Below are 97,126 nucleotides of genomic sequence, written 5' to 3' on the forward strand. Positions count from 1 at the left end.
TAGTCGGACGAACTCGCTGGGCGTGACGATGTCCAGATATCTGAGAGACATGGTTCTGGCGGATCTGGAAAGGAGCGCGGGATGAGTGTCGCAAGATCCAGAGAGAACATAATGAGAACGACGGCAATCCCGCTGTCAGCAAAGACGGCCGTTCCATGGGTGCCTCGCGGGCTGAACCGCGATGAGGCCGCATATTACATCGGGGTCGGCACGACAAAATTCGATCAGCTGGTTTCGGATGGCAGGATGCCGCGCGGAAAGAGGATCGATGGTCGCGTGATCTGGGATCGCGCCCAGCTTGATGTTGCCTTCAGTGACCTTGGGGCCTCAGAGGGCAACGTCATTGACGCCGCATTGAGCCGTCGTTGAGAGGCATATCAGGAATGAGCGACGAATATCCCTATGTCAGTTCCTACAAGGACCGGCACGGGAAGGAGCGTTGGCGCTTCAGGCATGGCGGCAAGTCGGCTTCCCTGCCAGGGGCGCCGGGATCGCCAGAGTTTGAGGAAGCTTACGCCGCGGCGCTGGAAGGGCGGAAGATTGAGAAGCCATCTCCAGCCATCAAGCACCCCGGTGCTGTAACCCCAAAGACGCTTAAGGACGCATGGAAGCGCGTGCCCGGCAGCCTTCCAGAATGGCGCAGGCTCAATCCCGAAACGCAGCGACGGCAGGCAAGGATTGCTGACGGCTTTCTGATGAGCAAAGTCGCAGAAGGGGCTGATCTCGTCTGGGGAGACGTTCCAGTCGCAGACCTGCGCCGTCGCCACCTGAAGGCGATCATAAGCGACATGAGCGACCGGCCGCATGCCGCTCGCCATCTGGTCGTTGTCATCCGAAGAATGATCCTCGTGGCAATGGACGAGGAATGGATCGATATCGATCCATCGTACAACCTGAAGTACAGGCCGGGCTATGGCGGGTGGAAGGCGTGGCCCGAAAGCGCCAGGACGAAATTTGAGGCGCGCTGGCCCATAGGTACGACACCACGCCTCGCCTACGCTTTGGCCCTTTGGCTGGGTAACAGGCGAACTGATATCGCAACCCTGAAACCTGACGCTATCGACGGAGACCGGATGATCCTCAAGCAGGGCAAGACAGGCAGGGATCTGGTCCTCGACATTACCCCGATGCTCAGGGAGGTTCTTGACGCGACGGACCTGTCCGGCCCAACGATTCTCAGAACCGCCTACGGCAAGCCGTTCTCCCACAAATCGTTGACCGGCAGGATGGCCGACTGGACGAAACTTGCCGGCCTGGCTCCCGGCCACACGCTTCATGGGCTGAGAAAGACTCTCGGGAAAATGCTCGCAGAAGGGGGCGCGACTACCAGACAAATCATGGACACGCTGGGCCACACCGACATAAACCATGCAGAGCTTTACACGCGTGAGGCGGAACAGGCCCTGCTGGCGAGAGACGGCATGAAAGCCGTGGTGAAGCTGGTATCGGGAGGCAGAAAAGGCAGCGGCTAACCTGATGGCGAACCCAAATGGCTAACCGCCATACAACAGGTTGCCAATAAAAGGCTTTGGCGCTCCCAAGGGGACTCGAACCCCTGTTTTCGCCGTGAGAGGGCGACGTCCTGGACCGCTAGACGATGGGAGCTCGCTGCGGAGGACTGCCGTATATCCAGCATCCGGGAGACTTTCAAGGGCATTCCACGTTTATCTGTGCAAAGTTTCACCGAAGGCGACGTCAGGCTGCTTGCAGCCGCCGCGTCAGGCGCCGCTTCCGCCTTGTTCGCCAAAGATTTTCAGGCAAAGCCGCGCCGGATCGCGTACAACCAGGCGCGGTCTGGTGGGGACCGGTTTTTCTGCACGGAGCAGCGGCGTTTCCTCAAACCGCGGCGACCGGGCAAGGTCAGGGCAAGCGCAAGGGTGACAGCGTGACGGGACGGGACGATACAGCGACGGATGCGGGCATGAACGCGCCGGGCGCCATGCCTGGGCCCATGGGACCCGCGCTCCTGGAGACCGCCGATCTCACGACGGAGAGCGCCGGCCGGCTCGACAAACTGCTGGCCGACGCCTTTCCGGACCTGTCGCGCAGCCGCCTGCAACAGGTGGTTCGCGCCGGCGGCGTCAGCGTCGACGGAGTTGTCGTGGCGGCGCCGTCAGCAAAAGTGAAGGCCGGGGCGCGGATCGCCCTGCAGATCCCCGAGGCGGAGCCGGCGCGGCCGGTAGCCCGCGCCATTCCCCTCGACATTCTCCATGAGGACGACGCCCTCATCGTCATCAACAAGGCGGCGGGCATGGTGGTGCATCCGGCTGCGGGGCATCATGACGACACCCTGGTCAACGCCCTGCTCGCCCATTGCGGCGACAGCCTGTCCGGCATCGGCGGCGTGCGACGGCCGGGGATCGTGCACCGGCTCGACAAGGACACCTCCGGCGTCATGGTCGTGGCCAAGACCGACCAGGCGCATCAGGCGCTGTCGGCGCAATTCGCCGACCATGGCCGCACCGGACCGTTGCGGCGCGCCTATCTGGCTATTGCCTGGGGCGCGCCCTCCCTGCCCCGCTTCACCATCCGCAAGCCGCTGGCGCGCAGCGTCCACAACCGTGAGAAGATCGTTGTGGTTGGTGAAGACCAGGGGCGGGAGGCCATCACCCACGTCTCCGCGCTGAGATCCTGGAGCACGCAGACGCGCAAGGTCACGGAACCGGTAGCCTCCCTGCTGCGTTGTGAACTTGAAACAGGGCGAACCCATCAGATTCGCGTACACCTGGCTGCACAGGGCCACCCGCTGCTGGGGGATGCGCTCTATGGAGCCGGGTTCATGTCGCGGGCGGCGAAGCTGACGCCTGCAGCGCGCGACGCGCTGGAGCAATTGGGGCGACAGGCGCTGCATGCAGAAATGCTGGGTTTTGCTCACCCGGTGACGGGAACGCCAATGAGTTTCGAGGCGCCGCCGCCGGCGGATCTGCAACGACTGCTGCGCGCGCTCGATGAAGCCGGCGCCTGAATGCGCCTTGCGCCCTGGCCCAGCTTTCCGCGTTGCGCGCGGATGGCTCAAGGCCCGGCGCAATCCTGACCCTGTCATGCGGTGAGAAGCTGGAAAATCCGCGGCCAGCCAGTCCTGAACGGCCGCTATGGAAGTTTTTCTGCAGAGCCGGGCGGCGGCATGAAGATGTCGGCGCGGGAAGCGTCGATGAGGTGCGGCAGCGCACCGCGCCTGCATACGCCAGGCGCCAGTCTACACGAGGACGAACGGCAGCTGAGCGGGCGTTGTATTGCCCGGACGGGACGGATGATCTCCGGAACCATGGTCTGGTCGCCATCTGGCGATGGCGCAGACGTCAAGTTTCAGCCATGGTTGCCGGCGACCATACGTTCTGCGGTTGGCCCTGGCGGCGGCCGTTCATGCGCCTGCCCGGATAGGGGGGCGCGAAAGGAGTGTCCTATGGCCACAACATCGATGCCTGTTCTCGCGAACGAAGGCGGTCTTTCGCGCTATCTGGACGAAATCCGCAAGTTCCCGATGCTGCAGCCCCAGGAAGAGTTCGACCTGGCCAAACGTTGGCGCGACGGCGGCGACCGTGAGGCTGCGCACAAACTCGTCACCTCCCATTTGCGCCTCGTGGCCAAGATCGCCATGGGTTATCGCGGCTATGGCCTGCCAGTTTCCGAAGTCGTTTCCGAAGGCAACGTCGGCCTGATGCAGGCGGTGAAGCGGTTTGAACCCGAGAAGGGCTTCCGTCTCGCCACATATGCCATGTGGTGGATCAAGGCGGCGATTCAAGAGTATATCCTGCGTTCGTGGTCGCTGGTGAAAATGGGCACCACGGCCAACCAGAAGAAGCTGTTCTTCAACCTCCGCAAGGCGAAGAGCCGCATCTCGGCGCTGGAAGACGGCGACCTGAGGCCGGAACACGTGGCGCACATTTCGACCCAGCTCGGCGTGCCGGAGCAGGACGTGATCGAGATGAACCGCCGCCTCGGCGGCGACGCCTCGCTGAACGCTCCCCTGCGCGCCGGCGGTGAAGGCGACGGCGAATGGCAGGACTGGCTTGTCGACGACAGCGCCAGCCAGGAGAGCCTTCTGGTCGCGGCTGAAGAGCGCGACAACCGGCACGCCGCACTGATGGATGCGCTGGGCGTGCTCAATCCGCGCGAGCGCCGGATTTTCGAGGCCCGTCGCCTGACGGACGATCCGATCACGCTGGAAGAGCTTTCTGGCGAATTCGGCGTCTCTCGGGAGCGCGTGCGCCAGATCGAGGTGCGGGCGTTCGAGAAGGTGCAGGAGGCCGTGAAGCGCGCCCTGGCGCGCATCGAGGCTCCCGGCGTCCGCAAGGCTGCGCCGGCGCTGGCCGCCGCCCGGTAACACTCCACGCGTCACGACCCAGCACACCACAGCACAACAAAAAGCCCGCCTGTTCAGGCGGGCTTTTTCATATTCAGGCGCCCTGCCGGGGGCTGGAGGCTGGGCCCGTCGCGCCGGGATTGCTGAAGCCGGTTCAGAAGCGAACCCGACCCAGGCCGCCGGTCAGTTGCCGGCTCCCCAGCTTTTGAAGGCCTCGGCGATAACCTTTTCTCCGGTCGCGCCCTTTTCCAGGGCGATGACAGCGCGGCGGCCATTGTCATAGCGAACCGGCAGATCAATCCACGGACGGTTGCGGATCAGGTCAACATTGCGCTCGACGTCGTTCGGCAAATTCGACAGGCCGACCAGGAACACCGATTCCGACACCGCCACTGGCAGGCCGGCAAGCGGTACGCCACGGGCATTCTCTTCGGTTTTGAACTGGGGAACGCCAACGTCGCGGATCACCCGCCCGTCGCCCGTCGCGCCCTTCTTGAACGTCAGCTCCATCAGGTGCGACGCCGGCAGGGCTGCGTCCGTATTGCGGCGCAGGGTTATCTTGAGATCAAGACCAGCCTCCGGAATGGTAACGTCAGCGCGCACCACATTCTCGAGCGGCTGGTTCTGGCCCGGGTTCTCGGAGTCGAGCCGCCAGGTGACCTTGCCCTGGAAAACCTTCGGCGTCTGCGGGTTGTCCGGCGTCTCCTCATACAGGATGGCGCGCTGGACTCCTTCGACAGCCTGGCCTGGCTGCGTCGCCCCGCCCTGCTGCCCGGCTGGCGCCCGGCCCGCATCGACGCGCTGACCGAACTTCTGATCATTGCCAGCGTCCGGCGTGGCGGCCACGGGCATCTCGGTCGGCTGCGGCGCCGGCTGCTTCACCTTGTTGGCCCAATACGCAACGCCGCCAACGCCCGCCAGCGCGACGACCAGCAGCCCCCCGATCAGGGCGTTGCGACGCCCCTTGCCAGCCGGCTTTGGCGGCGGCGGCCGCAGGCGCGTCTCATCGACCACAGGCTCCGCGCGCGGCGACGCCGCCGTCGGTTCCCCCGGCTTTGGCTCACCAGCGGGTGAAGGTTCTTTGGAGCCAGACCTGACGACGCCCTGCGGCGCGCCATTGGCGGGACGGATGCCGGTATGGCCAAGCTGGGTCGCCGGCTTCGCCGTGGCGGCCGGTTCAGCGCCCGGAGCCGAAGCGGTCGGGACCGGAGCGATCGGCGCCGTCGGCGCAGACGAACCACGCGCGGGAGGCGCGGCGGCTCCGCTGTGGGCAGGATTTGAGGGGGCGGCGCTGGCCTGGGGCGCAGAACCCTGAGCGGCGGGGTTTTGCGACGCAGCGGGCGCGGCGGGTGAAGCTGATCCTGCTTGAGGCGCGACAGACGGCGCAGCAGGCTGCCCGCCTTTGCCTTCCGCGGCCTTCTCTCCGGCAGCCTGGCCTTCCGCGCCCTGCTCGCGCTCGATGCGGGCGATCACATCATCGAGCGCAGCCAGCTCATGGGCGACGTCCGCCTCAGGCAGCGGCGGATCCATCCCCCGCAGCTGGGCGAGAAGCACGTCCCTGGCGCGCGCAAACAGGGCGTTGCGCGCTTCGGGAGAATTGTCCGGCAGGCCGCGGATGGCCCGATCCAACAGAGGATAAAAGTCCGCCATGGCCGCTGGAATCGCTCCCGCCTGTCAGGTTGTCAACCTTCGAATGGATTATGCACCAATATGGTATCATCCCGCTCGGGGCTGGTCGACAGCACCGAAACCGGCGCGCCGACAAGCTCTTCAATGCGGCGCACGTATTTCACCGCTTGGGCGGGAAGCTCGGCCCAGCTGCGGGCGCCGGCCGTTGATTCGGACCAGCCCTCGATCTCTTCATACACCGGAACCACCCGCGCCTGCTCGGCCTGCCCGGCAGGCAGGTGATCGATTCGCCGGCCGTCCAGATCATAACCCACACAAACACGAATCGTCTCGAAGCCGTCGAGAATATCCAGCTTGGTCAGGGCGAGGCCGTGAATGCCCGAGGTGCGGACAGTCTGGCGCACCAGCGCGGCGTCGAACCAGCCGCAACGGCGCTTGCGGCCGGTATTGACGCCGAATTCCTTGCCGCGCACGCCGAGCAACTCGCCAATCTCGTCGTTCAGCTCGGTCGGGAACGGGCCGCCGCCGACGCGCGTCGTGTAGGCCTTGGCGATGCCGAGCACATAGCCGATGGCCGAGGGGCCAAGGCCCGAGCCGGTGGCGGCCTGGGCGGCGACGATGTTGGACGAGGTGACGAACGGATAGGTGCCGTGGTCGATGTCGAGCAGCGCGCCCTGGGCGCCCTCGAACAGGATGCGGCGGCCATCGCGACGCATGGCGTCGAGCCGGGCCCAGACCGTGTCGACGAACGGCAGGATCTTCGGAGCGATCTCCGCCAGCGATGCGATCAGCTCGTGACCGTCGATTTCGGCGATGCCGAGCCCACGGCGCAGGGCGTTGTGGTGGGCCAGCAGGCGCTCCACCTTGCCAGGCAGGGCGTCGATGTCAGCCAGGTCGACGACGCGAATGGCGCGACGGCCAACCTTGTCCTCGTAGGCAGGGCCAATGCCGCGCTTGGTGGTGCCGATCTTCAGGCCTTCAGAGGCGTTCTCACGCAACTCGTCCAGCTGGCGATGCAGCGGCAGAATCAGCGTGGCGTTGTCGGCGATCTTCAGGTTGTCCGGCGTGACGGCGACGCCCTGTCCGGTCAGCTTGGCGATTTCTTCCACCAGGTGCCACGGATCGACAACAACGCCGTTGCCGATGACCGACAGCTTGCCCTTGCGGACAATGCCGGACGGCAACAGCGCCAGCTTGTAGGTGACGCCATCGATCACCAGCGTGTGGCCGGCGTTATGGCCGCCCTGAAAACGCACGACAACATCGGCCTGCTCCGAGAGCCAGTCGACGATCTTGCCTTTTCCCTCGTCGCCCCACTGGGCGCCCACCACCACGACATTGGTCATCGCGAACTCTCTGATATCCCCAATAGTCAAACAGGCCGCCATACGACAGGCCCGACAGCAAAAAACCCCGGCGCAAGGCCGGGGTCTTGCACCTCCCTTTGCTCCATTCGCGCCGGAAGGTCAAGGGCGACAACCTGTCCAGGACCTTCCTCCAGCGCAGGCGCGCCCGGTAAATGGCCCATGGCGCCGGCGCTGCGACTGTGCCACGTTCGGCGCATGTCAGCGCCCGCAAATGCTCCCGGTTCATCGTCGCTCCGTCGTCTGGGCTCCAGCCTGTACAGCAACGGCCCCCTGCTGCTCGCGCTCACAACATTGATGTGGGCGGGCAACGCCGTGGCCAGCCGGCTGGCTCCGGGGCACCTGTCGCCAATGCTGATGACCTGCGTGCGCTGGATGGTGGTGCTGGCGATCGTGCTTGTGCTGTTCCGGCGCAGCATCGCCAGCGAATGGCCAGTGCTGAAGCGCAGCTGGCCAACCGTGCTGTTTCTGGGAGCGATTGGCTACACCATCTTCAACGCGCTGTTTTACGCGGCGGGCGCTTACACCAGCGCCATCAATCTCACCCTGTTCCAGAGCTGCCTGCCGGCGCTGATTCTGGTCGGCAGTTTTCTGGTCTTCGGCGTCCGGGCGACATGGATCCAGCTGCTGGGCCTGTTGCTGACCATGGCGGGCGTGGCCGTCGCCGCCAGTCATGGCGACCTTGCCAGCCTGAAGCAGTTGCGGCTGAACTTCGGCGACATCCTCACCATGATCGCCTGTGTGCTCTACGCCATCTATACCATTGGCCTCGGCAAACGCCCGGCGGTGAGCGGCCAGACCCTGTTCGCCGGCATGGCGGCGGCGGCGTTTCTCACGTCGGTTCCCCTGCTCGGCTGGGAAATCGCCAGCGGCCGCGTTGTCTGGCCCGGCGACGCGCTCGGCTGGGGCATCCTGATGTTTATCGCGATTTTCCCGTCGCTCATCTCGCAGATGTTCTACATGCGGGCGGTGGAGCTGATCGGCGCGGACCGGGCGGCGGTGTTTCTCAATCTCACGCCGGTGTTCGGCGCGATCCTGGGCGTCGCCATCCTTGGCGAGCGCTTCGGCGTCTACGAGGCCGCCGCCCTGGCGCTGGTGCTGGGCGGCATTTTCCTCTCGGAGAAGCTGGGACGGCCGAAGCAGGTCGCGACGAAGCCGGCCTGAACCCGCCGCCCAGAACTTCCTGCCTCAGGACTTGAGGCGCATGCGCTCCATCATCTCGGGCGACGCCGCGCCTTCACGGAACACGGCGCTGGCGCGCAGCACCGTCTCGCCGTCGCAGGTGAGGATGCACTGGGCGAACAGGGTGCGATCGACGTTGCGCACCACTTCGGTGCGTCCCTCCATCCAGCCGCCCAGCTTGCCGGCGCCGAGGAAATCACAGGTCAGCGACACGGTCATGTGGAAGCCCTGCAGGTCTTCCTGATGCTTGCCGGCAATCGCCATCTGGATGTCGGCGAAGGTCAGCAGCATGCCGCCATGGCAGATGCCGGCGACGTTGCAGTGCTTTGGCTGGACATAAAATCCAAGATTCAGCTGACCATCGGCGATTTTCATGGCGAAGGGGCCAGTGAGCGCCAGGAAGTCCGTCTCGGAACCGATGCGGAGCGGCCGGAAGCCGGGCGGCAGCGGCCGTTCGCCCAGAACGGCGGAGGCGGCGGGCGCAGCGGAAGAAGCTGCGGATGAGGCGGTCGTCAAAGCGGTCGTCGAAGCGTTCATGGCGTCGCCCTACCCGTCCGCGCCGCCCCGGTCAACATGCGGAAATGGTAGCCCTGGCAAGCAAAACCCGGCGCCAGCCGCTCATGGGCCGCAGATGCATCCGGAGCCCACAGGTCCGGCCGCCGGTCTTGCAGACGGGCCTGCATCACCCGGCAAACGACAGCGCCCGGAAGGCCATGGCGGCGTTCCGGGCGTTGCGAAATCGGGCGTCGCGAAATGTCAAGGACGCCAGCGCGCGGCCGGGCCGGTCAACCCTCGGCGGGAGCCACAGCGTCCGGAACCGCCTCATCTTCCGGGTCGCCAGCCGGAACCGGGCCGTCGTACTTCTTCACCACCACCCTGGTTCCGGTCGGCACCTGGCTGTGCAGATGGATGATGTCCTGGTTCAGCAGGCGGATGCAGCCGCTCGACAGCGACAGGCCGATGCTGCCCGGATCATTGGTGCCGTGGATGCGATACAGCGTGTCGCGGCTGCCCTGGAACAGATACAGCGCCCGGGCGCCCAGCGGATTGTCCGGACCGCCCGGCATGCCCTTCGCCCACGGCCTGGCCTTGGGGTCGCGCTTGACCATGGCCGCCGGCGGCGTCCACACCGGCCACGAGGCCTTGCGCGCCACGGTCGCCCGGCCGTTCCAGCGGAAACCGGCGCGACCAACGCCGACGCCATAGCGGATGGCGCGGCCGCCGGGACGGACCAGATAGAGATAATGCGCGCCTGGATCGACAACGATCGTGCCCGGCTGCTCGGTGGCTTCGTAGTCGACCTCGCGGCGCAGGAAACGGGGATCGATCTGGGTCAGGTCGACGGCGGCGACCGTGAAGCGACCATCATCCACCTCGCTGTAGATGCGGGCGTAATAGGGATCGACTGGCGGCGGAGCGGCCAGCTCCGGGCGGCTACGGTCTGTACAGGCAGCCAGAAACACCGGCGCGGCCAGCAAAAAACGTCGACGATCCATCATGTCATTCAGGTCCCGGGAGGCCACGCGCCGGCAAGGGCGGACGGCCGATATTGAAAGTCAGAGCACCGGAGAAAGCGGCGGAGCGGAAGCGTTGCGGCGCAGGCCACACCATCCATTCCGTGCGTTTCCGGCTTTGTGATTGGGCCGCAGCGCCGCGAAATGCGGTGTGGCGACCAGCGCGACGACGTCGCTTTGAAACCCTGCGTCCCAAGCCAATAAGGCGAGATTGCGTTGAGTATTCCCGAACAGCGGTCGCCAGAGAGGGACAGTGGCCAAAACGCAACAACGGCGCCGGAGCCCCCGGTCCCATGACCATGCGGCGGAAAAGGCTTTGCCAGCATGGATTTCTTCGCGCCCGCCAACATCAACGGCAGAATAGCCACACAACAGAAAAACCCCGGCTTGCGCCGGGGCCTGATGCGCCGCGTGGGGCGAAATCCTGATCAGCCTCATCCAGGTTTTGCCCTGGATCCGGCTGGCGGACCTGCGCGATTCACTGGCCGTTAAAGGTCGGCTTGCGCTTTTCCAGGAAGGCTGAAATCGCCTCGCCGTGGTCGGCGGTGGCGTGCGACAGCGCCTGGTAGGCGGCCGACAGGTCGAGCAGCGCCGGCAGCGAGGTTTCCTGGCCCTTGCGGATCAGCGCCTTGGTCATGCGCACGGCGTGGGGCGGATTGGCGGCGATGCGCAGCGCCAGGCTCTTCGCCGCCTCCAGCAGGTCGGCGTCGGGCACCACCTTCGAAACGAGGCCGATGTCGAGCGCTTCAGCCGCGTCAACCATGTCGCCGGTCAGCGCCATTTCGCACGCCTTGGAGTAGCCGACCACGCGCGGCAACAGCCAGGCGCCGCCATCGCCGGGAATGATGCCCAGCTTGACGAAACTCTCGGCGAATTTGGCGCTCTCGCCGGCGATGCGAATGTCGCACATGCAGGCAAGGTCGCAGCCGGCGCCAATCGCGTGGCCGTTGACGGCGGCGATCACCGGCACTTCCAGCCTGTCGAACGCCAGCGGAATGCGCTGGATGCCCAGCTTGTAGTTGCGGCGGGTCTGGGCCGGCAGCTTGTCGGACAGGCCGCCCTCGCCGCTCATCTTCTTGACATTGCCGCCGGAGGAGAAAGCGGTGCCGGCGCCGGTGAGCACGGCGGCGCGCACGCTCATGTCGGCGTTCATGCGCTCGCAGGCGTCTTCAAGGGCGGTGATCATCTCTTCCGACGAAATGGCGTTGCGCACGTCGGGAAGATTCATGGTGAGAATGACGAGCGGCCCTTCCTGGGCGTAGTCGAGCGGCGATTGCATCGCGGGTCTCCTGGAAACGGAAAAGAATTCGGAAATGGCTGACGCCATGCGCATGGGGGCGGCCGGGCGGATGATCCGCCCCGTCCCGGCTCCCTCACCGCATGGCTCTGGCTCGCGGAGCGCGCCGCCGGTGAGGCCGGCTCACCGGACGCGCTCCCGCTTTTTGAATTGTCGCGTCTTCTTGCGAAGCCTCATCCGCTTCGCATGAAAACGCTCTACCGCAGGCCGAGGCCGCGCGCGATCATGCCGCGCAGGATCTCGCGCGTGCCGCCGCGCAGCGAGAACGACGGGGCGTTCAGCACGGTGTGAGCCAGCACGGCGACGAAATCGCTGGTGGATTTCGTATCCGGCTCCGCGGCGATCAGCTGGCGGGCGATCTCGGGGATCTCCTGCTCCACCAGCGCGCCGAGGTCCTTGACCAGGGCGGCCTGGATCGCCGGATCATCGCCGCGCTGCAGCATGCCGGCCACCGAGCGCGACAGGCGGCGCAGGGTGTAGATGTGGGCGACCAGCCGGCCGATGGCGATTTTCGCCGCTGGCGACGGATCAGGCCCCAGGGCGCGCACCAGTTCCACCAGCAGCGTGAAGGAGGACAGGAAGCGCTCCGGTCCGCTCCGCTCCAGCGCCAGCTCGCTGGTCACCTGCTTCCAGCCGTCGCCCGGCTTGCCGAGCACGGCGTTGTCCGGAATGAAAGCGTCCCGGAACACCACTTCGTTGAAATGATGCTGGCCGGCGAGATCGTAAATGGGGTTGATCTCGACCCCGGCGGTGTTCTTCAGGTCCACCAGCATCTGGGTCAGGCCCTCGTGCCGGTTGGCGGTCTGCTCGGCGGTGCGACAGAGCAGGATCATGTAATGGGCGATGTGGGCGCCGGTGGTCCAGACTTTCGTGCCGTTCACCACCCAGCCGCCGTCGGCCTTCACGGCTTTGGTGCGCACCGAGGCGAGGTCCGAGCCGGTGTCGGGCTCGCTCATGCCGATGCAGAAATAGCAGTCGCCGGCGGCGATGCGCGGCAGGATCGACTGCTTCTGCTCCTCGGCGCCAACCTTGAGGATCAGCGGACCGCTCTGGCGGTCGGCGATCCAGTGGGCGGCGACCGGCGCGCCGGCGGCGAGCATCTCCTCCAGCACCACATAGCGCTCCAGGGCGCTGCGTTCATGGCCGCCGTACTGCTTCGGCCAGGTCATGGAGATCCAGCCCTTGGCGCCCATCTTGCGGCTGAAGGCCGGGTCGGCGCCATTCCAGGAATCCGCCTTCTTGAAAGGCGGGCGACTGGCCAGCTCGGTCTTCAGGAACGCGCGCACTTCGGCGCGAACGCGCTCGGCTTCTTCAGAGACGGGCGGCGGGGCGAAACTGAGCGCTTCCATGGCTCAACTCCCTTGAAATCAGATCAGTTGGGCGGGAGCCCGTTTTGAAATGCGCCGCGAGGCGCGAGGTGGCGGCGCTTGCACGAACCGGAGCGGGGCGGACCTGAAGTCCGTGAGCGCCGGAAGTGGAGAAAGCGTCGTCAGATCGCCGTCGCAGGAGCGTTTCGGGACGGGCTCTCAGGCGGCGGCGGTCAGCATGGCCCAAAGGCCATCAGCGCCAGCGGCGACGGCCTGGTCGCCCAGTTTCAGTTCCCAGAAGGCGTCATTGCCGAACTCATCGCGCCACGACCACAGCCGCTGGGTGCTGAAATGCAGCGCGTGCTCGGCGGTGAAGCCGATGGCGCCGTGCACCTGGTGGGCGATGTTGCAGGCGATGGAGGCCGCCTCGCCGGCGCGGGCCTTGGCCGAGGCGACGGCGATCGAACCGGCGCCATGCTGGGCCTGGACGATGGCGGCGTCGGCTGCGGCGGTGGCGGCGGCGGCCTGCCCGGCAAGGGTGGCCAGATTGTGCTGGATGGCCTGGAACTTGCCGAGCGGCTTGCCGAACTGGCTGCGCTCAAGAGCATATTGCACCGAGAGTTGCAGCACGGTCTGCAGGGCGCCTGCCATCTGGGCGCTGCGGGCGGCGGCGGCCATGGCGTAGACATCGGCGGCCTGGCGCGTCGTCAGTTTCGCCGCCTGGGCCGGCGCCTCATCGAACGCCACGTCGTCGCGCGGCTCATGGGCCAGGTTGGCCGCCTCGGCGATCTTGCAGTCGGCCAGGGCGACGAGCGCCAGCAACGGGCCTTCAGCGGTTTCGGCGACCACTGTCACGCCGCCGGAGGCGAAGCGCGCATAGGGAACGCGCGCAACCGCGCCGGTGATGAGCCAGCCGTCGCCCTTGCGGACGGCGCGCAGGGTTTCGCCAGGGCGGGGAATGGCGATGGTCAGCGGCGCATCCGGGACCACAACGCCGGCCTCGCCGAGCAGGAAACCGGCGATGAGCGTTTCGGCCAGCGGCGCCGGGACCGAGCTGGCGCCGGCGGGAACCAGCAGGGCCAGGGCGTCGGCCAGTTCGGCGCCGCTGCCGCCAGCGTCCTCGGCGACGGCGGCCTTGGTGAGGCCGGCCTCAACCATGGCGTTCCACAATTGCGTCTGGAACGAACCCGTCGCGGCGGCGCGGAGCAGGTCTGGCGTGCAGTAGTCCCTGAACAGCCGGCTGGCTGTCTCGACGAACATGTCGCGCATGTCGCTCATCGAGAATCCTCTCTACCTGAGACGTTTCCAGCCCTTTGAAGCGGAAACGCTTCATCTTTTTCATTCTGGCGCAGGTTCCGGCGCGAAGGCGGGGCGTCGCCATGACCGGCACTGGCTCCTTGTCACGCGGGGGGAAGCCGCGCTTGACCTTCTCTATCGCGGCTCAGCCCAACAAAATCTACCCCCCAGGACGTGCAGGCGATGCAGCGTCATCCCACGCGGCATGTTTCCCGCGCGGGGCGTTTCTTGCACAAGGCGTCTCTTGCGCAGGGCGTTCCTGGCGATGGGCGTTCCTCGCGAAGGATGTTCCTGACGAAGGATGTTCCTGGCGTGCGCGGAAGGCAGATGCGGAAAGCAGGCCTGCCGCTGCTGCCGGGCGCGTCGCGCCCGGGGAGCCGAAAGCTGGTTCCGCGCAACCGCCACATGCTCTATGCAAACGCAACGACAGCAATGGGCGCGACCGGCGCCGGCAGGAAACAGCCGCAGGGAGGCAAGGATCGTGGGCATGCAGAGCGCGTTGGCGCCAGAATTTCAGATCGTCGCGGATGAGGCGGACGAGACGCCCTGGCGCGTTGTCGCCGGCGGCGTCACCATCGCCCGCTTCGCCACGGAAGCGCTGGCAATGGCCTGCGCCGACGCGCTGGAATCAGCGGAGATGGAAGCCGCCATGCCGCCGCCAGGCGATGGCTGGGACATGATCCGCAGTCGCGGCTTCACCCGCCACGCCGGCCCGATCTGGCATCGCCATGACGAAAAGGGCCTGGTGTTCGGCTTCCGCGCCCTGCCCAAGCACCGCAATCGCAATGGCGTCATCCATGGCGGCATGATCATGACCTTCATCGACCGCATTCTCGGCGTCGCCATCACCGAGAACAGCGACGCCCGCCCCCACGCCACCATCCAGCTCGACACGCATTTCGTCAGCGGCGCCCGGGTGGGCGAATTCGTCGAGGCGCGTTGCGAACTGGTGCGCGCCACCAAAGCGGTCGCCTTTGTTTCGGCGACGGTCACGGTCGGGGAGCGCATCGTGGCGAAAAGTCAGGGAATGTGGAAGCTGCGCGAAGCCGGCTAACCAGCCAGCTTCATCAATCGCTGGCGCTGCTTTCCCAGGCGGCGTGCAGCACGCCGGGCTCCGCCTCAAGCGCATTGACCACGGCTTCGATTTCGTCCGGGTCGACGGAGTTGCTGGCCAGCACGGCGATGAGATCCACCGTGCCGTTGCCGTGGGTCGTCTCGCGCACGTCGGAGATCGGGTAGTAGGCGTCCTTCAGCCGTTGAACCAGCAACTCGCGGATCGGTCCGACGTCGGCGCGCGTCGTCGTGACCGTGACTTCAATGGTCAGTTCGGCGCTCTGCTCGTCCACCGGGATGCGGTTGATGGCGTTGACCAGCGGTCGCAGCAGGGTGTTGCCGGCGACGACGAAAATGGTGATGAGCAATGCCTCGGCCAGCAGGTCGACGCCCGCCGCCGCGCCCACCGCCGCCGAGCACCAGAGCGTGGCGGCCGTGTTGAGGCCACGCACGTTCATGCCTTCCTTCATGATCACGCCCGCGCCGAGAAAACCGACGCCGGAAACCACATAGGCGATGACCCGCAGGGACTCCTTGTCGCCGGCGATGCGGGCGGCGACATCAACGAAGGCGGCGGCGCCCACGGCGACCAGCACATTGGTGCGCAGGCCAGCCGACCGCAGCCGGAACTGCCGCTCGACGCCGATAATGGCGCCGCAGATGAAAGCGGCGAGCAGGCTGATGACCGAATCCAGAAACGGCAGCAACTCAAAGGTCTGGATGAAACGCATGCCGGGCCAACTCCTGTACGCGCGCCGGGAGACCCACGCCCGTTACGACGGTTTCATGACAGGCATGCGTCAACCTTACCGCTCCAAAGCTTTTCCGGGCCGGGCGTTTCCCGCCAGGCGCCTGGAACAGCGACTCAACTTCCTGCGCGACAAAAACGCGTCAGACAACGGATGCTCCGGATGATCGACGCCCTGGCTGTCTACTCCGGCAGCACTGTGGCGAAAAGCTCCGGGCTGCCCTGAAGTTTCCGCATCGCCGCATCTTTCCCCGCCGCGTCGCTGGCGATCCGCAGCCGCCACAGGCCGCCGGGCTTCGGCCCGTCGACAATGCGCATGCCGTTGTCCTGGAGCCAGACGCCCGCATCAGCCATGGTCACGCCGGGGGCGAAGCGCGCCAGCGCATGCACGCCGCTCTCCTGCGCCGGCGCGGAGGCGGTGACATAGCCGCCCGGCTGCTGCCGGCTTCCGGAGGCCAGATGCGCCAGCAGTCCGGCCTGGACGACGGCCAGCGCCGCGAGGCCAGCGACGGCGTAGCCCATGGCGCGGGGCGTGAACGCCTCCACCAGGCCCGCCAGCCAGGCGCCCGGGCCGCTGCGCACTGGCGCGGCGCGGCTTGCGGGGGCTGCGCGGCTTTCCGATGTTACGCGGCTTGCGGGTCGGGCGGCGGTTTCGGCGTCGATCATGGCGAACAGCCGCTCGCGCGCCGCCGGCGACGGCGCGGCGATGCCGTCGTTGAGCAGCACGGTCTGGCTGCGCTCTTCCTCAACAAGGTCGAGCCGGCGCCGAAATTCGGCGTCGTGGGCCAGCCGCGCCTCGACCTGGCGCGTCTGCCCGGACGACAGTTTGCCGGCGGCGTAGAAAGGCAGCAGCAGCTCCAGGTCGTCATCCGGGGACTGCGCCGCCGCTGGCGCGGAGGTCATGGTTGGCTCCCTGTCGGTCATCATGGCCATCCCCTGTCGACGCCCGCTTCCGCGAGCAGGCCCGCCAGGCGCTTGCGCGCATGGAACAGGCGGGTTTTGACGGTGTTGGCCGGAATGCCCAGAATGAGGGCGACCTCATCGACGCCCTGCTCGTGGTAATAAACAAGGTCGATGACCTCGCGGTGCTCCGGGCTGAGCCGGCCGAGACAGGCGCGCATGATCGCCGCCTTGTCCGTTTTCTGCGCCGCGACCTCCGGATCGTCGGCGTCATCTTCCAGCGTTTCGGCGAACCCGTCGTCCAGCGGCGCCGTCGTGCGCCGCCGCAGTTGCGACAGCGCCTTGAAGCGGGCGACGCCAAGCAGCCAGGTGGTGGCGCTGGAGCGGCCCTCGAAGGCGCCCGCCTGGCGCCACACGTCGAGAAACACGTCGCTGACCAGCTCCTCCGCCGTCGCCTCGTTGCGCACCATGCGGACGAGGAAACGGAACACCCGCAGGTGATGCCGCTGGTACAGCGTCATCATCGCCGCCCTGTCGCCCCCGGCGATGCGCCGGATGACCTCCCCGTCCGCGTGCGTGTCCACGGCGCCCCCCAGCCCATGCCCTGACAGTTCCAGAGGCAGTCGCGTCTGGACGGGGCCGCCGGGGCGTCGCCATCCATGCCTCACAACTGTCTCGCATCAATGGCTCCGAGCATTCCCGCCGCGCGCCGCGCTGGTCAAGTCCCGGATCTTCCGGACGCGCACGGCGACTGGACTGGAGCGCTTTCCGACCAGACAGCCCCCTCTGGTCGATCAGAATTCGCTCAAAGCAGAAAACCTGGAGCGAACTCCGGTGACCGGCGACGACCGTCAGTAGCAGCGGCGGCGCCAGATGATTTCGCCCCAGGGCGTCACGTGCTGGCGCATGACGCAGCGCGGGCCGCGCCAGTAGCCGTAACGCGGGCCGTAGTGGTGGCCGTGACGCCACCCGGGCCGGTGATGCCCCCAATGCGGGCCATGCCCGTGACCATGGCCAACCCCATGGTGGCCGTGGCCATGCCCATGCCCGTGACCGTGGCCATGGCCGCCCGGGCCGGCGACAGCCGCGTCGGACATGACGACGGCCCCACCTGCGGCGGCGACCGCCAGCCCCGCCGCCAGCAGCGCTGCGCGGATGGTTTTGCCGGATGTGATGGCGCTGATTACGTTCCCCAACATGGCGGTTCTCCCTTGCCGGATGGTTTGTCGGGAAGCGGTTTCGCTCCCCTTCATGCCCATGGGTCGCAGCAGCGGACAGAATGGTTCACGGCCTGGATGATTTTTTGACCAGACGGCGTCAGCGGCTGGCATGCCGCCCCGTCGCTGACGCACGGAATATTGGTTTGAACCAAAGCGACGCGGGCAGCGACACACAGGCGCCGGCGTCATCGCCGGCGAAGCCAGAGCGGATCCGGGCAAAACCGGAACCATCCTCTATCTTCTTGATCTGGCGCGATTTCCTCATGCAATTGATATCCTCGCAGGGAGGAAACGCTCTATATTTGCCTGACGCGCGGCGCCGCCCGAAATGGGCGCGCCGTGCTCCAGATGATGACAGGTAACGGATATGTGGCGAGACACCCGCCGGGCAGGCGCACGGAACCGCATCGCAACGTCAATCGTGGCCCTGCTGCTGACGCTGCCGTTTGCCGAAGCCCAGGCCCAGTCGGACTGGCGTCAGCGTCCGGACTATTCAGGCCGGACAGAGCGCAGCGACGGCGGGCGGACGGAGCGCTGGCAGGGACAACCCGGAAACGCCCAGGGTTCACGCAACGGCTGGCGCGAGCGTCGCGGGCCGCACGACGGTCCCCGCCCCGTTCCGGGCGAGACGCGTCCGCGCCCGCCTGGGCCTCCGCCATACCATCCGCTGCGACCACGCCCGCGCCCCTTGCCTGACGGCGCGTATTATCCCCCGCCAGTCTGGGCGCCCGCGCCCTGGCGCCAGCCAGGCTACCCGGCGCCGGTCTATGTGGATGAGGATGATGACGACGCGGTGGATGTGCGCCCGGCGCCGCAGCCGCGTCGCCGCCCCCCCGTGCGCGTTGCTCCGGAAAAAGCCGCCGCGCCGCCGAAACCGCCACGCCGGCCGCCGCCGGCCGCGGCTCCTCCCACGCCGCCGGCCGCACCGGCCCGCGCCGACAGCGGCGCGCCCCCCGCGGGCGAAACCCGGTTCGCGCCGCGTGAGGTGCTGGTGACGCTGGCGACCAGCTCCGGCGCGCCCCCGGCAGAACCACTGGCCCGCGATCTGGCGCGGAGCCAGCGTCTGCGCCTGTTGACCATGCGGCCGCTGGCGCTGACCGGCGTGCTGCTGGTTCGGTACCAGATACCGGACCAGCGCACCGTCAGCGCCGTCATCACCATGCTGGAGCGCGACAGCCGCGTGCTCTCCGCCCAGCCCAACTATCTCTACACATTGACCCAGACAGGGCCGACGCAGGCGGGGCCGACAGAGTCCGGGGTCGCCCAACCGGCGACGCCGCCGCCGGGCAGTCTCGCCGCCTCCCAGTATGGGCTGGAGCGGCTGCGGGCCGGCGTGGCGCATATCAGCGCCAGAGGCGCCGGCGTATTGACGGCGGTGATCGATTCCGGCGTCGATGACAGCCATCGGGAACTGGTCGGGGCCGTAACCAGGATCGTGGACGTGACGCAACCCGCCTCTGCCGGCGCGACGAGCGCTTCTGCCGACGCCCATGGCACGGCGATCGCCGGCATTATCGCCGCGCGCGACCAGATGAGCGGCGTCGCCCCCAGCGCACAGTTGATCGCCATCCGGGCCTTCGCGCCGGCGGCCGGCAAAACCGCCGCGGGAAAAGTCGCCGCCAGCCGCAGCGGCGCCCAGGGCTCGTCGCTGGCGGTCGTCCTGGCGCTGGAAGCCGCTGTGCAGGCGAAAGCGCGCGTGGTGAACATGAGCTTTGCCGGGCCGCGCGATCCCCTGTTGTCGAAGGCGCTGGCGGCGGCCGCCGCCAAAGGCGTGATTCTGGTCGCCGCCGTCGGCAATGACGGCCCGGAGGCTCCGCCGGCCTGGCCGGCCGCCGATCCCAACGTCATTGCCGTCACCGCCACCGACGCCAGCGACCAGCGCGTCGCCATCGCCAACCGTGGCGCGCATGTGGCCGTCGCCGCGCCTGGCGCCGACATTATCGGTCCCGCGCCAGGCAACGCCTACCAGTTCAGCACCGGCTCATCGATGGCCGCCGCCCATGTCACGGGCGCGGTGACGCTGCTGCTGGAGGCAAATCCGGCGCTGACGCCTCCGGAGGCGCGCAAAATCCTGACGGAAACCGCGAAGGACCTCGGGCCCGCCGGACGCGACGCCGACACCGGCGCCGGCCTGGTTGACGCGGCCGCGGCGGTGAATGCAGCGAAGAAGGCCGCGAACGGGACCAATGGCGGCGCCGTATCCGGAGAGCAGCCAGCCGCAAACCCGACCGCCAGGGCCGGGGAAACGCCTGCCGCCAGCGGTCCATGAGTCATGCTCATGAACATTGCCGGGCACAGGCGCGCGAAGCCCGACCATGGAGCAAAGCCGTTGAACCGGGTGTTGCCCTGTCGCTTTGAACTGGTGCGTTTCTTCTGCGATGCAACGCCTGCTTCGCGGGACAACGCGCCAGATCATCGGCCCGTCGCAGTCGCCACCCGGTTTTGACCCGCGTCGCGAAAGCCGCCCCACCATCCCGCTCCGCGACGAACGCCCCTGGCCAGGCGATGACGCCGGCGGCCTGATCGCTGCTGGAGGCTGGACACATCGCAGGACAGGCCCCTGCTCCTGCCCGGCGCGCCCGGCTCCGCTCAGATGAACGCCCCGAGGTTCTCATACCGGCCGACGTTCCCCACGCGCGCGCCGCCGGTGAGCGCGCCCTTTGGCCATCCCTCAACCGCGATATGTGGTTTGGCCATCAACGCCGCCTGCGCGTCAGTCCAACGCGCTTCCGGCGCGAACACCACGCGGATATGGGCGCTTTCAATGACATGCGACGACACCTGCGTCAGCCCGGTCACGCCGGTGACCGGATAGTCGCCAAGCCCCAGAACGACGGGGTAATCGCCCGTCTCCCAGCGATGGTTCATCGGCCCGAAAAACGCCGCCGCCTCCTGGTAACGCGCCGCGCTGACGAAGATGGGCGATTCATCAGCGATAAAGCCCCGTTTCACCAGGTGTTCCCCCCAGTGCTGGAGATAGGGATTGCCATCGCCAAGCCCACGGCCGCGTGGAGATCCCGACCCGGCGATTTCCGGCAACACGCAGCTCCAGGAGAAATGCAGATGGTCCAGCTTGCGGGCGTCGATCCGGCGAAGCACCGCGCCGATCTGCTCCGGCGTGGTCGGGTAGCCGCCGCGCGGACGGCGCAGACCGTTGGCGTTCACGAGATCAAAACAGGTGGCGCCTGGCCCCTTCAGGTCAAACGCATGCACGCTGACCCGGTCATATTCCGGGATGCTGCTCTGGAAGGACAGATCAAGCGGCCGGGAGATAGCTGGCCGCTCCGGTCGCCGGCCGCCGCGAGATGACCAGGGAAACATGCGTCCTCTCCCGCCTCAGGAAAGCGACATCATGCAACGCCCCAGGGGCGGGGCGCAGGGAAACCGCCAAGCAGGCGCCCTGGGGTCGCGTTGGCGACGCCTGGCGCGGCTTCCGGTCTGTGATCGCAAGCCGCGCCAGGCTTTCCTGTTTTTCGCCAGTCCCGCCCGACCAGGAAAACCCGCCTGGCGGGAAAGCGCCTTAAGGGCGGATAGCGAAATTGCTGCGGCCGGTTTCCAGGGTCGGCCACGCCAGATTGACGAAGTCGACCAGCAGCGGCCGGGTTTCGCGCGGGTCGATGATCTCCTCCACCCAGAAGGTTTCGGCGCTGCGGAACGGCGAGCGCAGCTTGTTCAGCCGGTCCTCGATTTCGGCCATCTTGGCGACGGGATCATCCGCCGCGTCGATGTCGGCGCGATAGGCGGCCTCGATGCCGCCTTCCAGCGGCAGCGAGCCCCAGCGGCCCGACACCCAGGCGTAGCGGAAGCCGAAACGCCCCGCCGGCTTGTGCACGGCGCCGGCGACGCCGAAGGCGTTGCGGACGATCATGGTGCACCACGGCACCGTGGTCTGGTTCATGGCGGCGAGGGCCCGCACGCCCCAGCGGATGGTGGCTGCCTTCTCCGCCTCCAGGCCGATGAGGAAGCCGGGGCAATCCAGCATATAGACCACCGGCAGGTGGAAGGTCTGGGCCAGATCCATGAAGCGGATGGCCTTCTCGCAGGCGTCCGCCGTCCAGGCGCCGCCGTAGAAATAAGGGTCCGAGGCCATCACTGCCACCGGCTTGCCGTCGATGCGGGCGAGGCCGGTGATCAGCGAACGGCCGAACATCTTGCCGAGTTCGAAGAAACTGCCCCTGTCCACCACCGCCTCGACGATCGGGCGCATCTTGTAGACCTTGCGGATGTCGCGCGGCACCGCCTTCAGCAGGCTCTCCTCGCGCCGCTGCGGATCATCGGTCGGGGCGATCACCGGCGGCAGTTCGTGCACCGAATTGGGCAGATAGGACAGGAAGCGCCGGGCCGCCTCGAAGGCTTCCTCTTCCGTGTCCACCGCCATGTCGATGGCGCCGGAGCGGGTCTGGATTTCCCAGCCGCCGAGATCCTGCTTGCCCAGGGTTTCCACCGTCTGGCCGAGGCGCGCCACCAGCGGCGGGCCGGCGACGAACATCGCCGAGGTCTTCGACATCACCGAGAAATGGGTGGAGGCGAGGCGCGCCGCGCCAAGGCCGGCGACCGAGCCGAGGCCGAGACCGATCACCGGCACCTCGGCCAGATTGCTGGTCATCAGGTCGAAGCTCTCGCCGCCGCCAATGCCGCCCGGCAAATTGGCGCGGCCCTTGGTCTCGATGGTCTTCACCGAGCCGCCGCCGCCGGAGCCTTCGATCATGCGGATGATCGGCATGCGATATGCGGCGGCCATCTGCTCGGCCATCTGCGGCTTGGCGGCGATGGAGGCGTCGGCGGAGCCGCCGCGCACGGTGAAGTCATCGCCGACCACCACCACCGGGCGGCCATCGACCCGCGCCCGGCCGAAAACGCAATTGGACGGCGTGAACGCCTTCAGATTGTTCTGCTCGTCATATTCAGCCATGCCGGCGACGGCGCCGGTCTCGTGGAACGTGCCGGCGTCGACCAGCCGCTCCACGCGCTCACGCACGGTCAGGCGACCACCGTCGTGCTGACGCTTCACCTTATCGGCGCCGCCCATCTCATGCGCCAGAGCCTCGCGCCGCCGCAACTCATCGATTTCCGCCTGCCAAACCATCGAACGCTCCTCCGTGCCGGCGGCGGCAGGCGTTTCACCGGCAGGCAAAACCAGGCCCCGGCCCGCCGCGTCACGGACACCGCGCTCCTGGTCCCTCCCCGCCGGACGGGCGCGCCGCTCCGGACTTCACGGGCCGCCAATGCGACCCATTCTGTTATGCAAAATCGTTATACAAAATTTCATTTTGCTTGCCAGCCATGCAGAGGCGCGCCATCGTTCACCCGAAGCGCCCGACGCAGGCGCGCGGGATGTTCTCCAGCCGCCCGACAAGCGACAACTCATTGACAAAAATGAGCTAACTGTTTGTTGGCGCTGCAAACCGCCGCGCCAAAAGAATTCGGGCGCTGGCGTTCATCCACAGCCGCCAGCGCCAGTTTCCGCAGAAGCGGCCGAAACCAGCCGGCGAGTCGACGCCGGGAAACCAATGACACGGGACGGCCCAGGCCAGTCCCGGAAGGAAACGCAGGAGGAAGCGACATGCCGCTCAACGGCTTGCGCGTGGTCGAGGTCGGCTGTCTGCCCGCCGCTGGTTATACGGCGCAATTGCTCGCAGGGTTCGGGGCCGAGGTGGTGAAAATCGAGCCGCCCGGGGGCGATCCTCTGCGCGGTCAGGCGCCGTTCGCTGGCGGCGGCCCGGAGGCGCAACATTCAGGCGCGACCGGCGCCGCGTACGCCTTTCTGGCGGTTGGAAAGCGCAGCGTCGTGTTCGACGGCGACGCGGCCGCACAGGAAGAAGCGATGGAGCGGCTGATCGCCGGCGCCGACGTGCTGATTGCCTCCGATGGCCCACCCTTCGGCCATCTGGACATCGCGGCCATCGCCGCCCGGCGTCCGGGGCTGGTCATTTGCGACGCATCGTGGTTTGGCCGCAGCGGACCCTACGCCGGCTGGCAGGGCGCTGACGCCGTCTGCCGGGCGCTGGCCGGTCTGGTGGAGAATGTTGGCCCGACGGAAGGCCCGCCGCTGGCCGCGCCGGAGTTTCAGGCGCTGGTCACCGCCGGCGTCTCCGGCTTCATCGGCGTGATGGGCGCGCTGTATGGGCGTGAGCGCCATGGCGGCGGTCAGGCGCTGGAACTGAGCGTGTTCGAATCCTGCATCGCCCATTCGGAATATCAGTGCGCCGACGGCTGGCTACGCGGCGCCGGCTTTCCACGGGGCGGCGTCAACCGCTTCGCCCCAACCTATCCGCTCGGCGTCTACCGCGCCGCCGATGGCTGGATCGGCCTGACGGTGGTGACGCCGGCGCAATGGCGCGAATTCTGCAATCTGCTCGGCCTGGAGCACTTCGCCGCCCGGGCCGACATGGCGACGGGCGAGATGCGGCTGGCCTTCGCCGACGAGCTGGACGCGATTTTCAACGAGCGCCTGTCGCAGCGGCCGATGGCGGAATGGTTCGCTGAAGCGCTGCGTCGCCGTCTGCCGATGGTTCCCGTCTGGGACATGGCGGAGATTGTCGGCAACCCGCAGTTCCGGGCGCGCGGCGCGATTGTCGACATCAGCGTCGACGGCCGCACGGCGGCGGCGCCGGGTTGCCCGCTGGCCCTCGCCGCGACGCCGCCACAACGCGGCGGCGTGGTCGAAGCGGCCGGCGCCTCCGCCCCGCCCGACTGGCCAGCGAAACCTGCGGGTCAGGCCGCAAGGGGCCTGCCGCTGGCCGGCGTCACCATCGTCGATCTCTCGATGGGCTGGGCCGGGCCCCTGTGCGGCCGGTTTCTCGCCGACCTGGGCGCGGACGTCATCAAGGTCGAGGCCTGTCGCTATCCCGACTGGTGGCGCGGCGTTGACGCAACGGAAGAGGTGTTTCGCGAGCGGCTCTACGAAAAGGCCGGCCGCTTCTGCGCGCTGAACCGCAACAAGCGCGGCGTCACCCTTGATCTCACGCACCCGGATGGCGTCGCCGCGCTCAAGCAGCTGGTTGCCCGGGCCGACGCGCTGATCGAGAACTACGCCGCCGACGTGCTGCCCAAGCTTGGCCTCGACTACGCGACCCTGCGTCAGGTCAATCCGCGGCTGGTGATGACCTCCATGTGCGCTTTCGGTTCGGCCGGACCGTGGAAGCAGGCGCGCGCCTATGGTTCGACCCTGGAGCAGGCCTCCGGTCTGCCCAGCATCGTCGGCCGCCCCCAGGATCCGCCGACGATGGGGCATATCGCCTATGGCGACGCCACCGGCGGCCTGAACGGCGCCGCCGCCACCCTGGTCGCCCTGCTGCACCAGTTGCGCTCCGGCGAGGGCCAGCACATCGACCTGTCGCAGGTGGAGTGCCTGATGCCGATGACGGCGCCGGCGATGATCGCCGCCTCGCTGGGCGCGGCGCCGGCCCGAACCGGCAGCCGCCACCCGGCTTTCGCCCCGCACAATTGCTACGCCGCCCAGCCGGACCCGGCCAGCGCCGACTGGCGCGTGCAGGGCGTGCAGATGCCGGCGCCAACCAATCCGCCGCCAGGGACTCGGGCCGAAGGCTGGGTGGTGATCGCCGTCACCGACGACGCCATGTGGCCAGCGCTGGCCAACGCCATCGGTCGGGCGGATCTGGCCAACGATCCGGCGCTGGCGACCGCCGCAGGGCGCAAGGCGCGGGAGGACGACATTGACGACGCCATAAACGCCTGGTGCGCCGGACGCACGGCGACGCAGGCCATGGAGACCTTGCAGCAGGCCGGCGTGGCCGCCGGCCGCGCCCGGCCGGCGCTTGACCTTTACAACGATCCGCATCTGGCGGCGCGCAACTACTGGCGCATCGCCCGCCGGGCGTGGATTGGCGACTTTCCCCACAGCGCCACGCCGTTCCGCGACGCCGGCGCAACCGGGGCGCCGCCCGTGCGCTTTCCGGCTCCGACCCTGGGCGAGCACAGCGTCGCTGTGTTGCGCGAGGTGATTGGCCTGTCCGAAGCCGGGATCGCCGCCCTGTTCGCCGGCGAAGTCACCGGCACGGAGGCGCTGCCGCCGCGCCCGCGCAGCATGGCGGCGGGGTGAAGCGGGCGGGCATCCCCGCGCCCCGCCGGTTGCGGGGCTCGCCTGACGGCCGCGCCGGCGCTACACAGGACGCAGCAATACGGGAGGAATGAAACGATGACCGTCAACCGGCAATGGGTGCTGCGGCGCAGGCCCGACGACGCCATATCCGAGGGCGATCTGGAGCTGGTCGAAAGACCGCTCCCCATGCTGACGGACGGCGAGGTGCTGTGCCGCAACATCTATCTGTCGCTCGACCCCACCCAGCGCATCTGGATGAGCGATCGCGAGCAGTATCTGCCGCCGGTGGGCATCGGCCAGCCGATCCGGGGCGGCGTCATCAGCGTCGTCGCCGACAGCCGCTCCACCGCCTTCCGCCCCGGCGACATCGTCCGGCCGGCCATCGGCGCCTGGGAGGACTACACCGTCGCGCCCGAAAAGCTGGTGCGGCCGTTGCAGGATCTCGGCGGCGCGCCGCTGACCGCCTGGATGAGCGTGCTCGGCTCGACCGGCCTCACTGCCTATTTCGGCCTGATGGACATCGGCCAGCCAAAGCCGGGCGAGACCGTTGTTGTTTCCGCCGCCGCCGGGGCCGTGGGTTCGATCGTGGCGCAGTTGGCGAAAATGCAGGGCTGCCGTGTTGTCGGCATCGCCGGTGGTCCCGACAAATGCGCCTGGCTGCGCGACGACCTGAAGCTGGATGGAGTCATCGACTATCGCAACGAGGACGTGGGCGCGGCGCTCGACCGGCTGTGCCCCGATGGCGTCGACGTCAATTTCGAGAACGTCGGCGGGCCGATCATGGACGCCGTGTTCAGCCGGATGAACGATTTCGGCCGCATGCCGCTGTGCGGCATGATCTCCACCTACAACAACGAGGGGCCCGTGCCCGGCCCCACTGACTTCAGCCGCATCCTGATGCGCCGCCTGCTGGTGAAGGGCTTCATCGTCATCGACTATTTCCCGCGCGCCGCCGAGGCGCTGGGGGTGCTGACGCCGCTGGTGCGCGATGGCCGGCTGAAGTGGAAAACCCACGTGGTGCAGGGCCTGGAGAACGCCGCCAGCAGCCTCGGCCTGCTGTTCAGCGGCGGCAATGACGGCAAGCTGCTGGTGCAGGTCGGGCCGGAGCCGTAAGCCGCCGGAACGGACGACGCCAGACAGGCGACGTCGGAGCACGATCCTCATCCCCGAACTGCGAAGCAACGTCCGGGATGGGGCTGATCGCCCTCCAGCATGCCGGACGCGACACATTCACCGTTGCGGTTGGCCGGGTGAGGCGATCCGGGGCGTTTTCGCGAAAAGTTGACGCCGATTCTCGCGAATAAATTTCATTAAATCAAAGAGATGCAGCGTTCCCGGCGCGCCGGCAACGCTGTAACGGGAACGGATCCGGCGCCATGACGCGACGGACAGTCACCCAAACAGGACAGGGAACGCGACAGGTGGATCTGCAACTTCAGGACAAGGTGATTTTCGTCGCCGGAGCCAGCCGCGGCATCGGACGCGGCATCGTCGAGACGTTGCTGGCGGAAGGCGCCAGGGTCGCCATGACGGCGCGCGGCGCCGGGGCGCTGGAAACGGCGCGGGCCGAACTGGCGGAACGGTATGGCGCCGACAGGCTGTGGACCTTTGCCGGCGACATGCGCCAGAGCGCGGTGATCGACGACGCTCTGGCGCGGACGGAGGCCGAATTCGGCCCGGTGTGGGGCGCGGTGGCCAATGTGGGTCTGCACCCCTGCCCGCCCGGCTTCGAGGTCGATGATGAAACCTGGGACGCCGGTTTCATGCAAAATCTCGATTCAGCATTTCGCCTGGCCCGCGGCGCCCTGCGGCTGATGACGCCGCGCAAGGAAGGCGCCCTGCTGATGATCAGCTCGATCGCCGGCCTCGGAGCGCTGGGCACGACGCTGACCTATGGCACGGCCAAGGCGGCGATGAACCACATGACCAAGGAACTGGCCCGCATTGCCGGCGGCAGCAATGTGCGGATCAACGCCATCGCGCCCGGCAACATCGTGTTCCCGGGCGGCGAATGGGAAGCCCGCGCCAATGGCGAGCGCGCCGACGCCTGGAACAAATGGATCCGCCGTGAGGTGCCGCTGCGCCGTTTCGGCCATCCGGAAGAAATCGGCGCCATGGCGGCCTGGCTGCTGAGCCCGCGCGCCAGCTTCGTCACCGGCGCCATCGTGCCGGTGGACGGCGGCCAGACGCGCTGAACCGCGAGAGCGCGATCCCGCTCCATTGGAACGCCCGGCGGTCCAATGGAGCAGCAATCGCTCACCACATGCCGGGTAGAGGCGGATCAGGCCTTGCTCTTTGAGGCAGCGCGTCTTTCCAGGCCAGAGCGTCTTGCCAGGCCAGACGTCTTGCCCGCCGACGTTCAATCGGGCCCATAACGCAATCAGAACCATGAACACGCCGGATCATGTCCAACGCGTCATGCCCGCGTGCTGTGGGACCTCCACGCCCTGACGCGGGGGGCTTGTGCAATGGTCAGGATATGCCTCCCTTCCGTGGGGTGGCCGGGGGCAAGCCCGACCGTCACGGAGAAAGGCGACGACGCGCGCCAACGGCCGGTCGTCGCACGCCAGCCATCGTCTCCAGATTACTTCCGCGTTTCGCCGCCGCCAGCGGCGCCGCCACCGCCAGCGCGATTGAAGAAGCGACCGAACATGTCGCGCATCATTTCCTGGCTGGCGGGAACCGCTGCGAACCAGGTCTTCAGCATACCCTCGGGCGAGAAGCGCTCCATCTCGACCATCATGCGCCGTTCCATTTCAGCCAGAACCGCCTTCTGGATCGGCTCGACGTCTGGCAAACCCAGCAGTTGCCGCGCTTCAACCGGCGTGCAGTCAACGTTGATCGTGAATTTCATCGCGTTTCCCCTCATCTGTCTTCTTGCAGATTGTTGCCTGCGCCGTCGCCGGCGACAAGCGGCGCATGAACCCGCGCCAGTCCCGTTTTGTCCCTTCGTCGCGCCATCCGCCCGCGCCGGTCCGGGCTTTCAACCTGTCCGTCTGATCTGGCGCGATTTATGCGCAGGGAGCGACATCCCCTTACGGAAAGCCGCGCCAGGCGAACGCCGGGGAACAGGCGATCACATCCCGACGCCGCCATCGGCCTCAATGATCTGGCCGGTGATGAAATCGGACTCCGGCAGGCAGAACAGCAGCACCGCGCCAGCTGCGTCTTCCGGGGCTCCGCCCCGGCGCAGCGGCGTCTGCGCATACAGATTGTCGCGTATTTCCTGCGTCAGGCCGACGCGATGGCGGCGACCGGCGACCTCGATAGACGTCTCCCCCGCGATAACCTGGGTCAGACGGGTCTCGATCAGGCCGAAAGCCACCGCGTTCACGGTAACGCCAAGCGGCCCCCATTCACGCGCGAGGCTCTTGGTGAGACCGATCAGCCCGGCCTTGGCCGAGGAATAGCCGATCTGCTTCCAGGCCCCGTGCGTGCCCGAAACCGACGAGACGTTGACCATCTTGCGGGCCTGGCGCCGTACGCCGCCCTGCGCCGCGTCGCGCTCCTCGCGCGCCCGTTCGACCAGCCATGGGTTCCAGGCGCGGGCGATGCGGAACGCCGCCTTCAGGTGGACGTCCTGCATCGCGTCCCACTGCTCATCGGTGGTGGCGCCGATCCCCGCGTTCCAGATGTAGCCGGCGTTGTTGACGACGATATCGGCGCCGCCGAAGCCGTGAATGGCCGTGGCGATGAAATCCCCGGCAAAGCCAGGCGCGGTGACGTCGCCGGCGCAGGCCAGGGCCCGCCCGCCTGCGGCGGTGACCGCCGCGACGGTCTCGGCGGCCGGGCCGGCGTCAAGGTCGTTGACGACGACCGCGGCGCCCTCGGCGGCCAGCTTCAGCGCCAGAGCCGCGCCGGCCCCACGCCCCGCCCCACTGACCAGGGCGACCTTATCTTCAAGACGTTTCATGCATGCATCCCGCCATCAGCCAGCATCGGCAAAAGCCGCCGGCGCGCCCCCCTGATCCAGTCCCTGCCGCGCAAGGGAGCGTCGCCCTCGATGGAGCGCCTGCGCCAGGCCACCAGACCAGCGCGGCTCCGCAACCAGGATGCCGGAACCGCGCAGCTCGAAGATGACGCCATGCGCCGCCTGGGCTCAGCCCGAACCCAATGAGGCGAACTCATCGGGGTTCGACTTCACTCCACGTAGTCCCAGCTGGCTCCGTTGAACTTCTGCAGGCGCATGTAGGTGACGACGGCGTAATTGTCCGGGCTGGTGTTGATGCTTCCCTCCGGCAGCAGGAAGGGATTCTTGTAATCCTTCAGATTGGCCGCCTGCTTCATGATGTTTTCACGGGTCAGGTCGTCGCCGGCCATCTTCAGCACGTGTTCCAGCGCCATGGCGTAGGAAATGCCGGCCATGTACAGGGAGTCGGAGGCGTCGGCGCCTGGCATGTTCTCCTTCATCCAGGAGAGATACCATTTGACGTCCGCGTCATTGGCCCATTTGGGATCCGTGGCGTCCTTGCCGAAACCGGCGGTCAGCACGCCTTTGGAGTTTTCGAGACCCGCCGGCTTCAACGTGGCGCCGACCGAGGCCGAACCCAGGTGCAGGAAGGTCATCGGCTTCCAGTTCAGGTCCGCCAGCTTGGTGATGGCCTGGGCCGTCTGCTTGGCGTAAGCGAACAGGAACAGCACGTCGACATTGGCGTTCTTGAGAATGACCAGCTGGCTGTCGATCGTCGGGTCTGTCGCCTGGAAGCTCTGGGTGTTGACAATCATCTTGTCAGCCTTGTCGCCAAGCCCCTGCTTCAGGCCGTTCAGCAGATCCTTGCCATAGTCGTCATGCTGGTAAAGCACGCCAATTCTGGCGTCGGGCTTGGTTTTCAGCACGTATCTGGCGTAGAAGGCCGCCTCCTTGTTCAGGTTCGGCTGCCACCCCATGACATAAGGGAAGTTCTTGGGATCATTGAAGGCGGACGAGCCGGCGGCGATGAACAGCAGCGGCACCTTCTTCGCATTGAGATAGGGCCGGATCGCCATGTTGATCGGCGTGCCGAGGTTGCCGAAGATCAGCGCGACCTCGTCCTTCTCCACCAGCGAGCGGGCGTTCTCGACGGCCTTCGGGGTCTGGTAGCCGTCATCGCGGCTGATAAAGGTGATCTTGCGGCCGTTGACGCCGCCCTTCTTCTCGTTCAGCCATTTGAAATAGGCGGCCTGGGCCTGGCCAAGCCGGCCATAGGCCGAGGCCGGGCCGCTGTGGGCGATGGTCTGGCCGACCTTGATCTCGGTTGCCGACGTGCCAGGACCATATTTGGCCTCGGCAAAGGCGGCGCCGGCGGCAAGCGTCGCGCCGGCGAGCGCGGCGATGGTTCCAAGCCACGCCCGCGCGCGCCATGTGTGAATCGACATGCGTTTGCTCCCTGATGGCGGCGAACCCTTTGCCGGATTCGCCCTGTTTTGCCATCAATGAGAGAGCAGCGGCCTGTCAGTTGTCAATCCACGAAGTCCCAGCTTTTCCCATTAAATTTCTGCAACTTCATGTAGGTGACGATGGCGTAATTGTCTGGCGCGGTGTTGATATAGCTGCCGGGCAACAGCAGTTCCGGGCGGAACTTCTTCAGATTCCCGACCTGCTTCATGATGTTCTCGCGGGTCAGGTCGTCGCCCGCCTGCTTCAGCACCTGCTCCAGAGTCTGCGCGGTGGCGAAGCCCATGGCGTAAAGCGCGTCGTTGGTGTCGGCGCCTGGCATGTTTTCCTTCATCCACGCCAGCCATTCCTTCACCGCCGGATCGTCCTTCCACTGCGGGTCGCTCGGGTCCTTGGCGAAGCCGGCGGTCATCACGCCCACCGACTTGTCGAGGCCAGCCGGCTTCAGCGTGGCGCCGACCGAGGCCGAACCAAGGTGCAGGAAGGTCGCCGGCTTCCAGTTCAGGTCCGCCGCCTTGCTGATCGCCTGGGCGGCCTGCTTGGCGTAGGTGAACAGGAACAGCGCGTCGGCGCCAGCGTTCTTCAGGATCACCATCTGGCTGTCGACGGTCGGGTCCGTTGGCTGGAACATCTGGGCGCTGACAATCATTTTGTCAGCCTTGTCGCCGAGCCCTTCCTTGAGGCCCGCCAGCATGTCCTTGCCGAAGTCGTCGTTCTGGTACAGCACGCCGATCCTGGCGTTCGGATTAATCTTCAGCAGCTGTTTGGCGTAGAACTTCGCCTCGTCATGCAGGTTCGGCTGCCAGCCCGTGGTCCAGGGATATTTCTTTGGATCGTTGAAGGCGGACGAGCCAGCGGCGTTGAACAGGTGCGGCACCTTCTTGGCGTTCAGGTAGGGCCGGATCGCCATGTTCACCGGCGTTCCCAGCACGCCGAAAATCAGCGCCACCTCATCGCCCTCCACCAGGGAGCGCACGTTCTCGACGGCCTTTGGCGGCTGGTAGCCGTCATCGCGGCTGATGAAGGTGATCTTGCGGCCGTTAATGCCGCCCTTCTTCTCGTTCAGCCACTTGAAATAAGCGGTCTCGACCTTGCCGAGATTGCCGTAAGCCGACGCGGGGCCGCTATAGGCGATGGTCTGCCCGATCCTGATTTCCTTGTCAGAGGTTCCGGGGCCATATTTGGCTTCAGCCTGCGCGGCGGTTGCGCCCAGAACCATCGCCGCGCCAGCCAACAGGGCGCGGACGCGCAAAAACGTCTTCATAGCTTCCTCCCGACGGGCCAGAGACGGCCCGCACCGTTATTTGATCGGGCTAACCTGGCCAGTTTGCTGCGTGGGTCAAGCAAAAGTGACGTCCGGTCAGGCGTCGCCCCCTTGAAAACTCCCCTTGACGTCGCTGCAGGTCAGCCGCGCGCCTTGCCGCCCTCCAGCCCCGCAGCGCGCCGGTAAGCGGCGTAGGCGGGCTGATCGACCGCCAGCTTTTCCAGGGTGGCGGCGTAGAGATGGTCGATGACGGCCGGATCGTCCGCGTTCACGGCGCCGGAGGCGATGCCCGCCGCCAGCGCGCCATTCAGCGTGGCCAGATCGCCGTCCTGCCCCAGCAGCGCCACAAGCCGGCCGCGCTCGGCGGCGTCGCCCTGCCCGGCCTGCGCCAGTTGCCGCAACGCCAGATCAATGGCGTTGGCGGCGACGCGGACGTGGAAAACCTTGTCAGCCGGCGCAACCGGCATCAGTTCGTTGCGCAGCCAGCCGGCGACGGCGGTCAGCAGCTCCTGGGGTGTGGGTTCGTCCTGCATGGCGTCTCCAGTAGCGTCAGGCCCGCGGGGCGATCAGGTTGAGAAGGTCGATCTCGGTTTCGGAGGCGCGGCGGGCGATCATCGCCCGTTCGACGCCGGCGTCGAGACCGGAGCGGAAGGTGTCGATCATGCCGGTGCAGGCGATGCCCCAGCGCAGGGAGCCGAGCGCCTCCCAGAACCGCACCTGCTGCGGATCGACCTTGCGGCCGCCGGCCTTTTCATAGCCGGCGAACAGTTGCTCGCGACTGCCGAATCCGCCGGCCGGCTTGTCGAGCGCGCCAAAGCGCCAGGAGTTGACGCAGATCCACGCCAGATCCTCCATCGGATCGCCGAGATGGGCGATTTCCCAGTCGAGCACGGCGCGGACGCCGTCGGGGCCGATGATCAGGTTGCCATTACGGAAATCGCCATGCACCAGCACCGGCTGCGCCGGATCGGGCGGGCAGCGCTCCGCCAGCCAGCGAAACGCCAGCTCGAACACCGGTTTGTGCAGGTTCATGCCGCGCCAGCGCCGCAGCAGGTCATCCAGTTGCTGGCGCGCCGGCGACAGCCTGAGCGGCGGCAGGGCCGCGACGTCGACCTTTGCGATGTGGGCGAGAATGCCGCCGCACTGCTCCGCCAGAAACGTGCGGGCCTGGGCGAATTCCGCGTCGCGCAGAATCTTCCGGGCAATGGTTTCGCCCTCGACGCGGCGGGTGATGAAACCGCGTCCGACGCCATCCTCCGGCGCCAGCACGTGGATCACCTCGGGCACGGGCACACCCCCGGCCCCGGCGGCGCGGATCACCGCCGCCTCGGTTTCGAGGCCAGCGGCGCCATCGGCCTGGCGCCAGCCGCCGGGCGCGCGACGCAGGATCAACCCCACATCCACGGCGGAGCCGCCGACGGCGCGGAACGCCCAGGTCTCCTGGCTCGCGCCGCCAGAAAGCCGCGTCATGTCGACAACGGCCGTGGCTCCTGGCGCCAGTTGGCCAGCGATGCGGGAAAGCTCATGGGTGAGCAACGCCTGATCGTCGAGAGTCGTGCGCGCGGCGATTGCGTCCGTTGCTGGCTTCATGGCTCCCCCTGCTCCCACCACGGATATTGGGACGGCATGTCCTGCGAAACCTTGCCCGGGAATGACGGTTTGCGCTTGTCGAGAAACGCCTGCACGCCCTCGCGCACGTCGGCGTGGGCGCCACGCTCCATCGACATCGGGCCATCAATGGACAGCAGATGCCGTGGATCGGGCTGGGTGGCGTAGCGCCACAGCAACTGCCGGGTCAGCGCCACGGAAACCGGGGCGGACTCGGCCGTCATTTCGATGGCGATGGCCTTGGCCCGGGCCAGCAGATCCTCCGGCGCCGTCACCTCCTCGACCAGGCCGCCGCGCAGCGCCTCTTCCGCGCCAAAGGTGGAGCCGGTGATCGACCAGCGCAATGCCTGGGGCAGGCCAACGATCTGCGGCAGGAACCAGGCGCTGCCCGCCTCCGGCACCAGACCGCGCCGGGCGAAAATGAAACCGATTTTGGCGTTGGACGAACAGATGCGCACGTCCATCGGCAGGGTCATGGTGGCGCCGACGCCAACGCAGCCGCCATTGATCGCCGCGATCGACGGCTTGCGACAGTTGAAGATGGCGTGGACGAAACTGACGCCGGTCGAGCGGCCGCCATTGGCGAGGCGCTGGCCGAAATTGCCGGCGCCGTGCGGATCGGTCGTATCGAAGCTCTTCGCGCCGGCCGATACATCGGCCCCGGCGCAGAAGGCGCGGCCGGCGCCGGTCATCACCACCGCGCGCACGCTGTCATCGGCGTCGGCGCGCTGGAAGGCGTCGGCGATCTCCATCCCCATCACGCCGGTAAAAGCGTTCAGCTTGTCCGGACGGTTGAGGGTGATCACCATCACCGGCCCGTCCTGCTCACAAAGGATCTGCGTATAGTCCATGACGCCCTTCCCTGTCGGCGCGGTTTCTGCGCCGCCCTGTTTCTTGCCGGGCTTCCCGGTTTCCTGCCTCAGATGTTGCGGCCGACGCCGGACCAGAACGGCTCGCGCAGCTTGCGTTTGAAGATCTTGCCGGTGTCTTCGCGCGGCAGCGTATCGGCGAACTCGATGTGACGCGGGATCTTGTAGCTGGCCAGGCGTTGGCCAAGGTCGGCGCGCACCGCATCCGCGTCGAGATCAGCGCCCGGCTTCGGCTGGATGAAGGCGCAGACCTGCTCGCCATATTCAGCGTCGGGAATGCCAAACACGGCGCAGTCGGCGACGCCAGGGGTGCGCATCAGCTCCGCCTCGATTTCGGCCGGATAAATGTTGGTGCCGCCGAAGATGATCATGTCGCTGGCGCGACCAGAGAGGTGCAGGAAGCCATCGGCGTCGAAATAGCCGACGTCGCCGGTGGCGACGAGGCCGCCGCGATCAGCCTTGCGCCGTTTGGCGTCGTCGCCGTGATAGGTGAAATCCGGATAGGTCGGCCGCAGGCAGACCACCTCGCCGGATTCGCCCTGCGGCAGCAGATTGCCGTTCTCATCCATGATGACGACTGTGGTGCCGGGCACGGCGCGGCCGACGGTTCCGGGATGATCCAGCCACTCCTGGCCGGTGCAATAGGTCACGGCGCCGACTTCGGTGGAGCCGTAGTGCTCGGAGATCACCGGCCCCCACCAGTCGAGCATGGCGCGCTTGACGTGCGGCGGACAGGGCGCGCCCACATGCATGACATGGACGACGGAGGACAGGTCGTAACGGTTGCGCACGTCTTCCGGCAGCGCCAGCATGCGCACGAACATGGTCGGCACAGCCAGCACATGGCTGATGCGGTGACGTTCGATCAGCGCCAGCATGCGCTCCGGGTCGAAGCGCGGTTCGACGACGAGATTGGCGCCGATGTTGAAGAAAATGAACATCCAGCCGTTGGGGCTGGAGTGATAGGCCGGGCCGGGAATCAGCAGCGTCGCTTCGTGCAGCGGCCTGTCCCAATGGGTCAGACCGCCGACGAGGCGCAGCATTTCCAGGCTGGATTCCATCTGCTCCGGCGTCGGCGGATTGCGGCGCACGCCCTTGGGATTTCCCGTGGTGCCAGAGGTGTAGATCATCGATCCGGGGGCCGTCTCGAACGGCTCCTCCAGCGGCGCATGATTTGCCTGCCAGGCGTCCCAGTCCGCGGCGCCAGCGGGGATGGCGGCGGCTTCGGCGCTGACCCGGTAGGGCGCGCGGAGGTTCTCTGGCGTTTCAGCGACCAGCACATGCACGCCGGCTGGAATCACATCGCGCACCGCGCGGTAAAGATCGGCGTGGATCACCAGCACTTTCGCGCCGGAATCCTGCAGCACATAACGGGCTTCCTCCGGCGTATTGTGCCAGTTGACCGGCGTGACATGGGCGCCGACGAGGCCAGCCCCCACCGTCGCCTCCATAAATCCGAAGCTGTTGCGCATATAAACGGCGACCACGTCGCCGCGCCCGACGCCAAGCTCGCGAAAACCCCGCGCGGCGCGGCGGGCGGCGAGATGCATCTGCGCCTTGCTGCGAACTTCATCGCCAATCCGCACCCAACTGTCCGGCGCGACGTCAGCGGCGCCGACGGGATCGATGGCTGCCTGTTGCGTGCTCATGGGTGACTCCCCGATGTTTCCGCCTGGAAGCGCGCCGGAGGATGATGGCCTCGTCGACGCGCGACCTGCAACTGTCTCATGAACCCTGGCGCAACCTCGCGGTCGCGCCCGTTGACTTCAGCGACCGGTGAACATGGGCTCGCGCTTCTCCAGGAAGCTGCGCACGCCCTCCCGGTGATCTTCCGTGGCGAACAGGCGGTAGATCACATCAATGGCCCAGCCACCGACATCAACCGGATCGCCGCCATGGGCGCGGCGCAGCCCTTCCTTCATGTAGCGCAGGGCCAGCGGCGGGTTGGCGGCGATGCGCCCGGCCAGCGCCATGGCGCGCGGCATCAGCTCCGCGTGCGGGGTCAGTTCGCTGACGAGGCGGATGCGCGCCGCCTCCTCCGCCGTGATCACGTCGCCGGTATACAGCAGACGCGCCGCCATCTCCGGGCCAACGATCGCGGGCAGACGCAGCAGGCCGCCCACATCGCAGATCAGCCCACGACGGATGAACAGCTCGGCGAACTTCGCTTTTTCGGAGGCGACGCGGATGTCGGCGTAGAGCGCCAGCTCCATGCCCCAGCCGACGGCGGCGCCGTTGACGGCGGCGATCACCGGCACGCTGCACTCCAGCGCCGCCATGGCGGCGGGCGTCGGCGGCCGGCGCGCCTGCACGTTGAGGGCCGGGGCGGCCGGCTTCTCGCCGGTCATCATCTCCTTGACGTCCTCGCCAGAGCAGAACGCCGGGTCGGCGCCGGTGACCACGACGCAGCGCACGTCATTGTCGGCGGACGCCGCCAGAAAAGCGGCGCGCACCTCGTCATAGGCGCGGCGGTTCAGGGCGTTATGGCGCTCGGGCCGGTTGAGGGTGATGACCGCGACATGGTCCTTCACCTCATACAGCAGATGCATGAACGCATCGGGCGCAACAGGCGCGCTGGTCATGGCGTTTCTTCCCGGACTGTTATGTTTCTGGTTGTTTTCAGGACTGCGTCCCGGCCAGCCGGCCGGCGCGCCCTGTTGCGCGATCATACATGACGCCTGGCGAAGCGCCCCCTGCTTCGCCAGGCCATGTCTCAATCATACAGCTTCACGTCGTGCTTCTGCACCGGGCCGATGGGATCAAATCCCTCGCCATTGAAGCGCATGAGCTGCATCTGGGTGATGGGAAAATAATTTGTGGGGCTGGTGTTGACGAGAACGCCGTCCAGCAGCAGGCCGAGCTTCACGTCCTTCAGGCTGGCCGCCTGCTTCATGATGTTCTCACGGGAGAGATCGTCGCCGGCCATTTCCAGCACCCTGTGCACCAGCTTGATGCACATGTAGCCGTAAGCGTTCTGGTTGTTGGTCGCATCGCCCTCCGGGTACCACTGCTTCATGAAAGCCAGGTATTCCTGCACGCCCGGATCATCCCGGTAGCGCGGATCGCTCGCCTCCTTCAGCGAGGTGGAGGTGATGACGCCCCTGGCGTTCTCGATGCCGGCGGGCTTGAACACCATGGGGATGGAGGCGCCGGTGGTGTTGACGATCTGCAAATCCGGCTTCCAGCCCAGCTCCGCCGCCTTGCGGATGGCCTGGGCGGCGAAGCGCGGCGTCGAGAAATTGACGAAGATATTGGCGCCCGAGGCCTTCAGCTTCGACATCTGTGAATCGATGGTTGGCTCGGAATTGTCATAAGTGGCCGTGGCGACGACATATCTGTCGTAGTCCTTGCCCAGCGCCTTGCGAAAGCCCTCGAAAATATCCCGGCCATAGTCATCGTTGGGGTAAATGACCGCCACCTTGCCGTTGGGAAACTTCTCGCGGATGTAGCCAGCGTACATGGCCGCCTCGACGTGATACACCGACGTCGACAGGCCCATGGTCCACGGATAATTGCGGTAATCGCCGAATTTCGTGGCGCCGGTGGCGGCAAACAGCTGCGGGACCTTCCTGGCGTTCATGTATTTCATGATCGCCGCATTGGGCGGCGTGCCGACGGCCTGAACGATGGCGAGCACGCCATCCTGCTCCACCAGCTTGCGCGCCTGTTCCACCGCCTTGGGCGGGCTGTAGGCGTCGTCATAAGAGATGAACTCAACCTTGCGGCCATTAATGCCGCCCTTCGCGTTCACCATGCGAAAATAGGCTGCCTCGGTTTTGGCGAAGGCGCTGTAGGCGGAAGCCGGACCGCTGTAGGGGGCAAGGTTGCCGATGCGGATCGGCGGCTTCTCCTCCGCCCATGCCGGAGCGGCGCCAGCCAGCGCCGGGGCCAGGCCGACAGCCAGCCCCAGGGCCAGCAGGGCGCGCCGACCGGTCGAAAACGACCCGCCCACACGACGCCTTTCATGCGCGCCATGTTCCTCGCGCGCGCACGGCATGCTCACGTCCATGTTTTCCTCCCCGCCGCCCGCCGCGGTTAACCCGTCGGCGCCGCGCATCCCGGCGGCTCCATATTGTTGTGTGGGAGCCGACGGTCGATTTTTTTGGAACGTGATATAAAAATTGACCGACGTCAATCGGCGCGCGGCGCATTCCGGCTGTTGCCCGACCACCGGGGCTGGCGCCAGCCGCGCCGCGAGACCGCAGGCAACAACCATCGCTTCGGCCATCCGCAGGGGTTGACCAGCCACAGGCAAGTCAGCTTCATCGCAAGTCGATATCCCAAGTCGATGCGAAACCATGAAGGGCAGATGCATGCAGCAGCCAGCGCCGGCCGCACAGGGACGCCGCGAGGAAGCGAAGGCCGAGCGTCGCCGCCGCATCATCCACGCCGCGCGCGAACTCATCCGCGAAACCGGCGACGCCGGCCTGTCGATGCGGGCGCTGGCGGCGCGCGCCGGCGTCAGCCTTGCCACGCCCTACAACCTGTTTGGTTCGAAGGGCGCGATCCTGCTGGCGGTGCTGGAGGACATCAAGGGGTTCGGACGTCGCTTCGGCGGTTACGAAGCATGTTCGCCGCTCGATCGCGTGCTAAAGGCCGCCGCGCTCGCCGTGAGCTATTACGAGCAGGATCCGGATTTCTATCGGGCGCTGTGGGGCAGCATGCTCAGGACCACCGGCGCCGAAGAGCGCAGCATGATTTTTAACCCGAAGCGCGAGGCCTTCTGGATCGGCCTGCTGGACGCCGCCGCCGGCGAAGGCTGGCTGCTGCCGGAGATTGACACCGCCACGCTGATGCTCAACCTCGATTTCACCTTCCGGTCGGTCATGCTGCACTGGATCAATGGCGAAATCGGCCTGGAAAGCCTGCAGCCCGGTGTCGGCTATGGCTATGCCCTGACCCTGCGCGGCGCCGCCACAGACAAGGGGCGACAGCTGATGCTGGAGCGGGCGCTGGCGTTTCAGGCCGAACTGGCGCCGGCGCGGGCGGCGCGGAGCGGAAGCCGGCCGGACTGAACCGGCCCCGCCGTTGCGTCACGCCAGGTTCAGCGGCCGGTAAAGGCCGGCGCGCGTTTCTCGACGAAGTGGGCGACGCCCTCCTTGAAGTCCTCGCTGCTGAACGACGCCACCATTTCGCGATCGGCCACCTCCCAGGCTTCATCCAGGTTCTGGAACATCGCGTCATAAACCTGGCGCTTCATCACGCCGATGGAGCGGGGCGAGGCGTTGGTGGTGAGATCGCGGGCGATGGCGCGCACGGCGTCCACGAACCCCTCCTGCGGCAACAGCCGGGCGAAGCCGAGGCGCTCCAGTTCCCTGGCCTCGACGGTGCGGGCCGACATCAGCAGGTCAAGCGCGTTGGTCAGGCCGACGATGCGCGGCAGCATCCATGAGACGCCGTGCTCGGCGATCAGGCCGCGACGGGCAAACGCCGTGGTGAACTTGGCGCCTTCGGCGACGTAGCGGAAATCGCAGAACGACGAGAAGCACACGCCCATGCCAGCGATGGGGCCATTGATGGCGGCGAACACCGGCTTCGGCACGCGTAGCATCCAGGAAAAGCGCCGGTTGAAATTGGCGTCCAGACCATCGCCGCCATTGTTGGCGCGCGCGTCATCCCCGGCGGCGCCGCCGCCCTGCTGCTCGCCGGAGCTGATGCCGCTGAGCAGGTTCATGTCCGCGCCGGCGCAGAAGCCGCGCCCCGCCCCGGTAATGACGATGGCCCGCACCGCCTCGTCCGCGGCGGCCTGCTCCATGGCCTGACGCAACTCGCCTTCCATGTGCCGGGTCCATGCGTTCAGCCTGTCCGGCCGGTTCAGCGTCACCGTGGCGACATGATCCTTCACGTCATAAAGGATTTCGGTCCATGCCATCTGTTTCTCTCCCTGCGTCATGCCGCGGCCTCGTGAGCGGACCGCTGGCTCCGGTTCTGTTTATCCCCACTCCGGCCTGCTGGCGCAACCGCCAGCGCCGGAGTGCGGCCATGTCGCGGACGCGGCCAGACGGAGCCATCCGCCCGGCGCAACAGCCGCGCAATCTGGACCGGTGAGCGCCGGGGGATGGCTGGGGCGCGCCCCAAAAAGCAAACGCCGGAAGACTCTCCGTCTTCCGGCGTCGCCGTCATCAGATGTTTCAACCGGGCCTGGCGGCATGCGCGCTGGCCCGTTGCGCCGTCCTGGATCAGACCGGGTCCGGCAGCTTCTTCCAGATGCGCTTCTTTGCGAAGTAGGTCAGACCGGCCAGGAGCACCAGGAAGATGATCGCCCTGAAGCCCAGCGCCTTGCGCGCTTCCATCTTCGGCTCGGCTGTCCACATCAGGAAGGCCGAGACGTCCTTGGCGTACTGGTCAACCGTCTCCGGCGCCTGCGGCTTGCCGTCCGGCCCCTTGTAATCCACCTGGCCGTCGTTGATCGGCTTTGGCATGGCGATGACATGGCCGGGGAAATACTTGTTGTAGGTTCCGCCCGCCGGCAGGTTGAAGTCCTTCGGCTTCTCCACATAGCCGGTCAGCAGGGCGTGGATGTAATCCGGCCCCTGTTCGGCGAACTGGGTGAACATGTCGAACACGAAGGTGGGGAAGCCGCGCTCGTAGGTGCGCGCCTTGGCCATCAGCGACAGGTCCGGCGGCGCCTTGCCGCCATTGGCGGCGGCGGCGGCGTTGTCGTTCGGGAACGGGCTCGGCCAGTGGTCAGCCGGGCGGCCGGGACGCTCGAACATCTCGCCGGCGTCGTTGGGACCGTCCTGCACCTTGTACTCGGCGGCCAGGGCCTTGACCTGACCTTCCGTGAACAGCGGTCCGCCCGGCTCGGCCAGATTGCGGAACGCGACGTACTTCAGCGAATGGCAGGCGGCGCAGACTTCGCGATACACCTTGAAACCGCGCTGCAGCTGCTGCGGATCAAACTTGCCGAAGGGGCCGGAGAACGACCAGTTCACGGACGGCGGCGTCGGGCCGGCCTCGGAGGCCTGCGCCGGCGCCGGCGCCGACAGGGCGCCCAAAACCACCGTGAACACGCCGGCGGCCAGGAGTTTCGTAAGCTTCATTTGACGATTCCCCTTCACGGCTCAGCCATTGACCGACGCATCAGCCGGCGCCGCGCTCTTGGCCTTTTTGGCGAGCACCGCCTCGGCGATCGAGCCAGGCAACTGGCGCGGCGTCTCAAACAGGCCGAGCAGCGGCAGGATGATGAGGAAGTAAGAGAAGTAGAAGACGGTCAGAACCTGCGCCGCCAGGGTGTAGCCGCCCTCGGCCGGCTTGGCGCCGAGCCAGCCCAGCACAACGCAGGTGGCGACGAACAGCCAGAAGAACACCCGGAACACCGGACGGTAGTTGCCCGAGCGCACCTTCGACGTGTCGAGCCAGGGCAGGAACGCGAGGATCAGCACCGCCGAGAACATCGCCAGCACGCCGCCAAGCTTGGAAGGGATGGCGCGCAGGATCGCGTAGAACGGCAGGAAGTACCATTCCGGAACGATGTGGGCCGGCGTGACCGAAGGGTTAGCCTCGATGTAGTTGTCGGCGTGGCCCATGAAATTCGGGATGTAGAACAGGAACCAGGCGAACAGGATGAGGAAGAACACCACGCCCACGGCGTCCTTGACGGTCGCATAGGGGGTGAACGGCACGGTGTCCTTGCGGATGTTCTTCACTTCCACGCCGGTCGGATTGTTCTGGCCGACATGGTGCAGCGCCCAGATGTGCAGGCCGACGACGCCCGCCAGCATGAACGGCAGCAGATAGTGCAGCGCGAAGAAACGGTTCAGGGTCGGATTGTCCACCGCGAACCCACCCCACAGCAGGGTGACGATCCAGGTGCCGACGCCAGGAATGATCTCGTCAAAGGCCGAAAACAGGTTGGTGATGACGGTGGCGCCCCAGAACGACATCTGGCCCCACGGCAGCACGTAACCCATGAAGGCGGTGGCCATCATCAGCAGGAAGATGATCACGCCAAGGATCCACAGCACCTCGCGCGGCGCCTTGTAGGAGCCGTAGTACATGCCGCGGAAGATGTGGACGTAGACCGCGATGAAGAACATCGAAGCGCCGTTGGCGTGCATGTAGCGCAGCAGCCAGCCGAAATTGACGTCGCGCATGATCGATTCGACCGATGCGAACGCCAGCTTGGCGTTAGGCACATAGTGCATGGCCAGCACGACGCCGGTCACGATCTGCACCACCAGCATCATCGTGAGGATGGCGCCGAAGGTCCAGAAATAGTTCAGGTTGCGCGGAACCGGATAGGCGACCGCCGACGAATGCGTGAGGCTGATAATCGGCAGCCGGGCCTCGAGCCACTTCGTGAAGCCGCTCTTGGGGACGTAAACAGAATGGCCTTCCATAATGGTCGCCTGCTCCAGAAATGGTCGTTGCGCCTCAGCCGATCGTGATCTTCGAATCGGAGACGAATGTGTAGGGCGGAATCGGCAGATTGGTCGGCGCCGGCCCCTGGCGAATGCGGCCTGACGTGTCAAACACCGAGCCATGGCACGGGCAGAACCAGCCTTCATACTGGCCCTGGTGCCCAAGCGGCACGCAACCGAGGTGCGTGCAGTTGCCGTACACCACCAGCCACTGGGCGTGGCCCTGCTTGACGCGCGCCGAGTCGGGCTGCGGGTCGCGGAGAGAGGCCACGTCCACCTTGGCGGCGGACTCGATCTCCGCCTTCGTGCGATGGCGAACAAATATCAGCTTGCCGCGCCAGAACAGCTTGAGAATCTGACCTTCCGCCACGGGCGTCAGGTCAACGTCAACTGGAGCGCCGGCGGCGATGGTGGCGGCGTCCGGCTGCATCTGCGCGATGAACGGCCATGCGACAGCGGCGGCGCCGACAGCGCCGACCGCCCCGGTGGCGATCAGGAGGAAGTCACGCCGGGTCGGCTCGGCGGATGGTACGGTCTCGGCCACAATCGGCTCCTACAAAAGTGGACGGTGCCCGGCGACATCGGCCCGTCCCGCTGTAAACCGGGCGCGGTGCGCCGGACCTGGCGGCGCCGATGTCACGCGAAACACCCACGCCAGAAACTGCGCGCGACGATGGGAGTCGCCATGCGGCTCTTTGGCATGCTTCAAAAGTGGTGTCCATACCAGCACAGGCAGCCTGTCGCTGCCAAGCGCTGGCGCGAAAGCTGGCCGTGCGCCGCCCCCTGCTCACAGGCGGATGCAAAAGGATTGCGCGCAACCACTTCCTTGATAACGCCGTGTTTCCGCCACACTCGGCGCCATCGTCAACAAAAAACCACATGCGGCATTCCGCGCCACCTTGCGGCGGCGAAAATAGGCCCCATGGCCGTCGGGCGCGCGGAAAACGGCTTCGGCCACCCGACGCGGACGCCATTTTTTCCTCATTAAAGTGAATCAGATCATGTGCATGACGCCCCTGACCATGGCGATCGCGGCCGGCGCGCGTCCCGGAACGGCGGGTGCTCCCGCGTCTTTCGCCATCGCCCGTCGCGGCGGGAACAGGGATCGCTTTCGCCCGCCTGTCGATACATGATGCGCCGCGAAGCTGGCCCGGCAGCCGGCGGACGCCTCGCGGGTCGGGGCGCTTCACGACCGGGAACTGTTGCGGCGCGCCGGAAACCCGCGCCATGTCAGGACGGCAATCATGCGCCTTGCGCTATTTCAACCGGATATTCCACAGAACACAGGCGCGATCCTGCGTCTCGGCGCCTGTCTCAACGTGGCGGTGGACATCATCGAACCAGCCGGTTTTCCGGTCACCGACCGACATTTTCGCCGCGCCGGCATGGATTATCTGGATAACGTGCGCATCGACCGCCATGCCTCCTGGCGCGCCTTCCAGCAGGCGCATGCAGCGCGCGGCGGCCGGCTGGTGCTGGCCACCACCAGGGGCTCCCTCGCCCTGCCGGACTTCAGCTTCGCGCCAGACGACACGCTGCTGCTTGGGCGGGAAAGCGCCGGCGCGCCGGACTATGTCCATGCGGCGGCTGACGCGGCGGTGCATATCCCGCTGGCCAACGACATGCGCTCGCTTAACGTCGCCATGGCCGCCGCCATTTTCGCCGCGGAGGCGCTGCGCCAGACGGGGGGCTGGCCGCGCGCCCATGTTGGCGCTTGACCCTTTGCGCATGATCCTTGGCGCATGATCCTTGGCGATTCACCCGATGGGCGCGTGACGCGGCGGGCGCCCCCTGGTCAATTTCTCCCATGGCGCAACGGCGCCGATGGCGTCAGATACATGCTGGCGTTACGGATACGCCAGAGATGGAGAAGCGACGTGACCAATCCCGCAGGCAAGCCGGCCCAGTTGCCCCCCAAGGCAACCCTTGATGGTTACAAGGAGCGCGCCGCCACGTGGTTCGCCGGACTTCAGGAGCGGATTTTCGCGGCTTTCGAGAAGCTCGAGGACGAAGCCAGCGACCTGCCTCCCGGTTCCTGGGCGCCTGACATGCCGCAGGAGATTCGCGACAGGCCCGGCCGCTTCGTGCGCACGCCGTGGACGCGCACCGACCACACCGGCGCGCCGGGCGGCGGCGGCGCCATGGGTCTGCTGCACGGCCGGGTGTTCGAGAAGGCCGGCGTGCATGTTTCCACCGTGCACGGCGAGTTCGCACCCGAGTTTCGCGGCCAGATCCCGGGCACGGACACGCATCCCGGCTTCTGGGCCGCCGGCATCTCGCTCATCGCCCATCCCTGGCACCCCCAGGTTCCAACCGTGCACATGAACACGCGCTTCGTCGTCACCTCGAAGCCGTGGTTCGGCGGCGGCGCCGATCTGACGCCAATGCTCGACGCCCGGCGCAGCCAGGACGACCCTGATGCCCGGGCGTTCCACGCCGCCATGCGCGGCGCCTGCGCCGGCCATCCGCACGCCGACTACCCGCGTTACAGGGAATGGTGCGACGAGTACTTTTTCCTGAAGCACCGCAACGAGATGCGCGGCATCGGCGGCATTTTCTACGACTATGTCTGGAACGACGATTTCGACGCGGATATGGCCTTTACCCGCAGCGTCGGCGAGGCTTTCCTCGATATCTATCCGGCCATCGTCCGCGCCAACATGGGCAAGCCGTGGCGCGATGAGGAGCGGCTGGAGCAGCAGGTGCGGCGCGGCCGCTACGTCGAGTTCAACCTGCTCTATGATCGCGGCACGGTGTTCGGCCTGAAGACGGGCGGCAATATCGCCTCGATCCTGTCGTCGATGCCGCCGACAGTGCGCTGGCCGTAACCGGTCAGTCTTCCAGCCGCTCAAGTCCCTGCATCGACAGGCGCGCCAGCGCCTGTCGCGCCGGCATCTGGACCACAAGCCCCCCGTCGCGCACGCTCACCGGCAGATCGGGCGCCAGCTCCACCAGCGGCGCCAGGGCGAACGCCCGCTCCCCAAGGCGCGGATGCGGCAGGGTCAACTCCGGCGTATCAAGCGCCACATTGGCCATGTCGAGCAGATCGATGTCGATGGGACGCGGCCCCCAGCGCCGGGCGTCCGGCGCCTGACGGTCGCGGCCCAGCCGCCGTTCGACATCCAGACACAGACGCAACAGGGCCAGTGGCGGCAAGGTCGCCCCAATCTCCACGCAAGCATTGAGAAATGGCGGCTGGTCAGGATCGCCCCAGGGCGGCGTGCGCCACAGCGCCGAGCGCCGGCGCATCTCGACCCCTTCCGCCGCCGCAAGCAGGGCGATGGCGGCGTCGAACCGCGCCGCCACGTCGCCGAGATTGCCGCCGAGCCCCAGGAAAGCGCGGGTGAAGACAACGTCTGCCGGCGCCGCCCGCCCCCCTTCCGGCGCCATGTCTCCCTGGGGAATGTCTCCCTGGATCATGCGCCCCTCTCCATGGCGGATGCGAGCGCCGGCTCAGGCGCCATCACCCCCTGGACAATGCGCAGGGCGTCGCGATGGGCGGCGACGTCATGCACCCGCAGCACATCGGCGCCAAAGGCCAGGGCCAGGCTATGCCCGGCAAGCGAGCCGGCAAGCCGGTCGGCCACCTCGCGGCCAGTCAGCAGGCCGATGGTCGATTTGCGCGAAACGCCGACCAGCACCGGCAGGCCGTAACAGGCCCGAAGCTCGGGAAGCCGGCGTATGGCCTCCAGATGCTGGGCGCGCGTCGCGCCAAAACCGAAGCCGATATCCAGCACGATGCAATCGTCGCGCACGCCAGCCTGGGCGGCGATGGCCAGCGAACGGTCGAAGAAACGCCGGAACAGGTCCATGACGTCGGCGTCCGGCTGCGTCGCTTCGGCGTTGTGCATGATGACGACGCCGGCGCCATGCCCGGCCGCGACCCGGGCAATGTCGGGGTCGCGCTGCAATCCCCAGATATCGTTGACGATCCCCGCCCCCGCCGCGAGCGCGGCGCTGGCGACCGGGGCCTTCCAGGTATCGATGGAGATCACCGCCGGCAGTCCCGCCTGCGCCAGCGCCGCCCGCGCGGCGTGGATGGCTGGCGTCACCCGGGCGATTTCTTCGTCCGCCGGCGTCGGCGCATGACCGGGGCGGGTGGATTCGCCCCCCACGTCGATGATGTCCGCCCCGTCCCGCGCCATGGCGCAGGCATGGGCCGCCGCGACCGCGGGGGCGTTGAACTGGCCGCCGTCGGAAAACGAGTCCGGCGTGACGTTGAGCACGCCCATCAACAGCGGCAGCCGGTCGCTCCGCCAGGCCTCATCCGCGCCCAGGGACGGTCGCTGGCGCAGGCGGGCCAGCAGGCGCGACGCCGCGACGCCATCTGGTTCGCCTGGGGCAAACGGCTGGTCTGGCGCAATGGGAGAATGGTGCTCGGTCATGCCAGTTTCATTGCGCCAAATCCGCCGCCCGTCCAGCCCACAACGTGGCTGTCAGTCGCCGCCACGCCCACGCAGGCGATCACGCCAGTTGCGCCGGCTGGCCAGGGCAGCGCCGGCGGCCAGCGTTTCCGGCGCCGGAACCGCCGCCGTCACGCGCACGTCCCGGGCGCGGCGGGCCAGCCCCACGGCGACCGGCGTCGCCACGCCCTTCACCGGAAAACCACGGAACTGGTGCTCCGACGCCGTGACGTCGATGCCGGCGGCCTCGGCGGTGGCGGCGGAAAACGCCAGTTGCACGTTCTCCTGCTTGGCGATCGATTCAATGCGGCTGGCCACATTGACCGTTGGGCCGATCACCGTGATGGCGGCGCTGTCGCCCCAGCCAATGCGGCCCACCACCAGTGGCCCGGTGTGAACGCCCATCGCCACCCGCAGCGGATCATCCAGTTCCGCCGCCAGCTCGCGGTTCAATTGATCCAGCGCCAGGTCGATGTCCCGCGCCGCCAGCAGCGCCCGCGTCGCTCCGGTGACCGCGTCGCCGCCTTCGGGAAACAGGGCGAGCAGGCCGTCGCCCATGTATTTCTCAATGCGGCCTCCAGCCTGCTCGATCGCCACGCCCATCAGCTGGAACACGCGGTTCAGAATGAACACGGTGTCGTACGGCAGCTTGGACTCGCTCAACCGGGTGAAGCCGCGAATATCGGCGAACAGCACGGTGAAGCGCCGCTCAACGCCGCCGGCTTCCAGATTGGCCACCGCCTTGAGAGCTGCCTGCGCCGGGCGCGCCTTGCCGCGCGCCGGCGACAGCAGCGGCTGCACCACCACCGCGCCGCGCGGCTGCGCCTGGCAGGCAAGACGCACGTCAGCATCAGCGCCGATGGACTGCAGCGTCATGCGCTCGGCTTCGCCCACCGGCGACATCTCGTCCAGCCCCCGGAGCACGCGCACCCGGCACGTGGAGCAGCGGGCCCGTCCACCGCAAACCGCCAGATGCGGAACCCCATTGGCGCGGCCGATTTCGAGAATGGTCCCGCCACGCGCGCCCTGCACCGTCGGCCCATCGAGATACTGGATGCTGACCGTGCGGCGGGCGAGGCGCGACGCCGCCAGCCGCCCGACGGCGACGGCCAAAACCAGCGCCGTCACGCCGTAGAACGCCCGCTGACCCAGATCGCGCCAGCCAGCCAGCGCGACTTCGCCTGCCTGCGACGGCCAGTTGACGGTTTGCTTCAGCGCCTCCATGGCCGCCGGGTCTGCCAGCTCCACGTCAAGGCGTCGCCCCTCGGCGACGAACCCGGCCAGGGCGAGGGCCGGAACCAGCACCGCGCCGGACAGCAGCCACGGCGCCCAGCGGGCGTACCAGTGCGCCTCGCGCAGCCACATATGCAGGCCAAGGCAGCCATGGACCCATACCAGCGCCAGCAGCAGCGATTGGGGGATCGCCGCGCCCGGCCACAGCCGCGCCAGCTCGTAGGCATAGTTGTCATTGACCCGAAGGATCGAAAAAGCCACCCGGGTATTGACGATGTGCGGAATGAGCAAGAACGGAATGGCGAAGCCGGACAGTAGCTGCGCCCACTCCCATCCGCGCAGCTGGAACGAGCGTTTGCCGCCGACCCGCGCCAGCGCCAGAACGCCGTGGACCGCCAAAGCGAGACCCAGGATGATCGAGCCTGGCGCGGAGCGCGTGACCGCCGTCCGGGCGGTGCGAACCGCCTCCATGACGTCAAGGCTGACCAACCCCAGCGCGACGTTGAGGAAAAGCGTTCCCGCGAAAGCGAACATGACAAGGCCTGAGGCCAGCCGCAGCCGTTGCGCCGGCGACCCCAGCAACAGCCTGTTCATGACGCCTCTCCCAATCCTGGACGCCGGCGCGTCCGCGAACCGGCGTCTGAAACAAATATGGTTTCGCCGGCGAGAAATCGCTGGGGGGCGGTCAACCTGCCGCATTGTCCGGTGAGGTTTGTCACGGACAGACCGGACATGGGCAATTCAAAATGACGCGCGCAAGGCAAAAGGCGCGAAAATCCCGCCTGACCAGAAAAACCGGTCATTGCGATCACCGGATCGCCCCTGGAAGCCCCAGTGTTTCAGCGGCGCGGCGCCAGACGGACGCCCAGAGGCGCTGCGCACGCCAATGAGGCCGCCCCTTCGGATTTTGGGTAAAGCCGCGCGGCGCCAGGGTTCTGCGGATCGCGGATACGTCGGCGCCTCCGAGGTCTGGTTTGCGGTGTCCTGCGGGCGACGCCTGGCGTTCAGCCGGCGCCGCCGCCTGCCGGCCCGCGCCCCTTGTGGACAGGAAACCGCAGCGCCGACGACGCGCGCCCGGGGCTCCGGGCGCTCCAGTGCAGGCCGCCGCCGAGACTTCGCGCAACGCGACCCGCGACCCGCTGGGTCATGACGCCGTGCGCGTCCGCCGTCCATGACGGCGCGCCCGCCCGCAACCACGTCAGCCCCAGCACCGCCTCACTCCCCTCCAGGGTGAGACTGATCCGCAATGGCTCTTCAGACGACGGATCCTCCCGCAAGGCGAGGAACAGCAGATCCGCCAGAACGAGACACAACCGGACAAAGTCCTCATGGTCCAGCTCCATGGGCGCAATGGCGATTTCCCCATGCAGGTCCGGACGGCGCTCGGCGCGGATGATCTCCTCGCACAGATCGGTCATGACGCTGGACAGATCGCCCCCTTCCAGCGTCATCTGGCCGCGCATCAACCGCTCGACGCGGGCGGTCATCAGCATGCGCTCGCGCGCCACGTCGGCCAGAAGACCGGGGTCCACGTCCTCCATCGTCCGCATCAAACTTGCCGCGACGCGCGCGTTGCGGCCCAGCCAGCGGCTCAGGGCGTCAGACAGCACCAGCACCTGCTGCGTCTGCCGGGCCTCCCGCGACGCCAGCGCCGCCTGCCGCGCCGCCAGCAGATAGACGACCAGCGCCGAAGCGGCATAGCCGCCAATGAACACCAAACCGTTCAGCGACAGGCCAAGGGTGAAGTTCAGCGGCGGCGACCGCATGGCGATGACAGCGGCCGCGACTGACACGGCCAGCACGAAGATCCCGGCGATCTGGCCGGCGAATGTCGTGGCGATGGCGATGCCGGCGAAGAACAGCACCAGCGGCAGGCCAACGATCGCCGCCCGCAGCCAGAGGACGAACAGCAGCGGAATCACGGCGCAGGCAATGGCCAGAACCGCCTGGGCGCGCGGGTCAGAAAGGCGCATCGGTCGCTCCAGCGTCGGCGCCGGTCCCGCCGTCGGCCCATTCGGCGAGGCGATGCGCGAGAGCCAGGGCCTGGTCGCGCTCAAGGGTGATGATGACCGGATCGCAATTGTCGAATTTCAGATCGAACCGGAGTTGCGCCCGGCCATCGGCGTAGGGGTCCGACACGCTGGCGTTGATCGCCTCGATCGCCATGTGCAACCCGCTGGCAGGCGCTGGCGGCGTAGCGGACAGCGAGGCCCGCGCCTGGCCCGCCAGCACGTCGCGGTCAACGAACAGGTCCGGCGCGCCCGGGCGCCGCGCCGCCGCGAGCGCACCAAAGGGGTCAAACGCCGCCGCGTCAGGGACATCCTCGCCAGAGGGCTGGATTTCGCCAAGCGGCTGCAGCCAGGCCTTGAGGGCCGGATCGAGACCATCGTCGTCAGCATGCCGCGGCGTCGGGGCGGCCTCAGCCAGGTCATCGGGGAGCGCCGGGGACGGCGCGTCGCCGGTACAGGTCAGCGGCAATGCAAAAGCCGGCTCCTGGGGCCCCGCCGCGCCATTCGGTTGCGAATCCGTGTCCCCGGACGCGGACTGCCCCTGGCCCCCAAAGGTCCGCACGGCAGGCGACAAGGTAACGCGCATGATCTTGCTCCGGATCGGCAAATCATACGGATGCGACCACCTGGAGCCAACTGCCCTACTGCGTTTTCAACGCAGATTCGTGATGCGGAGCGTCAGCCAAAATATATCTGATGATATACAACTTCATGCAACCATCAGCAAAGCGCCCCATAAATGGGGGGAAACACATGAATGGAGGAAACACATGGGCAGCGGCGGCAGGTCGCCATACCGGCGGAGACAGGTCCGGCTGACGCCGCCCCGGATGGTGCAAAGGTCAGGCGCAACAGCCGTCGCCGCCGCCCCCGGCGCATGTCCCGCCCCACCCCTTGTCCCGCCCTGGATTATCCCAGGGGCGGGGCGTCATCGCCCCGGACAATATCGAACGTCAGCAACGGCCCGCTGTGAACGGAGCCTGCGAGCCGATGCCCGGCTTCATGCACCATATGGGGGATGTCGATCGCCGCCATGGGATCGGTGCAGCGCACGCGCAGGCGCGCGCCCGGCGCCATGCGAGCCAGTTCCCGCCGGGCGTAAAGCACCGGAAGCGGGCATTTCAGTCCACGCAGGTCAAGTTCACGCGAAGTTGCTTCGCCATCGTCCGTGTCACGCATATGCGACGACGTCATGTCTCCTCTCCATTATCCAGAACCGGCGGACCACGCCCGCCACGCCGTCATTAAGGGACGGAGCGGCGCAGCGTCAAAAGCCGCCAGGCCGAATTGCGGCCACATCGGAAAATATCCCACGCCCATGCGCGGTCGGGCTTGACGCGGCGCCCCGGGATTTGAACTAGTTGTCGCCGCCCCATGGCGCTTTCGCATTGCCCTGCAACCGCGAATGGGCCATGCCTCCCGTTCTGTCGCCTTTTCCACCGCGAAACGCCGTCCGCCGCGTCGGGAAACGCCATAACAGTCTGATTTTACGCAACTTGCCAGGCAAAAGCAGCATCGGCTTTTGCTGACGTTACTCCAGCAGGAAAGCCTCCATGTCACAGCCGATCAGCGCGGAAGCCGCCGCCCGCCTTGCCGCCCTTCGCGGTGAAATCGACCGCATCGACGCGGACATGCACGCCCTGCTGATCGCGCGCAGCCAGATCATCGATGAACTGATCACCGTGAAGAGCACCCAGGCCTCCGGCTCCGCCTTCCGGCCTGGTCGCGAGGCCTCGATGATGCAGGCCATCGCCCGCCGCCACACCGGCTCGCTGCCGCTTGACACCGCCGAAGGCATCTGGCGCGTGATCATCGCCACGTTCACCTGGATGCAGGCCCCGTTCAACGTGCACGCGGACGTCAGCTCCGGCGACGGCCCGATGCGCGACAGCGCCCGCTTTCATTTCGGCTTCACCGTGCCCTACCTGCCGCATGGCAGCGCCGCGGACGTCATTGCGGCGGTGGGGCGATCTGCCGGCGACGTCGGGATTTTCCGCGCCGACAGCGGCGTCAGCTCGCTGGCGTGGTGGGACGCCCTGACCGGGGCCGACGCGCCGAAAATCATCGCCCGCCTGCCGTTCATCGAGCGGCCGGACCACCCAGCCGGCACGCCGGTGTTCGTGGTGTCCAAACCACTGGCCGACGCGGCGGTGCGCGAAACCATCCTCTACGCCGCCAGGGTCGAGCGCTGGCCTGAGAACGCCGCCGCGGCGCTTGCCAGCGCAGGCGCCGACGTCATCGGCAGCGCCGGGGCCCCCGGCGGACTGTCGCTGCTGATCGCCGCGCCCGGATCGCTGGAGCCGGATGATCTGGCCGCCGCCCTGCCCGCATCCGCCGGCCGGGCCGCGTTGATCGAGGTTGGCAGCCACGCCGACCGGTTCCGCCTGACCTGAGCCTGCATCCCCGCACGGCTTCCCCATCGCGCCGCGCGCCCGCGCCCGCGCCAGGCGGCGGCGGCCTGTCAGGCGGCGGCGGCCCGTCAGGCGCGTCCCATGGTAGCGGCGCAGAAAAGTGGGTCCCACTTTGCGCCGATCTCCTCTATAGCTGCGGGCGTCCAATCTGGAGTTCAAGCTGATGGCCAATTCCGAGGCCCGTCCTGTTCCGCGCCCTGGCGTGATGTCGATCGCTCCCTATGTTCCGGGCCGCAGCGAAGCCCCGGGCGTCGCCAAGGTCTACAAGCTCTCGTCCAACGAGACGCCGCTGGGCCCCAGCCCGCACGCCATCGCCGCCTACCGGGGCGCCGCCGGTCATCTGGAAGCCTACCCTGACGGCGCCGCCACGCGTCTGCGCGCCGCTATCGGCGCCCGCTATGGCCTCGACGCCAGCCGCATCATCTGCGGCGCCGGTTCGGACGAACTGCTGAACCTGATCGCCCACACCTACATCGGGCCAGGCGACGAAGGCCTGTTCAGCGAGCACGGTTTCCTCGTCTACAAGATCGCCATCACCGCCGCCGGCGGAACGCCTGTGGTCGCCCGGGAGCGGGATTACACCACGGACGTCGACGCCCTGCTCGCCGCCGTGACGGAGCGGACGAAGGTGGTGTTCGTCGCCAATCCGAACAACCCCACCGGCACCTACGTCCCGCACGACGAAATGGCCCGGTTGCGCGCCGGTCTGCCGCCGCATGTCCTGCTGGTGATCGACGCCGCCTACACCGAATACGTCCGGGCCAATGACTACAGCTCTGGCCTGGAGATGGCCGCCAGCCTGCCCAACGTGCTGATGACGCGCACGTTCTCGAAGATCCACGGTCTGGCCGGACTGCGCATTGGCTGGGCCTTCGGTCCGGCCGACGTGATCGACGCCCTGAACCGGGTGCGCGGCCCCTTCAATGTCAGCGCCCCGGCGATCGCCGCCGGCGTCGCCGCCATGGAAGATCCGGCGCACGAGGCGCAGGCCGCCGAGCACAACCTGACGTGGCTGGCCTGGGTGACGGAACAGGTGCGGGCGCTTGGCTTTGAAGTCACGCCCAGCGTCGGCAATTTTGTGCTGATCCATTTCCCGGACGCGCCTGGGAAAACAGCGCGCGACGCCGACGCGTTCCTGCTCGGGCGCGGCCTGGTTCTGCGCGCCGTCGCGTCCTATGGCCTGCCCAACGCCCTGCGCATGACCATTGGTTCGGAAGAAGCCAACCGCCTCGTCATCGACGCCCTGCGCGACTTCCTGAAACGCTGACATGAGCAACATGGGCAGCCACCGCGTGGACGAAACAGCAGCAGCGCCCGCCGGGGCGCCCATGGTCGGCAGGCTGGCCATCATCGGCATCGGCCTCATCGGCTCGTCGATCGCGCGGGCGGCGCGGCAGCACGGCCTCGCCAGCTCCATCGCCATCGCCGACGCCAGCCCGGCGGCCATGGCCGAAGCCAGCCGGCTCGGCCTTGGCGACAGCTGCGGAACCGACGCCGCCGAAGCGGCGACCGACGCCGACCTGGTGATCCTGTGCGTGCCTGTCGGCGCCATGGGTCAGGTCGGCGCCGCCATCGCGGGGGCGCTGAAACCCGGGGCGATCGTATCGGACGTCGGCTCGGTCAAGGGCAGCGTGGTGGCGCAGCTTGGCCCGCATTTGCCGGAAGGCGTGCATCTGGTCCCGGCGCACCCCGTGGCCGGCACCGAGAACTCCGGCCCTGGGGCGGGTTTCGCCAGCCTGTTCCACAATCGCTGGTGCATTATCACGCCGCCGGAGGGAGCCGATCCCCAGGCGGTGGAGACGTTGCGCGCTTTCTGGGCCGGCATGGGCGCCAATGTGGAAACCATGAGCCCCGAACGGCATGATCTGGTGCTGGCCGTCACCAGCCACCTGCCGCACCTCATCGCCTACAACATCGTCGGCACCGCGGCTGACCTGGAGCAGGTGACCCGCTCGGAGGTGATCAAGTTCTCCGCTGGCGGCTTTCGTGACTTCACCCGCATCGCCGCCTCCGACCCGACGATGTGGCGCGATATCTTCCTGAACAACAAGGATGCGGTTCTGGAAATGATCGGGCGCTTCAACGAGGATCTGGCGGCGCTGGCGCGCGCCATCCGCTGGGGCGACGGCGACGCGCTGTTCGAACTGTTCACGCGCACGCGCGCCATCCGGCGCGGCATCATCGACAGCGGTCAGGAGACCGCCGAGGCCGACTTCGGCCGCCGCCATGATGATGACGCTACGGCCTGAGCGCCCGGTCCTCAGGTCCCGGTCCTCAGGTCCAGCCCCCAGTTCCCGGCCACGCTGGACGGCAGCGGCATTACCATCGGCCCGGCGGTTTTCCGTCGGGCCGTTTTCTGTCAGCGCCCTGTCAATACAGCGGCTGCAGGCGCATCACCGGGAACGGACCGATCATCAGCCGCCCGTCAGCGAAGACCAGCGGCGGCATCTGCGTCAGCGCCGGCCCCGAGGGCTGGCCGCCCTGCTGCTGCGCGCCCTGGCCGCCGCCGAGCATGGCGAGGCCACCCGCCAGCAGGCCGCCCATGCCGCCGCGCCGGCCGGTGAGCCGCGCCAGCAACTCGGAAACGCCAGCGGCCTTTACATCCAGCTGGCCGGAAAGCCGGCGCAGATCGTCGACGCCCAGTTCACCGCGCGCCTCAACGATCTGGTCGCCGCGCGTCAGTTTCAGCAACGCTACTTTCAGCCGGCCGCCAGCGGCGCGCCAGGCGTCGATCTGGGCGGGGCCAGCGCCTTTGGCGAAGAGCCCGGCGCGATTGAGGCCAGCCTGTAATTCAACTGTCATCGGGGACTGGTTTCCCAGCAGCGCGTCCGCCGCCGGGACAGACGCCTTGACCAGTTGCGAGGCCACATCCCACATGTCGTCGCCATTGGGCGCGGCGGGGTCGGGGCGCACATGCGCCTCCCAGGCGTCGGCCCGGCCGATGAGCGCCTCGCCGCCCTGGCCGTCGACGGCGGCCAGCACCGGCTTTTTCATGTAGGCCGACAGACGGGAGAAGGCGTTGGCCGCGCGGCGAACGCTGAGGGAGAAGCCCTCCCAGGCCAGGCGCACCCCATCGGGACGCCCTTGCTCGCGCACGGTCACCGGCCCCCGGAAATCGAGCACGACAAGGTTGGGATCATAAATCTGGGCGACCGCGGTGAAGCCCGCCATCTCTCCCTGAACGCGACGGCCGTCGCCAAGCTGGCCGTCGAAGGTCGGGCGCGTGCAGGAAATCTCGAAACGCAGCGGGAAGCCTGACAGCGTCCGCTCCGGGCAGGTCCACTGGCGCCCCCGCCCCGCCTCGGTGGTCAGCCAGGCGTCAACCGCGTCATTGACCCGGTCGCGGGCAATGAACCAGAACGCCGACACGCCGACCGCAACCAGCAGCAACAGGACATAAGGCAGATAAAGAGCCCAGCGGGCCGCCTTGCGCGGGCTTGCGGGCGGTTGTCCGGATTGTTTGCTCACGCGGTTCTCCCTGAAGCGCCTTCCAAACTGCGCCGGACAGGGCCGGCGCGTGAAGGGCGCATGACATCAACAGGACAGGACGGGTTCCAGTCCTGGCTGGACGGATTTTGGCCCGTGGCGCGGGCGAAATCCGGGCGGACGGCGCCGGAATTTCACCCGGGTTCGAACGCTGTCCCCGGTGGCCGCGCAGCGGTCGCCGGCGCGACACATCAATAGCCGCATCGCCGGCGCGACGCCATGGCGGAGCGCGGACGCCAAATCCCGAACGGCGCCAGACGGTTCCTGCAAGGCATTTCCGACGGGGATATGCGTCGCATGGCTTTGCCTCCTGCAAATCCCCGCAGATCGCTGATGCAACAGCATCTTCGCGATCTGGGACCACGCAGTCCAGGCCGAACGCCGCAGACTTTCCTGCAGCAAAAGCCGCCGTTTGCGTATAAACGGATTTTGCTCCGGCCCCTGTCCGTGCAGGCGCCGTCATCTGGCATTTTCCCGACGGGACTGGACGTCATGACAGAGGCTGCTGAAGATTTATGGGTGTTCGGCTACGGCTCGCTGATGTGGCGCCCCGGCTTCGACTATCTGGAGCGGCGCGCGGGGCTGGTGCGCGGCTATCACCGTTCGCTCTGCGTCTATTCCTTCCACCATCGCGGCACGCCGCAGGAGCCGGGGCTGGTGATGGGGCTGGACCGGGGTGGTTCATGCCGTGGCGCGGCGTTCCGCGTCGCCGCTGAAAACCGGGCGGACACCATCGCGTATCTGCGCGAGCGCGAGCAGGTGACCGGCGTCTACCTGGAGCGTCAGGCGACCACAAGGCTGGATAACGGCCAGACCGTGCCGGCGCTGGTCTATGTGGTTGACCGCCAGCACGAGCAATACGCCGGCCGGCTCGACGTGGACGAAGTCGTCGCCATCGTGCGACGCGGCCTCGGCGTCTCCGGCTACAATCCGGATTACGTGCGCAACACCCAGAGCCATCTGGTCGAAATGGGCGTCCACGACCCGTGGCTCACCCACATTGTCAGCCGGCTCGATCAGGACGACTGACGCGGGATCGCGAAGAACGGGCGCATGCGTCGCCTGCAAGGCCCGGGCAGCGCCCGACGCCCTGCAGGATCATGCCGCCCGAATTTTGGCATGCAGGCCCTGTCAGGCGGTAAGGTCCAGCAACGTGCGCTGGCGGGCGGCGGAATCACGCGCCAGCAGATGGACATGCAGTTCGGTTGCGCCCCGCTGGCGCATGGCCGTGATCCAGCCTTCATTGCGGCCGGCGGCCCCCGCCTCGCCACTGTCGCGCCCTTCCAGCAGCATGGTGCGTCCGCAAGCGTCGCGCCTCACCGCGAGCAGCAGGGCGCCGTCGTACTCGCAGGCCGGATCGGCGCCGTCGAGCGCATGCACCGAGACGATATAGCGTTGGCCGGAGCGGCCGAACCACGCCCGAAAATGGTCGCCAAGCCGCTCGCCTTCCCGGCCGTCGCCCGCAGGACCATCGAAACCAAAGGTCAGGGCGCCTTCACGCGGCGCGCTGGCGGCGGGAGCGCTCCCACCAACCGGGCGCGGCGCGCCAGCGCGGGCCGGAGCGGGGCCGAGGAGCGCCGGCCAGGCGTCGGTCCCGAATTCCGACCGGCCCTCCCCCGGCAGGGGAAACGGCATGCGTCTTTGCGCAGTTGGGAAACGGATGACGGAGGCCATGACGCGCCCTCCCCAAAACATGGTTAACTTGAACAAAAAGAGAACAAATCTCTTCCTGCGTCAAGCACCCCCGTGAGGCTGGCCGTCATGGCGGAAATTGTTGTTCCAGATCAGTCTGATGGGTTTTGCCGCCGTCGTCCGGGAGGCTGGTCGCTGGCCCGCGCGCCCATGCGCGCCGCGCGAATCACCCGCCCCCGGTGCGACCAGGTCCGGCTCAGAAGGCGGACCGCCCCTCGACCAGCAGGCGATCGCTCGGCGGTTCGATGGCGGCGATCAGGGCCGGAATGATGTCCGTGCGGGCAAGATCGGCGGGTAATGGCGGCAGCACCTCGATGACCGCCAGACCCGGGTGGAAGGCCAGGCTGCGGCGCGGCCAGAACAGGCCTGTGTTGAGCGCCACCGGCAGGCAGGTTGCGCCGAGTTGCCGGTACATCTGGATGACGCCCGGCTTGTAATCGGGTTCGGCGCCGGGCGCGCGGCGGGTGCCCTCGGGAAAGATGATGATCTGGGAGCCCTCGGCGATGGCCTCCTTCGCCTCGTGCATCATGGCGCGCAGGGCGGAAGCGCCCGCCGCGCGGTCGACGCCGATATGGCCCATGCGGGTGATGTACCAGCCGAAGATCGGTATCCGGGTCAGCGACTTCTTCAGGATGAACACCGGCCGCTCGAACACCAGCATCAACGCCAGCGTCTCCAGCGCGGACTGGTGCTTGGAGGCGACCAGCAGCGCCCCGCGCGGCGCCAGCCCGGTGTTGCGGAACTCCACCTTCACCCCGGCCGTCAGGCGCAGCAGCAGCAGCGTGCAACGCACCCAGCCGCGAATGACCTTCATGAAGATGTCCCGCCCCATCAGGGCGAACGGCATCACGGCCACGGTCCAGATGGCGGTGTTGATATAGAACAGGGTGAGAAACAGAACGGCGCGGAACGTCTGCATGGGCGGCGGCTTTCCGGGTCGCGCGGACAGCCGGCTCAGGTCAGGCAGGACCGGAAGGGCGCGGCGTCGCGTGGGAGTGCTGTCGTCGGCTTTCCACGCCGGCGGGCGCCAGTCAACCGCCTGCGGGACGCTCGGCGAACCAGTTGCCGGAGAACAGCGGTTTGCGACCGCCAGCCATCAGCGACATCGGCGCATATTCCGGATCGCTCTCGAGCCGGGTGCGCACCAGCGCCACGAGGTATTTGCCGTACTCCGCCATCAGCAGGCGGGCGGACGCAGGGCTGCGCCACCATGTGTCCGGATCGACCGGGCCGGTGACGACAGCGTAAGGCTTCAGTTCGTAATCGGCGAGGATACTGCGCATTTCCACGAGGGCGCGCGGCATGTGGTAGTTGCTGGTGACGACGATCAGCGTGCGGAAGTCGTGCTCCCTGGCCCAGCGCCGGGTCTCGATGGCGTTGCCGATCGTGTTGCGCGCCCGGTAATCCAGATCGACGCAGCAGTTGAACAGGCTGGCTGCGTCGGGGCTCTGGCTTGCGAGCTGGGCGCGCGTTGTCCGCGCATAGACCCCAGAAACCAGAAGCCGCCGGGCGTGCCCGCCCGCCAGCAGCGCGACGGCGCCGTCCACCCGTTGCGAACCGCCGGTGAGCACCACGATTCCGTCAGCCGGCGTCAGCAGCGGCGCGCCCGAACGCGGGACAGCGGAGAGAAACAGGAAAAAACCGGAAATAACGGCGACAACGCCAACGGCGAACAGGCCAGCCGCCGCCTTCACCGCGACGCCAAGCATCTGGCGGATTCGCCGTGTCGCCATAGCCGACCGTAACCCCGAAGTGCGGACTGGCCACCCCCCGGCGTACGCCGGCCCCACTGTCCATCGCATGAGCATCATCACACGAAACAGTATGACCGAGAATGCGGCAGGGTGAAGGCAAATTGGTTAATTTATTGTTAATAATGGTGTTTTTAAATCAATCGCTTGTCATATCACAGGCAACTTCATTCAAGTTCACGTAGATGCCGGGTGACCGTGATCCGCGACATGATCGCCGTCACTGCCGCGACAATACCCGCAATCGCAAGCACAGCTGCGTAACCTTGCCAGCCAACTTCGAAGGCGCCGAACAGCGCTTCGAGCTGATCGCCGCCCGCGCCGGCCCGCCAGACGCCGGCGGCAACGCCAAGCGCCGCCACGAGGGCAAGGGCGGCGACGCCGCCGACGAGCCCGCCCTTCAGGCCGAGCCACAGAAAGCGCGACTGGAACTGGCGGGCGATATAGCTGTCATTGGCGCCGACGAAGTGCAGCACCTCGACGATCTCGCGATTGCCGTCCATGGCGCCGCGCGTGGCGAAAGCCACCGCGAGCGCCGCCGCCACCAGCACCAGCAGCACCAGCACGACGCCAATGATCACCACGGTGCCCGCCATCGCCGCCAGACGCGATATCCAGGTCTGGTGATCATCGAGACTGGCGGTGGGGATCTCCTGCAACGCCTTGCGCAACGCCGGAATATCCGGCTTCGCGTCCCCGGAGAGACGCAGCACGATGAGGCGCGGCACCGGCAACTCGGCGAAGCCGAGCGAACCGCCCAGCCACGGCTCCAGCAGCCGTTCAGCCTCGCGCCGCGAAAACACCCGCACGCTGGCGACGCCTGTCGTCGCCCGGGCGATCGCCGCCGCCTTGTCCACGTCGGTCTCGATATTGCGCTGCGCCACCGGGCGCACCTGGATCGTCATCTCGCGCGCCACGTCGGCGCGCCAGTCCGCCGAGGCGCGGGCCAGCAGCACGGCGGCGCAGGCCGTGAGGGCGGCGAGGAAAGTGAGGATGGCGATGACCGTCACCAGGGCGCGGCCAGCAATGGAGCCTGCTGGCACCAGCGCCTGGCCGCGGCTGAGCGCCACAGGCGCGACGTCGCGCGGCGCCGCTGGCGGGGGCGCTGGCGGCGGATTGCGCAAGGTTGTCGAACGCTTGTCGTCCATGTCAGGTCCGCTCCGCCCGATGGCTGGCGAACCCGGCGCCAGAACGGCCGGCCACGGCCCGCATGCTATGGAAAAACCGGGGATCAGTCATAGATGTGCAGCCGCCCTTCCCCGAGCACCAGCCGGCGCGCGTCCACCTGATCCATCAGTTGCAGGTCGTGGGTGGCGATCAGCACCGAGGTGCCGAGGCGGTTCAGCTCAATAAACAACCGCAGCAGACGGCGTCCCAGGCCGGGGTCGACATTGCCGGTTGGCTCGTCGGCAAGCAACATCTCCGGCCGGACGATCAACGCCCGGGCGATGGCGGCGCGCTGCTTTTCACCGCCGGACAACACTGGCGGCAGCACGTGCATGCGCTCGCCAAGGCCGACCCAGCGCAGCAACTCCACCACCTCGGAGCGATAGGTCGCTTCTTCCCGCCCCTGCACCCGCAACGGCAGGGCGACGTTCTCATAGGTGGTCAGGTGGTCGAGCAGGCGGAAATCCTGAAACACCACGCCCATGCGCCGGCGGAGCCCCGTGAGCGCTTCGCCAGAGATGTGCGAGACGTCCTGACCAAATACGCTGATAAAACCGCGCGTTGGCTTCAACGCCAGCAGGATCAGCCGCATCAGTGTGGTCTTGCCGGCGCCGGATGGCCCCGTGAGGAACTGGAACGAGCCCGGCTCAATGGAGAAGGTCAGGTCGCGCAGCACCTCAGGCCCCATGCCGTAACGCAGACCCACATTCTCGAAGTGCACGACCGCGGCCTGGCGGGCAGTCCCGGAACGGGCGGCGTCAGACCGGCCGGTTGCTGACGCGCCGCCGGATGAAGCGGACGGCGTCCTTGCGCGACCCTCATGCCTTGCATCGTCATGCCCTGCATTCTGGCTTTTCATGGCGGTTCCGGCTTGAGGGACAGGCAGGGCGGGCGCAGCGCCGGCCTGGGCGCAGTGCGATTCTGACGGGTGGCCGGCATGCGCGCAAGGCTTCGCCTCCGGCAAACGCCCGAAGGAAACGCCATGCCCGCGTGGCGCGATCATGCGGCAAGCAGTGGGAGCAGGATTGTGTTCAGATTTGGGAAATGTCCAGCGCTCTCGCGCCCGCCCCCACATTCCACATGCCGTTACGGCTCCAGGCCCCATTGCCCTGTCGCGACAGCGACACAAAGATAGGCGCTGGTGCGTCGCAACGGCGAATCACCGTCCCCGGACAATACAGTCTGACGGCAGGATGGCGATTGCGGCTTGCGCATCTGACCCACCCCCACCGGACATGGGCCAGAAAACGCTTCGCCACAACGCTTCGGCATCGCGCTTCAGCACCCTGATTGTGAAGGATTTTTTGCCAGCGCGCCGCTCGCGCATTGAAGACGCCCTGGCCAGCCCTTCTGGCGCGCGCCGCGCGGGCTGGGCCAGACTTATGATGTCGCCGGCTGCGCCGCCCCGCTTCGGGCCCAGCCCTGGCGTCATCCAAAAAGGAGACGTGAATGGTTATTCCGGCGGAAACCCGCATCCGCGTGCTGTTCGACGCCGCGGCCATCGCGGCCCGCAACCAGCAGATCGCCGCAGAGGTCGCCGCGTCAGAGCCGGTCAACCTGCTGGTGGCGCCAATCCTCAAGGGTTCGTTCATGTTCGCCGCCGACCTGCTGCGCGAAATGCACGCGGTCGGCCTGACTCCCCAGGTGGAGTTCCTGCAACTGTCGAGCTACGGCGCCGGCACCAGTTCATCCGGCCAGGTGACCATGCTGCGCGATCTGGAAAGCAGCGTGAAGGGGCGCGACGTGCTGCTGGTCGACGATATTCTCGAATCAGGCCGCACCCTGGCCTACGCCAAGGACCTGCTGGTGGCGCGCGGCGCCCGCAGCGTGAAGTGCTGTGTTCTGCTGGAAAAGCCAACGAAGCGCGCCGTGAACGTCACGCCGGATCTGGTGGGCTTTCACTGCCCGGACGTGTTCGTCGTGGGCTATGGCATGGACGTGGCGCACAGCTGTCGCGAATTGCCTTACGTCGGCGTCATCGAGAGCTGACGCCGGCCCTCTGCACGATCTGGCGCTTTTCGCCGAAGCGCCGGCGCTCCATGCCCGCAACTTTGCGGGCATTTGCATTCAGGGGCCTGCGAACGGAGCGGTGCATGGCGCCCCCTTCGCCAAAGCCCGATGCGTCGGCCCCCGGTCCTGGCGTCAGCCGTTGAGCTTCCAGATGGAAAAATTCAGCAGCGTCGCGAACGCGACCCAGCCGAGCAGCGGAACGAGGCAAAGCGCGGCGACCTTGTCGAGGCGACGGAACACCGACACCGTCAACACGATGAAGAACAGCTGGATAACGATGTTCACCAGCCCGAGCCGCGGACTGTGCGCGCCGAAGAACAGCCACGACCAGGCGGCGTTGAGCGCCAGCTGGATGTAGAACAGCGTCACGCCGAGACCCTTGCCCACCGTATCCTTTGGCAGGTTCAGCACGCGCCAGATGGCGAAGGCCATCAGCGCGTACAGCAGGGTCCACACCGGCCCGAACACCGCGTTCGGCGGATTGAAATGCGGCTTGCGCAGACCGGCGTACCACGGGTCCAGATTGGGGAACGTCGCCACCTGGCCCAGCACCAGGGTCAGCAGCACCGGCGCGATGGCGATGACGTAGATTTTCCACGGCGCCATCGGCGGCTTCGCGGGCGCCTGATTTGCCGTCTGTCCGTCATTCGCGTTCATGCGTCCGTCCTGTCGCCAGAGCATTTTCGGGAAAAGTGGCGCCCACTTTCGTGAAGAAAATGCGTCAGATTGAAGAGATGGAGCATTTTCCGGCAGGCAGGCGTCGCCCTGGACCAGGAAAATGCGCCGGATCAAATAGCTGGTAAAAAATCCCGATCCGCATGAACGGATTCTGTCCCGGTCCGCCCAAGAGTAATTTGCAGAGAGCAATCTGACGGGAGCAAGCCGGCTGATCTGCAACCCGCTCTTCGCATGCGCCGGCGGTTTCGCCAACCGGGAGACGCCCCGCCTGTACTGCAAACAGGCAACGCCCCGGCGGGGTTCCGGGGCGTTGGTCGTTCAGTCATTCATGATGACAGCCGGGCGCGTTGGCGCGCCCGCAAAAACCCGCACGCCCCTCAGCGCTGGCGCTCGAGCACGCTCACGTAGTTGGCGACGGCGGCGCCGCCCATGTTGAAGATGCCGGCGGTGGTGGCGCCCGGAATCTGGATGCCGCCAGCTTCGCCGGTGAGCTGCATGGCGCACAGCGCGTGCATGGAGACGCCGGTGGCGCCGACCGGATGGCCCTTGGCCTTCAGGCCGCCCGAGGGGTTCACCGGCAGCTTGCCGTCCTTGTAGACCCAGCCCTCTTCGAGGGCGCGCTTGCCCTGGCCTTCCGGCGTCAGGCCCATGGCTTCGTATTCGATGAGTTCGGCGATGGTGAAGCAGTCGTGGGTTTCGACCAGCGACAGGTCGTCGATCTTCAGGTTGGCCTGGTCAAGCGCCCGGCGCCACGCCTCGGTGCAGCCCTCGAACTTGAGGATGTCGCGCTTCGACATGGGCAGGAAGTCCTGCACATGAGCCATGCCGCGGAAGCCGACGGCGCGCTTCATGTTGCGGGCGGTCTCGCCATCGGCGATCACCACGGCGGCGGCGCCGTCGGAAACCAGCGAACAGTCAGTGCGCTTCAGCGGGCCGGCGACGTAGGGGTTCTTCTCGCTCTCGTTGCGGCAGAAGTCGAAGCCGAAGTCCTTGCGCATCTGGGCGTAAGGATTGTCGACGCCGTTCTTGTGGTTCTTGGCGGCGATCTGGGCCAGGGCGTCAAACTGTTCGCCATGACGCTCGAAATAGGCGTGGGCGATCTTGCCGAACACACCGGCGAAACCAGCCTGGGTCTCGCCGTCTTCCTTCAGGTACGAAGCGCGCAGCAGGTTCTTGCCAACCTGGGGACCGGGCGTGGTGGTCATCTGCTCGACGCCGACAACCAGGACGATCTTGCCGGCTTTCGCCTCAATGGCCTTCACGGCCTGGTGCACGGCGGCCGAGCCGGTGCCACAGGCGTTCTCGACGCGCACGGTCGGCTTGAAGCGCAGGTTATCGTCGGCCTGGAGCACCAGCGACGCGGTGAAGTCCTGATCCGAGAAACCGGCGTTGAAATGGCCGAGATAAATTTCGTCGATATCCTTGGGGCCGACGCCGGCGTGCTCCATCGCCTCGCGGGCCACGCGCACCACCAGGCTCTCAACGGTCTCGGTGTCGAACTTGCCAAAGGGCGTGTGCGCCCAACCCACGATCGCAGCAGTCATCGTCTGTTCCTTGCATCATGCCGGGCGCGCTGGCCCACACCCATGGTCCTGACCATTGATGTGTATCTGCACGCATGGCGTTTCAACCGCACAATAGTGCGTTATCGGAACAATGGAAACGCGGGACAACAGCTCCGGCCGGCACGATGGCGACCGACGCGACAAAAACCGCCGGATACAAGGAAAACGCCCAGCGACCCGGCCGCCGGGCCACCGTCACGGGCGCTGGCCGCGCGCGACCGGCGTGGGTCAGAAAATGCTGGCGGGCGCGCCGAAACGGTAGTTGACGCCCAGCGAAACGATATCGACATGGGCCCTGGCCGATCCAACCCAGGGCAGGCCGACATATTGCGGATGGCCCGGAACGATGCGGATCGGCGCCGGTTCGGCGAACAGATGCGCATAGGACACATCAAGGCTCAGCGCCTCGTTCAGACGCCAGCCGAGACCGATGGACGCGGACAGGCGGTTCGTATCCGGCAGCCGCACGTCGCGCACCCGGTTGCTCACCGGCGACCATTCGTAGCCGAGGCCGGCGCGCAGGGTCAGTTGCGGCGACCAGGCGTATTCGACGCCAGCGGAGACCATGTAGCCGTCCTTGTAGGCGAAGGACAGCGCCTCCGATACGACGCCATTAATGCGCACCGGCACGTAGCCAAGCCGGCTCCAGTTGGTCCATTCGAAGCCGGCCAGAACGGTCCATTGCGCGTTGAGCTTCTGGCGCACGCCGACGGTCAGGACTTCCGGCGTGTTCAGCGGCGCCTTCGCCTTCAGGCTGATGGGGCCGGCGCCGGGGATGAACGGGCCGGTGGCGCTGCCTTTGACATCCTGATGAACAGCGGAGCGAAAACCGATGCCGATGGTGGTGTTGGGCCCGGGCGTGATGGTCGCGCCAAGCATGTAGCCGACGCCCCAGCCGTCGGCGTCCAGCGCCACGCCAGCGGCCAGCGGCGCCACGCCGGCCGCCTGGGTGAGGCGCACGTCCATATACTGCGCGGTGACGCCGGCGCCGAAGCTGAGCCAGTCCGTGGCCTTGATGGCGACCATTGGCGACACCGACAGGCCGATCACCCGCGAGGTGCGGCCATAGACCTGACCGGACCAGGTGTAATCCGATTTGGTGGACAGGCCGAAAGGCGCGCCCGCCGACACGCCGATCCAGACGCGATCGTTGATCTGGTACGCGGCGACGGATGACCCCAGCACGCCGCTGAGGCTGATGTCGCGGCCCGGGCCAAGCGCCCAGGTCGGCGTCGCCGGATCGGCGGTGATATTGGCGTAGGGCGCGATGGCGGTGTAGCTGCTCGCGGTGTTGAAGCCGCCAAATCCGGTGATGATCGCCGGATTCCAGTAGCCGGAGGACAGGCCTGCGCCGCCCGCCGCCACGCCGGCGAAAGACAGCCCGAGACCGGCGGCGCTCTGCTCGCGCAAGGCGAAGCCGCCAGCGGTGGCGGCGCCGGACGCGGCGAACATGGCGCAGCCGGCGAAAAGCAGGGCGTGCATGCGCAGACCGCGGCGCGCTGGCTGACGAATGCTGGTCATGATCCCTCCTGCCGCGGCCCTGGACCTCCGCGTCGTCTCCGGGCGCACGCCGGCGCCTGGCAAACGCCACGGTGACGTTACGGCGCCTGCGGAGCAACCCACATCCGGCCAGCCGCGCGCATTCTCGCCACAGGTGTTGCATTACGGCCAGGGCCGGCGCCCGGGTGCGCCTCAGCCCCAGGTCGTCAACAGGGCGGCGACGCCAAGCACGATCATCGCCGCCCCGGCGATCTCCCGCAGGGTCAGGGTCTCATGGAACACCCGGCGCGACACGATCTGGGCGAAGACCACCTCCAGCAATGCAAGGGTGCGGACATTTGCGGCGCTGGTCAGCGAAAAGCCGATGAACCAGCATTGGGACGCCAGCGCGCCCATCAGACCGGCGGTGAGCGAGGCGCGCCAGACCCGCACGCTGCCCAGGAACGCCGGCCGGTCGAACAGGCCGAGCCAGAGTCCGAGAATCAGACATTGCAGCCCGAGGCTGGTCACCAGCGCCGTGGATGAGCGGATGACGGAACCGCCATCGCCAAGGGCCAGAATCGCCCCACGAAACCACACGGACGACAGGGCGAACAGGGCGGCGGAGCCGACGCCGGCCGCAGGCGCTCGCCAGTTCGGAGACATTGCCCGCCAGTCGAAAAAAGGCGCCCGCCAGCCCACGGCAGGCGTGCGCCCCGACGCCGCCTCTCCGGCGAGAACCCGCGCCGCGGTTCCGCGTTGCGGCTTCAGCGACATGAGCAGCACGCCCGCGCTGGCGACGAGCACGCCGGCCCATGACATCAGGCCAAGATGGTCGCCGAGCACGATGACGCTGAACAGGGCGACCAGCACCGGCTCGGTTTTGGTGTAAGCGATGCCCGTTGCGAACGAACGCTGGCTGATCGCCCACAGCATCATGGCCGTGCCAAATATCTGCGAGACGGCGCCGCCAAGCGCATAAAGGAAGAACGTCAAATTCGGCGCCGGCGGGGTTTCTCCAGTGGCCAGCACCACCAGGCCAAGGAACAGGCAGGCGAACGGGAAGCCGTAGATGAAGCGGACCTGGGTGGCGCCGGCCGCGCCAATCGCTCCCACCAGCGCGCCCTGCATGGCGTTGCGCGCCGTCTGGGCGCCGGTGGCGGCGATGGTCGCGGCGATCCAGAGGGCGCTTCCGCTCAGCATGCGTCGGGTCCTGTCGGGGTTGAGGCGATTGGCCCTGGCATGGGCGTTACGCCCGTCGCCACGCGCCGTCCACATCCACATCGCGTTTCAGTTCGGCGACCTTGCGTCGCGGTTCGCGCCAGACGGCCGGCGGATCCGTGGCCAGCGCCCTGCCCTCGCCGTATTCGCCAGGTACCAGCCGGTTCTTCCGGCAAGCCGGTTTTCTTGCAAGGGTTTTACTGACGACGCGGCCATGCGAAACCGTCATGCCATGGCCGTGACAACCCGGGTTTCACCTGACGCAACGACAGAAAACGGCAAGGGTTGCGGGACATTAACGTCATGTTCTGCAATGATGCGCATGATGCTGCGTCGTCCCGCGAGACGTCCGGATCATCAGCCCCGCGAAGCCGTCAGGCGGCCTGCGGGACCATTCCGGCAGGACAGATTCAAACGAGCAGGCGCCTGGACATGAGCCCATATCAGACACGACCGGCCAGCCAGGTCCGCGCAACCAGCCTCGGGGACAGACAGACGATGGCCCAGCTTTTCCGCCTCGACCTGCTCGCGCCCGCGCTTCTGGCCGTCCAGTCCCGGCTGCGACATGGCTTTGTGGTTCTGGCCCTGACCCTGGCGGCGCTGGCTGGCGCGGCGCTGACGCCGGCCGTCGCCGGCCCGGTGATCGTCGCCGACATTGACAGCGGCCGGGTGCTTTACGCCAAACAGGCGACCGACCCGTGGTATCCGGCTTCCGTCACCAAGCTGATGACGGCCTATCTGACGCTGCACGCCCTGCGCGCCGGCCAGTTGCGACCGGACGCGCCGCTCACCGTCAGCGCCCGCGCAGCCGCCGTCATCCCTTCGAAAATGGGTTTCAAACCCGGCGTCGAGGTCACGGTCGACAACGCCCTGAAGATGATGCTGGTCAAGTCGGCCAATGACATGGCGGTGGTGCTGGCGGAAGGCGTCGGCGGCTCGGTGGAGAATTTCGCCGGGATGATGAATCAGGCCGCCGAAGAGCTGGGCATGGGGCAAAGCCACTTCGTCAACCCCAATGGCCTGCCTGACCCTGGCAACCGGACCAGCGCCCGCGATCTGGCCGTCCTGGCCCGCACGATGCTGCGCCAGTTCCCGGAATACGCCCAGTATTTCAATATTGAAGCGTTGCAGATGGGCAAGCGGGTTTACAAGAACACCAATGGCCTGGTCGGCCGTTATCCGGGCGTCACCGGCATGAAGACCGGTTTCATTTGCGCCTCTGGCTTCAACGTCGTGGCCACGGCGCAACGCGGCGGCCGGCGCCTCCTCGTCGTGGTTTTGGGCGCCCACTCTGGCGTTGAACGCACGCTGATCGCGGCGTCGCTGTTTGACCGGGGTTTCGCCGACAGTGGCTGGGGCGGTCCCGGAACCCTTGACACCCTGCCCCTGCCCACCAGCGCGTCCCCCCCTGACATGCGCGACGCCATCTGCGGCGCCGGTCGCGGCGCCCGCGGCGAGGAGGAAGCCGAGAACGCGCCGCAGAGCGCCAGCCCGCTGTTCGCCCTGTTCAAGGGCGGCGCCAGCGACTGGGAGACGCCGGTCGCCGGCCGCACCCTGCCGCCACGCGCCGCGCTGGCAGCCGTTCCGGTCTTTGTCGGCCGTTATCCGGGCGCCCCCGCCACCGCCGTGGCCGCGCGCCGTGGCCAGGCGCAGAAGGGCGAAACCGCCAGCGCCTACGCCGCCGACGAGGATGCCTCCCCCGGCGCCAAAGCGCTGCAAAAGGTGAAGCGTCCGGTGGCGCGCAAGAACGCCAGCGCCAGCAAACAGGCGGAGGCCAGACAGAAACCGGGCAAGGCTGAAGCCGGCAAGAAAGCCAACGACAAGAAGGCCCACGACAAGAAGGCGCCCGCCAAAAACGCCGCCGGAAAGAACAGGAAGACCTCCGACAATGACGGCTGACGCCGAAAAGCCGGCTGGCCCGCCCACGCCCCTGCCGCTTGTTGTCATCACCGGCTTTCTCGGGGCCGGCAAGACCACCCTGCTCAACCGGCTGTTGCAGGACCCGGCGCTGGCCGACACCGTCGTCATCATCAATGAATTCGGCGACGTCGGTCTGGATCATCTGTTCGTGGAGGCGGCCGACGAAGGTCTGGTGACGCTGTCGGCGGGCTGCCTGTGCTGCACGGTGCGCGGCGATCTGGTGGCGACGCTGGAGGATCTGCTGCGCAAGCGCGACAATGGCCGCATCGCGCCGTTCCGCCGGGTTGTGATCGAAACGACCGGACTCGCCGATCCGGCGCCAGTGTTGCAGGCGGTGCTGCGTCATCCCTATCTGCAGATGCGTTACGCCCTTGCCGGCGTGGTGACGCTGGTCGACGCGGTGAACGGAGCGGCGACGCTGGAAGCCCATATGGAAGCGGTGAAGCAGGCGGCCATCGCCGACCGGCTGCTGCTGACCAAGACCGATATCGCCGACACATCGACCGTCGCGACGTTGCGGCGGGCGCTGCGCGCGCTCAATCCGACGGCGCGGCTGATCGACGTGCAGGCGGAGGGCGTCGACGGCGCCCTGCTGGCGGGGCTTGGGCCCTTCGGCGTCGATGGCAAGATCGCTGACGTCCGCACCTGGCTGGACGCGAGCGACGACGGACACGATCATCACCGACATCAGGATCATGACCATCATCATGGCCACCACGGGCATGACGGGCATGAGCATGGGCATGGGCATGAGGCTCACAACCATGCCGGCCCCTGCCATGCGGGCTGCGGTCACGATCATGAACATGAACATCATGGGCGCGGCCATCATGCTCACGACGTCAGCCGCCATGGCGCGGACATCCGCACGGTGGCGCTGGTGGAGGAGCGGACGATTCCGCGCGCCACATTCGAGATGTTCGCCGACCTGCTGCGCTCGGCCCATGGTCCGGACCTGCTGCGGGTGAAGGGCCTGGTGAAACTGGCCGAGCATCCGGACCAGCCCGTGGTCATTCACGGCGTGCAGCATGTGTTTCACCCGCCGCAGACCCTGCCTGCGTGGCCGGACGCCGACCACCGCACCCGCATCGTCTTCATTGTCCGCGGCATGAGCGAGGACTTCCTGCAGCGGATGTGGGGCGCCTTCACGGGCAAGCCGGCGGTGGATGCGCCAGATCGCGCCGCCCTTACTGACAATCCGCTGGCTCCGGCCGGCTTCAGCTTTTCCGCCGGGCGCTGACCTGTCCGCACCGCCGCATCAAGGCGCTTGCCGACCAGACGGAATCTTCTGGCCGATCAGGATTTGCCCAGGACAGGAAAACCTGGGGCATTCTCAGGCGCATATTGATCGGCAAATGCCCTGACGCAGGAGGCGCGATCACCGGCGCTGGCCTGCCGATGCCCCAGGGCCTCCCCGCTCCCTGTCATGGCCGGACCTGTTGCGGCCATGCACAAAGCGACGCCTTTCCAGGAAAACCGTTGCGGTTGAACCACCCTGCCCGGTCAGGGCCGCAAGGCGCGGTTTTCGCAACGGGCCCGGCATGACGCGCCGGGCTGCGTGGTCACCGTTGCGCCCCGGCCCGCCGCGTCCGTTAACGGGCCGGGACCGGCTTCTTTCCGCCGGTTTTCGGCAGGAACCAGACCAGCAGGCCGGCCAGGGGGAGGAAGGCGCAGATCTGGTAGACCGTGCCGATGCTGGTGTGGTCAGCAACAACGCCGAGCAACGCCGCCCCGAGGCCACCCATGCCGAAGGCGAAGCCAAAGAACATGCCCGAGATCATGCCGACGCGGCCAGGCATCAGTTCCTGGGCGTAGACGACGATCGCCGGGAAGGCCGAGGCGATGATGAAGCCGATGATCATGGTCAGCACCGGCGTCCAGGCCAGGCTGGCCCAGGGCAGCAGCAGGGTGAATGGCGCGGCGCCGAGAATTGAGAACCAGATCACTGGCTTGCGGCCGAAGCGGTCGCCCAGCGGGCCGCCGGCGATGGTGCCCGCCGCCACGGCCGCCAGATACAGGAACAGGTAGAGTTGCGCCTCCTGCACCGACAGGTGGAACCGGTCGATCAGGAAGAAGGTGTAATAGGTGCTGATCGAGGCGGTGTAGAAGAACTTCGAGAAAATCAGCACGCCAAGCACCACAAGGGCGGTGACGAGTTGCTGGCGCGACACCGGGCTCTGACGTGACGGCTGCACGCCGCTGGCGCGGGTGCGGGCGACGTGATCGCGATACCAGCGGCCCACCATGTACAACACGATGATCGCCAGCAGGGCGACCAGCGAGAACCAGGCGACGCTGTGCTGCCCTTGCGGCACGACGATAGCCGCCGCCAGTAGCGGCCCCATGGCGGTGCCGGCGTTGCCGCCCACCTGGAACATGGACTGGGCCAGACCGTGCCGGCCGCCAGACGCCATGCGCGCCACCCGGGAGGCTTCCGGATGGAACACGGCCGAGCCGAGCCCAACCAGCATGGCCGCCGCCAGCAGCACCGGATAGCTCCACGCCACCGACAACAGCAGCAGGCCCACCAGGCTGGAGCCCATGCCAATGGCCAGCGAAAACGGGCTTGGCTTCTTGTCCGTATAAATGCCGACCAGCGGCTGGATCAGCGACGAAACGGCGTAAAAACAGAGGGTGATCATCCCGATCTGCGCGAAATCGAGATGAAATTCCCGCTTGAGCACCGGATAGATGGCCGGAAGGACAGACTGGATCAGATCGTTGAGCAGGTGCGACAGGCTGATGGCGCCCAACACCTGAAACGTGGTGCGTTCGGCCGCGGCCTGGCCGGTGCTGTCGGTGGTCACGCTCACGATTGGCTCCTGCCCTCTGATCCCGTCCGTTTCACCGGATTGCAACTTCACCAGAGTGAAAGGGATGCGCAGATGATGGCCATGTTTTCAATCAGTAGCGCCGCGCGACCGGTGTCTTTGCATGGCTGAACTGCGCGCGATGCATTCCTGGCCCGGCAGCGCCGCTGGACCACGAGATCACGCGAATGTGCGCGGGGCCGACGCCTTCATTGTGCAAGCGGCAACCAGCGCGCCAACGTGATCCGGCCAGTCGTGATTGCGCCGCAGGCCGACGGGGCCACAAAAAGATACGCTTTGTTCACCATAAGGGCCGATCCTGGAGAAGCCTTCCGTCATTGTCGCCAGCAACGCCTGGCCGTGCGGACGCACAACCGATGGCTTGACCCTCATGCGCAAACAGTTCTCCACCGCCATGCGCGGTGCTCTTGTGGCCGGCCTGATTTGCGGCGGCGTCGCCGGCAGCCTGTGGCAAAGCGCCCCCGCCGCCGCCCAGCCGGCGCAGCGCGGCGGCGCCTTCGCCGCCAGCTACGCCATTACCTTGGCTGGCATCAGCATTGGCGCGGCGAACCTCACCGCGAAAATTGACAACGGCGGCGCCTACGCCCTCGACATGCACGCCAAGCTGACCGGCCTTGCCGGCGTTCTGGTCAGCGGCAAGGGCGGCGCCCGGGCCACGGGCGTGATCAGCGGCGACCGCGCCATCCCGGCCTCGCTCGCCGTGGTGGCGTCCACCGCGAGTGACAAACGCACCCTGCGCATGTCGTTTGCCGGCGGCTCGGTCAACGCCATCGAGATCAGGCCGCCGCTGGAAGACTGGGACCGACCGGACCGCATCCCCGTCGCGGCGAGCCACCGCCAGTCGGTCATTGATCCCCTCAGCGCCCTGCTGATGCCGGCGTCAGGCAAAAGCCTCGCCGACGCCTGCAACCGCACCATTCCGGTGTTCGACGGGGCGACGCGGTTCGACGTGGTGCTGCGTTACAAAGGGACCACGACGGTCAGCCAGAATGGCTATACGGGCCCGGCGGTCACCTGCACCGCGCGCTACGCGCCGGTCTCCGGGCACCGCCCGCTGCGCGCCATGACCAGATTCATGGTGGAAAACACCGACATGGGCGTTACCCTGATTCCGGTTGGCGATACGGGCGTTTACGCTCCCTGGCGCATCCATGTGCGCACCACGCTGGGCATGTCGATGCTCCAGGCGACCAAGGTTCACATGGAAGGGTTGCAGGCCATCGCGTCCCGGCGGGACAAAAAATAGAACAGCCCGTTGATCCAGGCGGCGATTAAGGCCAAGTTTACGCTATTCACAATGAATTGACCGTCGCCCCCTGTCACGGCCTCGCGAGGGACTTGCCAACTCGTCCAATAGGATCACAAGCGTAGCAATAACAACAGGAGTACGCCCCGGCAGGTCGCCACGCGCCCTGGTTCGGCGCTGGGGCCAACGCCGCCATCACACGGCGACGTAAGGGGAGTTTGAGGGCGCACGGCCGACCGCAATGGCGACGCCCGGCGGACAACGCGACGACGGGAGCTGCCGGCAGCCATGCGGCGACAGACCCGGCGACGCCAGATACAACGGTTCGGGTTGATGCCAGAGCGGTTTCCGACCACACGGAAGCGCCTGGTCGATCAAGGACCGCACAAAACGGAAAGCCTGGAGCGGTTTCCGATCCATGCTGATCGGAAACCGCTCCAGGGCGGCGTCGCCACGGTGGAGCACGAATGCGACCCTTTCTTTTGCCTGCACGGACATCGGGAACCGTCGTCGCCGGGACATCAGCGCGCCGGGGGATGTCTGCTGCGGCGTCTGAATGGGGCGCGGACCTGGCGGTGGGCCTGTGCTCATGAATCCCGTGGCCCGATATCGAGACCGGGTGACATCGCCGGTCGGACAGTTTCTGGTCGCGGCGGCGCTGGCCATTATCCCGACGCTTCCGCAACTCTACCTGGCGACCTCACTGATCGGGGCGCCGGTCATGGCCTATCTTCCGGCGACGGCGCTGGCGCGCCATCTGGCGGGCCGCTGGTCCGGCGTGTTCGTCGCCATCGTTGGTTCGCTGGTCTGCGCCTCGCTGATTTTCACGCCCCCATGGAATTTCACCCTTGGCCACACGGTGCAGGGCTATTTCATGCTGGGTCTGTTCATCGTCGGCGTCGGCACCATCCTGCTGCTGTATGAAGATCGCGGCGACCCCGGGCCCGAGCAGAACGGCATGCGTTTCGCCACGCCTGGCGCAGCTGGCGGCGATTATCAGACGGGCCAGTCCCGGCCGACCGTCACCATCGCCCTGCACGCGCTTAACTCGTGGATCCAGAAAAACGTGTCGGCGACAGGCCGTTCACTGCGCCTGTACCGGCGCGGCGCCGCGCCCGCCCATATTCTCGCAGCTCCGGGCATTGAAGAGCGCCGGACGGCCATGCGCAGCATCCACTCCATCATTGGCCGGCTGCCCTTCGACGAAGAACGCGCGCCGGACCTGCTGGAGCGCGTCAGCCGGATGACGCTCGCCGACGCCAGCTCGGGGCGCATCAGCCTCGACATGGTTTCGCCGTGGGCTTTCAGGCCGTTGCATGAACACCAGGTGCACGCCTACATCATGGTCGCGGAACTGTTGTGGGAGCTGGCGCTGTCCATTCCCGACGGCGGCGCCATCCGCATCGTCGTGCAGAACGCTGGCGAGGACGCGGCCATCCGGCTCCAGATCACCGACGGCATGCTGGTCCGGGACAACCGGACCCATTATCTCAGCACCATGGCCACGACAATCGTGCACAAAATGGCCCGCGACATTGGCGCCCGCTACGAACGCATCAGCGAGAGCGAGCGCGTGCTGATGATCCCGATTACCTGAATCCGGCTCCGCCAGACCGCCGCACATCTGGCCAGGGCGGCGGAACTCCGGAGAAGCCGCCAGCACCCGAAGCATCCACCCGGCGCCAGCCCTGTTTTGCGGCTGAATGTCAGGCGGCGGCCAGGCGGCGGACGCCATCGCTGGCCGGGATCCACAGCAACTGGTCGCGGTCCACCAGATAGTTCACGTGCGCCAGCACCTCGCTGAAGGCGAAGCTGAGCTGGTGCGGATCAAGCTCGCGCGGGAACATCACAGGCACCAGCTCCGAAGCGGAATGCGGCGCGTTTTTGCAGGCGTCGACGAGCTGGGCGCAACGGTGGGCGTGATGCTCCTCCAGCGCCTGCAGGCGCAGGTGCAGACCACGGAACGGCAGATTGTGCCCCGGAAGCACCAGCGCGTCGGCGTCGATCTGGGTCTGCAACTCGCGCAACGACCGGCGGTACAGCCCCAGTGGATCGCCTTCCGGCTCCATGGCCCAGACGCTGACGTTCGGTGAAATCTTGGCCAGCACCTGATCGGCGCCGAGGAACAGGTTCTCGGAGCGGCAATAGAGCATGACCTGCTCGGACGAATGGCCGCCGCCGGTATAAATCTCGAACTCCCGGCTGCCGATGCGCAGGCGCTCGCCATGCACCAGCCGGCGGAAAGTGTGCGGCAGCGGCGTGACCATGCGCAGATAGCCGTGCCCCTGGCGCAGCACGATCTCGGTGGCCTCCGGGCTGAGGCCGTGATCGACGTAGAACTGGCGGAATGGCCCTTCAGCCATCTGGTCCGGATTGAGGGCGATGTAATGCCCCTCCAGATATTCGGCCTGGCTCATCATCAGCTTCAGGTTGTAGCGCTCGCACAACCAGCCGGCGAGGCCGATGTGGTCGGGATGGTGGTGCGAGATGATCAGCCGGGTGAGCGGCCGCCCAGCCAGCGGTCCGTCCAGCAGCGCCTGCCATTGCTCGCGGGTGCTGTCCGTGGCGATGCCACAGTCAAAGGCAGCCCAACCGTCGCCATCAGCGATAAAATAGACATTGACGTGATTCAGGCTGAACGGCAGCGCAAACCGCGCCCAGAGCAGGCCAGGCGCAACCTCCACCGTCTCGCCCGGCGCCGGGGGCTGGAGAAAGGGGAAGGTCAGAAGCGGTTCATGCTGCTGGAGGTCCATCGGTTGTCCGTTTCCCGTCGTTTCTTGTTGCTCTGCAGCGGCCCGGTCAGGCTGACCGGCCTGGCCCCTGTTTTCAGTACATGCGCGTCCTGCGAGGCGACCGCCCCGCGCGATCCGCCCGGACTTTTCACCGGGCAAGGCAGCCCCTGAGGAAAAGCGGATTTCAAAATTACGGACACAGACAGGCCCCCGGTAGTCCATCAACAGCATGATGGATCAATCTGGCCAACGCTGGTTGCATGGCGACATGCACGGCCATGAACAATCCGCATGAGCAATCCGCACGCGCCGGCGGCGTGGGGTCTGACGCGGCGCGGCCGGCTTCAGTCGTCATGCGAGGGCCGGGCGCGACCGCTTTTGACCCCGGCGCGGCGGGATTTGGCGTCGAGCCGGCGATGCTGAGAGGCGCGTGTGGGGCGGGTGGGCCTGCGTGGCGGCGGCGGCGGCTCGGCGGCGGCGCGGATCATGGTCGCCAGCCGCTCGCGGGCATCGGCGCGGTTGCGCTCCTGGGTGCGAAACCGGTTGGCCTTGATGACGATCACGCCGTCCCGGGTGGCCAGATGACTGGCGACCTGCAGCAGCCGCTCGACCACGGCGGGCCGCAACGCCGGGGAGTTGCGGGCGTCGAAGCGCAGCTCCACCGCCGTCGCCACCTTGTTGACGTTCTGGCCGCCGGCTCCGCCCGCGAGGATGAACCGCTCGGTCAGCTCGTCGGCGTCAATGACGATCCTGTCAGTTACGTAAAGCATTCCCGATCATCCGCGCGGGCCAGAACTGTTCAGCAAAAGGTCATATGGAGAACGCGGCCTTCCTGATCAAAGCCGGAACCGTCGGCCAGCGTCGCGCTGGCGCGCTGGCTGCGGCGCCGGATCCGCCTTCCCTGAAAACCCCGCGACGCACGCTGTGCGGCGCATGACCGGACCGCGCATCGCAACCCCGCCGTCAGGCGGCTGAAAAGGCGCTCCCCGGCCCCTCCGGCTTAATACCCCCTTAAACCGCCACATTTACCATCTCAATACAGGGACAGGAATCCCGTTGCGGGATCAGCGCGCCATGTTTTGCATGAACGCGCCTCACGATATTCCTGTCGCTTCTGGATCCAATGGCGCCATGACGTTTTCCGACGGCCCGAACAACAGGCGGGAACCCCGTTTCGGCCAACAGTTTGACCAGCATGCCGATGCCCCGGCCGACAGCGCGGCGGCGACGCGCCGGGACGCAGCGGCCAGTGAGATTCATATTGACGCTTCCGACAGCTGGCGCCGGAGCGGCGCGGGCGGCGGCGGCGCCCCGGCTTCCCGGCCGCAGAGCCGGCGAGAGCCTTCGTTTGACGATGGGGCCAGCCCAGCCCCGCAGCAGTCCGCGCCAGAGGCCGCCCCCGCGGCGGCCGCGCGGATGGCTGACGACTTGGGAGCAGGGAAGCGCGTGGCCAAAGGCGGACAACGAAGCAAACGGAAGACCAGGGCGGCGCGCGGCGCCGCGGCGCCGCGGACGCGGCGCAGGCGGTCGTTCATTGGCCACCTGTTCCGGCTGGGCTTCAGCCTGGCGGTCGTCGCCATGCTCGGCGTCGCCGGCGTCATCGGCTACCACTTCTCGCTGTTGCCGCCGATGGACCAGCTGACCGTGCCCAAGCGCGCGCCCAACGTCGCCATTCTGGCGGCGGACGGCTCGCTGATCGCCAACAAGGGCGACATGGGCGGTCGTGAGGTGAAGGTCAAAGAGCTGCCGCCGTATCTGCCGAAAGCCTTCGTGGCGATCGAGGACCGGCGTTTCTATGATCACTACGGCGTCGACCCGGCCGGCGTGGCGCGCGCCCTGCTGCGCAACGTGTCCGCCGGCGGCGTGTCCCAGGGCGGCTCGACCCTGACCCAGCAGCTGGCCAAGAACCTGTTCCTCACCCAGGAACGGACCATGTCGCGCAAGATCCAGGAGCTGATCCTGTCGGTATGGCTCGAGCGCAAGTTCAGCAAGGAACAGATTCTCGAACTGTATCTCAACCGCGTGTATTTCGGCGCGGGCGCCTATGGCGTCGAGGCCGCCGCGCACCGGTACTTCGGCAAGGACGCCAGGGACGTGACCATCGCGGAAGCAGCGATGCTCGCCGGCCTTGTCCAGGCCCCGGCGCGGCTGGCGCCGACGCGCAATCCCGAGGGCGCCCAGGCGCGGGCGCAGCTCGTGCTGACCGCCATGGCGAACGAGAAGTTCATCACCGAGCAGCAGGCCAAGGGCGCGATCATGACCCCGGCCACGGCGGTGAAGCCGGGCGGAACCCGGTCCGCCAACTACGCCGCCGACTTCGTGATGGACGTGCTGGACGACTTCGTCGGCAAGATCGAGCAGGACGTGCAGGTTCGCACCACCATCGACATGCCGCTGCAGATGTCGGCCGAGGCGGCCCTCAACGACGAACTCGGCAAGCAGGGTGCAAAACTCGGGGCCCATCAGGGCGCGGTCGTCACCCTCGCCTCCGACGGCGCCCTCAAGGCGCTGGTGGGTGGGCGCAGCTATGCCGAGAGCCAGTTCAACCGCGCCACCAACGCCCGGCGCCAGCCTGGCTCCGCCTTCAAGCCCTTTGTCTATCTCACCGCCATCGAGCACGGCATGACCCCGGATGCGGTGCGTGAGGATGGCCCGGTCTCATCCGGCGGCTGGTCGCCCTCCAACTATTCCCGGCGCTACTCGGGCCCCATGACCCTGCTGACGGCCATGGCCCACTCCATCAACACCATCCCGGTGAAACTGACGCTGGAGCTTGGCCCCAAGGCCGTGGTGCGCACGGCCCAGCGTCTCGGCATTACCTCGCCGCTGCAATCCAACGCCTCAATTGCCCTTGGCACCTCTGAAGTGACGCCGATCGAGTTGACCGCCGCCTTCGCCGCGTTCTCCAACGGCGGCATCGGCGTCATCCCTTATGTGATCGAGTCGGTGAAGACCACCGATGGCAAAGCGCTTTACAAGCGCATGCCAAACAGCCTTGGCCCGGTGATCACGCCGAAGAACGAGGGCATGATCAACGCCATGTTGCGGCAGGTGGCGACCAGCGGCACCGGCAGCAAGGCGAAGCTGCCTGGCTGGGAGATCGGCGCCAAGACCGGCACCACCCAGGATTTCCGCGACGCCTGGTTCATGGGCTTCACCAACCAGCTCGTCACGGGCGTCTGGATCGGCAATGACGACAACAGCTCGATGAAGAAGGTGACCGGCGGCTCACTGCCGCTCGACGTCTGGAACCGGGTGATGCAGGTCGCCTCGCGCAACCTCAAGCCTGGTCCGCTGCCTGGAGTTCCCTGGACGCCGGCGCCAGCCCCGGCCGCCGGCTGGGCCAGCGCGCAGCAGCAGGGTGAAGGTGGCCAGGCGCCGCAACCACAGCCGCAGCGCCGGGAGCCAAACTTCTTTGAACGGCTGTTCGGCGGCTAGAGCATTTTCGATCAATCTGGATCGCAAACTGCTCCAGTTCTCTTTGGTTTGAGCGAATTTTGATCGATCAGCCGGTTCCGGACGATCGGAAGGCGCTCCAGAGCATTTTCGGGAAAAGCCCGTTCGCCAGAATGCTCGATCTCTTTCATCTGACGCATTTTCTTCACGAAAAGCGGGCGCCACTTTTCTCGAAAATGCTCTGGCGGCCAGCTTCCGACATTCGCCTCCCCCGATACCAGGCGGCGCGGTCGGAGCCAGGCCACTGGCAAAACATGACTCTCGGGTGAAACTTGTGAATATGGCATGCGCGCGCCGGGCAAGGAGGCGGATGCAAATGCCGGCGTCGCTCCACAGGTCGCCGATCCGCAGGGCGGCGCCAGATTTTTGATTGTGGCGCCGTTTGACGGGAGCAGGGTCGTTGTCGCCTCGACGGCAACGCCATGCTTCCGGTCGCTGACGGTCCGGCGTCGACCAAGTCGCCCTGGATCGGGTGCGCCAGCACGAGGCCGATCCGGGAAGGTCCAGCCGGAGAAGGTTCAGCCGCCAGGCCTGACGCGTCGAAGCTCCTTATCCAACAACGACCTCGCTCATCTGCACGATGGGCGCGATGTCCGTATAGTTGGCGACGTCCGCGACAATCTCCGCGCGGTGTCGGCCGAACGCCTCCTGGAATGTCGCCAGGTCCGGCGCGTAGATATGGCACGCCGCGATAAACTCCGGCGCGCTTCCAGGCTCGCGCCCCCCAAGGCCCTTCTCTATCTCGTAACGCAGGCAGGCGGCGCCGAGCCGTTCCTTGATCAGCGGCAAGTGGCTGGCGCGGTAGTAGGCGTGATCAAATTTCGAGCCGCCATCGGCCGGATAGTAGACGCTCATCTTGATCATGGTCGGGCTCCCGCCTGAACGCCCCCTGCGGCGTCCGAGGGTAAATTTTTAGGTCACCGCCTCACAAATAGCATCCAGATTCTGGCTGAAGCGGGCTTCACCACAGCAAGGTCGTTTTCGCCGCGCTTTTCGAGGCGTGAGGCGCCAGCGCGGACCTGTTTGGGTTGGCTGCAGAGGCGTTTGGCGAGGACGGCGGCGGTCGAAGAGGACGCTGAACGACCGGCGGCGTTTGCGGCCGTCCATCGGCCTGATGTTGGACATGCGCCGGACGCGGTCATCGCGAGACGCACGGCCGCACGTTCAGGGTTCGCGCAAGTCAGGAAACCGCCCTGAAGCGGGACCCGCCCATAGCGGACCCGATTCGCGCGCGACCTTTTTGAACTGATGCGTTTTCTCCGGCCGGAGCGGCATCCGCCTCGCGTGAAGCCCCCCGGCAGGGTCGTCAGCCGCAGACGCTGCTTCGAAGGGCAGCCTTCATGCCAGGTCGTGAACGGACGCATCCGCGATTCGCAAAGCTCAAATCGGCATTGCGGAAAACGCCATGCGCCTTCGGGATGGACCAGAACCTGCTGGGCCCGCCAGGTTCTGACGTCAGGCGGCCGGTCAGGCCGCCTCGCCTGCTGACAGCCCCGCATCGCTGTCACCATCAGCGCCATCACCGCCCACGCCGTAGCGGTGCAGGCTGGCCCCGTGGGCTTTCAGCCAGGCTTCCGCCTCATCCGTCCCCGGGCACAGGTTGTAGACCAAGGCCCAGAAACGCTCCGAATGGTTCATCTCGCGCAGATGACACACCTCATGGGCGGCGAGATAATCAAGCACCTCCGGCGGCGCCATGATCAGCCGCCATGAGAAGTTGAGCCGCCCGGCGGCGGTGCAGGACCCCCAACGGGTGCGCTGGTCACGCAGCGTGATGCTTCTGGCCCGCACGCCGAGCGCCCTGGAATGGCGATCCACCGCGCGCTCCAGATCCCGCGCCGCCTCCCGGCGCAGGAACTCCTGCACCCGGCGCGGCGCATGCCGCGGATCGCCGCCTGTCAGAATCATCATCCCGCCATCCGGGTGCGGCGCGATGGCCGGAACAGCCCGGGCGCTGGCCTGCCAGACGATCGGATGCGGCGCGCCGCGCACCAGCGCCACGGCGCCGGGTCTGAACTCGATGCGCTTGGGAACCCGGCGAAGTCGGGCGGCGATCCAGTCTCCATGCGCTTCGGCGAAACGCACGGCCGCCCGCACATCGCCGCGCTGGGGCATCGTCAACGTTGCTTCACCAGTAACTTGTGAGACACGCAAGGTAAAACGCCGCGCATCATGGCGACGGCGTAGAATTACCTCAAAAACTTCCGCGCCAGAACGAACCGAAACGGTGTCATTTTCAGAAATGCTTCTTCGAAATAGCCGCATCAGCATCAACTGCCATTTATATCGTTTCAACAATTAGGCAAGCCTGATTATCACATATCTGTGATATGAAGAAAAGCGCAATCATTGCAGTCGTGACCAGTTCGGGTTTCACGATTCTGGCGGCGCGGCGCGGCGCGCCGCGTCCACCATGACCATTTCGCGGCTGACGCGGATCAGCCATATTGACGCAGACGCGGACGCCGTCCGCAACTGACCATGCGTTGTCCGCGGCGGCGGCGCCAACCCGGAAGGTCTCATGCTGTCCGAAGACGCCCTGTCGACCACCGCCTCACCGGGCCGTCTTCGCCTCGACACCCTTGTGCGCCTGCGCTGGCTCGCCGTCATTGGCCAGAGCGTGGCGGTGGCCGGCGTGCATTTCGGCCTCGGATTTTCGTTGCCGTTCGGCCTGTGTTTCCTGCTCATCGCCGTATCGGCGTGGCTGAACATCGCGCTGCGCATCCGCTATCCCATGAGTCACCGGCTGAGCCTGTGGCCGGCCACCGGCCTGCTGGCCTATGACCTGACCCAACTCGCCGGACTGCTGTACCTCACCGGCGGCCTGCAGAACCCCTTCGCCATCCTGTTCCTCGCGCCGGTGCTGATTTCAGCCACCTCGTTGCCGCCGCGCGTCACCATGGCGCTTGGCGCGCTCTCGGCGCTCTACGCCACCGCCCTGATTTTCTGGCGCCGCCCGCTGCCCTGGTCGCCTGGCGAGACGCTGGAATTGCCCTTCGTCTACATCATCGGCATCTGGACGGCGATCACGCTCGGCATCGCCTTCACCGCCATCTACGCCTGGCGCGTCGCCGACGAGGCGCGGTCGCTGGCCCAGGCGCTGTCGGCCACGGAGTTCGTGCTGGCCCGCGAGCAGCACCTGACCCAGCTTGACGGCCTCGCCGCCGCCGCCGCCCACGAACTGGGCACGCCGCTCGCCACCATCACCCTGGTCACCAAGGAAATGGCGCGGGAGGCGCCGCCGGGCAGCCCGCTGGCCGAGGACATCACCCTGCTCCGCGAGCAGGTGGAGCGCTGTCGCGGCATTCTCGGCAAGCTGACCTCGCTGGGCGCCGATGGCGACGCCGGACCGATGGAGCAACTGAGTCTCAGTCACCTTGTCGAGGAAGTCGCCGGACCGCAGCGCCCCTTCGGCGTTCCGATCACCGTCACGCGCGACGGCGTCGATCCGCAGCCGGTTTGCCGGCGCAACCCCGGCGTCATCTACGGGCTTGGAAATATTGTCGACAACGCCGTTGATTTCGCCCGCAACGCCGTCGCCATCGAGGAGCGCTGGAACGACCAGTTCGTGGAGATTGTGGTGCGGGACGACGGCCCCGGCTTCGCGCCCGACGTGCTGCTGCGGATCGGCGAACCTTACGTCACCACCCGGGGCGCCGGGCAGCGCCACGCCGACGAACCAGCCAGCGGACTGGGGCTCGGGCTGTTCATCGCCAGGAGCCTCATCGAACGGACGGGCGCCGTCATCACCACCTCCAACGCGCCGGCGCCGGCGACCGGCGCCGTCGTCGCCATCCGCTGGCCGCGTCAGGCTTTCGAACGCGATGTCGCAGCCACCTGACGCCGCGTCAAAGGCGCAACCGGGGGTGTGCGACCATTTGGTACACTTTGCTGACAAAATGATCTAAAGAGGTGCGGTGGACGCACATCAGCGCCGTGGGCGCGCCGGATCACGCGCGGGCGAAGCCCGGCGAACGGGCGCCCGCCAGCGGCTGGAAAGGCCTGACAGCCTGGTCAGCCGGCGCAAATGTGAACAAGGGGGACAGCGCGCCTGGCCTGTCCCGCGCGGAAACGCCGGCGCGCCCGGCGCGCAGGTGAGAGCATGATCATGGAGTCTTCCGCCCCGTTTCCAGCCGCGCCAGAGGGCGATCGCAGCCTGCTGATCGTCGATGACGACCGGCCGTTCCTGACGCGGCTCGCCCGCGCCATGGAAAGCCGGGGCTATGCCGTGCGCACGGCGGAATCGGTGGCTGACGGCATTGCCGCCATCGAGGCCGAGGCCCCCGCCTACGCGGTGATCGACATGCGCCTTGGCGACGGCAACGGGCTTGAGGTCATCACCAAGCTGAAGGAGCGGCGCGCCGACGCGCGCGGCGTCATCCTCACGGGCTACGGCAATATCGCCACGGCGGTGACAGCGGTGAAGCTCGGCGCTTTCGATTATCTCGCCAAACCGGCGGACGCCGACGAGGTGCATGCGGCGCTGATGGCCTTGCCCGACGGACGCGCCATTCCGCCGGAAAATCCCATGTCGGCCGACCGGGTGCGCTGGGAGCACATCCAGCGCGTTTATGAGCTGTGCGGCCGCAACGTTTCGGAAACCGCGCGACGGCTCAACATGCACCGTCGCACCCTGCAACGCATCCTGGCCAAGCGCGCGCCGCGCTGAGCAGACCGGCGCCACATCCGCCCGCCGGCCAGCCGGCCAGCCGGGCGACAGCGGAGAACCAGGTTCGGGTTCCAGTGCGTTTATGGAAGCGAATGGGGCGATGACAGCCAGGATATTGCTCGGGACGGTCGTCGCGGCCGGGGTCATGGCCAGCCTCGCCAGGCCGGCCGGCGCGGCCGCCGCCGATGACCGCCAGAATGCGATGGATCACATCTCCGCCGTGCTGGCCGCCGAAAAGGCCTGCCCGGGGTTCAGGGCCAATCTGCCCCTTATCGCCATGCTCAGCGACAGGATCGGGCTGAATATATCCGCCCCGGCCAACAAGAATTACATCACCGCCAGAATCCGGTCCTACCAGAATGAAATCGGGCAGGGCGGCAAGGAGGCCGGCTGCGCGGCGGCCTATGGGCTCTACGGGCCGGGGGGCACAGACGTGCCAAACCTTATCCGCACAAAATGAGCGCTGAGCGCTTTCCGGCCAGACGACATCGTCCGGTCGATCAGAAGCCGCTCAAACAGCAAAAACCTGGAGCGCCGGAACAGGTCTGTCGCCAACGCGAAACGTCCCGGACCAGCGCCCTGACGCCTTGACGCTCTGGCGATGGCGTCAGTCCAGCAGCCCGGCGGCGCCATCGGGATCGGCCAGCCGGTGCAGCCGGCCGGCGGCGGCGCGGGCGAAGCGCAGGGTCACGGCCTTGCGCCGGGCGGCGGCCAGCGGATGGGCCGGCGCGGCGCGCAGCATCTCCGCGCCAAAAGCATCGGCTATGATCAGGCCGGCGTCCTCCGGCAGCACTTCCAGAGGGAAGTCCGGCGCAACGGCGAAGGAAAAGCTGTCGCACCAGTCACGGTATTCATGCCATTTGCCGTCAGCGCGAAAATCCGCCAGCGAGGATTTGACCTCGACAATGGTCAGCCGGCCGTCCGGCAACAGCGCCATCACGTCGGCGCGCCGCCATGAGGCCAGGGTCAGTTCGCACAGGGTGACGGCGCCAAGGCTGGCGAAATGCCGCCGCACGCCGCGCTGGATCGCCAGGGCCGCCGGCGACTGGCGACCGTCCGGCGGCAGGATCAGGTCGGCGTCAGAAAAACTGCTCATCACTCCGCTTCCGGAACGTCATGTTGTTTCGGGCAAATCCGCGCACACGACGGCGCCCGGGTTGTGCCCTGTCCATCCGCCTTCACGCGGCTGCCCTGATCTCGGCTGCCATGCCAGGTCACACGCGAGGCAGGCTGGTGACTGGCATGACATTGGGGCAAAACCGGGAACAAACCATGAATTTCCGGACCGCGCGCCGTTCGGGAGCCCGACCAGACCTTATGCGCCCAGAATCATCGCCGCGCCCTTCTCGGCGATCATCATGGTCGGCGAATTGGTGTTGCCGGAGGTGATCGCCGGCATGGCGGAGGCGTCGATGACGCGCAGGCCATCAACGCCGCGCACCCGCAACTGGCCGTCAAGCACCGCCATCCGGTCGTGATCGGCTCCCATCTTCGCCGTGCCGACCGGGTGGAAAATCGTCGTGCCCACGTCGCCGGCGGCGCGGGCCAGCTCCTCGTCGCTCATCAGGCCGGCGCCGGGCATGTATTCTTCCGGCTGGAAACGGGCCATGGCCGGGGCCTGGACGATGCGGCGGGTCAGGCGAATGGAATCAACGGCGACGCGCACATCCGCCGGATCGCTGAGATAGCGCGGATCGATCGCGGGAGCGTCGGCGGCGCTGGCTGAACGCACATGCACCGAGCCGGAGCTGGCCGGGCGCAGATTGGCGACGCTGGCGGTGATGGCCGGGAAGGCGTGCAGCGGCTGGCCGAACGAGTCCAGCGACAGCGGCTGCACGTGGAACTGGATGTTGGCCGTGGCGTGTTCCGGCGAGGAGCGGGTGAAGATCCCCAGTTGCGACGGGGCCATGGTCAGCGGGCCGGAGCGCAGCACGGCGTAATTCAGCGCCATCCCGGCCTTGCGCAGCCAGTTGCGGTAGTCGGCGTTGAGGGTGCGCACGCCCGACACCTTGTAGGTGGGGCGCAACTGCAGGTGATCCTGCAAGTTCTCGCCGACCCCCGGCAGATCGCGGATGACGGGAATGCCCAGCTCCGCCAGCCGCGCCCCCTGGCCGACGCCAGACAGCTCCAGCAGTTGCGGCGAACCGATGGCGCCCGCGGACAGGATGACTTCGCCACGGGTGGACGAGACGAAGCTGCGGCCGTCGCGACGCCATTGCACGCCGACGGCGCGGCCATCCGCGATAACGACCCGCTCGACAATGACGCCGGTTTCCAGGCGCAGGTTGGGACGCCCGAGGGCAGGCTTCAGGAAACCGCGCGCCGCGCTCCAGCGCCGGCCGCGTTTCTGGTTGACCTGGAAATACGACGAGCCTTCATTGTCGCCCCGATTGAAGTCGTCGACCTTGGGAATGCCGACCTGTTCCGCCGCCTCGCGAAAAGCGTCGAGCACCTCCCAGCGCACGCGGGGGTATTCCACCCGCCATTCGCCGCCGGCGCGCTGCAGGTCGTTCGACGGCGCCATGTGATCCTGCATGCGCAGGAAGTGCGGCAGCACGTCCTCCCAACCCCAGCCGGCAAGGCCGCGCTGGCGCCAGCCGTCGTAATCCGCCGCCTGGCCGCGCATGTAGATCATGGCGTTGATGGCCGAGGAGCCGCCGATCACCTTGCCGCGCGGATAGTTGAGAACCCGGCCGTTCAGCCCGGACTGCGGCTCGGTGCGGAACATCCAGTCCGAACGCGGATTGCCGATGGCGAACAGGTAGCCGACGGGAATGTGGAACCAGATCCAGTTGTCGCGGCCGCCCGCCTCCAGCACCAGCACGCGATTGCGCGGATCGGCCGACAGCCGGTTGGCGAGCACGCAGCCTGCCGAGCCGGCGCCGACAATGATGTAGTCGAACTCACCCAGGCCGGCGTCATCCGGTCGCGTCTGCGCGTCCATGCTCCAGTTCCTCCCGCGCCTTTTTCCCCGGCGCCTGGTTTGCAGATTGCCGCAAGCCCCGCCCGGATCGGGCGGAGGCTGGGCCATTGCAGAGATCCCCGATATAAGCGCAGGGTTGGCGTCAGGGCAAAGTTCGATCAAGCTGAAACGGCGCACTGCTCCAGTTTTTTGATCTGACGCATTTTCCAGTGCAACCGCGCTCCCACCCGGCTGCAAAACGCCATCGCCGGCAAGGCGAAACGTGCAAGGCGAAACGTGACCAGGGTCCTGCCCTGAACCTTCGCTCCCGAGGCTTTCGCGTATGGGGCCCATGTCCCTGGAGTTGGACGGTCGATGGAACGAAATCCGATCCGTTTTGTCTGGCAGAACAGCCGCCTGCTGCATCTGGTCGCCCTGCTGGCCCTGCTGGTCATGGCGCCCGTGAACTGGCTGTTGCTCGAGCTGCCGCGGATTCTCGTCGACGACGCCGTGCTGGGTCTCGCCTTCCGCGACAGGACCGTCGCCAGTTTCCTTCCGCTCGCCATCCCGTTGCCCGAGCGGATGTTCCAGAGCGGATGGCGGCTGTTCCAGGGGCTGGCGCTGGAGCGCAACGCCTATTTCCTCGCCGGGTGCATCGCGGTTCTCGGCCTGCTGGCGCTCCGCAGCCTGCTGATATCCATGGTCGCGGCGCTGCGCAGCATCATCGCGCGGCGCCTCGCCAGCCTGCTCCGGCTGCGCCTGTTTCGCCGCATCGCCGGCTCGCGCGGCATGACCCATGACGACGCCGATGACGTCGCCCAGCTTTCTGGGGGCGGACTGTCGGCGATCGCCTGGTTCTTTGGCGACGCCATCATCGTGCCCACCATGGCGCTGAGCCAGCTTGCCATCGTGCTGGCGTTCGGCGTCCACGTCGGCGTGCATTCCGGCGCCATGCTGCTGGGGCTGACCATCGCCAATGTCATCGTCATCCTGTGGGTCGCCCGCGCCGAAGCCCGGCTCGCCGATGAGGCGCGCCGCCGCGAACGGACAATGACCCGGGCCGCGCGCGGCGCCGCCAGCCGCGCCGTCGCCATTCAGTTGCATGGCGCCTTTGGCGTCGAGGAGGGCTACTTCCGCAGCCTGCTGACGCGGCTCGACGCCCTGTGGCGCCCGCTGGCCCGCAAGGTCTCCCTCGCCTCCGCCGCCCGCGCCTTTCTGCGCGAATGCGGCCCGCTGCTGATGATCACCTGGGGCTGCTGGTGGGTGATGCAGGGACGCCTGACCCTCGGCGGCATGGTCTCCCTGGTGTTCGCCTCGGTGCTGCTGCAACGACCTGTCAACGCTCTGGTCGCCTGGCGGCGGGAGCGGGAGCGGGCGCGCGCCGTGCTTGGCGACATCGCCCGCGCCAACGGCTCGCTGGCCGCGCGGCGGCCCCGCGAGGCGCTGCCCATCACCAGCGGGACGCTGGCCGCCCCGTTGACCGCTGAAGGCGTGGCGGCGTTCGACCCGGCCAGCGGGCTGCGGGTCTCGGGGGTCTCGCTCAGCGTTCCGCTTCCCGCCCACGTCGCGCTGGTGGGCGAACCCGGCTCCGGCGCGGAGGTGTTCGCTGGCCTGCTCGGCGGCGCCTTCGACGCCACCGCCGGCTCCATCCGTATTGGCGAGCGGCCATTGCAGAGCATCGCCGGCCCGACCCGCCCCAAATTCATCGCCTATGCCGGCGGCGCCCCGATCGTGCTGACCGGCACCGTGCTCGAAAATCTGCAATATGGCTGCGCGGAATGGGGCGATGACCGCGGCCTGGTGCATGGGCCAGACCGCGCGACGCTGGAGGAGGTCATCCGCGTCGCGGGCCTCGACGACGCGGTGTACGCGCTGGGTCTCGCAGCGACCGTGGAGAATGGCGCCGACCCGCAGATCGCGGCCCGCGTCGTCGCGGCCCGCAGCGCTGTCCGCGACGAGCTTGAACGGGCTGATGCAGCGGCCCTTGTCGATCCCTTCGATCCCGCCGCCTACAACATGCACGCCACGGTGGCGGAAAACCTGATGTTCGGTCTGCCGGTGGGCGACACGTTCGGCGAGTCGAACCTCGCCAGCCATCCGTTCGTCCGGGCGGTTCTCGCCGCCGAGGATCTGGGACGGCCCCTGGAGCAAATGGGCCTCGCCGTGGCCCGCAGCATGCTGGAAATGTTCGAGGGCGTGCCGGAGGGGCACCCGCTGTTCCGGCAGTTTTCATTCTTCCACTACGGCGAACGCGGCGCCTACGAGGAGTTGCTCGACCGCCACGCCGGCGACCGGCGACCGCGCGGCGCGGCCGCCGCGCGTGACCGGGACCTGCTGGTCAACCTCGCCTTCCGTTACGTGGAATCCCGGCACCGCCTCGGCCTGCTCGACGACAGCCTCAAACAGCGCATCGTGCAGGCGCGCCCGGTGTTTCGCGAGCTGTTGCCGCGCAGCCTGGAGTCCGCTGTCGCGTTCTACGATCCGGATGAGGTCTGCCGGGCCGCCAGCCTCGCCGACAACCTGCTGTTCGGCCGCGTCGCCCACCATATCGCGGGGGCCGAGGAGAAGATCCAGGGCGTCATCGCGGCGACCCTGAAGCAGGCGGGGCTGGATGATCTGGTGATCAGCTCCGGCCTTTCCTCCCGCATCAGCGCCGAGGACATGCGCGCCATGGCCGGCCGCGAGAACCAGCTGGACCTGGCGCGTTGCCTGGCCCGCCGGCCTGACATGCTGGTTGCTGTCGGCGTCACCGAAAATCTCTCCCCCTCGCAAACCCTCGCGCTGTTGAACCGTCTGCGCGTATGGCTTGACGGACGCAGCCTGTTCATCACCATGCGCGACGAAGAACTGGCGGAAGACATGCGCGCCGTACCGTTCGCCCGGGGCGGCCTCGCGCGCTCCGGCGCCGTGACCGGAGTGGACAATGGAGAAAATCTGGCATGAACGATCTGGAGCGCCGCGTGCGCCAGCACACATTGGCCTGCGCGCCGCGTCAATAAATTGACATGATGGCTGCTGTGACAAACACGAATGCGGGCAACGGTTTGTCCGTGCGCTTCTGGGGCGTGCGCGGGTCTCATCCCGTGTGCGGTCCGCGCTTCTCCCATTATGGCGGCAACACGCCATGCGTTGAGGTCACCGTCGGCGGGCAACGGTTCATCGTTGACGCCGGCGCCGGCGTCATCGAGCTGGGCCAGGCGCTATGCCGCGACGTCGGATGCGCCAGCAGCTTTCCAGCCGATATCCATCTGCTCCTCAGCCACCTGCATCACGACCACATTTCCGGGCTGCCGTTTTTCAAACCGGCGCTACGGGCCGACAGCGTCATCCACACCTGGTGCGGCAACCTCGACGGAGCCAGCGCCGCCGCCGCCATCGACGGGATGTACCGGCCGCCGCTGTTCCCGATAACCCTGGATCTGTTGCCGGCGACCTTCGCGCACCATGGCTTCCGCGCCGGGGAAACCCTCGATATCGCTGGACGCCAGATCCGCACCTGTCCCCTCAACCACCCCTCCGGCGCCACGGGCTACCGTTTCGACCACAATGGCCGGGCCATCTGCTACATCAGCGACATCGAACACGACGCCAGCGGGCCGCCGCCCGAGCTGAAAGCCTTTGTCGCCGGCGCTGACCTGGTGATCTATGATTCCATGTTCCTCGAAGAGGAATATTGCCGCTGCATTGGCTGGGGTCACTCCACCTGGCGCGAAGGCGTGCGCCTGTGCCGCGAAGGCGGCGCCAAAGCAATGGCGATGTTCCACCTGCATCCGGACCGCGACGACGACGTCCACCGAAGCATCGAGCAGGAACTGGCGCTGGCGCTGCCCGGCTCATTCGTGGCGCGCGAAGGCCTCACCGTCACATTCGACTGAATGCAGGTTCGACCGGATGGTCGCCAGGGACCCATTCCGTGAGCCCGGCCGTTGCCGCAACGCCGGGGCGCCAGAGCATTCTTGAAGAAAGCGGAGCCCGCCTTTCGCGAAGAACATTGCGGGCTCGCAAATCGACGGAACGCGCTCAGGGATCACTTGCGCGGACGTTTCCCTGGCTGCCGGGATTCGCCAACAGACGGACTTTCCGCATCATCCAGGGCGCAATACAGGCGATTGCAGCGCTGGACGCGGACCATTTGCGGGCGGTTTCGTGGCGCGCCAGCCGCACGGACAGGCGCGTGGGCGCGCCGTCGCTTTCTCAAAGCCCCGGATTTCTCAAAGCTTCGGGTTGCCGCAATACGCTGAAGCGTGTTTTCCAGCGGCGTGGACGCCATTTCGCGTGAGGAACGCGTCGGCTAAAAAGACATGGTGAACGTCCGGTTCAGCATGAGCGGATTTTGCTGCAGCGCATCGCGCCTTCTTCCTGGAGAATCGGCTTGCTTCCCCTTCTGGCCGCCCTGTTTGCCGCCGCCATCGCCGCCGGCGTCCTGGTGATCGTTCTGCAGCCGCTGCTGCAACGCTACGCGCTGGCCCGCCCCAACGCCCGCTCCAGCCACCGGACGCCCACGCCGCAGGGCGGCGGCATCGCCGTGCTCGGCGGCTGTTTCATCGCCCTGGCGCTGGCGGCGGCCATGGCCTGGCTACCGCCGGGTTCCCGCGAAAGCGCCGGATGGCTCGCGCTGGCGGCGGCGCTGATCGGCCTGATCGGCGCCGTCGATGACATCCGTCCGCTGCCCGTCGCGCCGCGCCTTGCGGGCCAGGCGCTCACCATTTGGCTGGCGCTGTGGGCGGTAGGCGACGGCGCCCGGCTGACGCCCGACCTGCCGCTGGCCGTGGAGCGCGCCTTTGAGGTCTTCGCTGGCCTGTGGTTCGTCAATCTCACCAATTTCATGGATGGACTGGACTGGCTGACCGTCGCCGGCGTCACGCCCATGTTGCTCGCCCTGTCGCTGTTTGGCGCCCTGGCTGGCGCGGGCGGCGCCCAGGCGACGCTTCTCGCGGTGGTCGCGGCGGCGCTGTGTGGCGGCATGCTGGGTTTTGCCCCGTTCAACCTGCCGCCGGCGCGACTGTTTCTCGGCGACGTCGGCTCGCTGGCGATTGGCCTGATCGTCGCGTGGCTGCTGTTTTTGCTGGCTTCGGGCGGCGCGCTGGTCCCGGCCCTGCTGTTGCCCATGTACTATTGCGCCGACGCCACCATCACCCTGTGCCGCCGACTGGCGCGGGGCGAACGGGTGTGGGAGGCGCATCGCCAGCACTTTTACCAGCAGGCGGCGGACCGGGGCTGGACGGCGTTGCGCGTTGTCAGCCACGTCGCCGTCGCCAACGTGGCGCTCGCTGGCCTCGCCGCGCTGGCGCTGTTCGCGGATGGGCTGTGGGCCCAGCTTGGTCTGCTGGCCTGCGGCGCGGGCGTCACGGCCCTGCTGCTGGCGCGGCTTGGCGGCCGGCTGTAACAGCGCCCGCCGTCAGATCCGGCGCTGACGGCGCTTCCAGGGGCTGTACGCCGCCGCGCATCGGTGAGAATGTCCGGCTTCCGCCCACGTTCAAGAACTGCCACGCCCCAGGAATTCGCCATGCTCCGGCTGCGCCCGCCCCGTCTTGCGTCCTTCAGTCGCCGCAACCTGTTCGCCGCCGCCATCGGCGCGCTGTCCCTCGCCGTCGCCGGGACTGCGGGGCCGGTGCGCGGCGCCGATGAGCGCGTCGTCAACATCTACAACTGGTCGGACTACATCGACCCGGCGATGCTGAAGAAATTCACGGAAGAGACCGGCATCCGCGTCGTCTATGACACTTACGACAACAACGAGATCATCGAGAGCAAGCTGCTTGCCGGCAAATCCGGTTATGACGTGGTGGTTCCCACCGGGCCAACCGTGCAGCGGCTGATCCGCGCCGGCGTCCTGAAGGAGCTGGACAGAGCGGCGCTGCCCAATCTCAAACACGCCTGGCCGGAGATCGCCGCGCGTCTCGCCAATTATGATCCAGGCAACCGCCACGCGGTGAACTATATGTGGGGCACGACGGGCCTCGGCGTGAACGTGGCGAAGGCGCGCGCGGCGCTGGGACCGGACGTGAAGCTGGACAGCCTCGACCTGCTGATGAAGCCTGAGCTGGCTGGCAAGCTGAAGTCCTGCGGGATCATGATTCTCGACGCGGCGGAAGACGTGCTGCCAGCAGTCCTGCGCTATGTGGGGCGTGATCCGGATTCGAAGGCGCCGGCCGACCTGCAGGCCGCCGCGGACGCCCTGGGCAAGGTGCGCGGCGACATTCGCAAGCTGCACTCCTCCGAATACATCGCCGCCCTGGCCAACGGCGACATTTGCATGGCCTTTGGCTATTCCGGCGACATCCTTCAGGCGCGCCGCCGCGCCCAGGAGGCGAAGAACGGCGTTGAGGTGGCCTATGTGCTGCCCAGGGAGGGCGCGCAGATGTGGTTCGACAACTTCGCCATTCCCGTCGACGCCCCCCATTCGGCTGAGGCGCACGCCTTTATCAACTTCATGATGCGGCCTGACGTCGCGGCGGCGAACAGTAATTTCATTGCCTACGCCAGCGGCAATGGCGACGCCCGGGCCCTGGTGAAGCCGGCGTTGCTGAACGACCCCAACGTCTACCCGGATGCAGCCACCATGTCCCGTCTGTTCACCACCACGACCCCGGACGACCGCAGCCAGCGCGCCATCACCCGGTTGTGGACCCGGCTGCGCAGCGGCCGCTAGGGGGCCCGCTTCCCCGGACCCGCTGTCGCCTGCGCCTGGCGCGGACCGGCGATGCTTCCCGCGCATTTTTCCAGATGCGCAATGCAACGGATCTTGTCAGGATAAGGCTTGACCGTCGCGCATCCAGAATCAGCGCCAGCCGCCTTGCGCGGGTCCGTTGGCGCTCCCACATCACGCCCCGGCGAAGCGTCGTTCTGACGACGCAATCAGCCAGTGAGGCAATCCGTGGATTGACAGCACCGGGCGCCTTTACTAACGGGGACGCTCGCAATTTCCGAAAGAGAGTCTGCTGTGGCAAAGCCGGAACTCGGAACGAAGCGGGTCTGTCCGACCACGGGCCGCAAGTTCTATGATCTGAACAAGGATCCTATCGTGTCGCCGTACACCGGCGAGGCGTTCCCGCGCTCGATGTTCGAGCCGCAGGCGAAGAACGCGCGCCCGGTGGAGGATGACGCCGACGACGAAAGCGCCGATCCCGCGACCGTGTCCCTCGAAGAGGCCGACAGCGAGGAGGACGGCAAGATCGATGTGGACGTCGACGTGGATGTCGATGGCGACAGCGATGACGACGACGCCTTCCTCGAAGAAGAGGAAGATAACGACGACGTCGCCGGACTTATCGACAGCGACATCGACGACGACGAGGAAATCTGAGCAAAAGCGTTTTGAGCGCTTGTGCTCCGGAGGCGGTTTGACTATACCGCCTCCATCCACGGCGACCGCCCCAAACGGCCGCCGGAAAAAGTGGGGTCATAGCTCAGTTGGGAGAGCGCTTGAATGGCATTCAAGAGGTCGGCGGTTCGATTCCGCCTGGCTCCACCAATCTCCTTCCGCCAGAAAATACGCGCAGGAGAGATCCCCGAAAGGGAGACGCCGGTCCGCAAGGGCCGGTTTTTTTATGCCGTGACGGACGCCAGCGCTCCCCGGGCGCTCCGGCCTGATCGGCGGAGGCGTTTCCGCCCCTGAGCGTCGTTTGACCAGCCCCGCGTCGTCTGGTCGACCAGTGTCCGCTGGAGGGCAGGAAAAGTGGCGGATGTTCCCGGACAATGCTGGCCGGAAGACGCCCAGGCGCCTCCACGATTTCCCCTGCCCGCGACGCGCGGAGAAGCTGGCGTGAAGGGCCGCGCCCGGCGCCGTCATCAACAGGCGGGGAAAAAAACGTCGCACCCGCCATATGACGCTTGTGTATCAGCCCGCGTCTGACTATACCGCGTTCATCCACGGCGACCGCCCCAAACGGCCGCCGGAAAAAGTGGGGTCATAGCTCAGTTGGGAGAGCGCTTGAATGGCATTCAAGAGGTCGGCGGTTCGATTCCGCCTGGCTCCACCAATCTCCTTCCGCCAGAAAATACGCGCAGGAGAGATCCCCGAAAGGGAGACGCCGGTCCGCAAGGGCCGGTTTTTTTATGTGACGCCGGCTGGCGACCGTTTTTCTTCTTGCGGCGGTTTTTCACCGGGCCTGGTTTTGACGCTGTTCAGCCGGCGAAAAACCCAGCACGCTGGCTTCATGACTGAGCTGATTCCCCCTTCCCTCACCCGCCTCGCCCATGCCTGCGCCGAACGGTTGTTCGCCCGCAAGGAAACGGTCGGCGTTTCCGAATCCTCCTCCGGCGGCCTGGTCGCGGCGGCGCTGCTCTCGGTTCCAGGCGCATCAGCCTATTTCCATGGCGCAAGCGTTACCTACGCCCGCCCCGCCGCGCGCGCCTTCATGGGCATCGAGCGCCTGCCGCCAGGCATCCGCAGCTCGACCGAGCCCTATGCCCGGATCATGGCCGGCATTGTCAGCGAGCGGCTTGGCGCGACCTGGGGCGTATCCGAAACCGGCGCGGCGGGTCCTGCCGGCAACAGCTATGGCGATTCAACCGGGCACAGTTGCATGGCCGTTGCGGGCCCGGTGAACCTGTCCCGCGTCATCAAGACCGGCGAGCCCGGGCGGGAGCGTAATATGGTGTTGTTCGCCGAGGCCGCGTTGCAGCTGTTTCTGGAGGCCCTGGAGACCGAACGGGGGGCTTGAGCGTCAGTTGTACGCCGCGCCGCCCTATGGCCGCCACGCCGCCCGCGCAGTGCATCTGGCGCACTCCTGAAATCGTCAGGCGCGGCGTCCAGCGCACGCGATAAAAAGAGGCCCCGGACAAACGTCCGGGGCCTTCGGTTTTTCAAAGCGCTGGCAATCGGCGCGTCACCCGGCCCCGGCGAACATACGCCAGACCGGTCTGGCGTCAGTCCGCCGGGGCCGGAGCCGGCTTGCGCAAGCCGGCAA

84 protein-coding genes and 3 tRNA genes are annotated in these 97,126 nt (G+C 67.1%); 34 read left to right on the forward strand and 53 right to left on the reverse strand.

What is annotated here, in order from left to right; translation table 11 throughout:
- Positions 1 to 111: 111 nt before the first annotated feature.
- A complete protein-coding gene (locus tag IE243_RS11350) occupies positions 112 to 369 on the forward strand; it encodes a hypothetical protein (RefSeq protein ID WP_191319633.1) in 258 nt (85 codons plus the stop codon).
- 14 nt (positions 370 to 383) lie between these two features.
- Positions 384 to 1,472 (forward strand): tyrosine-type recombinase/integrase, encoded by a 1,089-nt coding sequence (locus tag IE243_RS11355; protein WP_191319511.1) that lies wholly within the window; start codon positions 384 to 386, stop codon positions 1,470 to 1,472.
- Between the two features lie 57 nt (positions 1,473 to 1,529).
- Here IE243_RS11355 and IE243_RS11360 read toward each other — a convergent pair.
- Positions 1,530 to 1,605 (reverse strand) — tRNA-Glu (locus tag IE243_RS11360).
- Positions 1,606 to 1,951: 346 nt separating this feature from the next.
- Between IE243_RS11360 and IE243_RS11365 the strand changes: the two genes are divergently transcribed.
- Positions 1,952 to 2,965: an RluA family pseudouridine synthase gene (locus IE243_RS11365; RefSeq protein WP_244643102.1), complete on the forward strand. Its 1,014-nt coding sequence runs from the start codon at positions 1,952 to 1,954 to the stop codon at positions 2,963 to 2,965.
- 438 nt (positions 2,966 to 3,403) lie between these two features.
- On the forward strand, positions 3,404 to 4,324 hold the full coding sequence (rpoH, locus tag IE243_RS11370; RefSeq protein WP_191319513.1) for an RNA polymerase sigma factor RpoH: 921 nt from the start codon (positions 3,404 to 3,406) through the stop codon (positions 4,322 to 4,324).
- Between the two features lie 162 nt (positions 4,325 to 4,486).
- Here rpoH and IE243_RS11375 read toward each other — a convergent pair whose 3' ends face one another.
- Both IE243_RS11375 and IE243_RS11380 read right to left on the reverse strand, forming a co-directional pair.
- Positions 4,487 to 5,953: a hypothetical protein gene (locus tag IE243_RS11375; RefSeq protein WP_191319514.1), complete on the reverse strand. Its 1,467-nt coding sequence runs from the start codon at positions 5,951 to 5,953 to the stop codon at positions 4,487 to 4,489.
- 32 nt (positions 5,954 to 5,985) lie between these two features.
- Positions 5,986 to 7,278 carry an adenylosuccinate synthase gene (locus IE243_RS11380; protein WP_191319515.1) on the reverse strand — a complete coding sequence of 431 codons (1,293 nt, stop codon included), beginning with the start codon at positions 7,276 to 7,278 and terminating at the stop codon, positions 5,986 to 5,988.
- 216 nt (positions 7,279 to 7,494) lie between these two features.
- Here IE243_RS11380 and IE243_RS11385 point away from each other — a divergent pair, with 216 nt between their 5' ends.
- The gene (locus IE243_RS11385) at positions 7,495 to 8,460 is read left to right on the forward strand and encodes a DMT family transporter (protein WP_191319516.1); all 966 of its coding nucleotides are present in this window, start codon (positions 7,495 to 7,497) and stop codon (positions 8,458 to 8,460) included.
- 24 nt (positions 8,461 to 8,484) lie between these two features.
- Here IE243_RS11385 and IE243_RS11390 read toward each other — a convergent pair whose 3' ends face one another.
- The 6 genes from IE243_RS11390 to IE243_RS11415 all read right to left on the reverse strand — a co-directional run bounded on the left by IE243_RS11390 (position 8,485) and on the right by IE243_RS11415 (position 13,874).
- Positions 8,485 to 9,015 (reverse strand): PaaI family thioesterase, encoded by a 531-nt coding sequence (locus IE243_RS11390; RefSeq protein ID WP_191319517.1) that lies wholly within the window; start codon positions 9,013 to 9,015, stop codon positions 8,485 to 8,487.
- Positions 9,016 to 9,263: 248 nt separating this feature from the next.
- A complete protein-coding gene (locus tag IE243_RS11395; RefSeq protein WP_191319518.1) occupies positions 9,264 to 9,977 on the reverse strand; it encodes a L,D-transpeptidase in 714 nt (237 codons plus the stop codon).
- A 57-nt stretch (positions 9,978 to 10,034) separates the two neighbouring features.
- Positions 10,035 to 10,430 carry a hypothetical protein gene (locus tag IE243_RS11400; RefSeq protein WP_191319519.1) on the reverse strand — a complete coding sequence of 132 codons (396 nt, stop codon included), beginning with the start codon at positions 10,428 to 10,430 and terminating at the stop codon, positions 10,035 to 10,037.
- Positions 10,431 to 10,470: 40 nt separating this feature from the next.
- Positions 10,471 to 11,271: a crotonase/enoyl-CoA hydratase family protein gene (locus tag IE243_RS11405; protein ID WP_191319520.1), complete on the reverse strand. Its 801-nt coding sequence runs from the start codon at positions 11,269 to 11,271 to the stop codon at positions 10,471 to 10,473.
- Between the two features lie 215 nt (positions 11,272 to 11,486).
- Positions 11,487 to 12,638: an acyl-CoA dehydrogenase family protein gene (locus IE243_RS11410; protein WP_191319521.1), complete on the reverse strand. Its 1,152-nt coding sequence runs from the start codon at positions 12,636 to 12,638 to the stop codon at positions 11,487 to 11,489.
- Between the two features lie 177 nt (positions 12,639 to 12,815).
- Positions 12,816 to 13,874, reverse strand: a complete 1,059-nt coding sequence (locus tag IE243_RS11415) for an acyl-CoA dehydrogenase family protein (RefSeq protein WP_191319522.1) — start codon at positions 13,872 to 13,874, stop codon at positions 12,816 to 12,818.
- Between the two features lie 505 nt (positions 13,875 to 14,379).
- Here IE243_RS11415 and IE243_RS11420 point away from each other — a divergent pair.
- Positions 14,380 to 14,946: a PaaI family thioesterase gene (locus IE243_RS11420; RefSeq protein WP_191319523.1), complete on the forward strand. Its 567-nt coding sequence runs from the start codon at positions 14,380 to 14,382 to the stop codon at positions 14,944 to 14,946.
- A gap of 13 nt (positions 14,947 to 14,959) precedes the next feature.
- On the opposite strand, the gene IE243_RS11425 is transcribed toward IE243_RS11420, so the two are convergent.
- The 4 genes from IE243_RS11425 to IE243_RS11440 all read right to left on the reverse strand — a co-directional run bounded on the left by IE243_RS11425 (position 14,960) and on the right by IE243_RS11440 (position 17,792).
- Complete coding sequence (locus tag IE243_RS11425; RefSeq protein WP_191319524.1) at positions 14,960 to 15,676, reverse strand: MgtC/SapB family protein; 717 nt, start codon at positions 15,674 to 15,676, stop codon at positions 14,960 to 14,962.
- Between the two features lie 200 nt (positions 15,677 to 15,876).
- Positions 15,877 to 16,620 carry a hypothetical protein gene (locus tag IE243_RS11430; protein ID WP_191319525.1) on the reverse strand — a complete coding sequence of 248 codons (744 nt, stop codon included), beginning with the start codon at positions 16,618 to 16,620 and terminating at the stop codon, positions 15,877 to 15,879.
- Positions 16,617 to 17,177: a sigma-70 family RNA polymerase sigma factor gene (locus tag IE243_RS11435; RefSeq protein WP_191319526.1), complete on the reverse strand. Its 561-nt coding sequence runs from the start codon at positions 17,175 to 17,177 to the stop codon at positions 16,617 to 16,619. The genes IE243_RS11430 and IE243_RS11435 overlap by 4 nt, the downstream gene beginning before the upstream one ends.
- A gap of 267 nt (positions 17,178 to 17,444) precedes the next feature.
- Positions 17,445 to 17,792 (reverse strand): hypothetical protein, encoded by a 348-nt coding sequence (locus tag IE243_RS11440; protein WP_191319527.1) that lies wholly within the window; start codon positions 17,790 to 17,792, stop codon positions 17,445 to 17,447.
- A gap of 388 nt (positions 17,793 to 18,180) precedes the next feature.
- Here IE243_RS11440 and IE243_RS11445 point away from each other — a divergent pair, with 388 nt between their 5' ends.
- A complete protein-coding gene (locus IE243_RS11445) occupies positions 18,181 to 20,082 on the forward strand; it encodes a S8 family peptidase (protein WP_191319528.1) in 1,902 nt (633 codons plus the stop codon).
- A 320-nt stretch (positions 20,083 to 20,402) separates the two neighbouring features.
- Here IE243_RS11445 and IE243_RS11450 read toward each other — a convergent pair whose 3' ends face one another.
- Both IE243_RS11450 and IE243_RS11455 read right to left on the reverse strand, forming a co-directional pair.
- Positions 20,403 to 21,134, reverse strand: coding sequence for a hypothetical protein (locus tag IE243_RS11450; protein ID WP_191319529.1), 732 nt, complete (start codon positions 21,132 to 21,134; stop codon positions 20,403 to 20,405).
- 199 nt (positions 21,135 to 21,333) lie between these two features.
- Positions 21,334 to 22,899: an acyl-CoA carboxylase subunit beta gene (locus tag IE243_RS11455; protein WP_191319530.1), complete on the reverse strand. Its 1,566-nt coding sequence runs from the start codon at positions 22,897 to 22,899 to the stop codon at positions 21,334 to 21,336.
- A 477-nt stretch (positions 22,900 to 23,376) separates the two neighbouring features.
- On the opposite strand from IE243_RS11455, the gene IE243_RS11460 reads away from it, so the two are divergent.
- The 3 genes from IE243_RS11460 (at position 23,377) to IE243_RS11470 (ending at position 28,070) form a co-directional block, all read left to right on the forward strand.
- Complete coding sequence (locus IE243_RS11460; protein WP_191319531.1) at positions 23,377 to 25,875, forward strand: CaiB/BaiF CoA transferase family protein; 2,499 nt, start codon at positions 23,377 to 23,379, stop codon at positions 25,873 to 25,875.
- 96 nt (positions 25,876 to 25,971) lie between these two features.
- Complete coding sequence (locus IE243_RS11465; RefSeq protein ID WP_191319532.1) at positions 25,972 to 26,988, forward strand: NADP-dependent oxidoreductase; 1,017 nt, start codon at positions 25,972 to 25,974, stop codon at positions 26,986 to 26,988.
- Positions 26,989 to 27,251: 263 nt separating this feature from the next.
- On the forward strand, positions 27,252 to 28,070 hold the full coding sequence (locus IE243_RS11470) for an SDR family NAD(P)-dependent oxidoreductase (protein WP_244643081.1): 819 nt from the start codon (positions 27,252 to 27,254) through the stop codon (positions 28,068 to 28,070).
- Positions 28,071 to 28,459: 389 nt separating this feature from the next.
- On the opposite strand, the gene IE243_RS11475 is transcribed toward IE243_RS11470, so the two are convergent.
- The 10 genes from IE243_RS11475 to IE243_RS11520 form a co-directional block, all read right to left on the reverse strand.
- Positions 28,460 to 28,729 (reverse strand): DUF6489 family protein, encoded by a 270-nt coding sequence (locus IE243_RS11475; RefSeq protein ID WP_191319533.1) that lies wholly within the window; start codon positions 28,727 to 28,729, stop codon positions 28,460 to 28,462.
- 222 nt (positions 28,730 to 28,951) lie between these two features.
- Positions 28,952 to 29,788: an SDR family NAD(P)-dependent oxidoreductase gene (locus tag IE243_RS11480; protein WP_191319534.1), complete on the reverse strand. Its 837-nt coding sequence runs from the start codon at positions 29,786 to 29,788 to the stop codon at positions 28,952 to 28,954.
- A gap of 227 nt (positions 29,789 to 30,015) precedes the next feature.
- The gene (locus tag IE243_RS11485; RefSeq protein WP_191319535.1) at positions 30,016 to 31,230 is read right to left on the reverse strand and encodes an ABC transporter substrate-binding protein; all 1,215 of its coding nucleotides are present in this window, start codon (positions 31,228 to 31,230) and stop codon (positions 30,016 to 30,018) included.
- An 83-nt stretch (positions 31,231 to 31,313) separates the two neighbouring features.
- Complete coding sequence (locus IE243_RS11490; RefSeq protein ID WP_191319536.1) at positions 31,314 to 32,513, reverse strand: ABC transporter substrate-binding protein; 1,200 nt, start codon at positions 32,511 to 32,513, stop codon at positions 31,314 to 31,316.
- Between the two features lie 140 nt (positions 32,514 to 32,653).
- Positions 32,654 to 33,046: a DUF6285 domain-containing protein gene (locus tag IE243_RS11495; RefSeq protein WP_191319537.1), complete on the reverse strand. Its 393-nt coding sequence runs from the start codon at positions 33,044 to 33,046 to the stop codon at positions 32,654 to 32,656.
- Positions 33,047 to 33,062: 16 nt separating this feature from the next.
- Complete coding sequence (locus IE243_RS11500; protein ID WP_373301669.1) at positions 33,063 to 34,049, reverse strand: phosphotransferase family protein; 987 nt, start codon at positions 34,047 to 34,049, stop codon at positions 33,063 to 33,065.
- A 50-nt stretch (positions 34,050 to 34,099) separates the two neighbouring features.
- On the reverse strand, positions 34,100 to 34,972 hold the full coding sequence (locus IE243_RS11505) for an enoyl-CoA hydratase-related protein (protein ID WP_191319538.1): 873 nt from the start codon (positions 34,970 to 34,972) through the stop codon (positions 34,100 to 34,102).
- A 68-nt stretch (positions 34,973 to 35,040) separates the two neighbouring features.
- Positions 35,041 to 36,639, reverse strand: coding sequence for an acyl-CoA synthetase (locus IE243_RS11510; RefSeq protein WP_191319539.1), 1,599 nt, complete (start codon positions 36,637 to 36,639; stop codon positions 35,041 to 35,043).
- 117 nt (positions 36,640 to 36,756) lie between these two features.
- Positions 36,757 to 37,572, reverse strand: a complete 816-nt coding sequence (locus tag IE243_RS11515) for an enoyl-CoA hydratase/isomerase family protein (protein WP_210319849.1) — start codon at positions 37,570 to 37,572, stop codon at positions 36,757 to 36,759.
- 131 nt (positions 37,573 to 37,703) lie between these two features.
- On the reverse strand, positions 37,704 to 38,987 hold the full coding sequence (locus IE243_RS11520; protein WP_191319637.1) for an ABC transporter substrate-binding protein: 1,284 nt from the start codon (positions 38,985 to 38,987) through the stop codon (positions 37,704 to 37,706).
- A gap of 316 nt (positions 38,988 to 39,303) precedes the next feature.
- Between IE243_RS11520 and IE243_RS11525 the strand changes: the two genes are divergently transcribed.
- Entirely contained in the window at positions 39,304 to 40,005 is a 702-nt protein-coding gene (locus IE243_RS11525) for a TetR/AcrR family transcriptional regulator (protein WP_191319540.1), read from the forward strand.
- 29 nt (positions 40,006 to 40,034) lie between these two features.
- Here IE243_RS11525 and IE243_RS11530 read toward each other — a convergent pair whose 3' ends face one another.
- From IE243_RS11530 to petA, 4 genes are all read right to left on the reverse strand, one after another.
- The gene (locus IE243_RS11530) at positions 40,035 to 40,862 is read right to left on the reverse strand and encodes an enoyl-CoA hydratase (RefSeq protein WP_191319541.1); all 828 of its coding nucleotides are present in this window, start codon (positions 40,860 to 40,862) and stop codon (positions 40,035 to 40,037) included.
- 307 nt (positions 40,863 to 41,169) lie between these two features.
- A complete protein-coding gene (locus tag IE243_RS11535) occupies positions 41,170 to 42,033 on the reverse strand; it encodes a cytochrome c1 (protein WP_191319542.1) in 864 nt (287 codons plus the stop codon).
- A gap of 21 nt (positions 42,034 to 42,054) precedes the next feature.
- The gene (locus IE243_RS11540; protein WP_191319543.1) at positions 42,055 to 43,332 is read right to left on the reverse strand and encodes a cytochrome b; all 1,278 of its coding nucleotides are present in this window, start codon (positions 43,330 to 43,332) and stop codon (positions 42,055 to 42,057) included.
- Between the two features lie 34 nt (positions 43,333 to 43,366).
- Positions 43,367 to 43,897, reverse strand: coding sequence for a ubiquinol-cytochrome c reductase iron-sulfur subunit (gene petA, locus IE243_RS11545; RefSeq protein WP_191319544.1), 531 nt, complete (start codon positions 43,895 to 43,897; stop codon positions 43,367 to 43,369).
- Positions 43,898 to 44,597: 700 nt separating this feature from the next.
- Here petA and IE243_RS11550 point away from each other — a divergent pair.
- Both IE243_RS11550 and hemF read left to right on the forward strand, forming a co-directional pair.
- Complete coding sequence (locus IE243_RS11550; protein ID WP_191319545.1) at positions 44,598 to 45,071, forward strand: tRNA (cytidine(34)-2'-O)-methyltransferase; 474 nt, start codon at positions 44,598 to 44,600, stop codon at positions 45,069 to 45,071.
- Between the two features lie 159 nt (positions 45,072 to 45,230).
- Complete coding sequence (gene hemF, locus IE243_RS11555) at positions 45,231 to 46,181, forward strand: oxygen-dependent coproporphyrinogen oxidase (protein ID WP_373301662.1); 951 nt, start codon at positions 45,231 to 45,233, stop codon at positions 46,179 to 46,181.
- Between the two features lie 4 nt (positions 46,182 to 46,185).
- On the opposite strand, the gene folK is transcribed toward hemF, so the two are convergent.
- The 6 genes from folK to IE243_RS11585 form a co-directional block, all read right to left on the reverse strand.
- Positions 46,186 to 46,773, reverse strand: a complete 588-nt coding sequence (gene folK, locus IE243_RS11560) for a 2-amino-4-hydroxy-6-hydroxymethyldihydropteridine diphosphokinase (protein WP_308432038.1) — start codon at positions 46,771 to 46,773, stop codon at positions 46,186 to 46,188.
- Positions 46,770 to 47,585 carry a dihydropteroate synthase gene (gene folP / locus IE243_RS11565; RefSeq protein ID WP_244643104.1) on the reverse strand — a complete coding sequence of 272 codons (816 nt, stop codon included), beginning with the start codon at positions 47,583 to 47,585 and terminating at the stop codon, positions 46,770 to 46,772. Before folP ends, folK begins: the two co-directional genes overlap by 4 nt.
- A gap of 204 nt (positions 47,586 to 47,789) precedes the next feature.
- Positions 47,790 to 49,583: an adenylate/guanylate cyclase domain-containing protein gene (locus tag IE243_RS11570; RefSeq protein ID WP_191319547.1), complete on the reverse strand. Its 1,794-nt coding sequence runs from the start codon at positions 49,581 to 49,583 to the stop codon at positions 47,790 to 47,792.
- Between the two features lie 410 nt (positions 49,584 to 49,993).
- Complete coding sequence (locus IE243_RS11575) at positions 49,994 to 50,962, reverse strand: hypothetical protein (RefSeq protein ID WP_191319548.1); 969 nt, start codon at positions 50,960 to 50,962, stop codon at positions 49,994 to 49,996.
- The gene (locus IE243_RS11580; RefSeq protein ID WP_191319549.1) at positions 50,949 to 51,584 is read right to left on the reverse strand and encodes a hypothetical protein; all 636 of its coding nucleotides are present in this window, start codon (positions 51,582 to 51,584) and stop codon (positions 50,949 to 50,951) included. The genes IE243_RS11575 and IE243_RS11580 overlap by 14 nt, the downstream gene beginning before the upstream one ends.
- 323 nt (positions 51,585 to 51,907) lie before the next feature.
- Positions 51,908 to 52,192, reverse strand: a complete 285-nt coding sequence (locus tag IE243_RS11585) for a sulfurtransferase TusA family protein (RefSeq protein WP_244643084.1) — start codon at positions 52,190 to 52,192, stop codon at positions 51,908 to 51,910.
- Between the two features lie 359 nt (positions 52,193 to 52,551).
- Between IE243_RS11585 and IE243_RS11590 the strand changes: the two genes are divergently transcribed.
- The 3 genes from IE243_RS11590 (at position 52,552) to IE243_RS11600 (ending at position 55,658) form a co-directional block, all read left to right on the forward strand.
- Positions 52,552 to 53,391 (forward strand): chorismate mutase, encoded by an 840-nt coding sequence (locus tag IE243_RS11590; RefSeq protein WP_191319550.1) that lies wholly within the window; start codon positions 52,552 to 52,554, stop codon positions 53,389 to 53,391.
- Between the two features lie 181 nt (positions 53,392 to 53,572).
- A complete protein-coding gene (gene hisC, locus IE243_RS11595; protein WP_191319551.1) occupies positions 53,573 to 54,676 on the forward strand; it encodes a histidinol-phosphate transaminase in 1,104 nt (367 codons plus the stop codon).
- Positions 54,677 to 54,686: 10 nt separating this feature from the next.
- Complete coding sequence (locus IE243_RS11600) at positions 54,687 to 55,658, forward strand: prephenate/arogenate dehydrogenase family protein (RefSeq protein WP_191319641.1); 972 nt, start codon at positions 54,687 to 54,689, stop codon at positions 55,656 to 55,658.
- A gap of 121 nt (positions 55,659 to 55,779) precedes the next feature.
- Here IE243_RS11600 and IE243_RS11605 read toward each other — a convergent pair whose 3' ends face one another.
- Positions 55,780 to 56,877: a DUF2125 domain-containing protein gene (locus IE243_RS11605; RefSeq protein ID WP_191319552.1), complete on the reverse strand. Its 1,098-nt coding sequence runs from the start codon at positions 56,875 to 56,877 to the stop codon at positions 55,780 to 55,782.
- A gap of 510 nt (positions 56,878 to 57,387) precedes the next feature.
- Here IE243_RS11605 and IE243_RS11610 point away from each other — a divergent pair.
- Positions 57,388 to 57,924, forward strand: coding sequence for a gamma-glutamylcyclotransferase (locus IE243_RS11610; RefSeq protein ID WP_191319553.1), 537 nt, complete (start codon positions 57,388 to 57,390; stop codon positions 57,922 to 57,924).
- Positions 57,925 to 58,026: 102 nt separating this feature from the next.
- Here IE243_RS11610 and IE243_RS11615 read toward each other — a convergent pair whose 3' ends face one another.
- The 5 genes from IE243_RS11615 to ftsE form a co-directional block, all read right to left on the reverse strand.
- Positions 58,027 to 58,530: a hypothetical protein gene (locus tag IE243_RS11615; protein WP_191319554.1), complete on the reverse strand. Its 504-nt coding sequence runs from the start codon at positions 58,528 to 58,530 to the stop codon at positions 58,027 to 58,029.
- Between the two features lie 253 nt (positions 58,531 to 58,783).
- A complete protein-coding gene (locus IE243_RS11620) occupies positions 58,784 to 59,506 on the reverse strand; it encodes a lysophospholipid acyltransferase family protein (protein ID WP_191319555.1) in 723 nt (240 codons plus the stop codon).
- Between the two features lie 112 nt (positions 59,507 to 59,618).
- On the reverse strand, positions 59,619 to 60,320 hold the full coding sequence (locus IE243_RS11625) for a YdcF family protein (protein ID WP_191319556.1): 702 nt from the start codon (positions 60,318 to 60,320) through the stop codon (positions 59,619 to 59,621).
- A gap of 185 nt (positions 60,321 to 60,505) precedes the next feature.
- Entirely contained in the window at positions 60,506 to 61,486 is a 981-nt protein-coding gene (locus IE243_RS11630; protein WP_244643086.1) for a cell division protein FtsX, read from the reverse strand.
- 83 nt (positions 61,487 to 61,569) lie between these two features.
- Positions 61,570 to 62,364, reverse strand: a complete 795-nt coding sequence (gene ftsE, locus IE243_RS11635; protein WP_191319557.1) for a cell division ATP-binding protein FtsE — start codon at positions 62,362 to 62,364, stop codon at positions 61,570 to 61,572.
- Between the two features lie 590 nt (positions 62,365 to 62,954).
- Here ftsE and hpt point away from each other — a divergent pair.
- Positions 62,955 to 63,494 (forward strand): hypoxanthine phosphoribosyltransferase, encoded by a 540-nt coding sequence (hpt, locus tag IE243_RS11640; RefSeq protein WP_191319558.1) that lies wholly within the window; start codon positions 62,955 to 62,957, stop codon positions 63,492 to 63,494.
- 153 nt (positions 63,495 to 63,647) lie between these two features.
- On the opposite strand, the gene IE243_RS11645 is transcribed toward hpt, so the two are convergent.
- The 4 genes from IE243_RS11645 to IE243_RS11660 all read right to left on the reverse strand — a co-directional run bounded on the left by IE243_RS11645 (position 63,648) and on the right by IE243_RS11660 (position 68,440).
- Complete coding sequence (locus IE243_RS11645) at positions 63,648 to 64,172, reverse strand: TspO/MBR family protein (RefSeq protein WP_244643088.1); 525 nt, start codon at positions 64,170 to 64,172, stop codon at positions 63,648 to 63,650.
- A 398-nt stretch (positions 64,173 to 64,570) separates the two neighbouring features.
- Positions 64,571 to 65,737 (reverse strand): acetyl-CoA acetyltransferase, encoded by a 1,167-nt coding sequence (locus IE243_RS11650; RefSeq protein WP_191319559.1) that lies wholly within the window; start codon positions 65,735 to 65,737, stop codon positions 64,571 to 64,573.
- Between the two features lie 249 nt (positions 65,738 to 65,986).
- The gene (locus tag IE243_RS11655) at positions 65,987 to 67,279 is read right to left on the reverse strand and encodes an OmpP1/FadL family transporter (RefSeq protein WP_244643089.1); all 1,293 of its coding nucleotides are present in this window, start codon (positions 67,277 to 67,279) and stop codon (positions 65,987 to 65,989) included.
- Positions 67,280 to 67,450: 171 nt separating this feature from the next.
- The gene (locus IE243_RS11660; RefSeq protein ID WP_191319560.1) at positions 67,451 to 68,440 is read right to left on the reverse strand and encodes an EamA family transporter; all 990 of its coding nucleotides are present in this window, start codon (positions 68,438 to 68,440) and stop codon (positions 67,451 to 67,453) included.
- Positions 68,441 to 68,956: 516 nt separating this feature from the next.
- Here IE243_RS11660 and IE243_RS11665 point away from each other — a divergent pair.
- Together IE243_RS11665 and IE243_RS11670 are read left to right on the forward strand one after the other, a co-directional pair.
- The gene (locus IE243_RS11665; RefSeq protein WP_210319850.1) at positions 68,957 to 70,357 is read left to right on the forward strand and encodes a D-alanyl-D-alanine carboxypeptidase family protein; all 1,401 of its coding nucleotides are present in this window, start codon (positions 68,957 to 68,959) and stop codon (positions 70,355 to 70,357) included.
- Complete coding sequence (locus IE243_RS11670) at positions 70,347 to 71,618, forward strand: CobW family GTP-binding protein (protein ID WP_191319561.1); 1,272 nt, start codon at positions 70,347 to 70,349, stop codon at positions 71,616 to 71,618. Before IE243_RS11665 ends, IE243_RS11670 begins: the two co-directional genes overlap by 11 nt.
- A gap of 352 nt (positions 71,619 to 71,970) precedes the next feature.
- On the opposite strand, the gene IE243_RS11675 is transcribed toward IE243_RS11670, so the two are convergent.
- Positions 71,971 to 73,191, reverse strand: a complete 1,221-nt coding sequence (locus IE243_RS11675) for an MFS transporter (protein ID WP_280514590.1) — start codon at positions 73,189 to 73,191, stop codon at positions 71,971 to 71,973.
- Between the two features lie 388 nt (positions 73,192 to 73,579).
- On the opposite strand from IE243_RS11675, the gene IE243_RS11680 reads away from it, so the two are divergent.
- Both IE243_RS11680 and IE243_RS11685 read left to right on the forward strand, forming a co-directional pair.
- The gene (locus tag IE243_RS11680) at positions 73,580 to 74,455 is read left to right on the forward strand and encodes a DUF3108 domain-containing protein (protein ID WP_191319562.1); all 876 of its coding nucleotides are present in this window, start codon (positions 73,580 to 73,582) and stop codon (positions 74,453 to 74,455) included.
- A 619-nt stretch (positions 74,456 to 75,074) separates the two neighbouring features.
- Positions 75,075 to 76,052 (forward strand): hypothetical protein, encoded by a 978-nt coding sequence (locus IE243_RS11685; protein WP_191319563.1) that lies wholly within the window; start codon positions 75,075 to 75,077, stop codon positions 76,050 to 76,052.
- A 109-nt stretch (positions 76,053 to 76,161) separates the two neighbouring features.
- On the opposite strand, the gene IE243_RS11690 is transcribed toward IE243_RS11685, so the two are convergent.
- Complete coding sequence (locus IE243_RS11690) at positions 76,162 to 77,208, reverse strand: MBL fold metallo-hydrolase (protein ID WP_191319564.1); 1,047 nt, start codon at positions 77,206 to 77,208, stop codon at positions 76,162 to 76,164.
- Between the two features lie 323 nt (positions 77,209 to 77,531).
- Positions 77,532 to 77,957 carry an alternative ribosome rescue aminoacyl-tRNA hydrolase ArfB gene (arfB, locus tag IE243_RS11695; protein ID WP_191319565.1) on the reverse strand — a complete coding sequence of 142 codons (426 nt, stop codon included), beginning with the start codon at positions 77,955 to 77,957 and terminating at the stop codon, positions 77,532 to 77,534.
- 646 nt (positions 77,958 to 78,603) lie between these two features.
- On the opposite strand from arfB, the gene IE243_RS11700 reads away from it, so the two are divergent.
- A complete protein-coding gene (locus IE243_RS11700; protein WP_244643091.1) occupies positions 78,604 to 80,625 on the forward strand; it encodes a transglycosylase domain-containing protein in 2,022 nt (673 codons plus the stop codon).
- Positions 80,626 to 80,636: 11 nt separating this feature from the next.
- On the opposite strand, the gene IE243_RS11705 is transcribed toward IE243_RS11700, so the two are convergent.
- From IE243_RS11705 to IE243_RS11715, 3 genes are all read right to left on the reverse strand, one after another.
- Positions 80,637 to 80,774 carry a hypothetical protein gene (locus IE243_RS11705; RefSeq protein WP_191319567.1) on the reverse strand — a complete coding sequence of 46 codons (138 nt, stop codon included), beginning with the start codon at positions 80,772 to 80,774 and terminating at the stop codon, positions 80,637 to 80,639.
- A gap of 418 nt (positions 80,775 to 81,192) precedes the next feature.
- Entirely contained in the window at positions 81,193 to 81,507 is a 315-nt protein-coding gene (locus IE243_RS11710; protein WP_191319568.1) for an EthD family reductase, read from the reverse strand.
- Between the two features lie 603 nt (positions 81,508 to 82,110).
- Positions 82,111 to 82,914, reverse strand: a complete 804-nt coding sequence (locus tag IE243_RS11715; RefSeq protein WP_191319646.1) for a M48 family metallopeptidase — start codon at positions 82,912 to 82,914, stop codon at positions 82,111 to 82,113.
- A 250-nt stretch (positions 82,915 to 83,164) separates the two neighbouring features.
- Here IE243_RS11715 and IE243_RS11720 point away from each other — a divergent pair, with 250 nt between their 5' ends.
- From IE243_RS11720 to IE243_RS11730, 3 genes are all read left to right on the forward strand, one after another.
- Positions 83,165 to 84,484: an ActS/PrrB/RegB family redox-sensitive histidine kinase gene (locus IE243_RS11720; protein WP_191319569.1), complete on the forward strand. Its 1,320-nt coding sequence runs from the start codon at positions 83,165 to 83,167 to the stop codon at positions 84,482 to 84,484.
- Positions 84,485 to 84,751: 267 nt separating this feature from the next.
- A complete protein-coding gene (locus tag IE243_RS11725; protein ID WP_191319570.1) occupies positions 84,752 to 85,312 on the forward strand; it encodes an ActR/PrrA/RegA family redox response regulator transcription factor in 561 nt (186 codons plus the stop codon).
- 100 nt (positions 85,313 to 85,412) lie between these two features.
- Complete coding sequence (locus IE243_RS11730) at positions 85,413 to 85,772, forward strand: hypothetical protein (RefSeq protein ID WP_191319571.1); 360 nt, start codon at positions 85,413 to 85,415, stop codon at positions 85,770 to 85,772.
- Between the two features lie 147 nt (positions 85,773 to 85,919).
- Here the strand turns inward: IE243_RS11730 and IE243_RS11735 are convergent, their stop codons facing one another.
- A complete protein-coding gene (locus tag IE243_RS11735; RefSeq protein WP_191319572.1) occupies positions 85,920 to 86,408 on the reverse strand; it encodes an MmcB family DNA repair protein in 489 nt (162 codons plus the stop codon).
- 219 nt (positions 86,409 to 86,627) lie between these two features.
- Entirely contained in the window at positions 86,628 to 88,256 is a 1,629-nt protein-coding gene (locus IE243_RS11740; RefSeq protein WP_191319573.1) for a GMC family oxidoreductase, read from the reverse strand.
- 333 nt (positions 88,257 to 88,589) lie between these two features.
- On the opposite strand from IE243_RS11740, the gene IE243_RS11745 reads away from it, so the two are divergent.
- The 8 genes from IE243_RS11745 (at position 88,590) to IE243_RS11780 (ending at position 96,880) form a co-directional block, all read left to right on the forward strand.
- Positions 88,590 to 91,157, forward strand: a complete 2,568-nt coding sequence (locus IE243_RS11745) for an ABC transporter ATP-binding protein/permease (protein WP_191319574.1) — start codon at positions 88,590 to 88,592, stop codon at positions 91,155 to 91,157.
- A gap of 74 nt (positions 91,158 to 91,231) precedes the next feature.
- Entirely contained in the window at positions 91,232 to 92,089 is an 858-nt protein-coding gene (locus IE243_RS11750; RefSeq protein WP_244643092.1) for an MBL fold metallo-hydrolase, read from the forward strand.
- Positions 92,090 to 92,586: 497 nt separating this feature from the next.
- Positions 92,587 to 93,600 (forward strand): MraY family glycosyltransferase, encoded by a 1,014-nt coding sequence (locus IE243_RS11755; RefSeq protein ID WP_244643094.1) that lies wholly within the window; start codon positions 92,587 to 92,589, stop codon positions 93,598 to 93,600.
- A 120-nt stretch (positions 93,601 to 93,720) separates the two neighbouring features.
- The gene (locus IE243_RS11760; RefSeq protein ID WP_191319576.1) at positions 93,721 to 94,866 is read left to right on the forward strand and encodes a polyamine ABC transporter substrate-binding protein; all 1,146 of its coding nucleotides are present in this window, start codon (positions 93,721 to 93,723) and stop codon (positions 94,864 to 94,866) included.
- A 291-nt stretch (positions 94,867 to 95,157) separates the two neighbouring features.
- A complete protein-coding gene (locus tag IE243_RS11765) occupies positions 95,158 to 95,520 on the forward strand; it encodes a TIGR02300 family protein (protein WP_191319577.1) in 363 nt (120 codons plus the stop codon).
- A gap of 92 nt (positions 95,521 to 95,612) precedes the next feature.
- Positions 95,613 to 95,688: transfer RNA gene (locus IE243_RS11770), tRNA-Ala, on the forward strand.
- Between the two features lie 432 nt (positions 95,689 to 96,120).
- Positions 96,121 to 96,196: transfer RNA gene (locus IE243_RS11775), tRNA-Ala, on the forward strand.
- A gap of 177 nt (positions 96,197 to 96,373) precedes the next feature.
- Positions 96,374 to 96,880, forward strand: a complete 507-nt coding sequence (locus IE243_RS11780; RefSeq protein ID WP_191319578.1) for a CinA family protein — start codon at positions 96,374 to 96,376, stop codon at positions 96,878 to 96,880.
- The last annotated feature ends 246 nt before the right edge of the window (positions 96,881 to 97,126 follow it).

The organism is Camelimonas fluminis (genome assembly GCF_014656355.1).
Lineage (GTDB): Bacteria > Pseudomonadota > Alphaproteobacteria > Rhizobiales > Beijerinckiaceae > Camelimonas > Camelimonas fluminis.

What these genes read in the sequence shown, in the direction of transcription:
- IE243_RS11350 (WP_191319633.1), top strand. Translation starts at nt 112, where the DNA reads ATGAGAACGACGGCAATCCCGCTGTCAGCAAAGACGGCCGTTCCATGG.
- IE243_RS11355 (WP_191319511.1), top strand. Translation starts at nt 384, where the DNA reads ATGAGCGACGAATATCCCTATGTCAGTTCCTACAAGGACCGGCACGGG.
- IE243_RS11365 (WP_244643102.1), top strand. Translation starts at nt 1,952, where the DNA reads ATGGGACCCGCGCTCCTGGAGACCGCCGATCTCACGACGGAGAGCGCC.
- rpoH (WP_191319513.1), top strand. Translation starts at nt 3,404, where the DNA reads ATGGCCACAACATCGATGCCTGTTCTCGCGAACGAAGGCGGTCTTTCG.
- IE243_RS11375 (WP_191319514.1), bottom strand. Translation starts at nt 5,953, where the DNA reads ATGGCGGACTTTTATCCTCTGTTGGATCGGGCCATCCGCGGCCTGCCG.
- IE243_RS11380 (WP_191319515.1), bottom strand. Translation starts at nt 7,278, where the DNA reads ATGACCAATGTCGTGGTGGTGGGCGCCCAGTGGGGCGACGAGGGAAAA.
- IE243_RS11385 (WP_191319516.1), top strand. Translation starts at nt 7,495, where the DNA reads ATGTCAGCGCCCGCAAATGCTCCCGGTTCATCGTCGCTCCGTCGTCTG.
- IE243_RS11390 (WP_191319517.1), bottom strand. Translation starts at nt 9,015, where the DNA reads ATGAACGCTTCGACGACCGCTTTGACGACCGCCTCATCCGCAGCTTCT.
- IE243_RS11395 (WP_191319518.1), bottom strand. Translation starts at nt 9,977, where the DNA reads ATGATGGATCGTCGACGTTTTTTGCTGGCCGCGCCGGTGTTTCTGGCT.
- IE243_RS11400 (WP_191319519.1), bottom strand. Translation starts at nt 10,430, where the DNA reads ATGAGGCTGATCAGGATTTCGCCCCACGCGGCGCATCAGGCCCCGGCG.
- IE243_RS11405 (WP_191319520.1), bottom strand. Translation starts at nt 11,271, where the DNA reads ATGCAATCGCCGCTCGACTACGCCCAGGAAGGGCCGCTCGTCATTCTC.
- IE243_RS11410 (WP_191319521.1), bottom strand. Translation starts at nt 12,638, where the DNA reads ATGGAAGCGCTCAGTTTCGCCCCGCCGCCCGTCTCTGAAGAAGCCGAG.
- IE243_RS11415 (WP_191319522.1), bottom strand. Translation starts at nt 13,874, where the DNA reads ATGAGCGACATGCGCGACATGTTCGTCGAGACAGCCAGCCGGCTGTTC.
- IE243_RS11420 (WP_191319523.1), top strand. Translation starts at nt 14,380, where the DNA reads ATGCAGAGCGCGTTGGCGCCAGAATTTCAGATCGTCGCGGATGAGGCG.
- IE243_RS11425 (WP_191319524.1), bottom strand. Translation starts at nt 15,676, where the DNA reads ATGCGTTTCATCCAGACCTTTGAGTTGCTGCCGTTTCTGGATTCGGTC.
- IE243_RS11430 (WP_191319525.1), bottom strand. Translation starts at nt 16,620, where the DNA reads ATGATGACCGACAGGGAGCCAACCATGACCTCCGCGCCAGCGGCGGCG.
- IE243_RS11440 (WP_191319527.1), bottom strand. Translation starts at nt 17,792, where the DNA reads ATGTTGGGGAACGTAATCAGCGCCATCACATCCGGCAAAACCATCCGC.
- IE243_RS11445 (WP_191319528.1), top strand. Translation starts at nt 18,181, where the DNA reads ATGTGGCGAGACACCCGCCGGGCAGGCGCACGGAACCGCATCGCAACG.
- IE243_RS11450 (WP_191319529.1), bottom strand. Translation starts at nt 21,134, where the DNA reads ATGTTTCCCTGGTCATCTCGCGGCGGCCGGCGACCGGAGCGGCCAGCT.
- IE243_RS11455 (WP_191319530.1), bottom strand. Translation starts at nt 22,899, where the DNA reads ATGGTTTGGCAGGCGGAAATCGATGAGTTGCGGCGGCGCGAGGCTCTG.
- IE243_RS11460 (WP_191319531.1), top strand. Translation starts at nt 23,377, where the DNA reads ATGCCGCTCAACGGCTTGCGCGTGGTCGAGGTCGGCTGTCTGCCCGCC.
- IE243_RS11465 (WP_191319532.1), top strand. Translation starts at nt 25,972, where the DNA reads ATGACCGTCAACCGGCAATGGGTGCTGCGGCGCAGGCCCGACGACGCC.
- IE243_RS11470 (WP_244643081.1), top strand. Translation starts at nt 27,252, where the DNA reads ATGACGCGACGGACAGTCACCCAAACAGGACAGGGAACGCGACAGGTG.
- IE243_RS11475 (WP_191319533.1), bottom strand. Translation starts at nt 28,729, where the DNA reads ATGAAATTCACGATCAACGTTGACTGCACGCCGGTTGAAGCGCGGCAA.
- IE243_RS11480 (WP_191319534.1), bottom strand. Translation starts at nt 29,788, where the DNA reads ATGAAACGTCTTGAAGATAAGGTCGCCCTGGTCAGTGGGGCGGGGCGT.
- IE243_RS11485 (WP_191319535.1), bottom strand. Translation starts at nt 31,230, where the DNA reads ATGTCGATTCACACATGGCGCGCGCGGGCGTGGCTTGGAACCATCGCC.
- IE243_RS11490 (WP_191319536.1), bottom strand. Translation starts at nt 32,513, where the DNA reads ATGAAGACGTTTTTGCGCGTCCGCGCCCTGTTGGCTGGCGCGGCGATG.
- IE243_RS11495 (WP_191319537.1), bottom strand. Translation starts at nt 33,046, where the DNA reads ATGCAGGACGAACCCACACCCCAGGAGCTGCTGACCGCCGTCGCCGGC.
- IE243_RS11505 (WP_191319538.1), bottom strand. Translation starts at nt 34,972, where the DNA reads ATGGACTATACGCAGATCCTTTGTGAGCAGGACGGGCCGGTGATGGTG.
- IE243_RS11510 (WP_191319539.1), bottom strand. Translation starts at nt 36,639, where the DNA reads ATGAGCACGCAACAGGCAGCCATCGATCCCGTCGGCGCCGCTGACGTC.
- IE243_RS11515 (WP_210319849.1), bottom strand. Translation starts at nt 37,572, where the DNA reads ATGACCAGCGCGCCTGTTGCGCCCGATGCGTTCATGCATCTGCTGTAT.
- IE243_RS11520 (WP_191319637.1), bottom strand. Translation starts at nt 38,987, where the DNA reads ATGCCGTGCGCGCGCGAGGAACATGGCGCGCATGAAAGGCGTCGTGTG.
- IE243_RS11525 (WP_191319540.1), top strand. Translation starts at nt 39,304, where the DNA reads ATGCAGCAGCCAGCGCCGGCCGCACAGGGACGCCGCGAGGAAGCGAAG.
- IE243_RS11530 (WP_191319541.1), bottom strand. Translation starts at nt 40,862, where the DNA reads ATGGCATGGACCGAAATCCTTTATGACGTGAAGGATCATGTCGCCACG.
- IE243_RS11535 (WP_191319542.1), bottom strand. Translation starts at nt 42,033, where the DNA reads ATGAAGCTTACGAAACTCCTGGCCGCCGGCGTGTTCACGGTGGTTTTG.
- IE243_RS11540 (WP_191319543.1), bottom strand. Translation starts at nt 43,332, where the DNA reads ATGGAAGGCCATTCTGTTTACGTCCCCAAGAGCGGCTTCACGAAGTGG.
- IE243_RS11550 (WP_191319545.1), top strand. Translation starts at nt 44,598, where the DNA reads ATGCGCCTTGCGCTATTTCAACCGGATATTCCACAGAACACAGGCGCG.
- folK (WP_308432038.1), bottom strand. Translation starts at nt 46,773, where the DNA reads ATGATCCAGGGAGACATTCCCCAGGGAGACATGGCGCCGGAAGGGGGG.
- folP (WP_244643104.1), bottom strand. Translation starts at nt 47,585, where the DNA reads ATGGGCGTGCTCAACGTCACGCCGGACTCGTTTTCCGACGGCGGCCAG.
- IE243_RS11570 (WP_191319547.1), bottom strand. Translation starts at nt 49,583, where the DNA reads ATGAACAGGCTGTTGCTGGGGTCGCCGGCGCAACGGCTGCGGCTGGCC.
- IE243_RS11575 (WP_191319548.1), bottom strand. Translation starts at nt 50,962, where the DNA reads ATGCGCCTTTCTGACCCGCGCGCCCAGGCGGTTCTGGCCATTGCCTGC.
- IE243_RS11580 (WP_191319549.1), bottom strand. Translation starts at nt 51,584, where the DNA reads ATGCGCGTTACCTTGTCGCCTGCCGTGCGGACCTTTGGGGGCCAGGGG.
- IE243_RS11585 (WP_244643084.1), bottom strand. Translation starts at nt 52,192, where the DNA reads ATGACGTCGTCGCATATGCGTGACACGGACGATGGCGAAGCAACTTCG.
- IE243_RS11590 (WP_191319550.1), top strand. Translation starts at nt 52,552, where the DNA reads ATGTCACAGCCGATCAGCGCGGAAGCCGCCGCCCGCCTTGCCGCCCTT.
- hisC (WP_191319551.1), top strand. Translation starts at nt 53,573, where the DNA reads ATGGCCAATTCCGAGGCCCGTCCTGTTCCGCGCCCTGGCGTGATGTCG.
- IE243_RS11600 (WP_191319641.1), top strand. Translation starts at nt 54,687, where the DNA reads ATGGGCAGCCACCGCGTGGACGAAACAGCAGCAGCGCCCGCCGGGGCG.
- IE243_RS11610 (WP_191319553.1), top strand. Translation starts at nt 57,388, where the DNA reads ATGACAGAGGCTGCTGAAGATTTATGGGTGTTCGGCTACGGCTCGCTG.
- IE243_RS11615 (WP_191319554.1), bottom strand. Translation starts at nt 58,530, where the DNA reads ATGCCGTTTCCCCTGCCGGGGGAGGGCCGGTCGGAATTCGGGACCGAC.
- IE243_RS11620 (WP_191319555.1), bottom strand. Translation starts at nt 59,506, where the DNA reads ATGCAGACGTTCCGCGCCGTTCTGTTTCTCACCCTGTTCTATATCAAC.
- IE243_RS11625 (WP_191319556.1), bottom strand. Translation starts at nt 60,320, where the DNA reads ATGGCGACACGGCGAATCCGCCAGATGCTTGGCGTCGCGGTGAAGGCG.
- IE243_RS11630 (WP_244643086.1), bottom strand. Translation starts at nt 61,486, where the DNA reads ATGGACGACAAGCGTTCGACAACCTTGCGCAATCCGCCGCCAGCGCCC.
- ftsE (WP_191319557.1), bottom strand. Translation starts at nt 62,364, where the DNA reads ATGAAAAGCCAGAATGCAGGGCATGACGATGCAAGGCATGAGGGTCGC.
- hpt (WP_191319558.1), top strand. Translation starts at nt 62,955, where the DNA reads ATGGTTATTCCGGCGGAAACCCGCATCCGCGTGCTGTTCGACGCCGCG.
- IE243_RS11645 (WP_244643088.1), bottom strand. Translation starts at nt 64,172, where the DNA reads ATGAACGCGAATGACGGACAGACGGCAAATCAGGCGCCCGCGAAGCCG.
- IE243_RS11650 (WP_191319559.1), bottom strand. Translation starts at nt 65,737, where the DNA reads ATGACTGCTGCGATCGTGGGTTGGGCGCACACGCCCTTTGGCAAGTTC.
- IE243_RS11655 (WP_244643089.1), bottom strand. Translation starts at nt 67,279, where the DNA reads ATGACCAGCATTCGTCAGCCAGCGCGCCGCGGTCTGCGCATGCACGCC.
- IE243_RS11660 (WP_191319560.1), bottom strand. Translation starts at nt 68,440, where the DNA reads ATGCTGAGCGGAAGCGCCCTCTGGATCGCCGCGACCATCGCCGCCACC.
- IE243_RS11665 (WP_210319850.1), top strand. Translation starts at nt 68,957, where the DNA reads ATGGCCCAGCTTTTCCGCCTCGACCTGCTCGCGCCCGCGCTTCTGGCC.
- IE243_RS11670 (WP_191319561.1), top strand. Translation starts at nt 70,347, where the DNA reads ATGACGGCTGACGCCGAAAAGCCGGCTGGCCCGCCCACGCCCCTGCCG.
- IE243_RS11680 (WP_191319562.1), top strand. Translation starts at nt 73,580, where the DNA reads ATGCGCAAACAGTTCTCCACCGCCATGCGCGGTGCTCTTGTGGCCGGC.
- IE243_RS11690 (WP_191319564.1), bottom strand. Translation starts at nt 77,208, where the DNA reads ATGGACCTCCAGCAGCATGAACCGCTTCTGACCTTCCCCTTTCTCCAG.
- arfB (WP_191319565.1), bottom strand. Translation starts at nt 77,957, where the DNA reads ATGCTTTACGTAACTGACAGGATCGTCATTGACGCCGACGAGCTGACC.
- IE243_RS11700 (WP_244643091.1), top strand. Translation starts at nt 78,604, where the DNA reads ATGGCTGACGACTTGGGAGCAGGGAAGCGCGTGGCCAAAGGCGGACAA.
- IE243_RS11705 (WP_191319567.1), bottom strand. Translation starts at nt 80,774, where the DNA reads ATGAAAGAGATCGAGCATTCTGGCGAACGGGCTTTTCCCGAAAATGCT.
- IE243_RS11710 (WP_191319568.1), bottom strand. Translation starts at nt 81,507, where the DNA reads ATGATCAAGATGAGCGTCTACTATCCGGCCGATGGCGGCTCGAAATTT.
- IE243_RS11715 (WP_191319646.1), bottom strand. Translation starts at nt 82,914, where the DNA reads ATGCTGATGCGGCTATTTCGAAGAAGCATTTCTGAAAATGACACCGTT.
- IE243_RS11720 (WP_191319569.1), top strand. Translation starts at nt 83,165, where the DNA reads ATGCTGTCCGAAGACGCCCTGTCGACCACCGCCTCACCGGGCCGTCTT.
- IE243_RS11725 (WP_191319570.1), top strand. Translation starts at nt 84,752, where the DNA reads ATGGAGTCTTCCGCCCCGTTTCCAGCCGCGCCAGAGGGCGATCGCAGC.
- IE243_RS11730 (WP_191319571.1), top strand. Translation starts at nt 85,413, where the DNA reads ATGACAGCCAGGATATTGCTCGGGACGGTCGTCGCGGCCGGGGTCATG.
- IE243_RS11735 (WP_191319572.1), bottom strand. Translation starts at nt 86,408, where the DNA reads ATGAGCAGTTTTTCTGACGCCGACCTGATCCTGCCGCCGGACGGTCGC.
- IE243_RS11740 (WP_191319573.1), bottom strand. Translation starts at nt 88,256, where the DNA reads ATGGACGCGCAGACGCGACCGGATGACGCCGGCCTGGGTGAGTTCGAC.
- IE243_RS11745 (WP_191319574.1), top strand. Translation starts at nt 88,590, where the DNA reads ATGGAACGAAATCCGATCCGTTTTGTCTGGCAGAACAGCCGCCTGCTG.
- IE243_RS11760 (WP_191319576.1), top strand. Translation starts at nt 93,721, where the DNA reads ATGCTCCGGCTGCGCCCGCCCCGTCTTGCGTCCTTCAGTCGCCGCAAC.
- IE243_RS11780 (WP_191319578.1), top strand. Translation starts at nt 96,374, where the DNA reads ATGACTGAGCTGATTCCCCCTTCCCTCACCCGCCTCGCCCATGCCTGC.